This is a genomic window from Paenibacillus sp. FSL H8-0332 (assembly GCF_037963835.1).
In the GTDB taxonomy this organism is placed as follows: domain Bacteria; phylum Bacillota; class Bacilli; order Paenibacillales; family Paenibacillaceae; genus Paenibacillus_AQ; species Paenibacillus_AQ rhizoplanae.
Map to the genome: position 1 here is coordinate 3,458,270 of NZ_CP150145.1, position 115,343 is coordinate 3,573,612.

A 115,343-nucleotide genomic window follows, 5' to 3' on the forward strand; every position below is an offset into this window, starting at 1 on the left:
TATATCAGCAGCGGTTTTGCACTGGAACGCTTGCGCAGCCTGCGGTATGTCTTTTGCAGCGGAGAAGCGTTGACCGTCCCGCTGGTCAGGCAGTTCTATCATAGCTTCCCGCCCGGACAAGGCGTGAAGCTGATCAATCTCTATGGTCCTACAGAAGCGGCGATTGATGTCACCTATCATGTCTGCGAGCGGGAGACTCAGGACCGGCCCGTTCCCATCGGACGCCCGATTGACAACATCCGCTTGTATGTTCTGAGGAATGATTCGACGCTTGCGTCCATTGGAGAGACAGGACAGCTGTATATCTCAGGAGCGGGGCTGGCACGCGGATATCTGAACCAGCCACAGCTAACGCTGGAGAGATTCGTGCCCAATCCCTATGAACCCGGACAGCGCATGTACCGTACAGGCGATCTCGCCTCTTGGACATTGGAAGGGGAGGTCATGTACGCCGGACGGGAGGACGATCAGATCAAGCTGCGCGGACTCCGTATTGAGCTGGGTGAAGTGGAGAGCTGTCTGCTGCGGGCAGCCCATGTACAAGCCGCAGTTGCCGGGGTACGTATAGGCGATGACGGGGAACAATTCCTAACCGCCTTTGTGGTTGCGGCTGCGGGCGCGGAACCCCTGCCGGAGCAGGACAAGCTGCGGGCGCTGCGCGCCGAGCTTGCTATGTATTTGCCTGCGTATGCGATTCCGACAGAGATCCTCTGGGTGGATGAGATTCCACTGAAACCAAACGGTAAGGCAGACCGGAGCCTCCTGCTTGCCAGTCACGGAGGTACGGCCGCACGAAGCTAAGGGGGCGGAATAATGATGATGAACAATGAGCTGTATGACCGATTATTGCGTAACAAAGGCATTTCAGTTCCGGGCCACAGGCACACCGCGATTCCCCGTACAGGAGAATCTGATTCCTTCGGTTTGTCCCCCGCGCAGCGCGGGATCTGGTTCCTCCAGCAGTTACACCCGGGCAGCGCAGCCTTCAATAACAGCGCAGTGCTGAAGATCGAAGGGAACCTCGACTTAGACTGCATGCGGGCAGCACTGCGCTCCCTGCTGGAGCGCCACGAACTGCTGAACGTAAATTACAGACAACACCATGGCGAACCGTACGCCTGCCCTCGCGCAGGAGCTTTAGCTTTTGAAGTCGTGGGAGTAGAGGGCATGGAGGGCGGTGGCGCAGCCATTTCTTCTGGAGGGCTGCATGCCGAAATCAGACGCATTGCAGGCAGTCCGATAGACCTGGAGCATGATCCGCTAATTTCTTTTACACTGCTGCAGAGGAGTGAACAGGAGCATATCTGGATCATCCGCATGCACCATATTATTGCGGATGGCTGGTCCAAGGGAGTCCTCCTTCGTGATTTCACACAGCTGTATGAAGCGGAGCTACACCGGAGAGCTCCAGACCTGCAGCCGCTGGCGATCCAGTACCGGGACTATGTAAGGTGGCTTGAGAGCCGGAGCGAAGAGACGGCGTATGCACGGGATCTTACATTCTGGTTGGATAAGCTGGAAGGCGCGCCTCCTATGCTGGACATACCCGCCGATTTCAAACGGCCAAGCACCATGTCGGGTTTGGGCGGGATGGAGCCGTTTCGGATAGAGACTGAAGTATTCGAGCGCATTAGCAGCTTTTGCCGGAAGGAACGCTTATCCGTGTTTCACTTCCTGCTGACCGTCTTCAAGACGCTGCTCTTCCGGTACTGTGCAGAAGAGGATTTACTTGTCGGTACGCCGGTAGCCGGACGGACAAGAACCGAGCTGGAGCCGCTGATCGGGATGTTCGTGAATACCGTGGTAGTCCGTACGCAGCCGCAGGACGGCCTGTCTTTTATAGACTATGCAAGGAGTGTTCAGCAAGAGGCTTTGCTGGCTTTTGACCATCAGGACCTGCCGTTCGATCTGCTTGTCGAGAGACTGAACCCGGACCGCGAGCGAAGCGTACAGCCTGTCTTTCAGACCATGTTCCAGCTTGATAATCTGGAGCTGCCTGTTATGGAAGCGCAAGGCCTCCGTATGTCAGCCGTCCCGCTGGACATCGGAATTGCCCAGAATGATCTGTCCGTATCCTGCTGGGAGGAGGACGGAGGACTACGGGGGACTTTTGAATTCAGCTCCGATCTCTTCACAAGAGCAACAGTGAGACGAATGATCGGGCATTTTATCCGGCTGACGATGGCCGCTCTGAACGATCCGCAGGAGACGCTTGGACGGCTCAATCTGCTGGAGGCCTCAGAAGAGAAGCTGATTGTACGGACATGGAACGAAACGGAGCAGCCCATACCGGAACATGGATTTGTAAGCTGGATTGAGCGCAGAGCTGGCCTGACTCCAGAGAAATGCGCGGTGCTTGAGGGAGAACATGCCCTTAGTTACCATACCCTGAATCAGTGGGCGAACCATCTTGCGGCACAACTTATGGACAAACACTTCTACGCGGAGATGCCGGTGATCGTCTGCCTTCCCTCCTCGGGACGTTTTGTGGCCGCTGCACTTGCCATATCCAAAGCAGGAGGAGCCGTGGTACCCGTTGATCCTGCGATGCCCAAGGAACGTATCCGGCAGATGGTAGAGGAGCTTGGCGACGTGTATGCACTGAGTGATGCCGTCCATTCCTTGCTGCTGCCGCTCCCGCCAGAGCGTGTAATCCTACTGGACGAACAGCTCCCGGTGTTCGATGAGCAGAATGAGCGGGGACCGGAGCATCGATTACCGCCGCAGGCGCTAGCTTTTATCATCTTCACTTCCGGTTCGACAGGGGTTCCGAAAGGAGTGCTTCTGGAGCGGCGCAGCATCGATAACCTGGTCCACTCCTTTCTATCATCGTATCAGGTGACGGACGCGGATTGTCTGCTGCCCATTACATCGGTTGCTTCAGCCAGCTTCATCGGAGAGTCGCTGCCGATTCTGGCTGCCGGAGGGACACTCGTCCTGCCGGATACCGAAACAGTGCTGCACCCGGGCAAGCTGAGGGCCTACATGGAGCAACATCACATCACGATCCTCAGCACCGTACCCTCTATGGTTCGGCGCTTGAATAGCAACGGCGGAACCTCTTCCCGGCTTCGCCTCATTCTGAGTGGGGGAGAGACTCTGCTGCCCACGCATGTGGACAAGCTGCGCGGAATGGATATTGCCAACGGTTATGGACTATCAGAATCCGGCGTGTGCAGTACGTATAAGTTACTGAAGCCTGGCCAGGATGGGGGGCAAGCCGTGTCCGCCTCACTAGGCCGGCCGGTAGCCAATCAGCAGGTCTATGTGCTGGACGCTCATTTACGGCCGGTTCCGATTGGGGTCAAGGGACAAATCTGTATCTCTGGACACGGATTGGCCCGCGGATATTTGAATCGTAGTGACTTGAGCGAAGCGGCATTTGTTCCCCATCCGTTCCGCCAAGGCGAGCGTCTGCTGCTGACAGGGGATACCGGATATTGGCTCCCCGGCGGCGAGCTTGCCTTTATCGGCCGCAGCGACCGGCAGGTCCAGATCCGCGGGTACCGGATTGAACTAAGTGAAGTAGAGCGGCATTTGTGCACATACCCGGAAGTCGAAGAGGCAGCCGTGCATCCTCAGTCCGATTTTGAAGGGAACCTGCGGCTGATCGCATACTATACGGTCCGCAGCCAAGCGAGCATTATCGGCCAGCAATTGGCGCATTGGCTGGAATCGCGGATACCTTCGTACATGAAGCCAGCGGCTTATATTCAGCTTGAGCGTATACCTTACAATGCCAATGGCAAGCTGGAGGTTTCTTCCCTTCCGCAGCTTGGCGATAGCCTTGCCCGTAGCGGGGCCGCCTATGAACAGCCCCAGACCAGCGCAGAGATAACCATTGCAAAGCTCTGGGAGGAGATTCTACAGCTCCGGCACTTTGGCGTGGAAGACAACTTTTTTGATCTGGGCGGACATTCGCTCCTGCTCGCCAAAGTGCATGACCGGCTCAGCCGGGAATTTCCCGTTCCGCTGACGCTGGTAGATTTGTTCAAATACCCTACGGTCCGTTCACTTGCCGGATATCTCAGCGAAGGCTCGCGCAATACTCTGGGGACAGACATTTACGAGACGGCCGCGAAGCAAAAAAATGCATTTCTCCGTTACCGGAAAACAGCTTCTTCCGTAGCGGTTCGCAGCACCATAGAGAAGGAGGAATAGATGCTATGAGTCATCCTGAGTATCCTTATAACGGAAATGAAATTGCGGTCATCGGCATGGCAGGAAGATTCCCGCAGTCCGAGAACCTGGAGGCCTTCTGGCAGAATCTGACCGGGGGAAAAGAGTGTATTTCCCATTACTCCAGCCGGGAGCTGGAGGAGGCAGGCATTGATCCCGAAATTCTGAGTCAGCCGAATTATGTCCGGGCCAAAGGGGAGATCGGCCAGCTTGATGCGTTCGATGCCGCTTTTTTCGGGATCAATCCCAAGGATGCGGAGCTTATGGACCCCCAACACCGGATGATGCTCGAATGTGCTTGGGAAGCGCTGGAGCATGCTGGCTACCAATCCGCGGAGTGTGGAAGCTCCATGGGCGTTTTTGTAGGAAAAAGCATGAGTTCCTATCTGTTCCTGAACCTCTATCCTCATATTCAAAAAATGCTGGCCACCGGCAATTTGCAGGCTGCCATCGGCAATGACAAGGACAGTATGGCTACAACGATCTCCTATCGCCTGAACCTCAAAGGCCCGTCTATGGCGGTGCAGTCCTCGTCATCCACCTCTCTGGTCTCCGTCTGCATGGCAGCCCAGAGCCTGTTGACCTATCAATGTGACACGGCACTGGCTGGCGGCATCACGGTTGGCCCGCCTGAACGTGCCGGCTACCTGTTTGAGCCTGGAGGAATTATGTCCGCGGACGGGCACTGCCGCGCTTTTGACGAGAATAGCAGCGGATTTGTTCCCGGCAACGGTTACGGTCTTGTCGTGCTGAAACGGCTGGATGAAGCGATCCGCGACAAGGACCATATCTGGTCTGTCATCAAGGGATTTGCCGTCAACAATGACGGAGCGGATAAAATCAGCTATACCGCGCCAAGCGTAGGCGCCCAATCCGAAGTCATCGCTTCGGCCCAGGCGCTGGCAGAGGTTCACCCGGAGACGATCGGTTACGTTGAAGCGCATGGAACCGGCACCCGGATGGGCGATCCCATTGAAATAGAGGCGTTGACCCAAGCGTTCCGCCTTGGCACGAATCAGCGCGGGTATTGCCCGATCGGTTCGGTCAAGACGAACATAGGGCATCTCGATTCTGCCGCCGGCATTGCCGGATTCATCAAAGCGACGCTTATGCTGCACCACAAGCAAATTCCGCCGACGCTCAATTATGAGCGCCCTAATCCGGCGATTGACTTTGACGGCAGTCCTTTTTACGTAAACACAGGGCTTATAGATTGGAAGGGGCAAGCCTACCCGCGCCGCGCCGGAGTGAACTCGCTCGGTATGGGCGGCACCAATGCCCACGTGATCCTTGAAGAGGGTCCGCGTATGGACAGTGAACCAGCCGCGCCCAGGTGGCATATTCTTCCAGTGTCGGCGAAATCCGAGACCTCCCGTGACGGTAATCTGTCCCGGCTGCAGCACTATTTAAGCGAAGAGACGCAGACGAAACTAGCGGATGTGGCATATACACTGTCGGTTGGACGGCAGGCGTTCGGGATCAGGGCGGCTGTGGTCTGCTCCACGCAGGAAGAAGCTGTCCTGGCCATGGAAGCATCGGACCCGCAAGGGCTATACCAAGGAGAAAGTCCTTCCAGAAACCGTCCTCTAGTGTTTATGTTCACGGGGCAAGGCTCGCAATATATCGGGATGGCGGCAGGCCTATACGCTGCTGAGCCGGTATTTCGTGAGTATTACGACCGCTGCGCAGTGCAGATCCATAGCCTGACGGGGATGGATATTAAGCCATTGATGCAATCCGTGAAGAATCTTCCACAAGCACTGGACGTGAACGAGACCGCGCTTACCCAGCCGCTGTTGTTTGCTGTTGAGTACGCTATGGCCCAGCTCCTGATCAGCCGGGGACTTCGTCCACAGGCCATGATCGGTCATAGTCTGGGAGAGTACGCTGCAGCCGCAATCGCAGGTGTGTTCCAGCTCGAAGATGCCGTTATGCTGGTCTGCCGCAGGGCAGAGTGGATGTCCCGGACCGAAAGCGGAGCGATGCTGGCAGTTGGGCTCAGCCGTGAAGCAGTAAACGGATATCTGCAAGAGAGAATTACGCTGGCAGCGGTCAACAGCCCCGGTCTATGCGTGTTGTCGGGAGAAGAGGCCGCCATTGCCAAACTGGAACAGCGGCTGACAGAAGAAGGTATTTTCAATAAAAAACTATTCACCTCTCACGCCTTCCATTCGCCGCTGATGCAGCCGATGGCCGCCGCTTACCATGAGCTGTTGATGCAGGTGGAACTAAAGGAACCCTCTGTTCCAATCATGTCCTGTCTTACCGGGAGCTGGCTGAAGGCTGAGGAGGCTATCGACCCCGGGTACTGGACCCGGCATATCCTTGAGCCGGTTGTCTTTATGGATGGACTTGGGGCTCTGCTGCGCGAAGGAAACCGGTTGTTTGTCGAAGTTGGACCCGGCTCCACATTATGTGGGCTCGGGCGGCAGAACCCGGCTGCGGCTGAAGACAGTCTGTGGGTACCCGCCTTGCGTTCTGTCCAAGGACAAGACGAGGACACGCGGGTGCTGGCACAGGCTATAGCCAACCTATGGGTATGCGGTGCAGAGGTGGATTGGGGGCTTTATTTCGGAAATGAGACGCGCCGGCGGGTTCCGCTGCCAACATATGCGTTCTCCCGGCAGAGCTACTGGGTATATCCCGAAGCTGCCCCGTCCGGCTCAAATGCCTCGGTTACGGTTACGTCAGGGACACAAGCATCCGGGAAATCCGTACCGTTCAGTTCCATTCCCGAGCAACGTCAAACCGGATCACGCCATGCCCGCCCCAAGGTAACGGCAGCGTACCGTGCAGCGGAGGGGAGCATCGAGCAGCAGCTCGTGGAGATTTTGGAGCGGGAGCTGCATATTCATCCGGTGGGTGCGGATGATAACTTTTTCGAGCTGGGAGGTCATTCGCTGCTGGCTACCCAGGTACTGGACCGGATTCGGCAAGCTTTGGGCGTACAGCTGTCCATCGAGAGCATATTCCTTCGTCCGACCGTTAGCGGAATGGCCCAATTGCTGGAGAATACGTCCGGGGAGACCCGCAAGGAGCAATCCATTGCAGGTTTGTTCCAGGAAGTGGCTGCCATGAGCAGTCGCGAAATCGCCAGCAGCCTTGCAGAGGACAAACTCAAACCGGGCGGAGGGAAGGGGTAATGGCCGAACAAGTAACCTTCTCCTCATTGTCGCCTGAGCACAAACAATGGTTCCGGCGGCAAATGCGGGAACGGGGTATTCCCGTGCTGCAGATTCCTTTGGACAAACAACCACGCGACGGCAATGGATTACCGTTGTCCTACAGCCAGGAGCGTTTATGGCTGATGGAACAGCTCGGCGGCACCGCCTCCAGTTATCATCTGCATCAGGCCATCCGAATTACCGGTGCGGTGAAGAAGGATCATTTGGAAGCCAGCCTGCGCTTGCTGGCGGCTGCGCACGAGAGCTTCCGGACCTCATTCACCGCTGCAGAAGGGAAACCGCAGCAGCACATCGCCGCCGACAGCGCCATTCCGCTGCTGCAGGTCAAGGTTACAGGGGCAACGGAAGCGGAGCGGCTGCACCAGGTCGAACAAGCGGCCCAGCCGCTGCTTACGCAGCCGTTTGATCTCGGCAGGCCGCCCTTGCTGCGCGCCGGATTATACGAGCTGGCAGAAGACGACCACATGCTGGTGTTCGTCATTCATCATATTGTTGCCGATGGCTGGTCGCTAAGATTGCTTACAGAAGAATGGGTGCAGCTCTATAACGTATTATGCAAAGGCCTGAACCCACCGCATAATCATCGTGCATCCGACTATGCCGATTATGCCTGCTGGCAGAGAGAATGGATGCAGGCAGAGATGCTGACAGAAGGTTTGCATTACTGGAAAGAGCAGCTGGAGGGCGCAGATCCTTTCTATACAATTCCTTCATCCTGCCCGCGCCCGCGCTTGCTGACCTCGGGCGGAGACAGCTGCATGCTGCGGATCGAAGCGGAGGAGCTTGAAGCGCTCAGAGTTCTCGCAAGATCGGCTGGCGCCTCGCTCTTCATGACTGTCCTGGCTGCCTTTAACGTGCTGCTGTACCGATATACCGGCAGGGGTGACGTTGTGGTCGGCACTCCGACAGCGGGAAGATGCCGTGAAGAAACCGAAGAGATGCTGGGCTGCTTCGTGAACAATGTGGTGTTAAGAACGGATATCCGCGAAGCAGGCAGCTTCACAGAGGTTCTGCAACTGACCATGCAGACCGTGCTTGGAGCCCTGAAAGCTCAGGACATCCCGTTCGAGCATGTACTGGATGCATTGAATCCGCCCCGGGACATGGCTTATTCACCTTTATTCCAGCTCTTTTTTATCTTCCAGCAAGGCGGCAAGGCATTAGATCAACTGGACGGTGCTGTCTGCACGCCGCAGAAGTGGACTCAGCCGTCTGCCAAATTCGATATCACACTGGAAGTTATTGAGCATCTCCACCATTTGGATATCATGCTGGAATACAACACTGATCTCTATGACAAAAGAATAGCCGAAGGACTGCTCGCCAACTATGTCTGGATGCTTGGTCATTTGCCGGCGAAAGCGCAGCAGACGCTCCCGCAGCTTCCTTTGATTTCCCCGGTTGAAGCTGCGGAGCTGCATAAGGCAGGCACCGGCCCGGGGGTTGTTTACCCGGAGCAAGCGACACTGTATTCACTGGTAGAGCGGCAAGCCGCTGCCAGTCCGTCCGCCATTGCTATGGTATGCGGCCCCCGTTCCTATACTTATGCCGAATTGTATGTCGCGGCAGAGCGGTTAGCAGCCTATTTGCAGGACTCCCTCGGTGCAGGGCCGGGGCACCGCATTGGGATCTGTGCCCGTTCTTCGTTCGAGCTGGCAGCAGGCATCCTGGGCATTCTGATCAGCGGCGGCGCTTATGTTCCGCTCGACCCGGCCTTTCCAGAGCAGCGGCTGCAATACATTGCGGGCCACGCCGGGCTGGACTGCATTCTGGTAGATCATCCTGCGGAAGCCGTGCGGTTCGGCAACCATCGTTGCTGTGACATCAGCCCAGGCAGCCCGTGTTGGCAGACTAATCATGCTCTGCCTGACTTCAAGGCATCTGAACGACCGCAGCTCGCTTATATGATTTATACCTCCGGGAGTACAGGCCAGCCCAAAGGGGTAGCCGTGACTCACCGGAATGCGGTCCATTTCCTATATGCCATGCAGGACCTGCTGCAGCTGAATTCAGAGGATTCTTTGTTGTCTGTCACGACATGCTCATTTGATATTTTCTTGCTTGAGCTGTTCTTGCCATTATCCGCAGGGGCCACGGTGGTCTTTCCACAGGAGGGAAGCAGCAGCGATCCGGGACAGCTTATGGAGAATATGAATCGTTATAAGCCGACCATTATGCAGGCAACACCGGTATTGTGGCGGCTGCTGCTGGCGGAGGGCTGGCAGGGTTCACCGCATATGACCGTACTCTGCGGTGGTGAGGAACTGAAGCCGGAGCTTGCTGCACAATTGTTGCACCGGGGTAAAGCGGTATGGAATCTGTATGGTCCCACCGAAACGGCGGTATGGTCTCTGGCCCACAAACTTACGCCGGACGACCTCCTGCACAAAGTCCCGATTGGCAGACCGGTCGGACGTACAACCTGCCGGGTCCTGGATGAAGCACTGGCACTTGTGCCGTTCGGAGCCGAGGGCACACTGTACATCGGAGGTGACGGCGTAACGGACGGCTATCACCGTCAGCCGGAGCTGACCGCGCAGAAGTTCATCAAGAATCCGCTGGATAAGGCGGGAGGGCGGTTATTTAACACAGGGGACCGGGTCCGGCTGCTGCCTGGAGGAGCAATGGTCTATCTCGGCCGTAATGACCAGCAGCTCAAGCTGCGGGGCTTCCGCATCGAGCCTTCTGAGATTGAACAGCAGTTGAACCTTCAGCCGGAGATTGCGGCAAGCGCCGTGGTCGCTTGCGACGACGGACAGGGAGAACCCCTGCTGGCAGCGTATTGGGTGCCGTCCGCTTCAGCCGCCGGCAACGAAGCCACTGCTGATGAAGCAGACTGGAAGGAGATTCTGCGTAAGGTGCTTCCCAGTTATATGATCCCGGCACGTTTTGTTAAGCTTGCTGAGCTGCCTTTAACACCGAACCGCAAGGTAGACCGGCAATTCCTTTCACGCCTGCCACTGGATAAGGCGGTGTTAACCCGCAGCTACACAGCGCCGCGAAGCACAACTGAGAGCCGGCTCGCCGAGATATGGGGTGAGGTGCTGAACCGGACCGGCGTTGGAATTCACGATCATTTTTTTGATTTGGGTGGTAATTCACTGTTGGCTGTCAAGCTGCTGACTGAAATCCGCTCCAGGATGCAGGTGGAGCTGACGCTCCGGGAGCTGCTTATCGCCTCCACCGTTGCCAACATGGCAACAGAACTGGATGACGCTGCGGCATCACCTTTGTCAGAGACGGGAAGCTCAGCCAGAGTGGGCTTACCCGAATTTATAGTATCTCCGGAAGAAGCCTTTGAGACTTTTCCTTTGACCGAGGTGCAGATGGCCTACTGGAGCGGAAGACGGACAGACAGCGCCGCTACTCATGTCTATCAGGAGATGGAGTTTGCAGGGCTTGATATTGAACGTTTCGAACAGTGCTTCCAGACACTTATTAAGCGGCACCCTATGCTGAGGGCAAGGGTTATGCCGGATGGCATGCAGCAGATTCTGGAAGAGGTTCCGCCTTATCCGGTGAGAATGACAGACGTAAGCGGCTGCTCCGAATCGGAGCGCGTCTCACGGCTGGACGACATTCGTCAAGTGATGTCGCAGACGATTCATACCGGCAGTTGGCCCATGTTCACCATTGAAGCCACCCGGCTGCCCGAAGGACTGACCCGGCTGCATATCAGCTTTGACCTTATGATCGCGGATGCGCTGAGTTTTCGGATTATCCTGGATGAACTGGCTGCGCTGTATGCCGGAACAGACCCATTGCCGCCCCTGGAAGCAACTTTCCGTGATTATGTGCTGTCCTTGCAGTCCGTAACCTCCGCAGACCGTTATAGAATGGCGCAGAGCTATTGGCAAGAGCGGCTCCCCCGCCTCCCGGCCGGTCCGCAGTTGCCTGTTGCGGCTTCTCAAGGCCTCAAGCGGCAGGCATTCAAGCGCTGGAAGGCCGTTCTGCCGGCCAGTCTCTGGTCGAGGCTGTCAGCGGCGGCACGCAGACGGGGGTTAACTTCCTCCGCCTTGCTGCTCGCCTGTTATGCGGAAGTACTTGCGCTGTATGCCAAGCAGCCGCATTTCTTGTTGAACCTAACGCTGTTTAACCGTCTTCCGCTGCATCCGCAGCTGGAGCAACTGGTTGGCGATTTCACCACCATCAGTCTGCTGGAGGTCGATTACCGTGACCCTCTTCCTTTTGGCAGCAGGGCTGAACTGCTCCAGGAGCGTCTGTGGTCCGATCTCGATCACCGCCTTTACAGTGGCATCCGTGTGACAGAACAGCTTATGGCCTACAGCATTCTGAGTGAGCCGGTTCCGGTGGTGTTCACAAGCCTGCTGGACTTGTCTGACAAGGAGCAGACGACTGCCGGATTCGATGAGATCTTCCAGCGGAGGAATGAACCGGATACAGAAGCACGCAGTCTGTCGGAGACACCTCAGGTATGGCTGGATCACCAGGTAGCTGAGCGGGACGGCGAGCTTCACTACAATTGGGACGCGGCCCTGAGCAAGTTCCCGCCGGGAGTGCTGGATGAGATGTTTGACATCTATGGCAGCTTGCTGCGCCGTTTGGCAGCAGAAGAAGAGGCTTGGGAGCTGCCCCTGCCGCTGGCCGATTCAGGTTCAGCCGGATTCGCACACCGTCTTAGACTGGCGGATATTGATACACGGCACCAACACCTACAGGAGACGCAGGACATTGCCCTGCATCATGGCTTTCAGCGGATGGCCCGCACTCAGCCCAATGCTCCGGCCCTGATCGCGGGTGGAACTACTTTCTCTTACGGAGAGTTGAACCGCAGAGCCAATGCTATAGCGCATCAGCTGGTGGCGTATGGCATACAACCGGAGACATTGGTTGCCGTAGTGATGGAAAAAGGCTGGGAGCAGGTGGCCGCGGTTCTAGGGATCTTAAAGGCAGGAGCTGCCTACCTGCCGGTAGACGCAGGTCTGCCCGCCTTCCGCATTGGAGAGCTGCTGGAGCTCGGACAGGTTCAAGTGGTACTGGTCCAGTCCTCTGTCCCTGTATGGGATTGGGCGACTACCTCTATTCACACCATAGAGGTCAACGGAAATACTGGAAACGAAGAGACACCGGAATATGGAGGCAATGCGGACGGAATAGGCGCGCAACTGGCCTACGTTATATTCACTTCCGGCAGTACAGGAACGCCCAAAGGGGTGATGATCAGTCATATAGCCGCAGTTAATACGTTGTCTGACATTAACCGCAGCTATGGGCTGAACCCGCAGGATGTCGTGCTGGGCCTTTCTTCGCTAAGCTTCGATCTGTCCGTATTCGACATCTTCGGCTGCCTGGCGGCAGGAGGCACACTGGTGCTGCCGGACCCGCAGCGGCTGCGTGATCCGGCACACTGGCTGGAGCTGATGCAGAAGCACCGGGTTACGGTCTGGAACAGCGTTCCCGCCTTCATGAATATGCTATTGATGTATGCCGCATCTGAAGTACGGCTGAATTCCCTCAGACTGTGCCTGCTAAGCGGAGACTGGATTCCTTCTACTCTTCCGGGAGCTATTCAACGCCTGAGTGCTCAGGCTGAGGTCATTGCGCTTGGCGGGGCAACCGAAGCTGCGGTCTGGTCGATTCAATTCCCGGTTCATACTGTCGATCCGGCTTGGACCAACATTCCCTATGGTCTATCCATGTCCGGCCAGCGAGTATATGTGCTGAATGCACGGATGGAAGAATGTCCAGTATCGGTGCCGGGAGAGTTATATATTGGCGGTCTGGGCGTTGCCAGCGGCTACTGGCGGGATGAGCTCCGCTCTGCAGAACGTTTTATCCTGTCGCCTATCACCGGAGAACGCCTCTACCGGACGGGGGATTGGGGCCGCTATGGCTCAGACGGAGTCATTGAATTCCTTGGACGCGACGACCTCCAGGTCAAAATCAGCGGCTACCGTATTGAATTAAGCGAAATCGAAAGTACCCTGAAGGCCTGTCCCGGCGTTCAAGAGGCTGTTGTGCTTGCTGAAGGTGAGGAGGACGCGAGACGTCTGCGCGCTTTTGTAATTCTCGGTTCGGAAAGCCTGTCCTTGCCGGACTTGGCAACACTGCGTTCCCATCTGCGTTCCCGGCTTCCGGGCTACATGGTTCCTTACAGCATCAGCATTCTCGAACAATTCCCTTTGACTCCCAACGGCAAAACGGACCGCAAAGCACTGCTGGCCATTCTGCCTGAGACGATTGAACTTGCAGCGGTACCGGCACAATCCTCATTGGAAGAAGGAATTATCTCCATATGGAAGGAGCTCCTGAACCGTCCGCATATCAGCAGGGATGAGCATTTTTTCGACCTTGGCGGCAATTCGCTCAAGCTGGTTCAGATGCAATTGAAGCTGCAGAGTATGCTTAACCGCGAGATTCCTATTATCGAGCTGTTCAGGCATAGCTCTGTCGCAGCGATGGTTGAATTTTTCGGAAGTGCTTCAGTGGACAAGTCCCCGGCAGGGATGGAGCAAAAAGCGGTGGACCGCGCAGACAGACGGTTTCAAGCCCGGCAGACACGCCGCAGATGATTATGAACATAAGGGAGGAAACACATTGAGCAAGCAACAGTCGGAGCAGGACATAAGCAATGATATCGCCATCGTCAGCATGGTGTGCCGGTTCCCCGGGGTAGATTCCGTGGAGCAGTATTGGGAGCTTCTCGCCAGTGGCACGGATGCGCTTCAGCTAAGCCCCGCACCGGCAGGACCCGGCGTAGAACCCTTGAACCGCTTGGGTAGGGAAGGCCTGATCCCGGTGAATACCGCACTCAAGGATGTCGAGAAATTTGATGCAGCCTTTTTCAAGCTGACCGGCAGGGAAGCCGAAATCACCGATCCGCAGCATCGGCTTTTTATGGAGAGCGCCTGGGAGGTACTGGAGAAGGCAGGTTACAACCCGCTGAATTATCCCGGACTGATCGGTTTGTTCGCAGGAGTCAGCACCAGTACTTACCTGATTAACCACTTGCTTGCGGACAGGGACCGGAACGAATCCGTCAGTGATTTGCAGCTTATGATCGCCAATGACAAGGACCATATGACCGCCCAGATTGCCTATCGCCTAAATATTTGCGGGCCTGTCGTTGCTGTACAAACGGCTTGTTCGACTTCGCTCGTAGCCACGCATCTGGCCTGTGAAAGTCTGCTCAGCGGACAATGCGACCTTGCACTGGCAGGGGGCGTGACGTTCAAATTCCCGCAAGTTCCGGGCTATCTGTATCACCAAGGGGGGCTGAGCGCAGCAGATGGGATGATTCACGCTTTTGACGCTGAGGCTACTGGGACTGTATACAGCAATGGCCTGGGAATCGTCGTCTTAAGAAGGCTTGAAGATGCACTGCGGGACGGAGATATGATCCAGGCTGTAATCAAAGGTTCGGCTATTAACAGCGACGGTGCTAACCGGATCGGCTATGCCGCCCCCGGTGTAGATGGCCAGGCGGCGGTCATTGCGGAAGCCATGAGCATCGCCCAAGTCCAGCCGGATGCAATCAGCTACGTGGAAGCTCACGGCAGCGGCACGCCGCTCGGAGATGATATTGAGCTTGAAGCGCTAAGCAGAGCGTTTGCAGCAGCGCGCTCCAACCATTTTTGTGCAATTGGTTCAGCCAAAACCAATATCGGCCATGTCGAGATGGCTTCCGGGGCAGCCGGTCTGATCAAAACCGCCTTGGCGCTCAAGCACCGGAAAATTCCGGCCAGCCTTCATTTTGAGACACCGAATCCCAAGCTTGAGGAGCATAACAGCCCCTTCTACGTGAATGATATGCTTGCGGACTGGGATGCCGGGGAACATGGGCGGTATGCCGGAGTCAGCTCCTTTGGACTAGGTGGAATCAATGCCCATCTGGTGATGACAGAAGCACCGCTTCAGGCGGAAGGGGAGGAGGAGAACCGCTGCGAGCTTCTGGTCCTGTCGGCCAAGACAGCAAGTGCACTGGAGCGGATGTGCGCCAATATGGCGGCCCATATAGAAATACATCCGCAGCTTAATCTAAGCGACGTGGCCTATACCCTTAAGACAGGACGGGCGGTATTTGCCGCTTCAAAAGCGATTGTCTTTCGCGGACGCACCGATCTGCTGGAGCAGCTAAGGGCTGCGGGTGTAACGGGTATTACACATCAGGGAGCTGCACCGGAGGGCAAGCAGGCCGTTTGCGTAAGCTTCTCCCCAAGCTGTGTGCTCGCTGCAGAAGAGGCCCGCGATTTATACGAATCGAATCCGTCATTCCGCCAGTTGATCAGTGAGCTGTCCGACCAAATCCGCCGCTCCTATCCACTCGACCTGAGACATTATATTCGGTCCGCCCTTGCACCTGATCCCTCTTCCGCTACCGGGAGAATGCTGTCGTTTGCACTGCAACTCTCGCTTGGCCGCCTATTCCTTGGCTGGGGTATTCAAGCCTCTTCCATCGTTGGCAGCGGAGTAGGTGACTGGGTCAGACAGGTGTTGATGGGCGAATGCGCCTTGGAGGATGCTGTACATCACCTATCCAGCGAAGACAAGGATTATACTTCCCCTCATGCATCTGAACAGGTGGAGCAGGTCTATGTCCTGAACCTGGGCAAGCCCGGCGCCTCCGGCGGCCAGATTGCAGTGGCAGGCCAAGCGCCCGGACTATATTGGCTGCACAGCGAAATCGCCCGGTTATGGCTGGCAGGGGCAGAACTGGATTGGGCGCTGTATTACGAAGGAGAACGCAGACGTAAGGTGGAGCTCCCAACCTATCCTTTTGAACGAGATGTATTCTGGATTGGCCCTTCCAGCGGGCGTGACGCAGCAGAGGTTGATCGTGACAGCCGCCAAGAGAACAGAACGGCAGACAACAGCTATTATCAGCAAAAGGTCAAAGAAATCTGGGAGCAGAGCCTGGGGCTTAAAATCGCGGACGGACAGGAGACCTTCTTCGAGCTGGGCGGCCATTCCCTGCTGGCGACCCAAATTTTGTTCGTAATGAACAAGACCTTCCGTACAGAAATTACGCTACAGCAATTTTTCGATCATCCTACTGTGGACGATCTGGCTGCATTGGCAGCGGAGCAAGCCGGGCAAGGCATCAGTGCGTATACGGATCTTCCCGAGGTGCAGGTTGCCTTGGCGGAGCGGTATGATCCCTTTCCTCTGACCGATGTGCAGAAGGCTTACTGGATCGGACGTTCGGAGGGTCTAGAGCTTGGAAATGTATCGACCCATATGTATTTTGAAAATGATCTCGCTGACCTTAATCTGAGCACGTTCCAGCTGGCGTTCCAAGCGCTGATTGACCGGCATGACATGCTTCGCTCAGTCATTCTTCCGGATGGGCAGCAGCAGATCTTGCCTCAAGTTCCCAGCTATATCATCCGCTCCAATGACAGCACCACTTCCGGGGAAGAGGAGCGAAGCGCCCATGTGCAGTCTATACGTGAAGAGATGTCGCACCAGGTGCTGGATTGCTGCCAGTGGCCGTTGTTTGATGTCCGCGCGACGCGGCTGCCTGAAGGCAAGGTCCGGCTGCATATCAGTGTCGATCTGCTAATCGCCGATGCCTGGAGCCTGGAGCTGCTGCTGCGTGAGCTCTCTGTACTTTACCTGAATCCAGCCCATGTCTTCGAGCCGCTGACCTTGTCCTTCCGCGACTATGTGCTGGCCACGGCAGAGATTGAAAAAAGCGAATTATTCCGCCGCTCCGAGACGTACTGGAAGGGACGGCTGGACTCCCTGCCCATGGGACCGCAGTTTGAACTTGTGAAGGAACCGTCTCAAGTGCTGAAGCCGGAATTCAGACGGCGGCAGCATGTCATCTCCGCCCCAGACTGGAAGCAGCTCAAAAAGAGAGCGGAACGTTATGGCATTACCTCAACGGTGGCTTTGCTGTCTGCTTTTTCGGAGGTGCTGACGTTATGGAGCCGCAAGGCGCATTTCGCCCTGAACCTGACCTTATTCAACCGCTTGCCGATCCATCCCGAAGTGGGCGAAGTCATTGGGGACTTCACCTCCCTGACTCTGCTGGAAATTGACAACCGTGAACCGGGTGCCTTCATCAGCCGGGCCCAGCGCCATCAGCGCAGGCTGCTTGAGGATATGGATCACCGGTATTTCAGCGGTGTGCGGGTGACAAGGGAGCTGCTGGCCAAATACAAAGAGCCATCAAAGGCGATTGTACCCGTAATCTTCACAAGCATTCTGAATCAGACGGAACAAGCTGCGACCGAAGGCCAGCCCGCCCAGGCCTTGCAGGAGGATCGCTACAGTGTCTCGCAGACCCCTCAGGTGTGGCTGGATCACCAAGTGCTGGAACGGGATGGGGAACTGCATTTCAATTGGGATTCTGTGGATGAACTGTTCCCGGACGGCATGCTGGACGAGATGTTCGCTGCGTATTGCGGGCTGCTGGACATGCTGGCCCAGGAACCCCAAATATGGGAAGAACCACTGCCGCTAAGTACGGAGCTTTCGCACAGGATGCCCCACCGTGAGCGTCTTCAGGAGGTTACAGACTTCCATACCCGGGTACTGCCGCCGAATCCGTCACCTGGATCACTGCTGGAGCGTTACCACAACAACGTAAGGCAACGACCATCCGCAGTGGCACTTATCGCCTCTGGCAGGCAGCTTAGTTATTCTGAATTGAATGACTACGCCGATTACGTTGCCGGTCAGCTTATCCTGAATGGAGCCCGGCCGGGCGGCCCGATAGCCGTTGTAATGCACAAGGGCTGGGAGCAGATTGCTGCCGTGCTTGGGATTCTCAAGGCTGGCTGCGCATATCTTCCCGTGGATGCTTCGCTTCCCCAAGCCCGGATCGCCGAGCTTCTGCGGCTTGGACAAGTTGCTGCTGCTGTCATTCAGCCCGATTTGGATCATACCGATTGGCCGCAGCTTATACACGTTGTTCTGAACGGACAGTGTAAGCCAGACGGCACCTACGGAGCTGAGGACCCGGAGGCGGCGGACCGCTTGGCCTATATTATGTTCACCTCTGGAAGCACAGGCGTTCCCAAAGGTGTCATGGTCAATCACCGCTCTGTCCTCAATACCACAGAAGCTATTCTTCACACTTATAACGTTGGACCGAAGGATGTCATGTTTGGCTTGTCTGCGCTGAACTTTGACCTATCCGTGTTTGATATCTTCGGTATGCTCTCTGCTGGGGGCACACTTGTTCTGCCGGACAAGGATCATCTCCGGGACCCTGCACATTGGCTGGAGCTGATGAACCGGACAGGCGTGACCCTCTGGAATACAGTTCCTGCACTCCTCAGCATGCTTACCGAACTGGTCAAAGATACGCCATCGCCTGTCTGCGGCTCACTGCGTCTGGCTCTGCTTAGCGGTGATTGGATACCGCTGGGCTTGCCTCAAGCCACCAGCCGGTTGAAGCCAGGGCTTGAGGTAGTCTCATTAGGCGGTGCCACTGAAGCAGCCATCTGGTCGATTGCTTACCCGATTCAGGAGGTTATGCCGGGCTGGACGAGTATTCCTTACGGACGTTCACTCGCCAATCAACGGGTATACGTGCTGAACGAACGGATGGAGGAGTGTCCTGTTGGCGTATGCGGGGAATTGTTCATTGGGGGAAACGGCCTCGCTACAGGGTACTGGCAGGATGAGCAGCGAACCATAGAACGATTCATCCGTCATCCTCTGACCGGCCAGCGGCTTTACCGCACCGGCGATCTTGGGAGATATGCGGAGGACGGAAATATAGAATTCCTGGGCCGGGAGGATTTGCAGATTAAGGTACGCGGGCATCGTATTGAGCTAGGCGAGATTGAAGCTGCCCTGAAATCCCATCCCTATGTCAAGGAGGCTACCGTAATCAGCCAAGGGGAAGGCGAACGCAAGCGGTTATCCGCTTATGTTACCGTAGACCGTGAACAGGCTTACGGTGTCGCGGGGATGGCCGGGCAGGAATTGATTACGGGGGCTGTGGACCGGATGTTGTTCAAGCTGAATGAACCCGCACTTCGTAAGAATCTATCTGGTAAAAGCTTCAGTCTAGCCGATGCAGTGGACGGCAATGTTCCCTTCCTTCAGCGACGCAGCTACCGCAGCTTTGTGCAGGAGCCGATTTCGCGGCAGCAATTCGGGGCATTTACGTCCGCTTTGTCACAAAGGACATTCGACGGTCTTCCTTTTCCCAAATTCCAATATGGTTCTGCAGGCGGGCTGTATCCAGTCCAGGTCTACTTCCATCTGAAGCCTGGAGCGGTAGAGGATCTGCCTGGCGGGCTGTATTATTACAACCGCAAGGAGCATCAGCTTGTACTGCTCGAAGAACATCCAAGGATGGAGGCTGCCATTCATGCACCAGGGAACCGTGAAGTTTTTGAAGCCTCGGCCTTCCAGATTTTCCTGATCGGCTGTATGGATGCAATCGTCCCTATGTATGGACAGAAGGATGGCCTGGGCTATTCGCTGATGGAAGCCGGGATCATCTCGCAGCTCCTGGAGGATAAAGGGCCTGAACACGGCATTGGCTTAATACAGATGGGGACTCTGGGCTTCGATCACATTCGCCCGCTGTTCCGTCTGCGCAGTAACGATGTATATATGCATTGCCTGCTTGGTGGAGGAATTACGCCTGAGCAGATGACTCTGTCCGGACAGGTGGAAGAGATGAACCTCTATTCGTCCAATAAAAACACTGCCAAGGAGAGCAAACCGGACATTAGCAAGGCCCTAACCGGTTATCTAAAAGAGAAATTGCCTTCCTACATGGTGCCGTCCGCTATACAGGAGCTGGAGAATTACCCGCTGACCGCCAATGGCAAAGTGGACCGCAAAGCGCTTGCTCTTCTGGAACCGCAGCTCCCGCAGAGCGAAGAAGCGTCTGGGATGACGACCGGCGAACTCCCCTCTGGATCAGCTTCGTTGTTGCAGCAGATTGCAGATGCCTGGCGCAAAGTTCTGAACCGTCAGGAGATTGGCCTGCATGATAACTTCTTCGATCTTGGCGGCGATTCGATCAGTATGGTTGCGCTCTTCCGCGAATTGCAAGAGGATTATGGAAGCCGACTGACCATGGTCGAGCTGTTCAGATATCCGACGATTACAGATCTCTGTGAATTTCTGCTGGAAGATGCCGCAGACTCACCGCCGCAGGATGGCTTGCCCCTGGAGCGTGAACGGGCTGATTCACGCCGCAGCTCCCTAGCCCAGTTAGCCGGTAAACAGCGGCAAGGCCGATAGACAATCTAAATTCAGGAGGGAATAGAATATGAAGAAATTGATGCTGCTATTATTTATTGCGCTGCTGGCCTGTTCGAGTGGCACTGCCTTATCGGCGGCCGCTCCGGCGGTCAAGATCACGTGGAATGGAACACCCATTACCTTTACAGGGGCCACACCGGTCCAGGAGGGCAAGACCTGGCTCATACCGATCCGGCCCGTCTCCGAAGAACTGGGTGCAGATTTGCAATGGGCTGCCAACGAAAAGAAGCTTACCCTGTCAACTTTTGCCCGAACGGCCATCCTGGTTGTCGGCAGCAAGCAAATGAAGGTCAACGAGCAGACCCTTACTCTTCATACCGCCCCTAGACAGTACCAGTCCGCCATCCTCGTTCCACTGGAGGCCCTGGAGGCGCTTGGGCTTGTAACCGCCTGGAATCCGGCGAAAACCGCAGTGGATCTGAAGCCGGAGTTCACCGTTGTCAAAAAGTACGTTTTCCCCATTCAGGTTGCAAGTATCCGTTACCGCGGCCAATACGAGGAAATCACCAAGGTCTTTACCCTGCTTGACAGCAAGGTGAAGGATGTCATCAATGGTAAAGGCATGAGTCTGTATTATGAGCAGAATTATGAACTTGGACATGACACAGAGATTTGCATTCCGGTCAGCAAGGCAGTGGAGGGCGAGTCTATAGAGTACAAGGGCCAGAAGATTCCGATAGTTACGAAGACGCTGGAAGGCGGTTATTTCCTGTCGGTGGTTCATCAGGGAACGCCGGATACGCTGGGTGACGTCTGGGCGCAAATAGACTTATATGCTAAAAATACAGGAGTCCAGCTCACATCACCGTCACGGGAAGTATATGTCCATGAGGATCTGAAGGATTACCGTAAGCAGGTTACCGAAATTCAGCTCCGGTTCAAAGACCTATGAAGCCTTATCACGAAGGTACGTTTTGCTGGGCTGAGCTAGGCAGTGGCGATCCGGCAGCATCCGCTGCATTCTATACCGCATTATTTCCTTGGAGCACGCAAACGACAACCATGGAAGATGAGCGAAGCTACACAGTATTCCAATCGGACGAACAAGATGTGGCTGCCATATATTCCTTAGGTGATCCCAAGCTGGCCGCTTTCTGGGGCTGCTACATTGCTGTTCAGGATGTGGAGCTATCAGCTGAACGGGCACAATCACTTGGAGCGCAAATGCTCATTGCTCCAAGACGTATAGCGGACAAGGGCGTAATGTGTGCCTTCCGTGATCCTGCCGGAGCGATGGTGGCTTTATGGGAAGCAGCAGAGCATCTGGGATCAGGTGTTCAGCACGAAGCGTACTCTATCGACTGGCATGAGCTATATACAATTGATCTGAACGCCGCCGCTCATTTTTATATGGAACTACTGGGGTGGTCCATGGAAGAAGTGCCTACTCCGTCAGGCCGTTATCTCCAGTTCAAAGTTGGAGCAGACTACGTAGCCGGCATGAAGGAAATTCCCCAAGACATGGCGAACATGAGCAGTGGCTGGGGATTATATTTCAAGGTTCCCGGATGCGAGAAGGTCACTCAGCAAGCGATAGCCTTGGGAGCTGTTGTGATTATCCCTCCAACGCCAGTGCCGGGTGGCGGGACCTTTGCCACTTTGCAAGATCCGCAGGGAGCTTTCTTTTCGATCCAGCACGGGTTCTAGGTATAATTCTTCCGGGATAGCCCTAAACAACTGTTTGGCTATCCCGGATATCTCAAAAAGAATAGTGAGGTAGTGACACAATGACCTACTTGCAAATTACCAAAGAAAACATCGAACAAGAACATATCTGTTGCGCCCTGGGCGCGAAGCAATATGAGCAGGGTGTCCGGGACAAAAAGCAATGGCTGAGCGAACGGATGGAGGAAGGGCTGGTTTTTTACCGGCTGAATGACCGGGCGAAGGTTTTTATTGAATATTTGCCTGCCGAGAAGGCTTGGATTCCGCTTAATGCCCCTAACTATATGTACATTAACTGCCTGTGGGTATCCGGAAGACACAAGGACAAGGGTCATTCCAAACAGCTTCTGGATAAGTGTAAGGCAGATGCCCAAGCCTTGGGCATGGATGGCATTGTGCATATTGTCAGTAAGAAGAAAATGCCCTATTTGAGCGATAAACGTTTTTTTGAGCATATGGGATTTCAAATCACCGATGAAGCAGCTCCTTATTTCGAGTTAGCGGTGCTCCAATGGAACGAAGAGGGAAAGACCCCGTCTTTTACACATTCCGTGAAGTCTGCGTCAGCCCCGGGCGACGGGATTTGTATTTATTACACCCTGCAATGTCCGTTTGCCGTTGGCGTTTTGGAGGATTTGCGCTCAGTGGCGGTGGAGAGGGGTATCCCGTTTAAGGCTCATCTCCTGACTACCCGGGAGGAAGCCCAGGCCGCCCCTTCGGTCTGGACGACCTTCAGTCTGTTTCTGGATGGTACGTTCATCACTCACGAGATTATGAGTCCGGCCAAGTTCGCGAAGCTGCTCGACAGCTCCAAATAGCAAGGGTACAGGGAGGAAGAAACTTGAATTTAACTTATCGTACAGCTTCCGAATTGATCCGGCTCCTTGAACAGGGTGAAGTGAATTCCAGGCAATTGCTGGATTACTATTATGGCCGGATGGACCTGGTGAATGAACGGCTCAATGCTGTAGTGCAGCAGCAGCGGGAAATGGCCTATGCCCAGGCTGATCAGGCCGACCGGGACAGGAAGGAGGGCCGGAGTTACGGGCCTTTGCATGGCCTGCCGCTTACGGTCAAGGAGTCATTTAATGTCAGCGGGATGTTTACGACCTCTGGTGCCCCGCATTTACAACATAACATTGCTACAGAACATGCGGCCACAGTGCAACGATTGATTCAGGCCGGAGCGATCATTATGGGGAAAACCAACGTGCCGGTGATGACAGCAGACTGGCAGACCTATAATGATCTATACGGCACGACCAACAACCCTTGGAATACAAGCTTGACACCCGGAGGTTCATCTGGCGGCAGTGCGGCCGCTTTGGCGTCTGATTGCACGCCTGTGGAATTCGGCAGCGATCTGATCGGCTGCTTGCGGATTCCAGCGCATTATACCGGTGTATATGCCCATCGCTGCAGTCTTGGAATGCTGTCGCTTAGAGGACATGTTCCCGGCAACCCTCCCGGTGATCCAAGTGAACCTGATTTGTCGGCGGCTGGCCCGCTGGCCCGAAGCGCCAAGGATCTGCGGCTGATGATGGATGTACTGTATGATCCTTGGGTGGAGGTGCCTGCCCCTCCTGATTTCCGCACTAATACATTAAAGGAGCAAGCGAGGATTAAAGTCCTGACCTGGTTTGAAGCTCCGGAGCATGAAATAGATGAACCTATTAAACGCAGATATGCTGATTTCACCGCTGGTTTAGGTAGGATGGAGGGGGTGGAGGTTCACCATGGAATGCCGCCTGAGATCCAGATGAACAAATTGTTCGACCTGGCAATGAAGCTGTCTGGACGGCTTGTCGGCACCTCGTTCAATTCAAGGCAGCGACTGACTGCAAGTCTGGCCTCCCTTGGCCTGCGGGCTTCCCGGTTGGTGACGAAGGCTTTTCCCGAAGGGCTGGAGGACTATTACCGGGCAATGAATCAGAGTGAGGCAGAACAAGAGGAGACGGACCGCCTGCGTCAGGAATATAACCGTATAATCACTTCCTTACTTCAGGAATATGATGTTCTGCTGCTGCCCATCAGTCCGGTACTGGCAATTCCCCACATGCAGCAAGCGGTAACTAGAAGAATTCTGGAAGTGAATGGACGAGCAACCGGTTATAATGAGCATTTAATCTGGAATATCCTTGCGACTGTCTTTGGGCTGCCAGCCACAATTTTGCCGCTCAACCGCTCTAACGATGAATTACCTTGTGGAATCCAGATCATCAGTGGGCATTTCAAGGATCATATCACCATTGACTTTGCTGAAATATGCGAGTCATTGACAGAGGGATTTCAAATTCCTCCAGGCTATTCGTAACTGAATTACTCACCTTAGTCGTGTGTTGTATGCCTATGACGTTTATTGGTAGCCTTGTCCGGAATGGAGAATGGCTGCCAATAAACGTCTCTTTGCCTATTTCCAGCCAATAACGAACATCGTTCTTGACGAACGGTGTTCGTTATGTTATAAATGTATCAACTTAACTATTTCATACGCTTATTTAAGGAAAGGAGGAGAGCGTTAATGTCAGAGACAAATAATAGCCGCAGTATGCAAGCAGACTTTTCCTTAAAACAGATTTTGCCCATACTTCTCGCTGTTGCTTCAGGGATGTTCCTGGTGATATTAGACAGCACCATCATGAATGTAGCTGTTCCGAAATTAGTAAGTGCCTTCGATACCAATCTTAGTACGATTCAGTGGGTCATTACGGCGTACACCTTGTCTTTATCGGCAGTCATTCCGCTCGCTGGCTGGTTCTCTGACCGTTTCTCGCCCAAACGGATGTTTATGACCAGCATTGTATTATTTGTTCTCGCTTCTGTGCTGTGTGCAATGGCAACCACTCCTACTCAGCTTATCGTTTTCCGCATCATTCAAGGTCTGGGCGGAGGCATGGTTGCTCCCATCGGAATTGCTACTGTATTCATGGTCGCTCCTCCGGACAAAAGAGGATCTGTCATGGGCATCCTCGGGATCCCGATGCTGCTTGCTCCCATTCTAGGCCCGTTATTGTCGGGCTGGCTAATCGAGTACATCAACTGGCACTGGATCTTTTTCATCAACGTACCGGTTGGCGTTTTAGCTTTACTGATGGCCTGGAGGTACTTACCTGCATCGGGTGCAAAATTGAGTAACAAGCTGGATGTGACTGGCGCACTTTTGGCCCCGGTTGCCTTTACCTCAATTGTGTTTGCCGTCCATCAAGCAGGTGAGAAGGGGTGGTCCAATCTATGGACTTTAGCTCCACTGGCAGGGGGCCTGGTTATACTGGCCGTCTTTATCTGGAATGAGCTCAGGCAAAAGCACCCGCTGCTGGAGCTAAGAGTATTCCGTTCGCCTACCTTTGTACATGGCATTTCTGTCGCCTGGCTGAATCAGATTGCTTTATTCGGGAGTATTCTGTTATTCCCGCTGTATTTACAGCAAGTAAGAGGGCTAACTCCTCTTGAGGCTGGATTATATGTGATCCCGCAAGCCCTGTTATCTACTGTCGGGATTAACGTAGGCGGCCGGTTATTTGACCGTTTCGGTGTTCGCCCGGTCGCCATCATAGGCATTCTGTCGCTCTGCGGGTCCTTACTTGCACTGACGCAGATTGATGCCCAGACGAGTTCTCTATATATCATTTGCAGCTTCGCTTTTGCAGGGCTTGGCCAAGGATTAACAATGATGCAGATTAATACACATGTCCTCAGATCAGCTCCGAAGGAATTAATAAGCCGTGTTACCCCCATAACCACTTCAGCACAGCAAATCATGTCCTCCTTCGGTGTTACCATCACGATGGCTTTTCTGGCCAAACAAATGAGGGGACTTCCCGCACAGCATTCACCCGATCAATTAGGTCATGCCTTCGGCTCAACCTTCTGGATTACATTGGGCTTTGCAATATGTGCATTGGTATTATCTTTGTTCTATAACTTTCAAACGAAGGAGATGTCTATACATGACAACAAATAATTCTACAGAACAACGCCGGATCGCCATTATTGGAGGTGGACCCGGGGGGTTAACGCTGGCACTGATTCTGCAACAGCATGGTATTTCCTCGACGATTTACGAACGTGAACATGAGGACCTTAGCCATGAACGTGGAGGCTCCTTAGATATCCATGAAGAGTCCGGGCAGCTCGCTTTGAAGGAAGCCGGATTATATGAAGCTTTTCTGCAGGCAGCACGGTTTGAGGGTGAAGACTTCCGGCTCATGGATAAGACGGGAACCCTATACCTGGATGAAGTGGCCGATGAAGAGAGCTCGGAAGGGCAGAGACGCCCGGAGATTGACCGCGGTGTGCTTTGTAACTTGCTTTTAAATAAATTAGATCCGTCTACCATACAGTATGGCTATAAACTGGAGAAGGTTGTGTCTCTGAGTGAGGGGAAGACGGAGCTTCATTTTGAGAATGGACATCTCACTGTGGCCGATCTTGTAATTGGGGCGGATGGCGCCTTTTCCCGCGTTCGCCCTCTGCTTACGGATACAGATGTGGAATATTCAGGTCTGACTATGCTGGAGCTTAACGTTATTGCAGACAAACACCCGGATTTAGCAGCATTCAATGCACGTGGCAAGATGTTTGCCCTGGATGATCACAAAGGGATTCTGGGCCAGCTTAACGGCAACGGGCGGATCAAAGTATATGCGAGTTTCAAGGCCAGCCGGGACTGGTTAGACGAGATCCGCAACGATAACCCGCAAGAGATGAAAGCAACGCTGCTTGAGCTATTTCACGATTGGAGTGAACCGCTCAAGAACTATATCCGGTATGCGGAAGATGCTGTTCTACCAAGACGGATTTACATGCTGCCTGTCGGCTTTCGCTGGGAACGGAACTCTGGTGTCACGTTGATCGGAGATGCCGCTCATGTCATGTCTCCTTTTGCCGGAGAAGGGGTGAATCTCGCGATGCTGGATGCGCTGGAGCTGGCTCTTGCCATAGTAAGGAACAAGAAGACACCTGTGGCCATTGAAGAATATGAGGAGAAAATGTTCCAGTATGCTTCAGAGAAAGCATATGTATCTAACGAAAATCTCATCCTCAGCTTCTCAGAGAACGCCGCTCCAAAGTTTGCTGAACTCATGAAGTCTTATCAAGACCTGTATGAGCAGCAAGGTTGATGTTATCTTCCGCGATGTATTTACTATTGGCTTCCGGCATGTTATAAGGAAAGTATGATGAAACCTAAACGTGAAATTGTGAGCCGCCGTAACCGGCCAGCCAAAGAACCCCTCAGTCATGAATTAATTGTCAAGACCGCGTATGAGCTGCTGAAGCAGGAAGGAACCTCTGGTATGAGCATGAGGAAGGTAGCCAAGCAATTGGACACTGGACCTTCCTCCCTGTATGTTTACGTTAAAAATCTGCAGGAATTAAGTTCTTATGTGCTTGACCTTGGTCTTGGTGAGTTGAACCTGCCGGAGCTGACAGACGATAACTGGAAGGACCAGTTATTCCAAGCACTGCATGCTTATGCGGAGCTGCTTATCGAGCAGCCCGGATTAGCGGAGCTGTCCCTGCAGACGATTCCTATTGGGAATCATGCCTTTCGTCTGAATGAGTATTTACTTACCGTCCTCCAGAAGGGCGGAATCACCTCTACCGCCGCTGCTTGGGGAACGGACCTATTGCTGCTGTACGTGTCTTCCATTGCTTTGGAGAAGGCTAAGAGAGCAAACGAACTGATGGCAACTGCCCAAAGTTACTATAACGAAGCAGATCCGGTACGTTTTCCGTTGATGAACAGTCTGAAGACTGATTTATTCTCGGGGGATACCGCCTCCAAGGAGAGGTTCTTCTGGGCCATTGAAGTGATACTCCAGGGGATATTGCACAAGCAGTTAGGAGACAATGGTAAGTAACCAAGCGACGAAGATCATGAGAGAGGTGTCCATCGAAATGGAAGCAAATCAACCGACGAAAGTAACCGTACAAGCCGTGATTCAAGCCCCTATCGAGAAGGTATGGCGCTACTGGACCGAGCCGGGGCACATAACGAAGTGGAATCAGGCGTCCGAGGACTGGCATGCGCCGAGAGCCGAGAACAATCTGCGGGCTGGCGGCACCTTTCTGACACGGATGGAAGCGAAGGATGGCAGCATGGGCTTTGATTTTGGCGGCGTATACGATGTCGTGAATCAGCATGAGGTAATCAGCTACACCATTGAAGACGGAAGAAGAGTGGATATTACGTTCGTTGATCAAGGGAATGAGACGAAGATCATTCAAACATTCGATGCGGAAAACGCCAACCCCGTCGAACTCCAGCAAGCAGGCTGGCAGGCGATCATGGACAATTTTAAAGCGTATACCGAACACAACTGACTATCAAAGAAGACGCCGGGGAGGATGCCCGGCGTCTTCTTTTGAAATCTGAGTACGAGCGTACTCTTCGTTAGCTCAACCTTGTGCCGCATCCGGGCTCATATAGTAGTTAATCGCCCACAGATGGCCGTCCAAGTCCACGAAGCCCCAATGATACATGAACTCATGATCTTCAGGTTCAGCGTGCAAATTCCCGCCTAAGGAGAGTGCCGTGTTCACGATTTCATCGACCTTTTCCCGGCTCTCCAAGGCCAAAGCAATCGTCATCTGCGCATACTTGCCCGTATCGACGGATTCTTTCTCCGTAAGTGTATTAAAGAAGGCTTGATGGATCAGCATGACCTGCAGGTTGTCGCCGATTAAGAGGGCTACCGAATTCTCGTTATCAGGATACTCAGGGTTGAGCTCAAATCCGAGTCCGGTGAAGAATGCTTTCGATTGTACTACGTTTTTCACAGGCAGGTTGAGGCTGGTGAATACGGAGGTTAATGCCATGTTCAAAACACCTCTTTGTTCAATATTTTCAAATGTTTCACATGATTATACCACATCAGAACCTCTGGATTATTTTGTTCCAGCCCTCGAATGAACATCCCATATCAAACGTATTTGTGTTCCCTCTTTGGGATTAGAACAGACCTCTATTCGCCCTTGCATGGCCTCGATCAGCCCTTTGGTTACCGCCATGCCAAGGCCTGAGCCGACATCGGGTGCCGCTGTATCTGTGCCACGGTAGTATCGTTCAAACAGCTTCCACACCGTCTCCTGATCCATCCCGCGCCCATTATCGGTAAATTGAACGATGAAATCGCCTGCCTCTTCACCTGACTGCACACTGACAATCAGCTTCGTGTCCGGCGGATTATGCAGCAGGGCGTTAGCTGTCAGATTATCAACGATCCGTTCAAAGGATGGAATGTGTACATGCCCTTGTACCTCAATCTGGGCAGGCTGGAAAGTAATACGGCCCTCGCCATAAGCCGGGTTACGTTCAGCGCGATGTACCAAATCCTGAAGCAGAGCATTGATATCCGTTAGCTCAATAGGGGGCTTGTATCCGCCACTACGCAGACGGTATGTCATGGCCAGGTCGTTTACCAGCCTGTCCATGTACATGGACTTGTCCAGCATAATGCCCGCGAATTCGCGGACTTCTTCTGAAGTCCACTGGTATTTCTCTGCTTCCAGCATGTGTGCATAGCCCTGGATGGAGGACAAAGGTGTCTTTAGATCATGGGTGATTCCAGCAATCCATTCCTCACGCAAAGAGTCGGTCTGTCTGCGGAGTTCTTTATCCTGTCTCAAAGTATCGGATAACGTCTGGATGGAATGTAACACTTCCGTATATACCCGATAGTTTCGCCGCCATTTCCCGTTCTTCTTCTGGCTAAGCGGCCTGCCGCGGGGGCCGGCTGGCTCCTCATATTGTCCGCGTTCAAGCCGCTGCAGCCATTGGAGCATATGAAGCATGGGATAACCGAACAGGTTGGCATACCAGACAGCAAGCAGGATAAGCAAGCTGATAATACATACCAGAAGTGCAATCAGGGCAGGACCCAAAATAAACCCGAAGGGATTCTCATTGCTACCCGCCGGATTACTTCCAAGAGGAACACTCAGCATCCAGGTAGAATGATTCTGCTCATCATAGCTGGTCACTGTAGTCACTCCATACCGGGCAGGATAACGTGTACGGAGAATGAGATCCTGGATGCTGTAGCTGTCCGGGATACCTGTTGCGGGCTTGTTGAAAGAAGTAATCACGCGTCCCTGTTCATCCAAAATTTGAAGATAGGCATCCGCCGTGCGAATAATGTCCTGCTGCCCGGGTGCCAGTTCAAGCTTGTTATCGGCATAATGCCCTCCGTTATATGCTTGCTCCAGCATGCTTACAGCCTGGTTATTCTCTCCATACAGCAGGGTGAAATTGATCCCTTTACGTTCCCGGATAAGCAGATATAACTGGTAGGGAAAGGGCTTTTGTCCTTGCCAATAGGATATGAGCTCTCCAGGTTTATAGTGATTCGGCACATCGGGAGGGGTATGAAAAGCATCCAGCACACGGCCTTGCTCATCGAGAATCTGAAGCCAGCCTTTGTTCTCCTCGATTCGCTTCAGCAGCCCGGGATCATACTTAACACTGCCGTCCGGCAATATCTCGGCTGTACTGATTAGCTGGTCGAGCCCGACAGTGGCAAAATCTTCAACAAGGCTGGCCTCATTCAGCTGCTGAATGACCCAGAAAGCTATACTTCCGCCGATGAGCAGGATCAGAATCACCGTACCCGCAAGCAGGCCAATGAACCGCGTCATCAATCTGCGACGTACACTCATCGCCCATGCCCCAGGTCGGACTGAATGAGCTTATAGCCCAATCCGCGAACGTTCACCAATAGTTCAGGGTTGGAGGGATCAGCCTCAATACGCTCACGAATCCGGTGAATATGAACCATGACGGTGTTGTCATCCCGAAGAGCCTCCGATCCCCAGACCCGCTCATACAATTCAGACTTGGTGAAGATACGATTGGGATGTTTGCAAAAGAATAGCAGCAACTGGTATACCAGCGCAGGGCAGTTCACGAGTTGACCTTCTACTCTGAGTTCACAGGCTGGCTCCATGACCTGAAAGCGTCCATAATCATAGATACCTTCCTGCGGCAGTTTTTCTGCTTCCGTCTGTCTGGGCAAATATCGTCTCAGCAGGGATTTGATCCGTGCGACTACTTCCAGCGGGTTAAAGGGTTTAACGACATAATCGTCTCCTCCAACCGCGAAGCCGGTCAGCTTGTCATAATCGGTTGTTTTCGCAGTCAGAAAGAGAATAGGGGCGTCTGTAATTTGACGCAGAAATGGGCAGATTTCCAGCCCGCTTCGGCCTGGGAGCATCACGTCCAGCACGATGCAGTGATAGGTTTTCTTTTTACATGCAGCAATCGCGTCTTCACCGGTAGTGACCGTATCAATATCCAGGAATTGTTCTTTGAGCAATACCGTTCGGAGCATATGCAGAATCGCCTGTTCATCATCAACAAGCAAAATTGAAACTTCATCCATGACGAAATAGAGCCTCCCAGCTTTTTATATAAGTATCATACCATTCTGAAACGCTGTGTTGCGTGCCGGCAACCTTAACGGATGCTTAATTTTGGCGATGTAGCACGCCTCAAAGTTATGATAGACGTAAGAGTAGGTTAGACGGTAGATAAGATTGATGTCGTACACTGGACTGGAAAGATATCGTTCTAACAAAGGAGTACAGGGAAATGACTAGAGTATATTCGAAAAGCTGGAAGCTGCTTGCCGCAGCACTTGGCATGTGTGTGATGTTATCTGCGTGCGGCACCTCGGAAGCATCTGAACCACAAGAACAATTACCGGTAGAACAGACAGCCAAGGAGGACGTAATGATTACACCTGACAATTTCATGGATACCTTAATGAAGGGATCGAAGGAAGACATCTACAAGCAGATGAGTCCGGAACTACAGGGAATCATATCGCTGGACGAATTCAAGACGTCTGTCGATAGCTTTATGGAAGGCGTTACTTCATGGAACAAGGTTACGGAAGTTAAGCTGAACCATCTGGTTGATCGTTCGTGGAAGGATCAGACGGGGACTAAGGGGCTTCAAGCCTCTTTTGCCGAAGATCACCAGATTGAGGGGCTGCTTATTCAGCCGCTTGAGACACATGAAGCAACGGACAAGGCATTGACCAAGACAGAATTCAAGTTTCCGTTGAAGGGCGAATGGTATGTGTTCTGGGGAGGAAACGATGTCTTGTCCAACTATCATTATGCTCATGAAACACAGCGTTACGCACTCGACATTATTCGCACTCAGGATGATGCAAGCTATCAAGGCAAAGGAACGGACAATGAGAACTATTATGCTTTTGGTGAGCCACTCTATGCAGCAGCAGAGGGAAGGGTAGTTGAAGTCAAAAATGACATCCCGGATAACACTCCGGGCGTGATGAACGCTGAAGAACCGGCAGGGAATGTTGTGGTCATTGATCATGGAAACGGGGAGCACAGCATTACAGCACATCTCAAGAAAGGCAGTGTAGCCGTCAAAAAAGGGGATAACGTCCAGCAGGGAGATCTCATCGGACATCTTGGTAATTCAGGGAACTCTAGTGAAGCACACTTGCATTTTCAAGTATCGGACGGGCCCGATCTATTCACTTCCCGTTCGATTCAGATCCGCTGGGCCGATCAGAGTCAGATCCTGACACGGGGGAATTCTTTTCAGGGACTGACCAATTGACGAAGCAAGCAGATTGTGCTAGCATTGCTTTAACTTAAAACGAAAAGGCTATGATGAGAAATAGTAACTATTAAGGATCTCACAGAGAGAAGATGGTTGGTGCGAATCTTCATTGATCTAATAGTGAAGCAGTCTCGGAGCTGTGGACCGAACAGAGGAATCTTAGTAGGCTTCAACGGAGTTCCACCGTTATTCAGGAAACAGTATCGGAGAAATCCCGTAATTGATAGAGCGCAGAGCAATCTGAAGTTAGGTGGTAACACGGACATAATCGTTCGCCCTAAGTTGACAAGAAACATGTCAGCTTAGGGCTTTTTTGTTTTATTTAGCATAAATAATATTTGATGGAGGGACCCAGCATGGTGAGAATGACACCAGATGATTTAAGGAGATCATATATTAATTTTATGAAAGGAATAGGGGCTAGCCAAGTACCTTCTTCTAGCTTGTTACCGGAAAATGATCCCTCGACGTTGTTTACAGGAAGCGGAATGCAGCCAATGGTTCCCTATTTATTGGGGGAAAAGCATCCGGCAGGCAATGAGATCGCTAATATTCAGAAGTGCTTGAGGACAGTGGATATCGATGAAGTAGGGGATACGTCGCATCTGACATTTTTTGAAATGATCGGCCGGTGGGAGTTCAAAGCCAATGAACATAACTATAAGCAAAAGCAAATCGATGCCATTTGGCATTGGCATATCATCGAATTAGGGATGGATCCGGGCAGGCTGTATATCAGTGCTTTCGCAGGAAGTGACGAATTAAATATACCGAAAGATGCGGAAGCGATTCAACTCTGGTCAGCAAAATTCAAATCCGTTGGGATAGACCCCATCATTGAAGATGATCCCTGGCAATATGGGGCATCTAGAGGCGGGAAAATATTCTTATACGATGAAAAAGAAAACTGGTGGAGCCGGGCCGGAAGTCCACTCCATATGCCTGTTGGTGAACCTGGTGGACCTGATAGTGAAATGTTTTATGATCTTGAACCGGGCGGTGATTCACTGGACCATCCTGCTTCTGAAAGCAACAGATTCCTGGAAATTGGGAACAACGTATTTATGTGTTACACAAAAGGAGAGACAGGATTCGTAAAAATGCAAAATCCCAATCTTGATTATGGAGGCGGATTAGAAAGGGTTGCAACAGCCCTTAATGGTGATAAGGATATCTTTAATACGGCTTTCTTCCTTAATCCCAAGAAAAAGTTGATGGAGCTAAGCGGTCAATCCTATACTGACGATTTAAAGTCGTTTAGAATCATACTGGATCATGTAAGAGCGGCTACTTTTCTCATTAATGACGGTGCAGCGCCAGCAAATAGTGATGCAGGGTATATAACAAGAAGGCTATTAAGAAGGGCGATTCGTGCAGGTAAAAAAATAGGGATACAAGGAAGCTTTGTGGGTCTGTTGTCTGAAGTTTATATTGATGAAGCAACCGCTTATGAAGATTTAATCGGCAATAAAGAGAAAGTTATCGAAATCGTAAATAAGGAAGAAAATCTTTTCTATAGAACGTTACAGCAAGGAGAAGTTGAAATCCAAAAACACCTTAAGAATAAGGGTAAAGTTACAGGTGCAGATGCCTTTTATTTTTACGAAACCTATGGGTTTCCCTTGGAGTTGACGGAAGAGTTTCTTTTAGAAAGTGGATATAGCATGGAGGACAAGGCGTCTTATATAGAGGCGGCAAAGAAACATACTGAAATGAGCAGAACTGCTTCTGCAGGTAAATTTAAAGGTGGATTAGCTGAACATTCAGCAGAAACAACCGCACTGCACACGGTATCTCATTTATTACTTGCTGGTTTAAGGGAAGTTCTAGGTGATCATGTTCACCAACAAGGAAGTAATATTACTTCCGAACGATTACGGTTTGACTTCAACCATGATGAAAAACTTACGCCCGAGCAAATAGCTAAGGTGGAGAAGTATGTCAATGATGCGATTTCATCAAAAGCAGTTACTTATATTTCAGAGCTGCCTAAACTTGAAGCGAAAGAAAGTAATGTGGAAGGGAACTTTTGGGATAAATATCCGGATATCGTAAAGGTGTATACCCTCCAAGATCACGAAGGAAAAGTATGGAGCCGGGAAGTATGTGGAGGACCTCATGTAGCAGATACCACAACCTTAGGAAGGTTCAGTATTCAAAAAGAACAATCTTCTGCTGCTGGAGTTAGAAGGATTAAGGGAGTCATTGTCGCTGGAGAATAACATAGTCCCCATAAATGCCCGCGCCCAGCGCGGGTTTTTCAGTTTTAAGGGACCCTTACTGGAAAATATGGAATTATCTTCATCTTTAACTTGATTAGCATTATTCTATCTGTTATATATGTAATATAACAGATAAAGAAGGAGGGTTATTCGTGTTCATAGAGCTTGATCTGCAATCGGAAACCCCCATTTACACTCAACTGGTTGACCAAATCGTTGAGGGGATCGCCTCTGGCAAGCTGAAGCCAGGCGATCCGCTTCCGTCGATCCGAAGCCTGGCGGAGGACCTCGGGATCAATCTCCATACCGTCAATAAAGCCTACAATTTGCTCAAGCAGGAAGGCTTACTTCAAGTGAACCGGAAGACGGGCGTTATTGTTCAGCCGGGCGGGATGCCCGGTGTGACAGAGGTGTTCGCGGAGAAGCTCCGGCGGCAGCTGCGGTCTCTTGCTGCTGCAGCTGCCGTACGAGGCATGGCGGAAGAGATATTCGCACAGGAGAGCAGATCGGTGTACCAGGATATAATCAGAATTCGCGGAGGGGAACAACATTGACACAAGAACCGATGATTATTATTTTCGGAAGTTATTTGATGATTACTCTGATGCTCAGCTTACAGGTCTATCGCGGATTAAGGACATTTCTGTTCGGCATTGTTCTGCCGGAGGATGTTCTGAATGACCCGTCCATCCGTGCCATTCGCCGGAATTACGCTTTGCTTATCAGTGGTTTTGCGGTCGTCATCGGGTGGGCTTGCTTGTTATGGCTTCGCGATCAACCGGCCTGGGGTCTCCTGATTTTGACGACATCCATCTTGCTTTTAATGATTGCTTCATCCTTCGCGGTTTGGCTCAGCCGGATGTCCGTGCAACGCTTGAAGGCTGCCAGAGGCTGGCAGGTTGTCGTGCAGACGAAGCGCGCAGCAAGTCTGATGGTCAGCCGGACGCATAGTCCGGTGCTACGCACTTGGTGGTATTCGGCAAATGCTGCCGTTATGGCGCTATGCATCTTCTTTGCTATTGCAAGGTGGGATACGATTCCGCAATTGTTGATTCTCGGAAATTTTCATTTCAACAAATCCGTGTGGACCGTGTTCATGCTGAACAGTGTGCAAGCGCTGAATATCACCGTGTTTGTCTGCTACAGTCTGCTGATCAGCCGTGCCAGAACTTCGCTTGATCCCCAGGACCGGGAAGGTTCGCTGCAAAAACAGCTGAAGCTAAAGAAAATCCATTCGCTTCTAGCTTGGGGAGCCTCGTTCCTAATGGTTGTATTCTATGGTGTGGCGCAAGCCATAGCGTTGTACGGCTGGAGCGGCAATCTGCTCGCCCTATCCGGCATGGCGCTCTGTACAACGCTCTTCGTGGCACTAATCTGCATCATATTTTACATACGGATCAAGGGTATTGATCAGCTAAAAGACGTTCCATCGCTGGAGGAAAGGCACTGGAAGTGGCTCGGCCTCATTTACATGAATCCTGAAGATCCGGCGTTGATGATACCAAACAATCATGGTTTCGGCTGGACGATCAATATGGCCAATCCGTGCAGTAAGATCATAGCCGCCGGGATCTTAGCCGTTCCGGTAATCGAAACTATACTTGTTTTTCCTTTATTCAATAAATGAAGAATTGAAGAATTATAGTGAAGGGGAGTTCAAATGATAAGAAATCGTTGGATAACTGTAGTTATGCTATTGTTGTGTCTGCTTCTGCTGTTAACCGCCTGTAACGACAACCCACCTGTGGAACTCACCCTGAAAGCTGCACAGGAGAAAGCAGCTCTCCTCACAAGTACTTACGACACGAACAGCGTGCAATACGCCCTTATCGATCATGGTCACATCACCGTATCCGGCCAATCCGGCAAGAATGATGAGCAGGGACAGAGGCCGCTCACGAAAGACACGATGTACGGGATCGGCTCAACCAGTAAAATGTTTACCACGGTTGCCGTTATGCAGCTGGTCGAGCAAGGTAAAATCGGTCTTGATACGCCGGTCGTCCAGTATATTCCCGAGTTTACGATGAAGGATGAACGTTACAAGCAGATTACGCCGCGTATGCTGCTGAATCATTCCTCCGGTTTAATGGGATCCTCGTTTACTAACGTCTTTTTATTCAATGATAAGGATACTTACGCCTACGACACACTGCTGAAACAACTGGCTGATGAGACCTTAAAGGCGGATCCGGGTGCTTATTCAGTGTACTGCAATGACGGATTTACACTAGCCCAGAATGTGGTCGAGCGCGTCAGCGGCATGGACTTCACCTCTTATATCCATCGATTTATCACGGAACCTCTAGGTATGGTTAATACGAAGACGCCGCTCGATTCTCTGGAGGAAGTGAAGATGGCGGGGCTCTATTATCCTACCTATACAGGACAACTTCCTAACGAGACGGTCAACGTGATCGGAACCGGAGGTATTTATTCCACAGCGGAGGATTTGGTTCGTTTCTCACAAGTTTTCACGGGGAAAAAGGAAGAGGTCTTGTCTGATAAATTGGCTACGGCCGCGGCACAAGACGAGTACAAGACGGCACTCTGGCCTGATGATGCGGACAACTCCATCGGATACGGTCTCGGCTGGGACAGCATCGATCTGTATCCCTTCGGGGAATACGGAATGAAGGCACTGACCAAAGGCGGGGACACGGTTCTCTATCACGCGTCGCTCGTTGTGCTTCCCGAACAGGAGATGGCGGCAGCTGTCGTCTCTTCCGGCGGAAGCAGTACGTACGACCAGCTTCTGGCCAGCGAAATCCTGCTTCAGGCGCTGAAGGAGAAAGGGACAATTGCCGAATTCAAGCCTGAGAAATCTTACGGCGTGCCGGTAAAGGCTGATATGCCGGAGTCCATGTTGCAGTATGCGGGAATCTACGGCGCGACTGGTACAACAATGAACATCAAAATATCCGCAGGCGGTGTCATGTCCGTCACATCGGAGCAGCCATCGGCTAATTCGAACCGGATCTTCAAATATTCGGCGGACGGCATGTTCCATAGTTCGGATGGAAAAGAGATGATCAGCTTTGTGACGGAGGAGAATGGACGCACTTACGGATGGATTCGCCAATACGCTTTGGTGCCGGGTCTTGGGCAGGTGGCTATATCCATGTACAACGCTGAGAAGCTCAAAACCCAATATCTTCCAGTGGAGACCCGGGAAGCATGGATGCTGCGCGACGGCAAGAAATATTATTTACTGAATGAGAAGTATACATCGCTCGTTTATTTGATGTTGCCGCCCACCCAATTGAACGTGTCAAAACAATTGCCGGGGTACGTGTTGGATAAACGAATAACCGGCCCGAATACGGCTGTCTCCGAATTGCAAATTCCGGGATCGAACGGACGGGATCTCACAGATCTTACGTTTTTTACACAAGACGGTGTTGAGTACTTGAATCATGGTGGATTCGTCTTAGTGAACGAGGACAACTTGAAGCCATTAAACTATGCTAAGAAGTCAACCGTTACGATTCCGCCCAGCGGATACGCCAGGTGGTATACGATAAGCGACAAAGATGAGGGTAAAATGGTTAAGGTGAGCATATCCTCGAACGGCTCCTTCGCCGTTTATGATGACAAGGGGACATGCCTCTACTTCAGTGTCACCGGAGGCAAGGATCAGACCACGCTGCCCGCGGGAGGATCGATTGTTTTCGCCGGGGATGCCGGCACAAAGTTTGAGATTTCCGTGCAATAACGTCGCTAATTGTACTAAACGTTCGTTTTATTTAGACGAGCTGCGTTTGGACAGTCCAGATAGAGGCGAGATGCAGCCGGGTTTGTGGTGGCAATTCGAACGTTATCTGAAACCGGAAGATCTCCTGTTCGGGGTTAGAATCCTGCCGCGTAAGATTAACGCCTTAAGTCGGAACACGGAAGCCTGTAAATATGTTTGCGGTTGAGGGCAGCTTTTTTTGAGTGCATTGTGATAGGATGAAATGGAATAAAGTGGTTATTCATGGCCATGTCAATCTTGCTTGGTCTTCGCTTACTTATGGCCATTTCTTTAATCTGGCTGGCACCTTATTCCTTCTATATCTCCATTGCTTCCATTCCGAGCATTTGGAACGTATTTTTCCTGCTCCTAGTGGTTCAAACCGTAGCTAACCTTTCATTTTTCAGACGCAAAAAAAACGAGGGCCTTCCCAGTTAGAGGAAGGTCCTCGTTTTTAGTTGGCTGCCTCAAACCCGTTAAACCCGGCAGTTATTTACAAGCATCTTGGCAACCAGTTTATCCATAGTTAAATAAGTTAAATAAAATCCACTGGAAACTATTATATGAAAGTTGTATATTAAATCCACATTCTTGAATTACTATATGATGTAATAAATAGTATTTATCTGCAAATCAATTAAATGGAGAGTACAAATTATGAATGAAAAGAGGGTATAAGATGAGCAACTTAAAAATTTTACTGATGCAACACCCGATCATTACTTCATGGCAATGGCAGGCGAATTCGTTCGCCGTATTAGGCAATTATCCGGAAACAGAACCTTGGATGATGAATCACTTTATTCAGCTTCAGCTCACCTCTAATCCAGACTGGAGCAGCTATGTGGATTTTTACCGGACGCCTACATTCGAATTCTGCCCCTGGCTGTTTCATCAGCATTTGAAGAGGGAAACGGTTCGTTATTTCAATGAGGATATTTGCTCCTTCTTCATAGACTGCATCAATCTGGACAATTACATTTACGCCGTATTCGATCATGCTTATTTTTTGCAGGGGCATGATCGGCTGCCGCATGATTTGTTTATCTATGGGTATGATCAGGAGCGTCAAGTGTTCCATGCGGCTGATTTTACGTTTACGGGGAAATATTCGTTCGCGGAGGTTTCGTTCGAGCAGCTCAAGAAGGCGTACTATGCGATTGAAGGGAACGAGGATTGGCTGTTCTCCGGTAAAGGCGGCGTATCGTTAATCAGCTTCAATGACTCACTGGGCTATGATTTTAATATATCGAATGTGGCGGCGCAGCTGGAGGGTTTTTTAACAGGGCATAACCACTTTGAGAAGAGCAGGGAAATGACTTACCGGACGAATCCTTGCGTATATGGACTGGAAATCTATTCGAAGCTAATCGAGAATCTTTTAAAGATTCAAGATAAGGAGGCGGAAGCGGATTACCGGCCGTTTCACGTGCTTTGCGATCATAAAGCGCTGATGCTCCGCCGAATTCCCTTCCTGGAGCAGAACGGATATTTGAAGCCGGGCACCCATGTTCTGGAAGGTTACGAGAGTATAGAAAATGATGCTCTGCTGTGCAGAAACTTGCTTATCAAATACATGAAGACAAACGAATCGTCAATTATCGACAAAATTATTACAATTATAAGAAAATATAGAAAGAAAGAAGCAGAGCAAATTGAAATCTTATTATCGAATCTGGTGATAAGCTAGTTATTAATTTATGAAAGGAGGGAGTGGTGAAGCATGATTAAACAAGGTGTAACCCAGCAGATTATTCAAATCATCGAGCAAAAAATATCGTCTTCCTCTGGATCTTCCTTTACGGATGTTACCATTACGGCAGACACACTGCTTCGCGATGTGTGGCTCAGGCTGGAATCCATTCAAGTCGTTGAATTTGTTGTGGAGCTGGAGACTTCCTACGAGCTTGCGCTGCCGGATGAACTCCTGGGCCAGATTGACAGAAGCTCAATGAAAGTATCTGATCTGGCCGCCATCATCGAAGGTGCAGTGGGGTAGCGGCTTATGTCCGGATCACGCTCAGCGGTAGCGGCTCATTGACATCCGCCGTGTAAACCTTAAAGAAATAATCGCTGCCCTCAGGAGCGTGGAGCTTTGATTGCGGAGCAACTCCTCTTGCATGCTTTACCATTTGCTTCAACATGCTGGTTTTGGATGACCAAAGCAGGCTTAATTGCGAGCTGTACTTCAAGGATGCGTTTATTTTAGCTTTCAAGTCCCAGTACTGCAGCTTGATCCTTTGTTCATGCAGTCCTGCGGCAAGCTCTGTTCTCCAGGTTTTATCTTGATTAAAGCATAGGTATGGCAGGTCTTCGTAGTACATCAGACGGATCTGCCCATCTGTACCGGCTCTAAGCCTGTACTGCTCGGTGGACTCCCGGACGAGACAGTGATCAATATGTCTTCCGATTCCAAGCGGTACAAAAACGCCCGCAAAATTTTCAAATATGATTTGCTCTGAGAGTACGGAGACGATCTCTTCTATCACCTCATGTTCAGACCCCAACTCCGCCACGAACAGATTTTGCAGCTTGCTGTAGACAGGGCTGCCGTCTTTATTTTTCCGGTAAATGCATTCCAGCAGGTTCAGGTGAATCACAGCTGCACCGAGTGCTTCAGCAGCACGAATATCCTCTTGCCTGCGCACGTCCATCGTATCCATTCCCAGCCCGAATTTTTTGTGCAGAATTCTGGCAAGCATGGACAAATCCGTTCCCATCCCTGTAAAGACTGTAGCAATCGTAACCTGGTAATTATTTTGTATGAGCGCATGGATATAATCGCCGCAGGATAGGATAGCATCATCCAAATGGGCGGAAATAAATAAATAATGTTGTGTCATGGGTACCTCCCGAGTTTTTGATTACAATTATATTCCAGATAGAAAGGAAGAGTAGATATGTTTGAAACTATTACAGAAATTGTTATAAAAGTCAAAGAGGATGAAAGCTTCCGGAGCTCTCTTACACCAAAGAGCGATTTGATTAATGAGGTCGGCCTGGATTCACTGCAGATGATCAATTTCATTCTGGAGGTTGAGGACCATTTCGGCGTAGAGATTGTGTACGAGGATTTGGATTACAGCTACCTGCTGTCCGTTGAACGCTTCATCAATTTTCTGAACGGCATGGAGAAAAAAATTGGCTAGAGCACTGGTTGCCGGAATCTTTGACGCGGAGTCCCACTGGAGAGATGAGAATCTGGCGCTGTTGCCCGCTGTTCGCGATAAAGAAAGAGAACGCATCGTCATGGCGATGGATGAGCTTATGTTTCCGTTCTGCGGCAGCGGAGACGGGCTGTTAACCCGTTTTGCGATGGAGGATGCTCATAAGGCATATCTAACAAGCCTTGGTTTCTCCTTTGAGCATTTGGTCTGGAAAGAGCCGGAAGCTGTGCCTAATCTTTTTGAGGCTATGGCATCCGATCCTCAGCGTGATGAGCAGTACGGGGCATTTGACGTTTTGTCCCCTTTCTCCGTCGTACCTTATACCCACGAGGTCATCGCCAAATATGAGTATGAGACCGAACTGCCGGCGATAGACAAGGTAAAGCGGGTCAACTCGAAAATATACTCTACCCTGTTAACCTGTAAACTGCTTGGCAAAAGCTTTGGACAGCCGGTCTACTCGGCAGAGAAGTTATTGATTCTTGGGCATAGCCTGCTGGCGGAGCATGGATCAGTCCTTATTAAAGACCCGTTCGGAGTTTCCGGAAAAGGCAACATGCTGCTTAAGTCGCAGCCCAGCCTGGAACGAGTGGCGTCATATATCCGCAAGCAGGAAGGCGAAGGAAAAGCAACCGCTTTTGTAATCGAGCCTTTTATGGAGGTTGAGTACGATTTCTCCTGCCAGTTCAACATCATGAGGAACGGTTCGTTTCACCTTCTCGGCTTACAGAAAATGAAGAACAAGCAGTTTGCCTACTTGGGTTCCGAATCTATGGAGGAAGAGGAGTGCAGGGTGCTCGAAAGAGCAGGCTACTTCGATGTGATGATACAAGCTGCCAACGCTCTCTTTAAGGACGGATATTTTGGACCGGTATGCATCGATTCCATGGTATTGAAAGACGGAACGCTGGTACCGATTGTTGAGATTAATGCACGAAAATCTATGGGATTCATTAATCAGCGTTTGGATGAGACGCTCCAGACTAACGGGAAAAAGGGCTTTTTCACCTACGGATCGGTCGGCTTCGGAGAGCGGTTCGATTATGAATGGTGGCTTGACGAGCTAAAGAAGCATAACATTTTATACCCGAACCGGAAAGGAAACGGAATTTTCCCGCTGTCTTCCGCAACGTTATTTGCAGGAGTACCCGGACCCGGGAAGTCCTTTTCCGCAAGCGGGAATTTGTTCAAAGGCAGACTCTATATGACCATTATCGCTGATCACTTGCAAGAAAGGGAACGTTATTTGGAGCAGATGAGGTTCAGCTTTGAGTCGAAAGGAGGGAAATGGTATAGCTAACGCAGCTATTAGACAGGTCACTCTGCTCGGCTCCGGCAACTCGTTAGGCGTTTATGTACCGGTCATGCAGCTGAGCCGCCAACTGAACAGTCGAGGCATACCCACGGAAGTGTGCGTGCTGGAGGATCTGTACCTGGATCACATTAAACAAAGAGTGCCAGCCTACAAAAAAGCTTTTCATCAAAGCTTCACCGTAGCGAAAAAAGGGGCCGAGCTGGCCCGTGATATTTCCGATTGTCTGGATTCTATCAAGCTTCGGCAGCTCTTTGAAGGCTGGGAGCGGGAAGGCAAAACCCGATTTGTTACCGCCACCGGCTTCTGGCTTCCGATTATACAGCAGTATCAGCTTTTCACCGGCGGTCTCCGCCTTGAGGTGGATTGTCTCCATTTCGACGCCATTCACTCTCCTTCTTATTTGGTATACGAGGACATAAGTGATCCGTACAACCATATATGGTTCTATGACCCGGCGGGCAAGGGCATGTCCTATCGGATTGCCATCACCGACGAGACTCCGGTACCGCTGCACATGAGGGAAGAACGGTATATTGCGCACGGAGGGGGATGGGGAATCGGGACCTATCCGTCAGCCGTACAGGAGCTGCTTCAGGCGGGTAAACGGCTCAGTGTACTTGCCTATTACCGCGAGGATATCAAGCCCCACGAGCAAATTCATTATTTTATGAATGATCCCGAATGGAGCCCCTGGGTAAAAAACGAAGACGGCTCCTTCCAATTCCCCCCGCTCGCTAGGATTGAGTACGGGCAAGCGCCAGAATACCGGAATCAGCAGACTTATCCGCCGCTATTCAATGTCATTCGGCATTCCGCTGCGATTATCAGCAAGCCGGGAGGTTATTCCTTGATGGAATCCTTGGCGGCCGCCACTCCTTTCGTCTTTCTTGAGCCGTTTGGAAGGCATGAGGCGAGCAACGCGGCCTACTGGATTAAGCAGGGCTTCGGGATATGGTATGAGGATTGGAAGGCCGAAGGCTATTCCATGGATTCGCTAATTCGCATGCATGAGAACCTCATGCTGGCAAGAAATCATTCGATTGATTATGGAGGTGTCCTTGATGCAGCCCAAAACAACCCAGAAATTCGATGAGCAGGTGTTTAACGATCTTAAACGCACGATTATGAACATGTCGCGCGCAAGCCGCATGCGGGAGGCGGACAGCCGATATGCGATGGACGTTCCGGAGGATATCGGGATTAAGCTGAACAACGGCTGTAATTTGCGCTGCAAGCATTGCTACGAATGGAACGAAGACGGCTTCCACCGGGATATGGCCAGGGAGGACCAGAAGAAGGAAATTGATATTGCTCTTGTAGAGAAGCTGCTGGCGTTTACCCGGGAGAAGAAATCCAAGCTCTACCTATGGGGCGGCGAGCCGCTCTATTACAGTCAATTTTCACTGCTGGCCGACCTGCTCGAACAGGATCAGCGCACGGTTACGATTTGCACGAACGCTATTTTGCTGGAGCAGCAGCTGGAGTCACTGCTCAAGATGGGTGAAGGGCTGGTTGTCCTTGCCAGCCTGGAAGGATTCGAAGCGGAGAATGATGCAATAAGGGGCAAAGGCACTTATAGGAAGGTCTTACAGGCGGTCCAGCTGTTGCTGGAGCTTCAGAGAAAGGGCATCTTTAAGGGCAAGGTCTCGATCAGCCTGACGATGAACGATGCCATGATTCCAAAGCTGTTTTCCTTCATGAAGTATTTCGAGGATATGGGCGTCGATTCTGTCTATTTCGTCTATCCCTGGTATATTTCCTCCACATCCGCAGCGGAGATGGATGATGTGTACATGAAGGAGTTCAGCTGGCTGAATCCGGTAGAACCCGGAAGCTGTAGCTGGCACTCCTTTACCTACCGCATTTCACCAGAGAACGTGGAGCCGCTGAAGGAAGAGGTCCGCCGGATAACGGAGCATACGTGGAGGAATCGGATACGGTTTATGCCGGCCTTGGAGCTTGATGAAATCGGCGATTTCGTGAACGGGGCTCAGATGACAGGGATGAAGCGGAAGAAATGCCTCGCCATCTCCACCCGGATGGATGTGCTGCCCGGCGGGAATGTGACGCCGTGCAAATTCTTTCCGGAGTTTGCTGTCGGTAACATAAGCGAAGCTCCCGTTAAAGAGATTTGGCACGGGGAGAATTACGGCAAGCACCGCGAGCGGTTATCCTGCGGATTGATGCCGGTCTGTTCCCGCTGCGGACTGCTATATCACTACGGACGGTAAATCCAACTTATTAAAAATTATAGCAGCGCAAGCTGCTAAACCGTAGGGAGATGTAACTATGAATACGACTTGGCCTCTGTCAGGAATTACCCTGGTATGCACCGAATGCAAGAGTGGTCTTTATGAGACGGACGACGGTTTGATCTGCAAGACCTGCGGCCTCGGATACGCCCGGGAAGAGGGGCTCGCGAGCATGTTAATCAACCGCCCTGTAGCGGAGAAGCTTGCCGAAGGCTCGGCGCAAAAGGAAGCGGTCATCGGCATGTTTGATTCTATTAACCGGTCGCTTGAGGAGAAAAGACTGTCCAGATTTTCCACCTTTATTAACTGGGGGTATGCCCCAAAGAACGAACAACCTGGCAGTCTTCAAGGTATTAACCAAAGCAGTATCCGGCTGCTTCGCGAAATCATTGGCGGCCTGGATGTTTCAGGCAAGGATATTCTGGAAATCGGCTGTGGACGGGGAGGCAACGTGAGCGAGCTGTGTAAAAGCTATGGGACCCGCAGCGTGGTCGGCATTGATCTGACACCGTCCAATATTCAATTTTGCCAAAGAAACAACCGGTATGAGCAAGCTTACTATTGTATTGGCGATGCAGAGCAGCTGCCTGTTCAAACGGAAAGCTGCGACATGGTGCTGAACATCGAGTCCTCGCATTTGTACCCGCATATCGAGCTGTTTTTTGCGGAGACCTACCGTGTATTAAAGCCAGGCGGGTTATTTTTGTATGCGGATATTATGAGTGCTTCCGACATGCCGCGCTATGAGGATCAGTGGAAAAGACTGGGGTTTCGCACCGCATTGATCCGGGACATTACCGGCAATGTGTTGCAATCGGGAGACGATGCGCTGGGCAGCCGCCTGCATGCGCTTGAGGGCTCCTTTGAAGGGGAAGACCGGGTATGGGAATGGCTGGAGGCGCCCGGCACGCAGAATCATGCGGATATGGTCACAGGCAGAAGAGTATTCACAATTGTTCATCTGGTGAAAGATGCCTCCGGCACCAAAGGGGAGCCTAGCCATGATTGAAGGAGAGGAAGCCGTGAGTAAGGCATGGCCATTAACAGACCTTAACTGGGTATGTCCGCGGTGCAAGCAAACGCTTGCGAAGATGGAGTTCTCATTAGACTGTACGTCATGCGCCGAAAGCTACCCTATGGCCGCTGGCTCGATTCCATGCCTGCTTGTAGAAAGTGATGCGCTGGAAACGATGGAGCATAAGGCGCAGAAGGAGGCGGTTAAAGAGATGTTTACGTCGTTTAACCGGGCTTTGGAGCAAACTGGCGTCTCACGCTTCTCCACGTTTATCAATTGGGGATATGCAGAGGCGGAAGATGAGAAGGAGGCTGCAGGCAGCCTGCCGAGAGGGGTCAACCACCAATCGCTTCGGCTTCTGCAGGAAATCATGCACGGAGTCGATGTGCAGGGAAAAGACGTACTGGAAATCGCCTGCGGCAGAGGCGGCAACGTACGGGCACTCTGCAAAAGCTACGGACCGCGCACCGTCGCTGGCCTCGATTTGACGGAAGCGAATATCGCCTTCTGTCTGGCAGGCAACCGGTATGAACAGGCTACGTTCTGCGTCGGGGATGCGGAGGAGCTTCCGCTTCCGGATGAATGCTGCGATATCGTGCTGAATATCGAATCCTCGGATCTCTATCCCCGGATCACCCGTTTTTATGATGAGGTATTCCGGGTGCTGAAGGCTGGAGGCTTGTTCGTATATGCGGATGATCTGGATGCGCTCAAGTTCGAGACAGGTGAGCGGTATTTACTTGAGCTGGGCTTTGAGATGTCGCTGGTACGCGATATTTCCGAGCATGCTTTGCTGGCAAGCGATTTGGCCAGAGGCAGCCGTCTGGCAGCGCTGGGCGATGCTCTCGGGAAGGAGGACGCCGTATGGGAGACCATGGGCGTTCCCGGAACCCCGATTTACGATGATATGCACTCGGGAAAGCGAAGATACAAAATTCTTCACCTGAAAAAGAAGGTGTGAAGCAATGACGGCTCCCTTTTTGACTATTACTGATTCTAGTGTATATATTCCTTCATTCCGGGCTCCAGTCGATCAGGTCATCCAGGAAATAAACGACGATGGCGTTTCTTTCCGCTTAAGCGCAGCGGAGTACAGAGACAGCGGCTTTGGGTATGTCCCCATCGAGCAGAGTCAAAGTCTGGAGCAAATGATATATAAGGTATGCGCCCCCATTCTAAGGCGGATAAGACGAGATGGCATACCGCTCTCGGCTATTCTCTTCGCATCTGTCACGAGCGCCGGAGTGCAAGCACAGGGCTTGTTCTCCAGGCTGCTCCGCGAGTTTGACTATGGTACAACGCCGGTTATTCAGCTGGAGGAATACGGCTGCTCCACCATTCACTTGTCGCTTTATTTAACGAAGGCTTATTTCGCCGGTGAAGGCCAAAGCGACGATGCTGTATTGTTTGTTGCGGCAGATCAAGCGAACATTTCGCATCACCGCAGCGATTCCTATATGCTTTACGGGGATGCGGCAAGCGCTGCTCTATATCGTAAATCTGCAGCCCGAGGGCAGCAGACTCTATCTGCTAGGCTTAAAGTGGATGGGTTCGTTTACGATCATAGTCCTGAACGAGTCAAAATGTACTTTTCAACCTTTTATTTAGCTGTCCGGCAGGTTGTAAATCAGGTTTTACGCGAATCGGGAATGGATATGAACAAGATAAGCCATATTTTTTGCTCAAATCTGGGACTGCGCACCTGGAGTACTCTTGCCCGGGCGCTGGGCTGCCCATTAGACAAATTTTATGCCTCCACGCTTGAAGATGCGGGGCATCTTCATAATACGGATATTCTGCTTAACGTAAATGAGGCGGTCAGGACCGGCTCTTTGAATAGGGGAGACTTCTATTTGGCGGTATCCATAGGCTTTGGAGGCTACTACGGCTGTTCCTTGCACAAATACGAGTAACACGGGTAAGGCGGTGAGCACGATAAAGACAGAACTAAAGGTTAAAATTCTTTATTCGGGCAGTAGGACGGAGGATCAAAATCAATCATTGGCAGACATAGCCATAGCTCAAATGGAAGCGAACAGGCATTGGCTCATGGACATGGATGTGCTGGTCCTTTGCCATCATGTGAATACCTCCCATGCTGAGCATGTTTGTGCAAAAATAAGAAGAGAGCTTAATCTAATGGACGTGCTGCCTCTGGCACTCGGTCATTCCGGAAGCCTTGCGTTTCCTCATGCGCTTTCACTGCTGGAATGGCTGATGGCAGGCGGCACCTATCGCAAGGCGGTATGCGTTCTGGCGGATGATCACTTTGACCAGAGCAGTGTGATGTTGCCGGCTCAAACGGCCCCATTGTCCATCATTGAGATAATGCCGCAATGAACTACTATTTGACGGGCATTGGACACGCTCCATATAATGAAGAGACGAGAGTGACAGGGGGGCATCGAATGGGAGCATGGGGAGTCAAAGCATTGGAAAGTGATGAAGGGCTGGATCTGGTGGCAGCGATCGAGGACTTGCTTCCTCGTGACACATTGGATTTGGGTGAGTTGATGGCGAAGTTTGGTGAGGATGACTTCCTTTATGACGGAACAGTACTCGCCCTCGCGGAGCTGTATATCGAGTTTCAAGAGAATGGCAGTTTGGATTACGATCATGAGGAGGAAGAACGCGCCTTAACGCAAGTACGGGCGTTCACGGCCGATCATTCCGCGCTGAAGGCTTTGCTCGAGCATTTGAACGTGATTTGGACTGACATTGAGGGGGAGTGCGAGGGCGATTTGGCGGAACTGTGGCGGGAATCGTCAAGCTGGGACGAATGGCGGACACATGTACAGCAGCTCATTTCCAAGTTGGAAGCGCGGCTTGCCAAAGATTAGTAGTAGGGTGATTGAATGAGAACAAAAGCGCTGCAATCCGAATGATAGGGTTGCGGCGCTTTTGTTTAGTTGATTTTCCGAATAAATAAAGGTGTTTTTGCATTGTTAAAAATAGAGATGGATATTAGATTAGTAGTATTGACTTAGAGTGCGCTTAAACTCGTATACTGGTCACGTACGTTGCAAGTAAGCGGAAGTTAATTCAGCAGTTAAAGGGAGGAAATAGTGTGAAGCATTTTCCGTTGGGGAATACCGGATTGCTAGTAAGTGCTTATTCTTTAGGCTGTCTGAATTTTGGATCGCGAACCGACAAAAAAACCTCATTCCAGTTGCTTGATCATTTTTTTGAAGCAGGGGGAAACTTTCTGGATACAGCCAATAATTATGCGATATGGAACGAAGGCTGTGTTGGCGGAGAAAGCGAGGCTTTGCTTGGCGAATGGATGAAAGAAAGAAAAAACAGACATCAGATCATTTTGGCCACCAAAGTGGGCGCGAAACCGGTAGTGCCGAAAAGTGAAAAAATGGAAGGCTTAGGACGCCAAGCGATTGAGAAGGGAATTGACGAAAGTCTGCTAAGGCTTGGAACAGATTATGTGGATTTATATTATGCTCATGTAGACGACAACGAAACTGAACTCGAGGAAACCCTGGAGACTTTTGATTCCTTGGTCAAAGCCGGTAAAGTCAGGGCTATTGGCTGCAGTAATTATCGGCTTTCCAGGCTCCTTGAGGCCAAGGCGGTCAGTCAGTCAAAAGGATGGGAGTCCTATTGCTGCATCCAGCAGCGATATACGTATTTGCAGCCTAGAATGGATGCGAATTTCGGAGTGCAGGTCAGTGCGGATGAGGATTTACTTGATTACTGCAGTCAACACGATGATTTTACGCTCATGGCTTATTCCCCCCTCCTTGGAGGCATATACAACAGAACGGAAGCTGTCCTGCCCGATGCATACCGGAGAGAGGATCAGATGACCCGATTGCATACTCTAAGGAAGATTGCTGGCGAGCTTGGAGCGACACCGAATCAGCTTATCCTTGCTTGGATGCTGCACAATCATCCGAGAGCTCTTCCAATTGTAGCTGCAAGCGGTCTGACGCAATTGGAAGAAAATTTGGGGGCGCTTAAGCTCCAGATTAGCTCAGAACAGCTTGATCAATTGAAACAGATTATAAACTGATGTAAAAGGAGCGTACTCGTTATGATCGGTAAAGAACTGACCATTCAGCAGGCTGCTGAGATGACGGGGTTAAGCGTTCATACCCTTCGTTATTACGAAAGGATCGGTCTGATGGACCCCATACCTCGTGCCGAGAATGGTCATCGGGTATACCGGGAGCATGATTTTGAATGGATCATATTACTCGCAAAACTTAAGACTACAGGAATGCCGATCGCACTTATGCAACAGTTCGCTGATATGATGCGACTTGGCAATGAGGGCATTCCGCAGCGCAGAAAACTTCTGGAAGAGCATGAGCGGAAATTAATCGAGCAGGTTCAAACGATTCATCAAACTTTGGACATTCTGCGGAATAAAATTGATTACTACCGTTCTTGGGAAGATGATATCAGTCGCGAAGAAGACAGTTTGGAGTCAATTCGATGACCAGTACAGTCATGACCGTGAAGATTCCTGAAAAGGGGCTTTGCCGTATATGACCACTATAACCAAAAAGAGAAACATTGCTGGCAATAGGCTGGCACGTTTTTCTTTTTATTTGCCCCAAAGAACATTTCATGTGAACATATATTAGCAAGAATGTAACCGTTGACAACAAAAAATAATATGATAATATATTTTTGTAAAACGTTTTACCAATGGAGAAGGGCCCAGTACCGCAGAGAGAATCCCACTGTGCTGAGACAGGATTACACTTTAATTGATGGAATTAGAGGGAGAGGCAAATTTATCGGCAGATATATCTCCTGGACTTCGTATAGTTGTGCAAGTAAATCCGCAGAGGTGCAGCAAATGGCAAAACAAAGAGTTACACTAGTACAGGTCGCCAAGGATGCAGGTGTGTCGCCGGCAACGGTCTCCCATTTCATGAACGGTAACTTTCACCGGATGGGCTCCGAGACCCGGGAGAAAATAAGCGACTCGATCACCAGACTAGGGTACCAGGTGAACCCTGTAGCCAAAAGCCTGATTACCGGCAAAATGCATACCATCGGACTCGTTCTGTCAAACAGCACTTATGACGGTTATTTCGAAGATTTGTATTTCCTGCACTTCGCTAAGGTGCTGAAGCAGCATCTGAAGACCATGGGGTACAAGCTGATTCTCCTGGACTTCGATGAAATCTTCATGAATATCCAGATGGTAGATGGGATTATTGTAAAGGCGACCCTGGAGACAGAGAAGTTCATGCCAAGGCTCATGGATCTCAATGTTCCGGTCATCACCATCGGGCGGCATAATTTACCGTATGGTGCTCATATCGTACGGGTGAACGACTATCAATGTGGCCAGACAGGTGTAGACCATCTAATGTCGCGGGGGCATCACAAAATCATTATTCTGACCTATCCGCACGGACAGGTCCCCGGATTTGACGACCGGTTGAATGGTGCCTCCCAGTCTTTGCAGGAGAAGGGGAATCTTACAACGGTCATTACGGGAGATATGACGGAGAGCTTCGGGTACGAGACCGTCGCGCAGCTGGCCGGGAATGGACAGCTGCCGCAGGCGTTATTCTGTCTGAACGACATTTCAGCCATTGGGGTGCTGAAGGCTTGCAAGGATCTGAAATTATCCGTGCCGGAGGATCTCGCGGTACTCGGTGTGGATGACATGCCGACCGTATCGGAACTGCTAAGTCTCTCCACCATCCGGCATCCGATTAACGAGCTGGCCATGAATGCCTCAGAGCTTATGATTCAATCCGTTGAATCCAAAGGGGAGCCTGCCGAGCCTGTCGACAGAATGTTCCCCATTGAACTGATGGCAAGGCATACCAGCTGAGCAAGACATGGAAGAATGCGTGAAGGATAGAGAAGGTACGGGCTGTCGAGAACTTTTCGGCAGCCTTTTTCTAAATAGGCTATTCTGCGAGAGGAGAGAGGGCAATGTATAACGTGCTTGTCGCCGATGATGAACCGCGTCACCGCCGCGGCGTATCCGACATGGTTAAGCAGCTCCGTCCGGAATACCGGATTTTCATGGTGAAGGATGGACTGGAGGCTCTGCGGATTATTGAGGAGAACCGGATCGATATTATCCTCACAGATATCCGGATGCCCAATATGGATGGACTGACTCTGATTGAACATATGGAGAGCCGTAGAGAACGGGTCAAAATTGTAATTCTCAGTGTGTACGGAAATTTCGAGTATGCAAGACAGGCGGTGAAGCTTGGCGCCTTCGATTACCTGCTGAAGCCGCTGGCACTGGGAGATCTCTCCGAGATCCTTGACAAGCTCGACACGGCACTGGAGAAGGAACGGGTGAGTCTTCAGACGGGGGCAGTTCTTCAGCAGAGGCTCCACTCGGCAGCCCCGGTCTATGAGCAGCACCTGCTCAGCCGGTGGATGCGCTCGGCTGCAAGTGAGAAGGAGCTTCAGGAAATCCGCACTCTCTTCCCCGCTTCAAACGGGGGGTTCGTGATGCTGGCAAGGTTTCAAAAGCAAGAGATTACCGGGTCCTATACGCCGGAGGATTTCGAGGAACTGAAGGCGACAGTAAAGAATTGGATGCGGGAAATCTATCAGACGGTCGGTCCTTCGCTATCGTTCAGCCTGGAAGGAGAGCACCCAATCATTGCTTCCGTGGTGACCCCGGCCCATTCCCTGGAGTGGCTGATGAAGCGGGATCTGGAGCAGTTCCGGCAATTCATCCGCCAGATCCGGGAGGAATATGGCCTGACTTTGACTTTGGGGGCCGGGAACTGGGTGGCTGATCCCTATAGCGGGGCTCCGGCATCCTTTGAGCAGGCGCAGAAAGCGCTCGAATATACCTTTTATACGGGCGAGGGGCAGCTTGTCCTTTATGATGAAATCGCTTACAACCCTGACAAGCCCAGCTTGAAGATGATTCCTGCGGATACGGGCATGACGGATGCCTTGGCACGGATGGACAGGGCTGCGGCTGCTGAGGCCTTGAAGACGCTTATTCAGCGGCTGCTTGAAGGGGATTATCCGTCCCCGGCTCATCTGAAGGACTCTGTTCTGTACGCTCTGGTTCATGAAGTCAAAGGAAACGAAGCCCTGCTGCGCCAGGATGAGGCGAGTAATTTCATTTCAGAGATGGAGTTTCAAATTCCGGCCTGTGAGAGTCTGGAGGAAGTGGAGGCGCGCGGGGTCTCTGTTCTGAACCGGATCATCGGGAGCATCGGGGAACGCAAAAATAACAAAAGCGGGCGGACCATCGGCCTGTGTAAGGCCTTTCTGGAGGAGCACTATATGGAGGATCTGTCGCTGGAGTCTGTCGCCCGGCATTTCTTTTTCAGCTCCGCCTATTTCAGCAGTTTTTTTAAACAGCACACCTCCATGACCTTCACCGAATATTTGCTGCGCCTGCGGCTGGACAAAGCCAAAGAGCTGCTCCAGGACGGGGACCGGAAAATCTCTACCATCGCCTTAAGCGTGGGATTTCGTGATGCGGGTTACTTCACCAGAGTGTTCAAAAGGGAGACTGGACTGGCACCGGAGGAGTTCCGGAAGAAAGATGTATTGTAGGTGGACTATGAGACTGAAGAATAAGCTGGTCTTATCTTATATCGTGCTGATTACGCTACCGCTCACCATCCTGGGCTTTGGTTACTATTATGCAAGCAAGGACATTATGCTGAAGCTGGCCCGCGACAACGTCAGTGAGATTGTACTTAAGAACAATCAGATCATCAACGAACGGCTGAAGATTATTCAGGAAGACAGCTTATCGCTGATGGTGGAGTGTGAGCTGTACCAGATTTTTGATGAGCCAAGTCCGGCCGTGGGGGTGCAGCTACTGGAGAACAATAAGAAGGTGACGGGGATTCTTGGCAGATACTTCTCGCAGTCAGCCGATCTGTATTCCACTGAACTGGTCACGCAAGGGTTCGTGTATGGCAGCAAAAGCAAGAATACCTATCCCCCGGACTACTTCTACACCTCCGAGCTGTACCGGCGCGCCGCTGAGGGGAAAGGGCGTATCGCCTGGGTGCCGACTTATGATTATACCCGGATGCATAATCTGCCTGAGCTAACGGGAACGGATATTGATTACCGCTATATGTTCTCGGCGGTCCGGCAGATCAACCCCTCTTGTGTACGGAATGACGTCATTGTCCGGGCGGGCGGGGCGTCCGAGAAACCGGTGCTGGTGATGAATTTCAAGGAAGATGTGTATGCAGGTATCTTTAGGGACAGTATCCCTATTAAAGGTTCCGTATTCATGGTGGCCAGTGAGGACGGTACAATCATCTCCCATCAGGACAAGTCGCGCCTGGGGACCGTGGAATCCGCCTCCTGGCTGAAGGAGGTGCGCCGCGAGGGCAGCGGGACGGCATATGTAACTACCGGCGGGCAGCGGATGATCGCTTGCTTCGCTGTGTCCCCGGTGACTAACTGGCTGTCGGTTGTGCTGATTCCGCCCGGCGCATTGACCCATGATATTGCGGATACCATTCTGTTTTTTATTTTTACACTGGGGGCTCCGCTGCTGGCTCTCTCGCTTCTGTTCGCTTATCTGATCTCCGCGCGTATCTCTTCTCCGGTAAGCAAGCTGCTGCTGGCCATCAAGCGGGTAGGCGGCGGTGATTTCAATGCGCAGATCAAGGTGGAGGGCAGAGATGAGCTGGGCCATGTATTGATGAAGTTCAACAGCATGAATGAGCGGGTCAGATCATTGATTGATGAGAATTATGTGGTCAAGCTGAGGGAGCGGGAGACGGAGATCCTCGCGCTGAATATTCAGCTCAATCCCCATTTTCTGTATAACACGCTGAATATTATAAATTGGATGGCTGTACACGGAGAGAAGGAGCAGGTTAGCCATATGCTGATCAGCCTGTCCCGTATGCTGCACTATACTACGGACAACCGGAGGGACCAAATGCTGCTTAGAGAGGATCTCGCCTGGCTGCAGGACTATATAGTGATTATGGCTAACCGTTTCGAGCACCGGTTTCGTGTGGATTTCGATATTCAGCCTGAACTGCTGGAGGTGAATGTACCGAAGCTGTTCCTTCAGCCCCTGCTGGAGAATGCCATCATTCACGGCTTCCGGAATATGGAGAGCGGCGGGCTGATCACCATTTACGGACAGCAACAGGGGAATACCATCCGGTTCTGTGTAGAAGATAACGGCAGCGGGATTGAGCCGGAGCGGATGGAACAGCTGCTGAAGGAGGAGAATGCCAATATAGGTCTGAAAAATGTGGATAAGCGGATCAAGCTGCTGTATGGCAGTGAATATGGCATAGAGATTGAATCGGTTCCTGAATTCGGAACCCGCGTGAAGCTGGTCATACCGTATCCCGGCCCGAGTGAATAATGGCTGACATTCCAACCTATCCCGCCGGCCAATGGCCTGTGGGGTTCTTTGGTATCATTGACCGTAAAATCGTACAAGAAACGAAAGATCGTACCATAGGCAACAGCGGCAGGTCCATTTACACTGTAATCAGCGGCTGCAGCGCTTACATCTGAATCATAAGGGGGATAAACAAAATGAACAGGCACACTGGCAGAACCAAGCTGATGGTACTCTTCTTAATGATTATTGCATTACTTGTAACCGCTTGCGGTAATGGCGGGAACCAGTCGGGTACGGCTAATTCAGATTCAGGCAATAATCCCGCTACCGGAGAAGCAGGCACGGCCACCGGAGAGAAGGTCAAGCTGAAGTTCACGTTCTGGGGCAGTCCCCAGGAGAAGAAGGCGGTAGAAGACGCTATTAAGGCTTTTGAAGCCAAGAACCCCAACGTCACCATAGATTCCATCCATATCCCGGGCACAGACTTCTTACAGAAGCTGAATGCCATGATCGCCGGGAATGAAGCACCGGATCTAAGCTACTCGGCCGCCTGGAAGCTGAAGATGGGGGAAGAAGGCCTGATCTATAATTTCTTCGATCTCATGAAGGATGACCCCAGCATCAAGAAGGAGGATTACCTTCAGTACGCCTGGTGGAACTGGGATACCGATAAAAGTGCGGGACCTTATCAAGCTTCAGTAGTTCCATCTCTGATGTACAATGCAGATCTGTTCAAAGAGGCGGGGGTTGAGCTGCCGCCAACCAAAGCGGAAGAAGCCTGGCAATGGGATGAATTCGTGGAAACAGCCAAGAAGCTCACCCTTGACCGGAACGGCAAGCATCCGGATGATCCGGGATTTGATCCCAAGAACATCAAGCAATACGGTGTGAAATACAGCCTTAGCTGGTTATCCTACATGCCGCTGGTTCTGTCTAACGGCGGGGATTATTTGATAGGGGACGGCAAGGAATTCGGGCTCTCCAAGCCTGAAGCGACCGAAGCGATTCAGAAGATTGCTGACCTGATCAATGTCCATCATGTTGCTCCTTCCCCGGTTCAAGCCAGCAGCATTCCGGCACCCGCAACGGCGCTCCAATCCAGAAAGGTTGCAATGGTCATAGACGGAAGCTGGAACCATCTGGACCTGAGCAAGGCCAAGATCAACTGGGGCGTAGGTGTACTGCCGGTGCTGAAGGACTATAAGACTTTCTTCCTCGGAGGCTCCCTGATTATCTTCAAGAGCACCAAGCATCCGAAGGAAGCCTGGGAGTTCTCCAAATTCCTGACGGATCCGCAGAATGCGCTGGAGCTTCATCAGGGACTCTGGATGCCGCAGATGAAGCAGTGGTATGAAGATCCGAAGCTGGTGGACAGCTGGGCAAATGAAAAGCTTCCGGGCCGTCCGGCCGGTTTCCAGGATGCCGTTATGCGTTCCACCTACGAACATGCAGAGCCTTCACCTGAGAATAATATCCGTAACTTCGTAGAGATTGACGCTGCGGTAACTGCGGGGCTGGATCAGGTATGGCTCGGCACCAAAACGGCCGCCGAAGCGATGAAAGAAGTGGAAGCCAAAGTTAAGCCGCTTATACAAGGAACCTATTTGAAATAACGGACCTTGCCGGAAGGCGGATCTGCCGGATTCTTGGGGCACATCCGCTGCCGGCAATGCCCGAAGAGAGGATACATGTGTATGGAGCCCGTCTCTTCACTGGGTGTACAACGCGCAAAGACCAAGCGCAACTCCTATAGGAATGAACTGTATGGCACCTTGTTTGCCTTACCGGCCATTCTTGGGCTGGTGATATTTACGCTGGGTCCCATGATCTACAGCCTGTATATGAGCTTCACCGACTATTCCGGGTCCAATTCACCCTCCTTTATCGGACTGGATAATTACACCAGAATGTTTAGCGGGGAAGACCAGTATTTCTACAAGGCGCTCGGGGTTACCCTCTATTTTGTCGTACTTAGCGTGCCCACCGGTATTATTTATTCCTTTCTCCTGGCCATTCTGCTGAACAGGAATATCAAAGGCAAAGCCATTTTCCGGACCATCTTCTATCTGCCGTCCATCGTGCCGATCATCGCGATTTCGTTCATTTGGCTATGGCTCCTGAATCCCGATTTGGGGCTGGCCAACGAGCTGCTCCGCGCCATCGGTCTTCCCGGCAGCCAGTGGATTTTTGGAGAGAAATCTGTGGTTCCTTCATTGGCGCTAATGAACCTGTGGACAACGGGAGGGACAATGATTATTTTCCTGGCCGGATTGCAGGATATTCCCCGCTCGCTGTATGAAGCCATTGAGATTGACGGGGGCTCCAAGCTGAACAAGCTGCGGAATATTACCATTCCGATGATGACGCCGACGATCTTTTTCAACCTGATCATGGGGATCATTAATGGATTCCAGGTGTTCTCGCAAGCCTATGTCATGACTAACGGCGGACCCAACAATGCCAGCTTGTTCTATGTCTTCTATCTGTACCGGGAAGCCTTTCAGTTCTCGCGGATGGGAAGCGCAAGCGCCATTGCCTGGGTGCTGTTCATCATCATTATGCTGTTGACCTATACGGTCTTCAAGACATCGAAAAAATGGGTGTATTACGAGGGAGATGAAGCCAGATGAGGACCAAGGCATGGGTTGAAAAGGGATTGGTGTATTTGGTGCTTATGGCCGGAGGCCTCTTCAGTCTGCTGCCGCTGATTTGGCTCATCCGCAGCTCCCTGATGGATATGGGGCAAATTTTTGAGCTGCCGCCCATATGGATACCCAACCCCTTCCGGTTTAGCAATTTCAGTGAGGCACTGACCATTCTGCCCTTTGGACGTTATTTTATCAATACCACAGTTATTGTGATTTTTTCGATGATTGGTGTGCTTGTTACCTGCTCTATAAGCGCGTACAGCTTTGCCCGCATGTCCTGGAGAGGACGCGACCTTATCTTTGGCCTGCTGTTATCCAGTATGATGCTGCCCTATGCGGTTACGCTGATTCCGACCTTCATCGGCTGGAGCAAGCTTGGATTAACCAATTCGTTCATTCCGCTGATTGCACCGGCCTGGTTCGGTGGAGGGGCGTTCAATATCTTCCTGCTGCGCCAGTTCTATCTGAGTATTCCCCGCGATCTGGACGAGGCGGCTTATGTGGACGGTGCCAGCCACGGGCGGATTTTCATCTCCATCATCATTCCTCTGACACGGCCCGCCCTGGTCGTTGTAGGACTGTTTACCTTTCTGGCTTCATGGAATGACTTTCTGGGGCCGCTGGTCTATCTGAACGATGAGTCCAAATATACACTGGCGCTTGGCCTGCAGCAATTCAAGGGCATGTACGCTGCGGAATGGCATCTGATGATGGCGGCAGCTACTGTAGTGCTGGCTCCGGCGATTATCGTCTTTTTCATCGGACAGAGGTACTTTATTGAAGGTATTACACTTACAGGCATCAAAGCCTAAACCTGCAGAAGGAGTGAGACAATAGGATGAATTCATTATATCAGCGCAAGGAAGGACAGTCCCGCAGACTATCGAGCTGGGATCAGACCGGGGGCAACCGGGATTTCATCGTGATTGGAGCCGGCCAGACGGCAGCGATCGCAGAGATTGAAGGATCGGGCATCATTCAGCATATCTGGATGACAATCGCAGCCAAGAATAAATATGCATTCCGCAAAGTGCTGGTGCGTATGTTTTGGGATGGAGAAGAAGAGCCTAGTGTAGATTCGCCGGTAGGCGATTTCTTCGGCGTCGGTCATGGGGTTGCCAGCCACTATGTCTCCATGCCGCTCAATATGATAACAACACAGGATGTCATTGAGGATAAGGCGGCGATGAACTGTTTTTTTGAGATGCCGTTCCGCAGCAGCGCACGCATTGAGATTATCAATGAATGCGAGGATGAGATAGTATTGTACTTCTATGTCGACTATGTGGAGAAAGAGATTCCAGAGGACAGCTTCTACTTCCATGCTTCCTGGCGGAGGGAGAATCCTACCCAGGGGACAGTCGATCTTGCAGCGTTGAAGCTGGAGCATGACGCGCAGGATAAGGCCAATTATGCCGACCAGAAAGTATATGAGCTTAAGAATCTGACGGGTGATGACAACTATGTGCTTATGGATGCGGTGGGAGAGGGGCATTATGTCGGCTGCAATCTCAGCATTGATCACCTGAATCCGATGCCGGGCTTCAGCTGGCCTGGAGAAGGGGATGACATGTTCTTCATCGACGGCGAGCCGTGGCCGCCCCGTCTGCATGGCACCGGTACGGAGGATTATTTCTGTGCAGCCTGGGGTTACCCGTCCGGTAAATACGACAGCCCGTATCACGGGATATCCCTCTACGCGCCCATCCGCGGCAACGGGGACGCATGGAGGGAGAGTAATACGATCCTGTTCAATGACTACTCCGGCAAAATTACACAATACCGTTTCCATATTGTCGATCCGATCATCTTCCGGGAGTCCCTTCGCTTCAGTATCGAACATGGACACGGAAACTCCCAGTCCAATGACTATTCTTCGGTGGCCTACTGGTATCAGCGTGAGCCTCACAAAGCTTATCCGGAGATGCTGCCCGTAGCCCTTCGGCTGCCGCTGCCTGAGAAGGACAGCGCGAAGCAGTTCTTCCAGACATACTGAACCCAGTGGTCGAAGGACACGAACAGGGTTCCATTGGAAGTCGCCAATTTGGCGGCTTCTTTTGTTTTTTCTTATGGAGAACAAGGTGAATAAAAATGTATTGACCATATTAGGGTCCATGGGTATAATTTACAATGATAATCGTAATCATTACATTTAACGACGTTGTGTTAGTGAATCAATGAATCTGCGGTTTTAAGGATGTGAGATATGCGCCGGGAAATCTCTTTTGTTAAAGTAAGCCCTACACAGAATATGACCATCCTGGTCAGAAGCAGCCATGAGGAAGACGAATACGCACCGATTGCCCTGAAAATGATGTCTTACGACAACGTATATGCTGAACAAGTCGGATTCATTAAGGAAACCAGGCTGCCTGATGCAGATGCAGCACTCCGCATGGCCGGCGGTGAGTTTTGCGGAAATGCCTGCATGGCCTTGGCCGTACTGATGGCCCATCAGCAGACAAGCACCAGTGATTGCAGATCGGTTAAACTGGAGGCTTCAGGAACAGATCAATTAATTCAATGTATGGTGACAAATACTGATGAAGGTTATTGCTGCAAGGTCATGATGCCGGCGCCCCGGAGCATTGAAGCCAAGATATTCAAGTATGACGGCAATCAATTCATGGTCGGTCTAATCCAGTACTCCGATTTCCTTCATGTGGTATTAGAAGTGGAGCGGTTTACTAAGCCGGTCAAGAAAATGGCCCAAAGCTTAGCGAAGTTGCTCGAAATCACTTCGACCCATCAGCTGATCGGCATTCTGCTGTATAAGCCAAGCTCCGGCGAACTTTTACCCCTTATTCATATTCCTGTGCTGGACAGTATGGTCTGGGAAAGAGGGTGCGGATCAGGAACAGCTTCCATTGGTGCATATATGGCCTGGAAGAACAAGACTCCCTTTGAAGGGGCTATACTGCAGCCCGGTGGACTCATCAAGGTATCTGCGGATCTGGACAAAAGTGAGCTCACCGGCATAAGCATCTCAGGCAATGTCAGCATTGTAGCAGAAGGTACAGCATATATCGATCTTTAATCACCGGAAGAGAGAGGAGAAGGTTGGAGATGCTATTATCTACACTCTATGAATTTGCAGCCAAGTTCCGGAAGATGGCAGATGAGTTTGATGGTACAACCGGGCGAAGTTTGGAACTCACGGATATTATTGACGATTACACCGGTTTTATCATGAATCCTCGCAATCAGGAAATTTGGGAAGAAAAGATAGGACCGCTAGACTCCAAGGAGGTGATGCGGCTTACAGCAGAATTAAGGGAGGTATCGGCAAAGTGTGTATCCATTATGGAAAAGTACCGCGCTCTACATTTCTTGAACGGGAGTGAAGAACGAACCGAATATTTTGCTAATATTGAATCCGGCATTGAGCGTGAATTCGGAAGCTTTGAGGTCGGCTCAGAATCCAGGGTAGTCATGGTTGGCGCAGGTGCGTTTCCGATGACGCCGATGCTAATAAGCAGGCGTACGAATGCAGAAGTCCTTGGAATCGATATTGACGAAGAAGCGGTAATCCTGAGCAATAAAGTGCTAAGCAAGCTAGGGCATCATTTGCCAATACGTCTTCTAACAGGGTCTGTTATACAGTATGAAACAGAATTGAAGCAGGCAACACATATCATATTCAGTTCAACTGTGGCGGAAAAGTATAATCTGCTGGATCTCATGTATCCGTTAACCGGCCAGCAGGTCGTTGTAGCGATGAGATACGGGGACCGGTTAAAATCCCTCTTCAATTACCCTATGAAAGCTGTTGATGAGACGAAATGGAAACTTGCCGAGCAAATTCAGTGTTCTGATCAGGTTTTCGATGTAGCGCTGTATCGCAAGGCTCAGCCGGCAATTTAACAAAGGAGGCTGCATATGGACGACTTCAAGCGTGTATTATTACTCGGAACCGGGCCAGTCACCATTCAGCTGGCTGTTCTGTTCAAGAATCATTTCCAGTCCCAGGTCGGAATTGCCGGAAGAAACTCACACAGATCAGAACAGGTTATGGCCGCACTTCGTGAGAGCGGGAACCGGTTATTCACTACAGTACAGAATGAATCACACCGCCTGATGGAAGGCGAATGCTGTGCGGACCAGGTATTTCAAGGCTATGAGTCGATAACGGGAGCTTGGGATACTGTGATTTTATCCGTAACAGCCGATGCCTATCTGCATGTATTGGGCAGTCTGAACAGAAATCTGCTACTGCATGTGAAATGCCTCATTCTAATTTCTCCTACTTTGGGCTCTAACAGCTTGGTCCACAATTACATAAAAGAGCTGGGGTCTAACGCAGAAGTTATCAGTTGCTCCACTTATCTGGGAGATACTCGCTGGATTCACGGTGTACCGTCGAACGGCGCCATTACTACCGGAGTTAAAAGAAAGGTGTTCATCGGCTCTACCCGGGGCACTTCATACAATCTTGATTCGCTGAACCAGCTTTACAATGTCTTAGGGATTGCGCTTAGTATCATGAGGTCCCCGCTGGAGGCGGAGAGCAGGAATATCTCCTTATTTGTTCATCCGCCGCTGTTCATGAATCACTTCTCGCTCAGTGCAGTATTCGGTCAGAGTCCCGGCAGGAAGTATGTATACAAATTATTTCCGGAGGGGCCGATTACCCACCGGTTAATTCATGAAATGCTGGAGTGCTGGAAGGAATTATCGGGGATCTTCGAAGCGCTTAACCTGCCAAGCTTAAATCTCCTGAAGTTCATGACAGACGATAATTATCCGGTCCGGCCGGAAAGCTTACCGCAGCATGATATTGACAACTTCTTGTCACTGGAACCTATTCATCAGGAATACCTCTTATATATCCGTTACGCTTCCCTGCTGATCGATCCGTTCTCTAAGCCGGACCCGGAGGGGAAATACTATGATTTCTCCGCAGTTCCGATCCAGCCTGTATTTATAAACAGGGAGGGAGAATGGGACATTCCACGGATGCCCAAGGAAGATTATTACCGCATCAAAATCATTCAGGGGATCGCCGGTCAGCTGAAGCTGAGTTGTCCAACGATTGATAAGTTCATTGAGCGTTATGAGCAACAATTAGTGAGTTCCGCTGAGGCGCTTCAAGGGCAGGCTGTATCCGGGGCATTTCATGTCCAATCATTTTCTGAAGATATCAGAATAGTAAATATGGGGGAGTTCAAATGAAAAAAAGATATACCATTATCATGGCAGCACTGACCTCAATGGCTGTATTAGCCGGATGCGGAAAAGCAGAGAACGGACAGACGAATGCATCCAAGCCAAACCAAGAACTGGTTTACGCCACTGTAAAGGATATCAATGATATGAATCCGCATTTGTATCCCGGCTCTATGCCTGCGCAAGGGAAGGTATACGAATCATTGGTTGAGAATACACCTGAAGGAATTAAGCCCCTGCTTGCAGAGTCATGGGATATCTCGGCGGACGGGACGATCTACACGTTCCACCTGAGAGAGGGCGTTACCTTCCATGACGGAGAGCCGTTTAATGCGGAAGCTGTTAAACAGAATATTGACGCAGTCCAGCATAATGCCGCCAAGCATACCTGGATCAAATTGTCGGCCAAAATCGTGAATACCAGAGTCATCGACGAATCCACCTTTGAACTGACCTTGTCAGAGCCTTATTATCCGGCACTGCTTGAGCTTTCCATGACGAGACCATATGTCTTCCTTTCCCCGAAGGACTTTATGAACGGGGAAACCAAGGATGGGGTTAGCGGTTATAACGGTACAGGCCCTTACCGGCTGACAGAGCATAAAACGGACCAGTATGCGGTGTTTGAAGCCAACGACAATTATTGGAACGGCGCACCGCCCATCCACAAAATCACAGCAAAGGTACTTCCGACAGGGGAAACAACATTCCTGGCCCTGCAAAAGGGAGAAGTGAACTTTGTCTTTACCGATGACCGGGGGACGGACAGTATTGATGCGGAGGCCATGGACAGGCTGGCTGAATCCGGAGACTATCAGGTAGTGAGAAGTGAGCCGATGAACACGAAAATGATCGTGGCCAACAGCGGCAAGGCAGACAGTCCCGTACATGATAAAGCCGTCCGCGAAGCCATCTGGCATGCCATTGACCGGGAAACCATCGCCCGGCAAATCTTCAGCGGCAAGGAGACTCCCGCCGACACCTTATTTTCTTCCAATGTGAACTATGCTGATATTGGACTACAACCGCGTGCCTATGATTTGCAGGCAGCAGAAGGTCTGCTGGAAAAAGGCGGCTGGACACATGCAAGCGGAGAGATCCGCATGAAAGATGGCAGAGCCTTAACCATGAAACTATATTATGACGCGGCTTCCTTATCCCAGAAGACACAAGCGGAACTGATTCAGAATACCGTTCAAGGCATAGGGATGCAGCTGGAGCTGATTGGTGAGGACTCTTCCTCTATTGCGAACCGCAGAGCAACAGGCGATTATGATCTCTTGTTTAACCAGACATGGGGACTTGCCTATGACCCGCAAAGCACAGTCTCTGCATTTACTTCGGAAACAGCTTATTATCATGCCACAAAAGGTATTGCCCGCGCGGAGCAGCTTATCAGCCAAATAGAAGAGGTCATGGTGACCACCGATGAGGAGAGACGAAAATCTCTGTATAAGGATATTTTGACAAAGGTCCATGAAGAGGCCGTGTTCATTCCGCTTACAAATGGTAATCTTACCGTGGTTGCTCCGAGCACTCTGCAGGGAATTACCTTCAAGCAAACTCAATTCGAGCTGCCCTTCGTGAGCATGCACTTTAAATAACCGGAGATGGAAGGGGAAGATCTTGTATGAGCGGATTTATCCTCAAAAGGACACTGCCGGCAGTTCCGCTGCTTATCATCATTTCGTTTCTGACCTTTGCTCTGAATCATCTGTCGCCTCTGGAACCGGCTGAGGTTGTTCTGCGGTCACAGGGAGTACCTCAAATTACCGAAGCGTTAATCGCAGAGACCAAAATAGCACTGGGCATGGACCGGCCGTTTCTGATCCGGTATTTCGATTGGCTGGGCTCCTGCTTCCGGCTGGATTTCGGCGAATCCTATATAACAGGAACTCCGGTGTGGTCCCTGCTCGGGCCGGCCTTTCTGAATACGCTGAAATTGACGATGGTATCAGTCGTTGCGATTCTGGCGTTGTCTGTTGGACTCGGAATCCTCTGTGCTTTGAAAGAAGGCCGGCTGCTGGATCGTTCAGTACGCGGAATTTCCTTCTTCCTGACTTCCATGCCGTCCGCATGGCTTGCAGCAATGATGATCTGGTATTTCTCTGTCAAGCTGGACTGGCTGCCGACCAGCGGCATGGATTCCTTAGCAGGGTACATCCTGCCGGTGATCATACTGACCGTCAGTTATGCCGGAATCTACTTCCGTATAGTCCGAAGCTCCATGTTGAGCCAGTTATATGAGGATTACACGCTATATGCCAGGGCTTGCGGGCTGCCTGAACGGAAAATTACGATGCGTATGTTAAAGAACTCCATGCAGGTCGCCGTATCCGTGTTCTGCATGGCCGTGCCCATTATTCTGGGAAGCACAGTGGTCGTGGAAAGTATCTTCGCCTGGCCGGGACTTGGAACATTGACCGTGAATTCAATCCTGGGCCGGGATTTTCCGGTCATTCAGGCTTATGTTCTAGTTCTGGCTGCCTCCTTCGTGCTGTTCAACACCTTGTCAGATCTCATTAATGCAGCATTGAATCCCAGATTGAGGAAGGAGTTCTAAATGACTGTATTTCATAAAATGTGGAGCGACAAGCTGGCCGCCTTGTCTCTAACGGTCACCGCACTGGTCGCAATCATTGGAATGTGTGCGCCCTGGTTCGCACCCCATAGCCCGGAACAAGTCCATATGGAGCTGCGTTATGCTTCACCGTCCTGGCAGTACCTGCTGGGCAACGATCATCTGGGACGCTGTGTATTGTCCAGATTAATTTACGGAATCCGTCCCAGTGTCCTCTGGGTGTTTGTGGCGCTGGCGGTATCTGCGGCCTTTGGGGGCCTTCTCGGATTCCTGGCCGGCTATTTCAGGGGCAAGACGGATAACATCATCATGAGAGTCTGCGATATCATGCTCTCCTTTCCCGGTTATGTGATGTCGCTGGCTGTAGTCGGTATACTGGGACCGGGAATCCAGAACATTCTGATTGCCTTCGTCATTATGAAATGGGCCTGGTTTGCACGCGTCATCCGCACCTCGGTCATGCAGTATGCCGATGCTGATTATGTAAGATTCGCTAAGGCGCTTGGAATGGGCAATCTTGCCATCATCATGAAGCAAGTTCTGCCGGTAGCGCTGCCGGATATTGCGGTGATCTCCAGTAGCGCATTCGGCACCATGATCCTGCAAATCTCCGGCTTGTCCTTTCTCGGATTAGGCATTCAAGCCCCTCATGCAGAGTGGGGAATGATGCTGAATGAGGCCAGAGGGGTAATGTTCTCCCGGCCGGAGCTTATGCTGGCCCCTGGACTGGCTATCGTTATCGTAGTTTCGGCGGTTAATTTCTGCTCGGATGCGCTGCAAGCGGCACTCGATCCTAAATTACAAAGGAAAACCCGCAAATTCCCGCGCAGGCTGGCAATGTTCTCCGCCAAAACCAAAGGGGAAGAGGTGGCATAAATTCTATGAATACGCTGGAGGTTTCGAATTTACGGATATGGGACAACCTGACCGGCACAATAATCGTTTCGGATAGCTCCTTCCAGGTTAGACAAGAGAGCTGTCTCGCTATTGTAGGGGAGAGCGGCAGCGGAAAGTCTGTCACCTGCCGGGCAATCATGAGGTTGAACAAATCCAATATTCATCAATCAGGGAGTATGCGCCTGAACGGGGTTAATCTCGCTGAGCTTTCCGAAGCGGAAATGCGCAAGCAAAGAGGCAGGCAGCTGTGTCTGATTATGCAGAACGGCATGCGAGCCTTCGACCCTTCAAGCGTAGTCGGCCGTCATTTCAAAGAGACACTGCAACAGCACTACGGCTGGAACCCGAGTGAGATCACGTCCAGGATGGCCCAAGCAATGGAGAGCGTCATGCTTAAAGATCCGGTTGCCCTCATGAATAAATACCCGCACCAGCTTTCCGGGGGGATGCTGCAGCGGATGATGATTGCGCTTGCGATTGTTCTTGAGCCCACGCTGATTATCGCCGATGAGCCTACGTCCGCCCTGGACACCCTTTCACAATTTGAAGTGATGGAACAGCTGATTTCCTTACGGGCAAACACAGGCTGCTCCATGATCTTTGTGTCACATGATTTAGGCATAGTGAAGCAGATTGCTGACGACATTGTGGTCATGAAGGACGGCGAGATTCTGGAGAGCGGAAGTGCAGCTGATATCTTTTCGAATACCCGACATGAATATACCAGGCATCTAATAGAAGCAAAGCAGGTGCTGAACCGGCATTTTAGCAGCAGGATGGGGGGCTTAGACCTTGTTGACCGTTGATCAGGTGGAGAAATCCTATACAGGCGGGGGATTGTTCTCCCGCACAAGCAAGAAGGTATTACACAATATCAGCTTTGCATTAGAAGCAGGCGAGGTATTAGGAATTATTGGCGAAAGCGGGAGCGGTAAGTCTACCCTGGGGCGTTTGCTGCTTGGCATTGAGAAGCCTGAGCGCGGGACCATACAATTCGAAGGAATAAGCATAGGTGAACGGGCAGGCAGAAGGGGAAAGATCAGCGCGGTATTCCAGGATTATACTTCTTCGATTCATCCCTATTATACTGTTGAGAAAGCCTTGGCTGAACCCCTTAAGCTGTCAGGGCAGAAAGGCAGGGAAGTCGAAGAGAGAATTGACCTCCTGCTGCGTCAGGTGGGGCTGGACTCTTCTTACCGCAAGAAATATCCCCATGAACTGTCTGGAGGTGAAGCACAGCGGGTGTGTATTGCCAGAGCCGTTTCGACGGAGCCACAATGCATTCTGCTGGATGAAGCAGTCAGCTCACTTGATGCTTCCGTTCAATTTCAGGTGCTTGAACTGCTTAAAAAGCTGAAGGAATCGTACGGGATGAGCTATATCTTCATCACCCACGATATCCAGGCAGCAGTCTATCTGTGTGACCGGCTGATGTTTGTCCGTAACGGACAAATTGAGGAGATCGTATCTGCCCACCAATTAACCGATGTCCGTTCAGAATATTCCAAAGACATGCTTCGGATGGCTTTACGCTTAGCCGGCCCAGGTGAAGACCGCAGCGTTGACCTTGAGAACCGGAAGGAGAGAATACTGTGAAGGGAGCCCTGTCCTGGCCCTTTCTGCGCCTGTATCTATTGACCCTTTTATACTTCAGTGCCAACTCTATTCTTAATGTAATCATCCCTCTTAAGGGAGAGTCCCTGGGCGCCAGTAACTCAACCATTGGCCTTGTTATGGGAGCCTATTTGTTTACGACGATGTTTCTGCGGCCCTGGGCCGGCCAGTGGATCCAACAGCTGGGTCCGGTTAAAGTGCTGCGTGTTATTTTGGTGATCAACGCATTAGCCTTGTCCCTATATACATTCACCGGATTAGGCGGATATTTCATCGCCCGGATGCTGCAAGGGGCCTGTACGGCTTTCTTCTCCATGTCGCTGCAGCTGGGCATAATTGATGCCTTACCGCAGAAAGACCGCTCACAAGGCATCTCCATGTATTCGCTTTGTGCATCGATGCCCGGCGTAATAGGTCCTTTACTGGCTATAAATATCTGGGAAACCGGGCAAATGAGTGTTTTTACAATAACACTTATCGGAATGGCTGTCCTTACTGGAGCTGTAGGCTTCAGTGCCACGATGAAGACGGAGGCGGATAACCGGCCGGCCGCTCAGAGAACCGGCATGCGGGGTTCGTTTACCCAACTGTTCACGAATCCACATTTATTCCGCTGCAGTATACTAATGCTGGTATCCTCCATTGTGTTTGGTGCAGTCACAACCTTTATACCTTTGTATGCAGCTCAGGTTAATCATGGCAGTGCAGCCGTATATTTGATGCTGCAGGCGGCGATGATTGTCGCGGCACGGTTTTTTTTGCGGACAAAGATTCCCTCGGACGGACGATGGCATCCAGTGTTTGTAACTTGGATTATACTCGCACTCACGGCGGCGTCCTTATGCACGGGGCTATCTATTATCGGAGGATTTGCAGTCTTTTATAGCGGCGCTTTATTAATGGGATTAGCCCAGGCCATGCTTTACCCGACCTTAACAACTTATTTGACGTTCGTGCTTCCGGAGAATAACCGGAATGTGCTGATCGGTTTATTTATTGCTATGGCTGATCTCGGCGTATCGCTGAGCGGAGTGATTATGGGTCCGGTTGCCGATTTATTATCCTATACCTGGGTGTACCTTATTTGTTCATTCTTGGGAGGCACGTTATTATTCTTTATCTATAAACAGCAAGGTGAAAGATTCAGAAGCTCTGGTTAACGGAGTAATCACTGTGACTGCTAGCCATAGGTGGCATCTAAAAGAGGCTGTCCCAAAAGGCAGCCTTGGTTTTTTTGAGTATGATCAACGTGTGTGCTTGGGTGGACGCTCCGAGAACGGACCGTTGTTTGGGTCGCTGCGCTCTCCAGATTTTACCATTCCCCTTAGCGGTGAAAATCCGGAGACCAAGGCGACAGCTATCGCTTTTACACAATCGTTCCGTTCTCTCCACTGTTTAAGCGGGATACGGATACACAATCTTTAACAAAAATATAAAAAAAGAAATCGCCTTTTTGGTAAAATGGAAGTACCACCAACTTTTGGGGCAAGCCCCTTTGTCAGGTAGATGGCATTACTTCATCAGCTCAACCTTAGTAATGTCCACGCTGGTAGGTTGTCCATTGAAGCTGTAAGAATTAATCTTTTTACTATTGTAAACCGCAAGCTCTTTCACGAAGGAGATCGGAAGGAAGATCGCTTGATTATGAATTTCCTTCAGAATGAAATCGTAGGTTTCCTGGATTTTTGTATCATCAGACATACTATATAACGATTGGATAATTTGGTCACCATCAGGAACGAGAGAGAGTGCCTGAGCTGCAAAATTATCTACTTTTAGAGAAGCATTCATATTACTGATGAAAGTATAAGGATCATAGGTAAGACCGTACGTCTGGTTCAGAATAATAGTGAAATCATTCTTCATCGTTTCTGCATAATAAGCCATTCTGTCCATACCTGTAACCTTAACCTCCATACCCAGCTCCTTGAACTGCGAGGTAAGCGCCAAGGCCAAATCGTCCATAAGAGAAGAGCCGGTTGTATACAGAATCGAACCCATTAGCGGGACACCCTTCTTCTCGCGGATTCCGTCACCGTCCTGATCGACCCAGCCGGATTGTTCCAAAAGAGAAATGGCTTTCTCTTTATCATAATCATAAGGAGATAATTCAACATTCGTATATGGCATAGACTGGTCGAATACTCTGTCTGCCTTCACCTCAATTCCGGAGAAAAGACTCTCGCTCAGTCTTTGCTTGTCGATCCCGTAACTAGCCGCTTGACGGACATTCAGATCATCAAAAGGAGCTTGAGAAGTATTGAACCCGAGCAAGCGAGTGTAGGACACGGCATCAGAGGTTATGGCTCCATAGCCGTCTGCTGCTTTCATCTCATTGTATGCGTCATAGGAAATCTTGTCCGCCCCTACGATTAGATCTACCTGGCCGCTGCGCAATGCGAGCAGCTTCGCATCATTATCAGCAATGACCTTCACATGGAATTGATCAACTTCCGGCTCCGTCCCCCAATACTCAGGATTCTTCACGAAGGTATACGTTGTGCCATCCGTATCGTCGGAGTACATGTAAGGGCCTGTCCCCAAAGTGGCCGTCTGCAATCTATCGTCAAGTGTACCATCTTCCTTGAAAGCGTTAGGAGAGACCATAGCCATCGGATTGATCATCGTTAAGTCTTTGAGCACCCCGTAATAAGCATTCTTCAAATGTATCTCTACCGTAAGCGGATCTACTGCAACTATCTTGTCAAGTAGCGTACTGGTTGTTCCATAAGATCCATTATAGCTTCCCAGCAGGACAGGGATGGCCTCCAGATTTTTCTTCACGGCTTCAGCGTTAAACGCTGCTCCATCGGAGAATTTAACATTGTCTTTCAGGTGAAAGGTGTATACCCGCCCATCTGTTGAGATGTCCCAGGATTCTGCGAGACCAGGCGTGAATGTACCATCTTCGTAATTCACCAGGGTCTCATAAAAATTGACTGCATAATACATAATTCCGTAGTTGGTACTGCGTTCCGGAGTCATGACCGGGTAGAACCCGTTGGAGAAGTCCCAACTCTCTGTAAGTGTGATTTCACTGGTTGCCGGAGTATTCGCTTCAGTATCGGCAGAAGAGCTGCAAGCTCCGAGAATAGCAGTAAGTATGACCATTGACAATATAACCGGTATTCTTTTTTTAAACATGTTCATTCCCCTTTAGTTATGTTCATTGGATGTGATGTGATTGAAGCGGAAGTGCGGCTATAAGCATTTTAGAATATTCATGCTGAAAATCATCATACGAAGCCGCATTGTTAAGCTGCTCCACAATCGAACCCTCTTTCATGACCAGGATATTACTGGAGAGATATAACGCTACATCAATATCATGGGTGATGAAGAGAAAGGTGCTTTTTTCTTCTTCTTTTAGCCGCACGATCAAATCAAGAATTTGCTTTCTGACTGTGACATCAAGCCCGCTGACAGATTCATCAAAAATGATGAACTTCGGAGATATGCTTATCGCCCGCGCGATACAGGCACGCTTCTGTTGACCCCCGCTTAGCTCATGTGGGAGGCGAGTCAGAAGAGCTTCAGGCAAGCCAACCTTGTAGGCCAGTTTTTGTATTCGTTCAAGCTCCCTTGGAGTATCCTGCGGACTCAGGCAGCGAAGAGGTTCAGCGATCGAATGATATATCGTCCGTCTTGGGTCGAGAGCGCTTTGAGAATTCTGCAGCACCAGCTGGAATTCCGAGCGTTTCCTCCGAAGCGCCTCACCCTTCAATGTAGCTAAATTAATCTCATCCAGCCAGATTTCTCCACTCGTCGCCGTTTCTATTCCCGCAAGCATTTTTGCCAAAGTGCTTTTGCCGCTGCCGCTCTCGCCAATCAGTGCATATCCGGTGTCATCCTGAAGAGTGAGTGAGATATGATTGACGGCATCGACAACGATTCGCTTCCTTGATTTATCTTTGACAGTGTACTGCTTATGCAGGTTACGGATAGTAATCACAGTTTCACCTCCCTTTTCAGCAGACTAGCCTGTAGCAGTTCCTGAGTATACGGATTCCTGGGGGAGGTGAAGACCTTATGGATTGTGCCGGTTTCGATAATCAATCCTTCCTTCATTACGATGACCTCATCTGCCAGTCTGGCGGCTACTCCGAAATCATGGGTAACCAGAATCAGGCCGATCCCACTTTGCTTGATGCTGTCAAGCTCATCCAGAACGATCCCCTGGTTGCGGACATCCAGTGCCGTGGTTGCCTCGTCAGCAATAATAATTTCCGGTTCAAGGATTAGTGACAAGGCAATGATGATACGCTGCAGCATGCCGCCGCTTAAAGTATGCGGATAACTGTTCATCAGTTGTTCACAGCGTGAGAGGTTAAGCTTCTCCAGAGCAGCAAGCCCGAGCGCATAAGCCTCCGCTTTGGTCATCTTCTGGTGGACCTGAAGAGTTTCGATGATTTGTGCACCGATTTTGGAAGCCGGATCAAATGCAGTCATAGGGTTCTGGACAATCATCGCCATTTTGCTGCCACACAGGGAACGAAGCAGACGTTCCTCCAGACCGATAAGTTCAGTTCCACGGTAACGGATGCTACCCGATATATTGAACATTTTATGATTGAGCAGACCCATGATCGCTTTACAGGTCATACTTTTGCCGCTTCCGCTCTCCCCGACAATTGCAAGAGTAGAGCCTTGCTTCAAGCTGAAGCTGGAATGCTTAACAATTGGCTGTTGAGTGCCTCTGAGTTCAACAGCAAGGTCCCGAACTTCTAGCAGAGTAGTCATTCGCCTGCCCCCTCTGGTGTGGTAATGTCTCTAAGTGCCTCCCCGAAGAGATTGAAGCCTGCCGCTGCCAGCAGTACGCACAAGCCCGGATACAGGAGAAGCAAGGGGTGAGAATAGACGCTTGATCTTGCTTCGCTGAGCATGGCCCCCCATTCCGGTGTGCCGGCTGGAAAGCCTAGTCCAAGGAAAGAAAAGCTGGATACCATCAGAATCAGCGAAGCGATTCCAGTGCTTAAGTAGACGATGAACTGCGGGAATATATTCGGAATCACATGATGAAAAATGATCCGTGCATCGCTGCACCCGGCAATTCTGGAAGCTGTGATATAATCCTTACTCATCTCCATACCCGCATAAGTCCGCACAATTTTGGCGAACCACACCCACATGGAGAATAATATTGCCAAGAGGATATTGCTGATTCCTTCACCCAATGCACCCACCAGCGACATTACAACGACCAGAGGCGGGAAGGCCATGAAGATGTCGCAGATGATCAAAAAGCACTGTTCCACCTTCCCGCCTATATATGCGGCTGCCGTTCCGAGAACAATGCCAATACCACCCAGCAGAAGCATCATTGGTACGGCTATACCAAGGGAATAACGTGCTCCATACAAGAGCCTTGAGAATACGCACCTTCCAAGCTGGTCAGTTCCAAGAGGATACGCTGAGCTGGCCGGTAAATATTTATGAAGCACATCAATTCGATTGGGATCATGCGGAGAGAGCAACGGCGCTGCTGCTGCAGCCAGAGTCAGTGCGATTATAATGGTTATGCCCAGCAGCGCCTGCTTATTTGTGAACGTACGCTTTATCATGCAGGGGTATTCCCTCCAAACTTTAATCGTGGATTCAGTGCCAGATTGAACATATCTGCAAATATATTGCTGATGACAAAAATAACTGCAATGACCAGCACACATCCGTTAACAGTCGGTAAATCCCGGGCAATAATGGCATTTACCAAATGCGTACCTATTCCCTGCCAGGAAAAAATGCTCTCGACCACCGCGCTGCCCACAACCATATAACCAAGGTATTGGCTGAATAATGTAATCAGCGGAGGCAGAGAATTCTTCAGCACATGTTTCCACATAATGGTCCGCATGTTAAGTCCTCTGGCCTTGGCATACAGGACGTAATCCTTATTGAGATTAGACAGAAGAGTGGCCCTGAACAATCGGATGGTGGAAGCAGCAATCGGCAAAGCAAGCGACAAAGAGGGGAGAATGAAGCTTCTGATACTCCCGGATTCTACCACGCTGAAAATAGGAAATGTAACAGCAAATATAAGCAATAGTAAGAAGCCCAGCCAAAAGCTCGGCAGTGAAATACCTAGAATGGTAAAACCGCTAATCAGATGATCCCAAAAGCTGTTTTTTCTCAGAGCACCCAAAATACTGACCGGGATCGTCAAAAGAATGACCCAGAACATGGATGCAGCAACTAGGCTCAATGTCATAGGCAATTTATCAGCGATATCGCTGCTGACTGCATTTCTGGTTAAGAGCGATTCTCCAAGGTCTCCTGTAAGGGAGTGGACCAGCCAATTCAGGTATTGCTGATATACAGGCTGATCGAGACCCATACCCTGACGAATGTCAGCGATTTGTACAGACGTTGGATTCAATAAGGTGCGCCGGGCGAAGGCTTCAGCAGGATCAACTGTCGAGAGTGCTGACATAAAGAAAGTGAGGACCGTTACACCGAACAACACAATAAGCAGTGAGGGAATACGTTTAAGCAATGTGATAGCCATCATTTACACCTTTCTTGAGAAGGATATTGGACAAAGAGTATACAACCCGCGATTAAATCGTAATCGTTACGTATTATTATATGGCAGCTATCCTAGATAACAACCCTATTTACTGCCATGTTATCGTTTAATCCGTTTTTGGGTAAAAGCGATCCGGTTAGAGGCAGGAAGGACTATACCAAAAAGATTGACAATGATAATAATTCTCATTACGATTATATGATTAAGAAGCGATTGGGGAGAATTCAATGAATAACTTGTCTGAGTGGTATGAAATTACAAATCTATATTCTCCAATCTGTCCCCTCACTGAAGGATTAAATAGGTTATATAGCTATAGTCCCCTTATGCAGCAGAGGTTCAACGTTCCTGAGAATATCGGACAGGGCTTCTGGGAACGGATTAAGGTCAATTCTTCTATTGAAATAGTCTCCTGCGATATGTATGTGCATGAGCGCACCGAGATGAGCAGCAGAGATCAGGATAACAGCATGAAGTGGAGCTTCTGCCTTGGTGATCCCATTGATTGGACAGAAGAGGATTCGCGCACAACGTATACGTTAAACGGGGGACAAATGTCAATATTCGGGCATGAGCCCTCGACAAGCATGGGACGATATCATGCAGGGAGCCACATTCAAGGGATCACTGTGAAAATGTCTTCAAGCTTCGCTAAACGCCATGAGCTACAGTCTATCATGCAAACAGTATACGGTGGTTCAGTCCAGCCATTTCAAATGTATCCGATGACCACAGCAGTGAACCGGATTCTAATAGACATTTCCAGCTGCGACTATGAGGAGGATATTAAACGAATCTATCTTGAAGGGAAGGTTCTGGAGTTAACTGCGGTTTGCTTACATGAAGCCGGCCGCTCTCAAACTGCCTCAGCTCAAATGTCCAGATCCGATATAGATGCTTTAATGCAGGCTAAGCAGATCCTGGACCAGAATTACCTGTCTGCACCAAGTCTTCAACAGCTCTCCAGACAGATCTATCTGAATGAATTCAAACTAAAGAAGGGCTTCAAGCTGCTATTCGGCAGCTCCGTTCACGCTTATATCATTGAACGCAGACTTGATGCGGCTTATCAACTTCTGGAGACGGCCGATTGTAATATAACAACAGCCGCTATGATGTGCGGATTTAAGAAGCCCAGCCACTTCACAGAGAAGTTCAAGCGGAAATATGGTGTCACTCCCTCTCAATACTTCAAAAAAGGTAATTATCAGCAATGATCCTTTTAATACTATAAGTAATCCCGATTTGGGGTTTATGGCGCCCGGCTATCATGAGAATATTCATAGGGGAGTGGAAAGAAGAGACTGACTATAAACTGTATAGAAGGCAAGGAGGTATTACATGAAACAAAAGTCGGAAATATCAGGATTAATCAGCATTGCCGGCGAGAAAAAAGGTCTGCTTGTTACAGCAAGCTTCTTTTCTGTATTGTCGAGCTTTTTGCAGCTGGCACCTTTTGTTGCTGTCTACAAGATTATCGAGGAACTGCTGATACATGCAGGACAGCCATCTGAAATAGATAAGGACTTGCTGCTTTTCTGGGGGGCGTTCGTATTTGTAGCGATGATAGCTGCATTGCTCACTTTTTACATCAGCGGGATGAGCTCCCATATTGCAGCCTTTAATATTCTGTATACGCTGCGCGTCCGTCTCACTGACCACGCGGCGAAAGTTCCAATGGGCTATCATACCCAAACAGCGACAGGTGAACTCAAGAAAATTATCGAAGTCAGTGTAGAAAAGATCGAGAAATTTATTGCTCATCAGCTACCTGATTTAATCAGTGCCATTATTATACCGCTGCTGCTAACAGGTTACCTGTTCTGGCTGGATTGGCGTATGGCATTGGTGCTTCTGATTCCCATGAGCTTCGCCTTCTGGATGCAGGCACGCATGTTTGCCAGCGATGAGGGACGTACAGCCTATCGTGATTTTCAGTTTGCAGTGGAAGAGATGAATGCTACGGCAGTGGAATATGTCAGAGGCATGCCGGCTGTCAAAGTATTTGGTATCACTGCGGATTCCTTCTTGACCTTCAGGACAGCCGTGCATAGATATCGTGATATTTCACTAAGAATCACTGACCTGTGTAAGACCTCCTACAGTTTATTTTTTGTCACTGTCAGTTCGCTGTTTTCGTTTGTTGTACCCATAGGTTTACTGTTGGTCAGTCGCCACTCTGGTGAACAGGCATTTGCAATAACCTTTATCCTATTTCTGATTATTACGCCAAGTCTGTCAGCCCCGATGCTGAAGCTGCTGCATTTGGGCAGCGGACTCCGGGAGATCATTGAGGGCAATAAGCGGATCGAGGCTGTGTTCGCAGAAAAGATAGTGGCGGAACCGTTGGTACCTCTAATTCCTGATTCCTATGACATCTCCTTCGATCATGTCTCGTTTGCTTATGAACAGCAGGACAGCGAGAATTACAAGCCTGTCTTGAAGGACATCCAGTTCACAGCCAAATCCGGCGAGATGACAGCACTGGTAGGGCCTTCGGGAGGAGGGAAGTCTACAATAGCCAACCTGCTTCTACGCTTCTGGGATGTCCAGGAAGGCACAATCACTATAGGAAATATTCCTGTTCGTGATATGGGGACAGAGAATCTTATGGAGACGGTCTCCTTCGTGTTCCAGGATGTACATCTGTTCTACGATACCATCGAAGAGAATATCCGTATGGGGAATACAACGGCTTCCAGACAGGAGGTCATCAATGCTTCTGTGATCGCTTGCTGCCATGAGTTTATAGAACGGCTGGAGCATGGATATGATACCAAAATTGGTGAAGGTGGAACTTATCTATCCGGAGGAGAGGCGCAGCGGATCGCTATAGCCAGAGCGCTGCTCAAGAATGCGCCGATTCTTGTGCTGGATGAAGCTACGGCTTATGCTGATGCCGAGAATGAGCATAAAATTCAGCAGGGTCTGGTTGAATTAGTAAAAGGAAAAACCGTGCTGATCATTGCTCACCGCCTCTCAACCATACGTTCAGCAGAACAGATTCTTGTCGTGCAGCAAGGAGAAATTGTGGAGCGGGGAACGCATGATGAATTACGCAGCCGGATGGGGCTATACGAAAAAATGTGGCAGGCTCACATCAGTGCAGCAGTATGGCAATTAGGCGGAGAGAAGAAGGGGACGGGCCATGAATAATTACTTCTATAATATATCCGGCGGCCAGCCGCGCAGCTTGTGGTCATCCGCCATCGCAGCTATATTGGATGGGATTGCCAAAGTAATTCCGGCAGCTCTGCTAGTGGATATGTTCAATACACTATATATGTCATTTGCAAATCCGGGAAGCGCACTGGACATCCGGAGGATGTGGCTCGTCAGTATCATTCTGCTTCTCTGGTTTGCTGTTGAATATGCAGCCTACGCCTCTCTATACAACAAAACCTATAAAGCGGCTTACAGCTTGTCTGCGATAGGCCGTCTGACGCTCGCCGAGCATATTCGCCATCTGTCGCTCGGGTTCTTCGGCAGACGGGATCCGGCGGATATTACGAATCTGCTGTTAAGTGACTATGGACAGGTCGAACAAACGATTTCTCATAATGTCCCGCAGTTAATCAGTGCGGTAATTCTACCTCTACTTGCACTCGTAGGACTAGTTTTCGTTGATTGGAGAATGGCACTCGCCATGTTTGCCGCGATTCCGCTGGGGGCATTGCTGCTATGGATGACAGATTCTTTGCAGGCCAGATTAAGCGCCAATCATGTCGAGGCCAAAAATGAGGCTGCCAGCCGCTTACAGGAATATCTGTCCGGTATCCGTGAGATTAAGGCACATAATATGGGAGGGAAGCGGTTTGAACGGCTTCGCCTGTCCTTCGATCAGCTGAAGAGGGCTTCCATCCGGCTAGAAGGGATTATGGGACCGCTGATCATGGGGGCGATGCTGCTGACCCGATCCGGATTAACAATCATGATTTTTGTGGGCAGTTATCTTCTCGCGGGGGGGACGCTGTCGCTGCCTGTCTTTCTGTTATTTCTTTTAATTGGAACCAAGGTATTCGAACCATTGACTGCTGTGTTGATGAATTACGGTGAAATTAGATATTCTGCTTACAGTGCTCAACGAATTATGGATGTTCAACAGGAGATGCCTATGCAGGGGACAAGAAGTAACATGCTGCCCGGGGAGATTGTCTTCGATGCAGTGACCTTCGGATACGACGCTGGGTTGCCGGTGCTGCAGGATCTATCTTTTACTATAGCCCCTAATACAATTACTGCACTCGTCGGACCCTCAGGAAGCGGGAAAAGTACGGTCACACGGCTGATTGCCCGATTCTGGGAGGTGGAACACGGAAGAATCACCATTGGCGGAGTATCTACCCGGGAGATAAACCCGGAGAAGCTGCTGGAGAATATCTCCATGGTCTTCCAGGACGTCTATCTCTTCCAGGATACGATCGGCAATAATATTCGTATCGGCAATATGGCAGCAACTCAAGAAGAGATCGAGCAAGCCGCCAGACAGGCCTGCTGTCATGAATTCATATCCAAGCTTCCGCAAGGCTATGATACTCCGGTAGGTGAAGGCGGGTCAACATTGTCCGGTGGAGAGAAGCAGCGGGTGTCCATTGCCCGGGCATTGCTCAAGAATGCATCTATTGTCTTGCTTGATGAGGCAACGGCGTCACTCGACCCGGAGAACGAGGCAGCAATCCAGCAGGCGATTAACGAGCTCGTTGCGGATAAGACTGTCATTCTGATTGCACACCGACTGAAGACCATTCAGAATGCGGACAAGATCCTGGTTCTTGATCAAGGCCGTCTTGTCCAGCAGGGCAAGCATGATGCCTTGCTGCAGGAGCCCGGCATTTATGCCAATCTGTGGAGTCTGCAGCAAGGAGCAGAGGGTTGGAGATTGAAGTAATCACTTCTTGAAAGAGCCTATAAACTAATAGGCTCTTTGCTGGTTGACATTTTAAACGAAAAGAAAGTATGATAATTTAAAACGTAATTATTACGATTAACTACGATCAATACTGATGAAAAGTTAAGGAGCTACACACGAATGAATAAAAACAGCAACAATCAGCGTCTTCCTAGAGCAAAAGGAATAGATATGGGGACGTATTATACACCCAAAGAATGTGCCAGGAAGGTTAAATACCTTGTACTGCCCGAGATGAACCGAAAGATTGTCGAAGAATTTATAACCATCCTAGGGATGAGGGAAACTTTTGAGGAGCACCGCGTACCCATTCCCAATAAAGTTGTCATGTACGGACCACCGGGTACCGGGAAAACTCTGACCGCATTCTACATGGCTCAAATGCTGGATCTTCCACTTATCTTGGTTCGGCTGGATGCGATTATTCACAGCCACTTGGGTGAGACCGGAAGCAATATCCGCAAGATATTCGAGTATGCCAAAGCAACGCCTTGCGTTCTATTTTTGGATGAATTTGATGCGATTGCCAGAACACGAGAGAGTAACGATGAGGTTAAAGAAATGGCACGGGCGGTCAATACGTTACTACAATGTCTGGATGATTTTGGCGACAGCAGTATTTTTGTAGCAGCAACCAATTTAGAGAATGAGCTGGACAGGGCGATCTGGAGAAGATTCGATACGAAAATGACCTACTCACTGCCGGATGAATTCAGCAGACGTCAATATATTGAACTATTAATCAACGGTTTTGAAGGTGAACACGGATTGACTGAGGAAGTGTGTGAACACCTAGCCGGATGCAGCTTCGCAGATATTGAGCAAATTGTTCTTAAAGCCAAGCGCAAGGCGATTATCGAACATGGTCCGCTAACACGTGAACATATCTTTCTATCCTATGAGGAATATAGTCCTTGCTGAATACGCTGCAGGAAATGATAATGGGCAGCGTAAGTCCTAAGGTGATGAAGTTGGTTCAATATCCGGTCGCGATAGCTGCGGTCAATGTAAACCGATAGATCAGCAACACCGTAATGTACTGATCATACGAACATCCCCTTACTTTCTCGCCTTAATTACAGCAGAAACAATGTATTGGCCAACGTTCGCATCGGGAACCCAGTCCTTGATAAATGTTCTGGATTCGTCTTTGGGCTCAATACTAATCTCAGAGAAGCCACTTTCCCGAAGCATCTGCCCTACATCAGCGATGGAAGAAGCTCCGGAGATACAACCTGAATAGTATTCGTCCAGATCATTTTTGATCTCAGGGGGAAGTTCTGCTGTAGTTACAATGTCGGAGATCGCCAGACGGCCGCCTGGCTGAAGTACACGATAGGCCTCCCGGAAAACTTGCTGTTTGTCTGGTGAGAGGTTAATCACGCAGTTGGAGATAATGACATTCATTGAGTTGTCGGCGAGAGGAAGATGCTCAATTTCACCTAATCTGAATTCGGTATTACTGAACTTACCCTTAATGGCATTTTCTCTTGCCCGGCTGATCATCTCAGGTGTCATATCTACACCTATAACGCGGCCTTGTTCACCTACCTGCCGGGAAACGAGGAAGCAATCAAAGCCACCGCCGCTCCCGAGGTCCAGAACATGTTCACCCGCCTGCAGTTCAGCGATAGCCTGAGGGTTACCGCATCCAAGGCCCAAATTCGCACCCTCAGGAACTGCAGCAAGATCGCCACTGGAATAACCTAGCTTAGCGGATATGGCATCATAATCGGATGGGGAGTCACAGCAGGAAGAGGGAGCTTCGACCTTTTTCACAGCGATCTTTTGATAGCGTCCCCGGACATTCTGGCGGATCTGGTCATGTGTAAGTTTGCTCATAATGATAATGTAACACTCCTCGTAAAGTAGAATAACTTGCAAAATGCAAATATAAGGCAAGAGAAATCACCCTTTTACAGGTGCACAGCAATTGCTGGATTTCCCCATGGCTTCGTTAAAGAGCTTAATGGATCGTAACAGGGTCTCTACTTCAAATTCACTCATGTTCGAGAAAGCTTCATTTAGATAGGCGTTCATTTGCTGATCAATGGTTGTAGCCACCATTTTCCCTTCGGGAGTAAGCGACAGGTTATAGACTCTTCGATCCGTGGGATCAGGCATCTTTTTAACCAAGTTCATTTTTACCAAAGACTGGACCTGTCTGCTGAAAGTTGTAATATCAGTGCCAAGTATTTCGGCGACTTCCTGCATAGAAGGATTGTGGCTTCGATCAATTTCATACAATAGATGGCTTTGGGTCGCAGAGAGATCACATCCGCCTACGCTGCAGCAATCCTTATTGAGTAGTCCTAAACGCCGGGTCATGATTTGAAATAGTTCTCGTGGGGTTTCCATTGTTATCACCTCATACCTAAGTTATAAAATATTTAATTGCAAATTGCAAGTGTTTATTTGTAAAGCACGAAAAAAACAGAACAGCGATTCCTTCAATTTTTGAATTGCTGCTCTGTTTATTTGTGTATATAAGGAGTGCTGTTATAGGTATTCTCCCGCCAGCTTCTATTGGAACTCCCGTGGATGTCGCTTCATAAGCTCAGGAATCGCATGGCCACGTCCGGTCTCCTCCAGCCGATGTGCATAGGCCTTGAGTTGTCCTTTGGCATGGTAGGGGCCGCCTTCCTTCATCACCGTCCACAGCGGGTCTGTGTCGTAAGGCATGGTGCGCATCATACCGTCATGCCATTCATTCAGGCGGTACACAGCTTCGCGGCATACTTCAGGATGCGCGGCGGCGACATTGTGCTGCTCATGCGAATCTTCCTCTAGATGAAATAGCATTTCGGTGTCAAACAGATGATATCCATCATGATAGGTACGGATATACAACCATTGATCGAAACGAACGCTACGCTGGCAGACATGCGCGCATTGCGAGATGACCAGCGTAGCTCTTCCGCAATCCTGGCCTGTCTTGAGCGCCGGCGCGTAACTTTGCCCATCCCAGCTCGGCATCGGCTCGCGGCCCATGAGCTCGGCCAATGTTGGAGCGAGATCCAAATGATAATGCAAGCCATGGTCTACATGATTTTGCTTCATGCCGGGATAACGGATAATCATTGGAATTCGGCAAGTACCCTGGTCAGCCGTGCCATGCTCTCCGTAAATTCCAAGCTCACCCATATTCTCGCCATGATCTGCCGTGATGATAATAACCAAGTCGTCCATGATGCCTTGAGCTTTTAAGGCGTCGAAGATAAGTCCGATGTGTTCGTCCATGTAGCGGATGCCGCAGTCATAGCCATCAATCATTTGCCGGAGGCTGTCCATGTCGGTAATCTTGCCGGGAAGGCGCGGGTATTCTTCTTGCGTCTGATCGTTGTACATGTTGACCTCGCTGGCGCTGTGTGGACCAACCTTCCGCTTATGCATTTCAAGCATCTCTTCGGTCATCCAGGGAGGCAACGGTTCGCCGGCAAACGGATTGCCGAATGATTCCGGAGCACGGTAAGGAGTGTGCGCGTCCCAATAATTTACATACAGCAGCCAATTATCTTTCTCTGCGTTCCGAGAGATCCAGTCCAGGACAAGTGGCGTGACCTCCTCTCCCGATTCGGCGCCGCTTCTTCCGGTATTGTGAATCTCATTAAAACCGGCATAGAAGGGCCAGGCTGAATGACGTTCCCCAAAAGGACTGATCAGGGTGGTGTGCATGCCTTCTGCACGGAAAAGCGCCGGAAGACTCTCCCGGTTCAAACGGCTTTGAAAGCTTCGTTCTTCTCCCTCCAGACGAAGGTCAGCGGCGGTTCCGCCGTGTCCAACGACGCCGTTATGAATGCCGAAGCGGCCTGTCATGAGCGCGGTACGGGATGGGAGACAAGGTGCATCAGACGTATAATAGTTGGTAAACCGCACGCCCTCCCGTGAAATTTGGTCGATATGGGGGGAAGTGTCGCGGTGGTAGCCATAACAGCCCAAGTGACTAGGTGATGTCGAATCCAAATCAAGCAGCAAAATTTTCAAATGAGTCCTCTCCTTCTGAATGTTTATCAGTGTCATTGCAACTTTGAAAAGTGCGTGGTAATGTTTCAACTACAAAGCTCTGCTCTTAACGTTGACCTAATTATAGATTTGAGACATAAGGCAAGTCGATGTATGATGTTCAGATTACATGTACAATTCTCACCTTAAACTGTAGTGAAACATCGATATTCTCAGCATTCAAACGTGAAAGGGAGGAGGCGGTTATTTGTATACCGTAGATTCGGTGTATCATGATTTAATGATTCCGGGATGGCGCACCATGCAGGAACGGATCAAACTTAATGTGCTGATTTTGGTTATCGAAGGGAAGGTGGTTTACTATATCGAGAAAACGCGGGTTGTTCTGGAGCAAGGTGACTTGTTAATTCTCCCCAACCTCATTGATCGGGCGGGAGAGGATCATGAGAGTGGACCACACCAGAAGTATACCATTCTGTTTACCTCCGGAGAAGAAACGGAGCTACTCCCCTTTCTGCGCCAAGACAGGCATACCTTACTCAAGCCGCGCAGTTTTGAAGCCCTTCGTCGTCGTTTTGAGAAGTTATTTATGGAAATGCGTGGAGTCAAGAGCTTCCGATCAATGATCTGTCAGGGCATTCTTCAAGAACTGCTCGGCATTACCGCCCGCGAGTTGGAACAGCCGGAAATCGCGCCAATGAAAGTCCAGTATGCTCGGACGATTCAGAATTATCTCTTGTGCCATTATCGCGAATCCATAGAGATTGAGCAGTTGGCCAAGCTTATTGGATGCTCAGAGAATTACACCATCTCGGTGTACAAGGAAGTGACGGGACAGTCGCCGATTAAATATCTGCATCGGCTTCGCATTTTGGAGGCATGTTATCTGCTGCTTAACACCAAAACAACGGTCGCGGCAATTTCCCAGTATTCAGGATACTATGATGCATCCTATTTTTTTCGCATGTTTAAGCAACTGACCTCCATGTCACCAAGTGAATTTATCGCTATAGGCCAGCCACTGGACATGGAGGATTTCTTAGGATAGAGGCACCTGAAATGTCGAAGATTATTTCCAAATGAGTATAGGAGGGAATTATGACCGATACATGTGCAATAACGGATTACGAAGATTACGGGAGTATTGGCGTATTATGGAAGACTGTTTCAGAGGATTGTAATTTGGCCTGCGATTATTGTTATTACAGTACCTGTGGAGGGAAGCCCGGTCCACGAATCAACCGGATTGATTCCGCTATCCTGAATACATTTATCCAAGAATATATGGAAATGAGCAAGGGAAGTGCCTCCTTTGCCTGGCAGGGAGGGGAACCTCTGCTCGCGGGGCTGGATTTTTTTGAAGAGGTCGTGACGCTTCAAGCGGCGTATGCCCCTGCACATACAGCAATCAGTAATGCCCTGCAAACGAACGGCACGCTGATCACCGATAAATGGGCAGCCTTTTTCCGGAAATACCAGTTTTTGATTGGCATTAGCGTGGACGGACCTAGCGATATTCATGATGAGCGGAGGGTGGATTCCCGGGGGCAAGGGAGCTTTGATCGGGTTATGAAGGGGATTGATTGCCTGCGTCGGCATCAAGTGGATTTCAATATTCTCACAGTGCTTCACCGGGGGAATATCAAGAAGGCCAGAGAGCTGATTGAATTCTATGAACGTGAAGAATTTGCATATGTACAATTTATTCCTTGTATGGACTTCCGCTCTCAGGAAATAGGCATGGCTGGCAGCTATGATATCACACCTGAGGAGTATGGACAATTCCTGTGCGAAGCTTTTGATTATTGGTATAACGATGGGCAGCCGCGGACGTCAATTCGCTTCTTCGACAATATGCTTAGTGTCTGTACGGGCCGAGAGGCTGAGTTATGTGTTCACCGCTCCGGATGCAGCACCATGCTGGTTCTGGAACAGAACGGGGATGCCTATCCCTGTGACTTCTATATTCATGATGACTGGAAGCTCGGCAATGTGGCCAAGGATAGCTTGAACGAATTGCTGTTGCATCCTGCACGGATGTCATTTCTTGGAATGAAGAAGACGCTGCCAGCAGCTTGCCAGAACTGTGAATACAAGCCGCTGTGCCACGGAGGCTGTCCGCGCAACCGCAAATGGGCAGATGATCTGAGTGTTTCGGACCCGGATTATTTCTGCTCCAGCTACAAGCGCATTTATGCTTATGCCGATGAGCGTATGAAGACGCTGGGAGCATCGCTTCGGCGGCAGCTGTTCACGGAGAATGTGCAGCGAAACTTTAAAGGTCGTCTTCCGGGCCGAAACGATCCTTGTCCATGCGGCAGCAGCCGGAAATTCAAAAATTGCTGTGCAGACATCACCGTGTCCTAGTCAAAATTCTGAGAGGACAGTGCATATGTTCAACATAGAAATGGCAGAGAAATTGAAATTACTGGGTGACAAAACCAGACTTACCATTATGGGATTGTTAAAGGATAGAGAATGGTGTGTTTGTGATTTGGTGGATATTCTAAATATGTCTCAACCCAATGTAAGCCAGCATTTAAGAAAATTAAAGGCGCAGGGACTCGTGAAAGAAACAAAACGGGCACAGTGGGTTTATTATGCTTTGGCTATAGAGGAAGATTCTTATATTCACACCATTTTAGATGCACTACCGGATACAGAATCGCTATTATTTTTAATAAAGGGCGAATATACAGCCTGTGATTGTAACTAAAATGGACAGAGTTAAAGACGTGTATATTAGCACTTGATTATATAAGTGTATGCTTATATAATGATGGAGGTAAGGGGGACAGAAGATGAGTTTTGATCTGCATGATTTAGAAGAAGTATCGCAGACGTTGAAGCTTCTGGGAGATAAGACCAGGCTGACGATAATGAAGCTTCTGGAGAAGCAGGAATGCTGTGTATGCGAGCTTGTTGAAATTTTCAAGACGAGTCAGCCATCTGTGAGCCAGCACTTGCGGAAGCTTAAGGATGCGGGGCTGGTCAAGGAGAACCGGAAAGGCCAGTGGATATTCTACTCGGTGAATCCAAACAGTATCCAGCATGAATTAATTCAGAATCTGATTGCCTTCGTTCCTTCACAAGATCATGAATTAGAAGAGCTCGATAAGAAAGGCTTAAGGATTTCATGTGACTAAATGGAGGTTAGCGGATTGATTTCAGTATTCTTAGCGGGTTTCATTTTTATTGTTACCTTAGTATTTGTCATTTGGCAGCCTAAGAACTTGTCCATTGGCTGGTCTGCCTGCGGCGGGGCGGTACTCGCTTTACTTGCCGGTGTAGTCAGCTTTAGCGATGTTAAGGACGTCACTTTGATTGTATGGAATGCCACACTGGCCTTTGTTGCAATCATCCTGATCTCGCTTATCCTCGATAAAATCGGATTCTTCGAATGGGCTGCCCTACATATGGCCAGAGCTGCCCGGGGGAATGGAACCCGAATGTTCATCTATGTCACCATTCTTGGTGCGGTCGTAGCCGCGTTTTTTGCCAACGACGGAGCGGCGCTCATTCTGACCCCGATTGTGCTGGCTATGGTCCGTGCGCTGAATTTCGATGAGAAGAAGGTCTTTCCGTTCATCATCGCCAGCGGGTTCATTGCGGATACTACGTCTTTGCCGCTGGTTGTAAGTAATCTGGTGAACATTGTATCGGCGGACTTTTTCGGGATTACCTTCATGGAATACGCTGGACGGATGCTGATGCCTACTTTGTTTTCCTTAGGGGCAAGTATTCTGGTGTTGTACTTCTTTTTCCGTAAAAGCATCCCCAAAAAATTTGACAGCTCCCAGCTGAAAAATCCGCAGGAAGCGATCAAAGATAAGAAGATGTTCAAACTATCCTGGTGGGTATTAGCGCTTCTGCTGGTAGGATACTTCGTGAGTGAGTTCCTGAACATTCCGGTGTCTGTGGTAGCCGGGGTTATCGCAATATTCTTCCTTCTCATGGCAAGAAGAAGCCCATATGTCCCCACGATGGAAGTCGTGAAGGGTGCGCCCTGGGCGATTGTATTCTTTTCCATCGGGATGTATGTCGTCGTATATGGTCTTCGCAATGCGGGGCTGACAGACGTCCTTGCCGATGTCATTCAGGCTGTGGCCGATCAGGGGCTGTTCGCCGCAACGATGGGGATGGGCTTTATTGCTGCAATTATCTCCTCCGTTATGAACAACATGCCTACGGTAATGATTGATGCACTGGCCATTGATGCTACGCATACCCCGGGACTGATTAAGGAAGCCTTGATTTATGCAAATGTCATCGGCTCTGACTTGGGACCGAAGATTACACCAATTGGTTCACTGGCGACCTTGCTGTGGCTGCATGTGCTTTCGACCAAAGGGGTGAAGATATCCTGGGGAACGTATTTCAAAACAGGTATTATCCTGACGATCCCTACGCTGTTTATCACACTGCTTGGCCTCTATATAACATTGATTCTATTTTAAACTCAAAGGAGATTACGACTCATGGATAAGAAAAGCATTTACTTTTTGTGCACAGGAAACTCCTGCCGGAGCCAGATGGCCGAAGGCTGGGCTAAGAAATATTTGAGCGAGGAATGGAATGTGTACAGTGCCGGCATAGAGGCTCACGGTCTGAATCCGAAAGCCGTTCAGGCAATGAGCGAAGTAGGGATTGACATCTCAGCTCAAACGTCGGATATCATTGATCCGCAGCTGCTTAATAACGCTGATCTTGTGATTACATTGTGTGGAGATGCCGCAGATAAATGTCCAATTACTCCGCCTCAAGTGAAACGTGAGCACTGGGGATTTGATGATCCGGCAAAAGCGCAAGGAACAGATGAAGAGAAGTGGGCAGTCTTCCAGCGGGTTCGTGACCAAGTGGGCGAGCGCATCAAGCAATTCGCTGATACAGGTGAATAAGATTGAGTAACCTGGTATGAAGGAGGGAACTATAATGGCGAATTATCATGAACTGATCGAAGGTAAAGTATACATCGGAGGGGAGAATGCACTGCTTGAGGCCCTGCAGGAGCAAGAGATTACGGATGTGTTTGACTTAAGGGATACCGGCACGAAGGCAGAAGGCTTTCCAGACCATGTGACCCGTCATCATTTTCCCATTGTAGAAGATGAGAGCGGCCAGGAAGGTTCAGTTCAAGCTGCAATCCAAGCGGTAACAGCAGCAGTAAACAGCGGGAAGACCGTGTATTTCCATTGCGCCGGCGGACGGAACCGTACGGGGACTGTGGCCACGGGAGTCCTGCTTGAACTTGGCCATGCTGCGAATGTAGAAGAGGCGGAAGCGTTGGCGAAAGAAAAACGTCCGGATATTAACATCAAGCAGGATATGCGTGAGGTATTGAAGGGGTTTTATCCATCCAAGTAAATAAAAACATATTTACAGAAGGGCTATTTCTAATGGAGATAGTCTTTTTTTGTTATAGAGTTGCAAAATACAACTGTTGTGTGTCACATTGTTTAGGCGGAGGGATGATGATGAAAAGAAAAGGGATACATAAACCCACAATTGAGGATGCCATTGAAATCAGTGGAATCGAAACGCTCCATCCCGGAGGATTTGAATTAATGAGGCGAACAACAGAGGTTACAGAGCTTAAGCCGGGAATGCGGGTGCTAGATGCTCCTTCGATACCGTAATCAACGAATGCGCGGTCGGAATTCCGGATATTCCCAGCAAGTACTTAATGAAATGGCTCGCGTAGTAAAGCTAGGAGGCAGAGTGGTGATCCATGAGTCCATTTGGAAGAAGCGGATAACGGACATGGAGAAGGAGGAACTGTCTGAAAGGTACGTAAAGACCGGGATGTTAGTCATTATTCAAAGCTGCTTACTTTTCCGGAAAGGGTAGTAACTCTGAAACGGATTTTGCAAAAGCACGGGATCAGTGGTGTAACCAAGGTTATGGAGAATGAGAAGGTATTCTTTAAAGCGGTTATGGATGGCAAAATAGGCTATGGCCTGTATAGAGGGGTTAAAGGTGATATCCATGGAAAACGTTGATTTACTCCGTAATTCAATGAGAGCTCTGGATAAGAATATTGGAGCTTTGGAAAAAACTCAGCTTGCCTGTTGTGGCGCAACGATTGGACAATGTCATGCCGTCATGGAGATTGGGCTATTCGGGCAAATCTCACTCATCGATCTGGCCAATGTACTTAATCTTGATAAAAGTACAATGAGCAGAACGGTCAATGGTCTTGTCGAGAATGAATGGATTGAACGGATTACAGATCCGGATAACCGGCGGTATATAAAGCTAACGCTTTCCCCAAAGGGACAGATACTCCATGATCAAATCAGCTCCGTTCTGAACGCTTATTTCGGAAACATTATGAAGGATATCCCGGAGAATAGAAGGGAGCAGGTTGCAGAGAGCTTGGAACTGTTAATCCATGCACTAAATAAGAATAACTGCTGTTAGACATAGGTTGGTTCGATGAGGAGAGGTTGGTGGATATATTGCAGAAGACCCTAGACGCAGTGGTTATCGGAGGGGGGCAGGCAGGGCTCGCATCAGGTTACTATTTGCAAGAGGCCGGTCTGGATTTTACGATTCTGGAAGCTGAAGCCCAGCCCGCGGGATCATGGCCGCAATATTATGATAGTTTGAAATTGTTTTCTCCCGCCCGGTATTCGTCATTGCCAGGATACCCTTTTCCAAAAGCTCCAAATGAGTATCCGCTGCGCGATGAGGTCATTACTTATTTACGTCAATATGCGGAGAAATTCAAACTCCCGATAATGGTAAACCAAAAAGTTTCTTCATTCCTCCGAGTATAAACACCCGGAATCGTTCCTGGGGAAGAGGGTTGTCGTTGTCGGCCGTGGAAACTCGGGAGTGCAGATTGCAGTGGAACTTGCCAATCATGCTAACGTATCATTAGCTGTCCAGCAGCCAGTCCGATTTACGCCGCAGCGTATAATGGGTCTTGATCTTCACTTCTGGTTAAAAATCACTGGCATAGATACTTTTCCTTTCTACCGAATCGGCAAAGAGCCGCCTAGTCCCATTTCTGTATTCGACCTTGGCGGATATCGTAAGAAAATGGAAAACGGTAATCCGGATCAGAGAACAATGTTCTCAGCTTTTTTTCCTGAAGGTGTTATTTGGGAGGATGGGGAACGGGAAGCCATTGATGTTGTGATATTCGCTACAGGATATCGTCCTAATATCCCTTTTCTGGGTGGGACAGGTGCACTTGCATCAGATGGTAGACCTCTGCATGTTGCCGGTGTCAGTACAGAAGTTCCTGGACTTTATTATGTTGGATTATCTAATCAGCGTTCCTTTGCGTCAGCGACGGTTCGCGGAGTCGGGGCTGATGCTAAATATATCGTGCGGAATATTAAACGGTTTTTGAAAAAATGACGGGTACCCCTTTGAGCCGCAAAGAAGGCCACTGGAATTATTACAGTATCAATGAGTCGGTGAGGGCATTCGGACGCTTGCATTCTACGAGGAACGGAGTTATTATAGATTCATAAAGTCTTTGATTTTCAATGAAGAAGTGTGGCAGCAGAGCCGATAATCCATACGGGCAATTCAAGGAGATTGAATGTTCAATCGATTTTTTTCGGTTATTTAAAGATATTATGTAACTACAATATCTTTAAATAAATGCGATATGTAAGGAGGTGAGGAGGTTATAGGACAAGTTAACGAGTATCCGGCTCAGCGAGTCGGCATTGTAACGCAAGACAAACAACGGCTCGACAAGCGAAATGAAACAAGTCGTCAAGCAGGACGCAGATAAACAATTGAAATCTCATATTTAATTAAAGATATAATATATCTCTATTATATTTAACTTGAAAGGATGATCATGATGGCTATTCATCACGCGAAAGATTCTAATTTTAAAGAGATGGTGCAAGCTGAAGGTATAACGGTAGTGAATTTTTGGGCCTCCTGGTGTGGTCCATGCAGAATGTTCGCCCCTGTTTTAGAGGAGTTTGAAAAGGAAGCAGATGATTCCATTAAAGTAATTAAAATTAATGTAGACGAAAATCCGGTGACCTCTTCACAATTTCAGATAATGAGCATACCGGCAACTCTTATATTCAGAGATGGAAAGCCCCTATATAAAGAATTAGGCATATTGCCGAAAGATGCCCTCCGGCAGCTTGTTGCCTCCAAATAAACAAACTCTTTTAGAAAGTACATTAAAAACTTTAAGGGGCATTCACTATGAATAATCATACGGATCCGCTAGGCGTAATGCCAGTAGGCAAACTTTTATTGAGATTCTCAATACCGGCTATCATCGGCGTGATGGTTAATTCAATCTACACGCTAGTCGACCGGCTTTATGTTGGCCGGTTGGGCGCTCTCGCCATGACTGGGATTGGGCTTAATTTCCCATTTATGTCCTTGATTACGGCATTCAGTTTCTTCATTGGCGTAGGCGCGTCCGCAATGATTTCCATTCGGCTGGGCCAAAACCGCAAAGAGGATGCGGAAAAAATACTTGGCAATTCGTTTTCATTTCTGGCTATACTGATGATTCTCGTATCCTTTTTTGGACTGATGTTCAAGGTGCCAATACTCAACTTATTTGGGGCAAGTAATGCCACAATTGGTTATGCGTCAGACTATATAACAATTATCTTATATGGAACAATATTTCAGGGGATTGCCTTAGGGCTTAACAATATCATCCGGGCCGAAGGAAATCCCACAAAATCCATGTTAACCATGCTGCTAGGTACAGTGCTTAATATTATTCTTGACCCTATCTTTATATTTAGTTTCGATATGGGGATCAAAGGTGCTGCATGGGCCACGCTGATTTCGCAACTCGTATCCTCCGCATGGGTAATCGCGCATTTTGTAAAAGGAAATAGCACTTTGAAATTACGAATGAAAAATCTTGTGCCAAGCTGGAGGGCTTTCAAGGAGGTTGCGAGTATAGGACTATCCCCATTTGTTATGCAAATTGCCGCTACTGCCGTTGCTATATTGATGAACACCGGGTTGAAAACATACGGCGGCGATATAGCGATTGGGGCTATGACCGTAATCAACTCTGTTATGATTTTCTTTTACATGCCTGTTATTGGCATTGCACAGGGAGCTCAACCCATTATTGGATTCAATTACGGTGCGAAACAGTATAAACGGGTAAGGGAAACTCTGAAACTGGAAATGATAATTGCAACCGCCATTTGTGTATTTGCTTTCTTATGTACGCAATTTCTTACAGTGCCAATTATCAAGGCTTTTAGTAGCGAGACTACCTTGATTCAAGCGGCGTCTTATGGTATGCGGATAATGCTGATGATGACGCCGCTTATTGGCTTTCAAATGGTATCTTCGCAATATTTTCAGGCAATTGGCAAAGCAAAAAAAGCAACCATTTTAGGGCTTCTTCGCCAAGTAATTCTCCTTGTTCCGCTGCTCGTTATTATGCCTCACCTATTTCAATTGACAGGTGTTTGGATGGCAAGCCCTATCGCAGATTTTATTTCATGCTCAATAACCGGAATAGTTTTATTTCGGGAACTTAAACAACTTGGTAAAATGGAAATTTCCTCTAAAGGAAAAACTTTGGTCAGTTATCAAAGCTTATAAGTGATTAGAATATGATTTACGATTGTGTAATTGTTGGCGGAGGCCCCGCTGGATTGAATGCAGCACTTGTATTAGGCAGGGCAAGAACGAAGGGTGGCGTTAATCGACAACAATAAGCCGAGAAATGCGGTTACTCATGCATCCCATGGGTTTATTACAAAGGGAGATCTTTCAGGAAATTGATGGGTTTAAGGAGCTATATGGAAAAAGTCTATTTAACTGTCCTTACTGCGATGGTTGGGAATTGAGAGATCAGCCCCTTGTTATAGTTGAAGTGCACCCCTTATAGTCGACATTGGATAAACACCTGGTGTTTATGCTGATGAAAACTATAGGGGGTGCTTTTCGTTATGACGGAAAGGGAACGGAATAACGTACAATTTTGAACTAAAGATGAACGCACTTGAGATGTAGATGCGGCTGCTATGACAAGAAAGGACTATTTACTACAAGAGAAGGAAAAGCGTCGTTATGTGGCGAAAATACCTAAAGAAGTTAAAAATTCTCATGGGAAAGGAGACCCCATGTTCATTGTTAATAAAGAACATTATGACCAGCATGAACTGGAACGCCGAATAAACGCGATATACGCATTATTGGGTTCCTCTGTTTGGAAGGAACGGCGGACAGCTGTATGCATGAAGGAACCGGCGAATATTCTGGCCGCCACGGAGCTGATTATCAGGAATGAGGGTTCGGTGCTTCTGATCAACGGCGATACCCCGATTGAAAGCGTTCTCCGGCAAGCCGAAGACGCAGGCTGTACGGGTCTGCTGACCGACGCAGGAGGCAGCGCCGTCTTTCACCCTCTACACTCACGCCTGGATCGGATGAATGGGGAGCCGTCCTTGCTTCAATTCAGCTCCGGCACGACCGGCGCTCCCAAGCTAGTTGAACGGTCTTGGTCTCATGTGCAAATGGAAATCGAGGCCTACAACAAGATGCTGCCCTGCAGCGGGGAGGATCAACCAATCATTCTGGTGCCCGTGTCTCATTCCTTCGGATTCATCACAGGTACGCTTTCCGCACTTAAGCGCGGAGTCAAGCCGGTTATCGTGACGGACAAGAACCCCAAGTTCGCCCTGCATCTCATGCAGCAGCATGATCGCCATGTGGTGTATGCGGTGCCCTTCCTCTTTCAAATTCTGCTCAGCCTGATGAGAGAGAAGGTGCTGCTTAGAAAGATGGTATCCTCTGGCTCCCCGATGTCTGCAGAACTGCTGAACAGGCTTGGGGGTGCAGGTGTGGAGGTGATCCAGCAATACGGGTGCTCTGAGGCGGGCTGCATCTCGCTTGGCGACCGACCCTCCGATTCTACGGATGCCGGGATGCTTCTGGAGCATATGGCAATGGAAAGGGCCGGAACCCGGGATCAGCCGGATGAAATAATCATTGCCACAGGCGGACGCCGGATTCATACCGGAGATATGGGATATTGGTCGGGCGGCAGGCTTCATGTTCAGTGCCGGATGGATGATCTGATTAATGTGTCAGGACTGAAGGTAGCTCCCTCCGAGGTGGAGGATGTCATCCGGAGGCTGGACGGCGTTCAGGAAGCTGTCGTGCACAAGGCTCCGCATCCCGTCTGGGGGGAAGCTGTCAAAGCTCGAATCGTTCGGAAGGGCGATGCGCTGTCACAGGAGGAGGTGAAGAGGTGGTGCGCGCGGTTTCTGCCTGCTTATAAAGTTCCGGGCTTTATTGCTTTTACGGAGGACATTCCGAAGACGAGTACAGGGAAGGTTATGCGAAAACAATTGGTAGAAGAGGAGTATGGTATTCATGGATAAGGAACAAACGGTATCTCAATTGAGGCAGCTCATGTCCGAACAATTGGAGCTCTCTCTCCCGGACGTCATTAAAGAGGAAGACCGGCTGTACGAAGACTTAAACGTAGATTCGATCATGGTACTCCAATTGGTGGTATGCATCGAGGAAGTGTTCAACGTAACTGTGCCCGAGGAGGAGATGGATCCTGCCGTCTTCCAAACGGTCGGTTCTTTAGTCGATTTCATCCACGCCCTTAAGGGGGAGCACATCGCCTAAAGAAGTCAAATCTTAAGATCATAGAAAAGGATGGATATGATGATGAACGTGAATGAACAGGATATCGTACAATTCGTGATTGATCGGGTGGCCGATTTGACCTCCAGACCGGAGCTGGCGGAGGAATTGAATGGGGACGCACCGCTAGAGGATGCAGGCGTGGATTCGGTGCTGCTGGTCAACCTGATGATACAGATTGAACAGCAGTACGACATTTTTTACGAGGACGACGAGCTTCTACAGGAGAACTTCGCCACCGCGCGCTTGATCTCACAACGCATATTGGCCAAACGGGCCGTTAAAACCGGGGTTTGACGTGAAACAAGCCCATTGCTTTCTGAACGGACTCGGTTATGGCTTGGAGCAAGCCGGGTGGGATGAACGTCCGCTCTATATCGGTGCTTGGGACGCGCCATTCAGCGTTACGGAGGACGGCAAGCTGACCTATTTCTCAGCGGACATCACGCCGTCCGAATATTTGCGTCTGTTCACCCGCCTCTACGGGGAAGGGGCCGTGGAGTGGTATGATTACGGGGCCGAAAAGCTAGGCAACCTGAAGAAGTTTCTGGAGGTCCTGCGGCGTAATCCGGATCTTCCTGTTTTGGTACAGCTCGACCTGTTTCATATGCCCTATCAAAAAAGAACGTTTCAAACCATGCATCAGCCCCATTTTGTCATCGTACACGGAATGCGGGGCGATCAATTCGTGGTATACGATCGCTATTTTGAATGGGAAGGGTTAGTGGCCACGAGCCATGTACACGATGCTTTTCTGAGCAATGAGTTGGGCGGGGGACTGCTGCTTCATCCCGAATGGCTCCATGCGCCGGACGTTAGCGAGGTGGCGAGAATCTTCGAGGATACGATAGAGACCGATCCGGGTGAACGATCGCTAACCGGCATGGTGAGGCGGAGGATTATGCAGACGGTGGAGTCGCCCGATATTTATCCGCCCGGGGCCTTGAAGGATGCTGTATCCCAGCTCGGCATCCTCGCCAAACGCAAATACAGCTACGGGCTGCTGTATCAATATTTTTTGGAAGCGCTTAATCAAGGGACGGAGCTGTATCAGGAGCAGCTGGAAGGATTCATAAGAATGTGGAGTACGCTCGCATACCTGGCGATCCGTACGTCCATGCCGGGACGAACCAGGGAAATCGGACTGCTGGTGGATAAGGTGGAGCAGCTGCACAGGACAGAGCAACAGCTGAAGGAGGAATTGATCGATGTCTATCATCGCTGGAAACCTCGATTTGCATGCTGAGTGCAGACCTAGGGTGGGCTGCTTCGACGGCCATTCCCCTCGGTTGAACGAACGGGTGATTGATGACCAATGGACAGGGTATCTGGCTGAATATACGGAGCTCCTCCGCATTCCGCCGGTACGCTTTGCCAAGATCTTCGGGGGTTCGCTTCGCCAGTTCTCCAAGCAGCCGATGTCTTCGCTTCCGCATGCATCGGAGCGGCTGGCCCGATTATGCGAGGAATACGGAATCGATACGCTTTATGTGAACGCTCCTTATTTCATGCCTTTCTTGATGCTGGTTCGGAGCTTCGCCAAGCTTCCGCTTCGCTTCATGGTTATCGCCCATTCCGTCGCATCCGCCCGTTGGCTGACAACCTGGCTGTCCTGTGCGCCTTGGATTACAGAACAGGATGTGCTGCTTGCCAGTACGGAATCTTGCAGACAGGCACTGGTTAATCTCTCACCCCGGTATGCGCATGCCTATAAGATCCCGTTATGCATCGACACCTTGCTAGCTGCGGAGCCGGTTCGGCCGCTTGCCGGTAAACGTCTGTTATCCATCGGCCGGCTGGAAGAGGTAAAGAACATTCATGTGCTCTTAGAGGCTATGACGGAAATAAAGCAGCGTGTCCCGGACACTGTATTGACGATTGCCGGAGAATATACGGGGTCTATGAAGGAAGCTGACCGATATAAAGAACGGCTTGAAGCCATCGTAGCGGAATATAGACTGGAGCAAACTGTGGAGTTTACAGGTCCCGTCCACGGGAGTGAGAAAGACCGCCTGTTCCGGGAATCCAGGCTTCTGGTTAACCTCTCCACCGATCCGGGAGAGACGTTTGGCTTCAACCTCCTGGAAGCGAAAGCCCACGGTCTTCCTGTGGTCTGCACCAACTGGGACGGTTTCCGAGAGCTGCTTGTTGACGGCGAGGACGGTTCCTTCGTCCAGGTAGATTGGTCCGGTGAACATCCGAAGATAGATCTGGACGGGCTGGTTCGCAACTGCACCGAGGTTCTGCTGGATGAGAAGCTTCACGACAATCTCTCGCAAGGAGCGCGGCGCAACGCTCTAAAGTACGACTATCGAACCATCATGCCGCAGATCAGGAGGCTCCTGAATGCTCCCCTTGGACAGATAGCGGGTGAGGCGGAGGAGACCGCCCTGCTGGAATCTTCTATGAGAACGCTGAACAAAATCTATCATTGCAGCTTATTGGAAGCGACAGGCTGTTTGAGTGAATCGTCGCTGTCGGTTCTGGATTGGCAGTCGCAGGGTGACACGGAGGAATGGATGCGCAGGGTGAAGCCAATTATTCAACATTTTGCCGGGAGGAACAATCATGCACACGTTTAAACTGTTCCGACGTCTTGCTCCCTACGTGAAGATCAAATGGAATTTAACCTTGATCGCTTATGTTTGCACGTTCCTGCAATTGGGACTCGTCATGCTTCAGCCCTTAATCTTCGCCTATCTGATCGACCACGTGCTGATTGGCGGAAACCGTAAGCTGATTGTCCCGCTGCTTAGCCTTTCCTTGGGAATAGGTGTTCTCTCCATCGTGTTCCTGTTTATCCGGGTAGGTCTGTTCCGCTATCTGGGCATCTGTAATACGCTGGATATCCGGAACGAGCTGTTGAAGCATGTCCGGCAGATCCCCATTCCGGAAATCCAGAAGGAAGGACCCGGGAAATTCTCGGCCTTGCTCGGGATGGATACAGCTACGATGGGAAATTTCCTCAACCACATCCTGGTCGAGATTACCTCACAGCTGTTTATGATGCTGATATCCCTCGGAATCCTGTACTATTTGGACTGGCGGCTTGGCATCGTTGCGACGGTCAGCATCCCCTTCCTCTTATGGGTGCCAGGGCTATTCCGCAACCCTGTGGCGCGTTATTCGTCCGACGTTCGAACCCATAATGAAGAGATCGGAACCTATCTCTATGAAGCGATCGAAAGTTCGCAAGAAATCCGGGCTTTAGGACTAGAGGGATGGGAACGGAAGCGGAATGAAACGATGTACAAGGGGCTGGTGAAGGCCAGCACTCGGGAAACGCTGTATGCCGTTATGTCGTTTCAAATCAGTGGTTTCGTGATTAGCCTGATCCTGGCTGCCATCTATTGGATCGGCAGCTATCAGGTGCTCCACCAAATGTTGACCGTTGGCATGATGGTTGCTTCCGTAACCTATCTGCAAAACGCTCTGAATCCGGTACAGCAGATTAACAACTATTTCAGAGAGCTTCAAGGCGCGGAAGTTGCAATGGGCAGAATCGAGCAATTTATCCAGACCCCGATCGATCCCTATGCGGAAAACGAGAGGAAGCAGGTTTCGCCTGCAAGGGAGCCTGAGCTTGAAGCAACGCCGTCCGATATCGAAGTGTGCAGTCTGCGCGTCGGGTACGGTGGAACGGAAATCTTGAAGGATCTATCACTGTCGCTGTCTCCGGGCAAGGTTTATGCTTTCGTCGGGCGAAGCGGGTCTGGGAAATCCACCCTTTTCCGGGCGCTTATTGGGATGATGCCCGTTCTCGAAGGTGAAATTCGAATCGGCGGACAGAATCTGGAGGAGATGACCCGCAGCGCGATCAGCCGCAAGGTTGGCATCGTGTTCCAGGAGCCTTACTTGTTCCGGGGTACCCTTATGGAAAATATTTCTGTCGGGAAGCTGGACGCGACGGAGGAGATGGTCATGCAAGCAGCCCTGAATGCGCGGCTCGGATCTCTGCTGGATCAACTGCCGGAAGGACTCAACACGAAGATTGACCATAAAGGCTTCCAGCTGTCTGGCGGACAGCGGCAGAGGCTGGCTATTGCGCGTGTCCTCTTGCACAATCCCGATATTCTTATCCTGGACGAACCGACCTCCGCCTTGGACCAGCTTACGGAGATTGAACTCATGGATTCCATACGCCACGCCATGGCGGGCAAGACGGTTCTGGTAGCCACCCATCGCCTGCAAACCATTATGAACGCGGACCGTATTCTGGTGATGGAGAACGGTTGTCTGGTGGCGGAAGGCGACCACGAAGAGCTCATGAAGCAATCGGCTGAGTATTATGCTATGGCATCGACCTTCGAGCGCGATACATCTGTGGCTGGACAGGCATCTCATAAGGAGGGGGTACTGGCATGAATGGCACAGGCACACTCAGGGAATTGTTTCGACGTGCACGGAGGCATGACCGGGGAATCACTTACTCGGCACGAAGCGGCGAGTCCGATTGGACAAGTTATGCGGAACTCGGAAGCCGCATGGATCTTCTCGCTGAACGGCTGAAGCAGGAGCAGCTGCGTCCGAATTTTATCGGGGCCGTCTGGATGGCTCCGACGCCGGAGTGTCTGGCTGTCATCGGGGCAGTCATTTTGGCGGGAGGCATTCCGCTCCCCATCCACAGCTACATGCCGGGACAGGACATGCTTCGCCTCATCCGCAAATTTGAACCCGAAGCTGTGTTCGTCTCGGAAGAGAAGCTTCCAATCCTTACGGAATGGAACATGCAAGGAGAAGAGCTGGCATTCTGCCTGTATGCAGGCATGGCAAGCGGACCGGTTGCAGGAATCGGCGCCGCTCAGCGGCCGGTACGCCGGTACACGCCGCCAGAGGCCGCACGTATGATATTCCTCTCCTCCGGTTCGACGGGAGAGCCGAAGGGTATCATGCTGAGCGACCACAACATGCTGTCCAATGTGGACGCGATCCTGGACTACACGACTCTGTGCGACGAGGACATCGTTCTGCTCTCGAAGTCACTGGGGTATTGCTCGACAATTGTTGGGGAATGGTTTGCCGCCATGGCCTCCGGAGCCAATCTTGTTCTAAGCGGGGGCTTCGTGCATCCCTTCGAGATGATCCAGTGCGTCCGTATGAACAAGGTGACCTTCTTATGCACTGTGCCGTCTGCGATCCTGCCTCTAATCCATTCCGCCAAATGGGCGGAGGAGGATCTGCTCACGCTCCGGCAGATGCTCATTGTCGGCGGCCCGATGCCTGACGTCATGCTGCTTCGTTTGGCTGACCGTCTGCCTCACGTGCGGCTGACGCCCTCCTATGGACTGACCGAAGCATCTCCGCGCGTCTCGTATTTGCCCTACGCTCAGTTGAGGACGAAACCGCAATCCGCCGGGATACCCATTAACGGCGTCGAGCTGACCATCGTTCAGGACGGAAGGGAGGCGGCAACAGGAGAGAGTGGGGAGGTGGTCGTTCGAGGGCCGAATGTGATGATCGGCTATTATGACGATCCGGATCGCACCCGCGAGATCCTAGGCCCCCTCGGCCTGCATACCCGGGATACCGGGTATCTGGACGAGGATGGATACTTGCACCTGACCGGGCGAACCGATAACGCTCTCCTTGTCGGGGGACACACGGTGTACCCGGAAGCGGTCGAAAGCGTCCTATTAAGCTTGCCTGGGGTGGCGGACGCTGCTGTGTCGGCCGCAGAAGACCTTCAATGGGGACATCGTCTGATTGCCGTGGTAGTATCCGAAGCTTCCACAGAGCCTGTCAGCAATTCGGAGCTGCATGCCTGGTGCGTAAAGCGGTTATCCTCTGCCTTGCGTCCCAGGGAATTCCGCTTCGTTACGGCTCTGCCCAGAACAGCCAGCGGAAAGCTGGATCGCCAAGCCCTGAAATCTATGGTGAAGGAGGAAGAGCATGTCCACCCCGCAGGAAGATCTATTCTTTAAGGTGAGAGATACGATAGCTGCTGTGGCCAAGAGGCTAACAAGCGAGGTCGAGCTGGACCATGCTTTGGTAGATGATCTGGGAATCGACTCCATTCAAATCCTGGAGCTTCTGTCGGCTCTGGAGGATACATTCGGCTTTGAGCTGGATGTGGACGATATTCGCCCGGAATCGTTCCGAAGCGTCCAGGCCGTATTGCATTTTGTAGAACGCAAGGTGGCTTCATGAAAGTGTTCACCCCGGGCCATTTGCAAGAGCTGGCCGACAAATTGCGCCGGACGTACCCGTTTTATAACCCTTATACGGACGTTGATTTCCATCAGCTGCCGATTACAGACAAACACTTGATCGCAGGCAACCGCGCTCTTTTCGAACATCCCGATGCGGGACGGGTGATCGAATCGTTCACCTCGGGAACTACCGGAGTGCCGTTCCGCTGCGTGAAAACCCCGGAGGAGAAATGGAAACTCTCGCTGACTCTGTATAAGCATAGAAAAAAGTGGGGGCTGCCGTCCAGGCACCGGATGCTGCTGCTGAGCAACCGTCTGCTGGCGGAGCCCAGGTCCCTTAGACATTATGCAGAACTGATGATCAGGGAAGATCCTCATTTTATCCAGGGGAGAGCTTCCGCTCTCTGCGCGTTGGCCGAATATATGCGTGACGGGGGATATTCGTTGCCGTCTTCCCTCCTGTTTACCCAGAACTGGGGCGAAACGCTGCATGGCTCCCAGAAAGAACGGATCGAGGAGGTGTTCCGCGTTCCATGCGTAGACTATTACGGTTTGGAAGAGTTCTGGTGTATCGCGTTCGCAGGCCAGAGCGGCCAACTGGAAATCGATGAGTCCGCCGTATATGTGGAAATTATCGATTCGGCCTCCGGACTCCATGTAGAGGAGGGGGAATTCGGCGAAGTGTTGGTCACCTCGCTGATCATGAGGAGTCTGCCTTATGTCCGTTACCGGACAGGGGATATCGGAAGTATTCGCAGGGACCCTGAAACCGGCCGTCTCCTTCTTCAACTGCTTCCCGTTCGAACATCCCAGATTCGGCTGCCTGGAGCGCAGGTGCATTCCGCCGTCTTCCGGTATTTGGACAAGTTTTTTTGGGAGCTTGCTGCAGCCAGAGGAGTCCGCCAATTTCAGATCGTGCAGAATACTTACACCTCTTTTTCCGTCCGGCTGGCGACTGAAGCCTCGCCAAGCGAGTTCGAGGACGTGCAGACCAGGCTATCCGCTTTTCTTCACCAAGCGGCGGGCAAGCCGGTGAAATTGTCCATAGAAACCGTCTCAAGGCTCGAAGCCGATCCTGTCAGCGGCAAAATACCGTCCTTTGTTTGCCGTATTTCCTCAAATGAAGAAGGAGAATGAAGCTATGACGTCTCATACGGATACGCCGGATGCCAAGCCGGAAATGATGAAGCTGGCGGCGATGGAATGTGCAGCTTCCTGCATCTTGACACACTTATACCGGTCCGGGGCTAACCCTGATCTGTTTCTGCTGGATTACTGGAATGTCAATTATGTTTCGCGCATTATTACGGCGAGCCAGCATGTGCGATTGAACAAAAGCTTGCCCTTTCTGTACGGCATCCATCTGGTTTACAGGGGTACTGGACCTGAGGCGCTAAAGCAGTCTATTCAGTCAGGGAACCGTGCGGTAGTGAAATGCCGCCCATCCGATCTGGATTTTTTCCCTCCCAATATGCTGATCATGGCGGAGAGTGGATTCGATCATTATATCCTCGCAGATAGCTTCGATGAAGCACGTAACGCCTTCAGAGTATTCGATCCCATTGTCGGTTTCAACGGATTCCTGACCGGAGAAGAGCTTATACGGGCATCGGCGGAGCCGGAAGAGGAGGAAATCATTTTCTACGAGCTTCAGCCGGATCAAGAAGGGAAGGGGTTCGAGTCTCCCGACAAGCGTGATATCTTCGCTTATGCTGCCAAGCGAAACTACGAAATGTATGTCCGTTCTCAATACAGTTCGGGTACCGCCGCATTGGACAGCTTTGCCCGGGATTTGCAGGAATCTCTAGCTTTAAGCCCGGAACAAACCTCGAACTGGTTGAACCAGAACTCGATCGCCATTGCTTCCATAACCAAGCTCCGATCTTCCATATGGAATAGCTTTGTCGGGCTGGGCGTGATGGACGAGGGGCAGGCGCTGGAAGGGAAGAACCGAATCAGCGGGATCGTGAAGTTATGGACGACACTGAATTTCTTGCTTGTGAAATACCGCAAGAACATCGGGGACGAAGCGCTGCTGCGCTCGGCTCTTGCCAGGCTGCGGGAAATTCGGGATGCGGAGCTTCAATTCCTAGCCTGGATGAATGGAATAGGCGGTGATCTGACTGCGGTATAATCTATGCACGATTTCTTTTCGACACGAGCTGGTATCCTTCCGGGAGCTGCTCCGTTATGCTCTTGATACGGGCTTCAACGGTATAGAACTGTGGGGCGTGCATGCCAAAGCTTTGCTTCGCCAACGGGGAAAGGAGCTGGGAGGTATGCTGGACGAAATGTTCAGCTACGGGCTCGAAATCAACATGCTGAGCGATTATATCCCTCTCATGGGGAATATCCCAATGGATGTTCTGGTTAAGGAATGGCAGGAAACCGTACAGGCAGCCAAAGCGTTCCACACAGATAAGCTGAGGATTTTCGCCGGAAGCCTGAGCAGTCAATCTCTTGAAGAGAAGGACTGGGAGCTTTGCACCGAACGTCTAAATATCCTTTGCGCCGTAGCAGAGAGGGAAGGGGTCTATACAGTGGTTGAGACTCATCCGGGAACCGCTGCCGACGGCTTAGATTCCACACTTCAACTGCTCAGGCAAACCGACCACCCTGCCTTGAAGCTGAATTTGGACTTTCTGCACATTTGGGAATCGGGCGCTGATCCCCTTGCCGCCTACGAACGCTTGAAGCCATGGATGGTCAATATCCATCTGAAGAATGTGGAATCCCGGCAATGGCTCGAAGTATTCTCTCCTAACAATATATATTCTCCGAGCGGCAGCCGCAGAGGTATCGTACCCTTGGCCGATGGAGAAATGGACTGCCAAGCCATAATGAAGCGCCTTATCTTGGACCCTACCCGAGCCCCGGTATCTCTGGAATGGTTCGGAGCCATACCATTTCAAATCTTAAAGTCGGAGCTAGGCTGGCTTAAAGGGCTGGAGTCCGATCTCAAGCCGGAGAAAGTGGAGGTGACGGGATAATGAATAACGCACCTTATATAGAGCATCTGACCGGAACGCGCGCACCGAAGCTCTGGTACTCAAATATTAATTGGGAACAAGGAAAAGCCGCTCAAGAGATTCGCTTACCCCATATTAACAATGCGTCCGGAGATCGGCTCGTATCGCAAATGGATCTCTACCAAATTTATTTGGCTGACCGGGATGATCTTGTTCTCCTGAAAGAGGCTCCGGATCCTGAATTCCTGTCTTATTTGGAAGAAGAGAAGATAGCCATACCATCAATCGCGATTGGCGCACGGTCTGAATATACGGGTGAGTTTCGCAACCGGATTGCTGTTCCTTACTTGATGGACGAGCAGGAGGAGCAGTTTCTCAAGGATAACGGAGGGAGATGGATCGGCCCGCCAGCCCGATTGTCCGTAGAACTGAACAGCAAGATCGCAACGCGTAAATTATGCGAAGAAATCGGCTTTCCAGTCAGCGACGGTATGATATGCGAGGGGCTTGACGCGATCCGCCGTACTTGCGCCGAGTTGGAGGGACGGCATCCTGGAGCCCGGCTGGTTGTAAAAACCGCTTACGGTTCTTCCGGTAAAGCGCTGTTCCATATCCATCGAGGCTCGGATTTGGAGACGCTGCTTGGATATTTAGAGAGGCAGATCTCTCGGGGAGGCGGGCAACCGGTTGTGACGGTGGAACGCTGGCATCAGGTAGAGCGCCATCTGACGGCACAACTCTGGCTGGGGGGAACAGATTGCGAGATCCTGGCTATGACCGAGCAGAGGATTACGGATGCAGGAGTTTACAGGGGGAGCCGTCTGCACCCGGACCTGCCTGAATCCTTGATCGTGGCTTATACCGAACAGCTGCAACAGCTGGGTAAATCTTTACATTCCCGGGGCTACGAGGGTTTCATCGGGGTAGACTCCATACTGGATGAAGATGGAACTTTAATACCGGTTATTGAGATCAACGCCCGTCTTACCATGGTCACGTATTTGCTAAAGATTCGCAAGCACTTGCTTGAACGCGGGTTTCCTAGAATGGAGACTCAATCCTATGATTTCAAGCTCCACCCTGGAGCCAAATTTGCAGAATTTGCCGAAAAGGTGACATCGATAAGGATCTCTGCCGAACAAGGTGGGGCATTCGTGTATGGTTTCCACCATGATGGGGAATCGGCAGACTGTATCCGACCTTGCAGGGTCTCGACTCTGAGCTGGGGTGTGGACGATGAAGCTGAGAAGCTTGCCCGTCAAGGACTGGAGGAAGCAATCATGGAATGGAGGGGAGCTATCGTATGACTATGGCTTCACAACCACTGTCTAATCAGCAGGAAGCGGGTCAACCCTTTTGGCTGGAAGCAGTCGAGCAGTTTGGATCACCCGTTTATGTATATGACGAGGGAAAGCTGGCCTCCGATTATTTTTCGCTGCGGGACGCTTTACCCAAGGATGTGACGCTATATTATTCCATGAAGGTCAATCCCAATCCGGAGGTATGCCGTCTCGTTAACGGCTGGGGTTCGCCGATCGAAGTCGCATCGGTTGGGGAATATGAGATTGCCCGCTCTAACGGGGTAAATCTGAACAGCATCGTGTTTACCGGACCGGGCAAAAGCGCGGACGAGATTCATCATGTGCTTCGCCATGGGATCTACGCGATTAATGCGGAGTCCATCCCGGAGCTATTCGTCATTCACGATGAAGCGGTTGCGCTTGGTATTGCCGCTCCCGTTATGTTAAGGGTCAATTTGTCTATTGGAGCCAAAGGCTCGCGTATGTCATCGGTCGGACTTGCCTCCCAGTTTGGCATCGACGACAGTGAAATTAATGAAGCGGTGCACACCGCCATTAACCTTGAAGGGCTAAAGCTGATCGGATTGCACACGTACCAGGGCACGCAAAATTTTCACCTCGACTTTTATAGGGAGAGCGTTCCGATGATGTTCGGTCTCACCCGGCAGGTGCGAAACCAATTCGGCCTGCAGCTTCGATGCTTAGGGCTCGGCGGCGGTTTCGGCGTTCCCATGTTTGAAGGCGATGAGCCGTTTCCTGTCGAAGCTTTCGGGGCGTATCTTGCCGGGGAGTTAGAGCGCAACCGGGATCTGGAACTCAAAATGGTATTCGTAGAATCAGGACGACGAATTGCCGCAACTATGGGGATTTATGCGGTCAGAGTGCTGTACACCAAGCTCTCCAAAGGCAAAGCCTTCGCCATTGTCGATGGGGGAACCCACCATCGGGCTTTTTCCAGCCTGATGGGACGAAGCTTCAAGCAGTCTCTGCCTCTTCAGCTTTGGAAGGCGGGGGAGCGCAAGCTATACGAATCCGGTGAAGGAGAAGGTCGAATCTCCTACAATGTTTGCGGTAAATTGTGCACTCCCGCAGATGTGCTGCAAGGCAGCGTCATGCTCCCCCTTCTAGAGCCAGGGGATTGGATCGCGTTTCCCCATTTGGGGGCATATGGCTTAACCTGCGGCAATGTTCATTTTCTGTCTCATGCTCTTCCGAAGGAAGTTATGCTTCGCCCTGACGGTACGTTAAATGATGTGAGCTGGCTATCCACCTAATAAGTGAGTTCATCATAGGGAGTTGATCATGTGAAGCCTACCCATCGGATTTTGCCTTATAATGACATATGGCTTGATTGTGTCAATAATAACTTGATGTCGATTCTCATTAGTCATCATTCATCGTTCGAGAAGCTGCCTCTGACTTTTAAAACGCAGTACTGGAAAAAACTCATCCACCAGACATTCCCCGAAGACAATTTTGAAAGCTTGCTTCATCAAGGATTAATGCTGCCGAAAGTTCAATATGACACGGAACAGCTCTATCATTATCTTCGCTTTGAGGATCAGCTTCTTGAGCAATCTGATATCCCTTTGCTGGATGAGATGATTCAAGGCGCTTTAGACAAGAAGAAATATGTCTTTCTCGATGTAGACCGCTTTTTTTATTCCAGTGGAAGAGAATCCGGAAAAATACATTTTATCCATCCGACCTTTATTCATGGAAAAAGTGCGAGTGGGGAGGCATACACAGTAATTGAAGATTGCTTATCTCCAGGGCGAATGCACGATTATCAAACTCCACTTGAAGTCATTATGGAATCTACCCAATATCTAATGACAAGCGGCAAAAAAGTCAGATTGATAATGGTTTCTGTGCATGAAGGATCGATAAGGAATTTTAACCATGAATTTTCAGTACAGGACTCGTTTATCTCAGAACTCAGAAGCAATCTATTGGATGATAAAGTCGTTTTTCTTGAGCAATATGGTCTTCATTATCAGTTGGGACTAAAAGCGTTGACCGATTATGTAGAGGAATTCGAAGAGCTTGTAGGTAATTTGAACGATACTAGCATATTTGCCTTGAGAAGCAGTTCTTTTGCACAGAATCATAAGAAGAATAACAGGCTTTTTAAGTTACTGGAAGATAAATCGTCCCATACAAATCTCTATAAGAAGTTAGCAGAACAAAGCGTGGAACTAAGTCATTTATGGGAAATTTATAGAACGACAGTTATTAAAATGATCGTATCTAATCGTGTTCATGATCAAGCTATCGTAAAACTCGAAGAGATTGTGAAGAAAGAATATAACATGGTCCAGACGATGAAAATGGCAACTGAGGTTAGTAACTTATGAATAGAGAATGAATCCGAAACGGCATGGGAAAAATAATGAAGAAAAATAGGTACAGCAAACAAGCGGATAGAAAATCCGCTTGTTTGCTGTCGGGAATGGGATAAGGTTCTTGTCATTTATGACATCATGTTCTTGTCAACCAATTTCTAGCTCGCTCGCGCCATCGACTACCGGGGGATCGAACGGGGAACGGACTTGTGAGTTCTCCAATACCCGTACCGGGCTGGAAGAACTGCTTCAGTGGATGAAGGAGCTTCAGCAGGAACACGCCAAGAGTGACGTACTCTTTGGCACCCGTGCTTGCCGCATGCGGGTGGTCACTTGATCGGTCAGTTCCAGAATAATGTTACATTAATTAAATCCAAACCCCCGAGTTAGCTGTCTATATAACAGGAGGTGAACGACAATGATCGATGCACAGCAACAAATCAACGCCGCACAAAACGGAGATCACGATGCCTTCGTTTCTCTTATAAAGGATCGAACGGATAAGCTGCACCGAGTGGCTCGCCATTATGTACGGGAGTCCAAAGATGCGGAGGATATCGTTCAGGATGCCCTGCTTAAGGCTTATGAGTCACTGCAAACGCTGCAGCAAGCCGAAGCGTTTGAGAGCTGGCTTACCAGAATTGTGGTGAACCGGGCGCTCAATCATTTGGAGAGATCCAAGCGTGTTCACCTGAGCGAAGACCCGCAGGCGCAAGAGCCATTGGTCGTTAATGATATCGATCAAACCCTGGATCTGGAGCGTGCATTGGCCAGTCTGAATCCGAAGCTGCGTCAGCTCCTGTTCTTAAAATATAAGAAGGACCTGACCCAGCAGCAAATCGCCCATCTCCTGGATATGCCATTAGGTACTGTAAAAACACAATTACGGAAGGGGCTGGAGCATTTGCGCAACGAAATGGCTCAAGATTTTCCCGAACGAGACCTGGATACATTACGCCTGCAGTTAAGACAACAGGCAGAGCACCAGTTTGCCGTTTCACCGGATTATGATCTGATCGTCAATGACTATCAAGAGAACACCATGAGGGGAACAGGGAAGGGAGAAGCGGGATTCTTATGGGTTAAAACGGGGAGTGATGACGCCGTTTCTGCCACGCTCTCCAGGGACGGCAACTTGCTAGACTATGCCATTTCCTGGGCCTCATTGGACAACGGGACACGGCTATCTGAGGAGGAGCTCAAACAGCAGGCAGAGCAATTCCTGGAAGATCATTATCCCGGCGCACTGCGTGATTTTCCGTATTGTGAGATGGAGTGGATGGAAGGGATGTTTGGGTACACACGACAGCAGAAGGCGATGGGGTTGCCGCTTCCTGAGACGGGATGCCTCATTATGGTTCACCCCAGCGGTCGCGTGGTCGGATTTAGGTACTACGGAACCGTTCCAGGGCCAGCACTCCCAACCATGATCACACCAGAAGAGGAACAGATGGCGTGTATGAAGGCGAATTTTTTGCTACATGTGGAATATTGCGTATTGGACAAAGCCGTGTACACGGATGGTGACGATCAGGTCCATCTTGTTTACGCCCCCCGAAGTAGAGCACTAATCTATACTGCATCATCACAGGAGGAAGTTCCGACAGCCTATAGGGCAGAAGCAGTCCCCTATGACCCAAGAACTCTGGACGAGTGGCCAGGTGAGTTCCCGCCCGCACGAAGCCTAGAAGAGTGGATTGGCGTAGACAACGACCAATTTCAGTTAGTACAAGACGACAATATTGGCTCGAACACCAAGTTAATGGTGTGGAAGCAACAGAATGAAGAGCGTCCAGCCAAGAATGACCGGTCTTGGAAGACCTATTGGGCTGAGCAGATGGAGGGAGCGGTCAAGGCGCGAGTAGACAGCCAAACCGGACAACTGATTGACTTTGTTTCGCATGGTAAGCCAGATCAACTAGCTCCATTAACCTGGGATCGAGACGCATGTATAGAAGTAGCTATGGACTATGTCCGAGGACTAGGAGCCGAAATGTTGCCGTATCTCAAGCTTCTAACTGAAGAGACCGACGACGAAGATCGTTTGGAAATCATTCGCTTTGGTGTATATGTTCAAGACGTATCTGTCAGGGATGAATGCTATCAACTAGCTGTTGACCGCTCTAATGGGAGGGTCAAAAGTTTGATGTCCCCCTCCATAAGGCCAGAACAGTTAAAGAAGCTGGAGACCGTGCCTTCATTTGATTACCAGACAGCCATCCTCCGATGGACGGCACAGGCCAAGCTGCGTCTGCAATGGGAACGGATGCACAATGCTAGGGCGGAAGAGGCCCCGTACGAACTAGTGTATCGAATGATTGGTAGTGAGCACGAGCGGACGCCCGAAGTGCTTGACGCGCATACAGGGAAGTTATACGAAAATACTTTTTACTGACAAACAAAAACATCTAGCCCGAAACTAAGGGCTGGAAGGCATTCAAAAGCCTGCGGACGTAGAACAGCATTGGAAGGAGGTTGGTGTCCATTCCATAATGCCCATCGATGGTTCCTTATGGAAGGACGATCCCATCCTTTCTTCCTATCCACCGTCCTGTGTATATAACAAAAACCGTAGAGGAACCGAGTATGGCAAGCGTTTATTGCAGCACCTGTAGGATGCAAAGGTAAAAATAGACGTTTAACACAACGTTCTATAGAAAAACTTGTTGAGAAATATGCAACAGCCTTTGGAAAGCCGGCTTTGACGGTTCATTCTTCTTTGAGGTATTCATTTGCCATTATTTAGACAAAGGGCATGAATTCATGAAAGTAGGGAGTCTACTATCTGGTCTGAACATGGATCATTCTCCGAGGCAACAGACAAAGCTCAAGGAGGAGCAACGTAGTCAACTAGCTGTCATGTTGGAAAAGTAACATCAAGTGAATATAGGTTTTGAAGCCTAGTATACCTGAACGCTCCCGTTGGTGGAAGAGTAAAAACTTGACACATCGATAATTCCCGATATTATAATACGTATGGAGCCAATTGAGATTTTTAAAGCACTGTCTAATTCGTCGAGATTGCAAATATTGTTCTGGTTGAAAGATCCTGAAACACATTTTACGCCCTATGAAGGGGTTGACATGAGGAAAGTGGGGGTATGTGTTACTCAAGTCATGGAAAAGCTGAAGATGACACAGTCTACAGCTTCCCAATATTTATCAATTCTCCAAAAAGCAGATCTGCTTACGGTAGAACGTATCGGCAAGTATACGTATTTCAAAAGAAACGAGGAAACGTTACGCGAAATTGGTGCATTTTTCAATAACGAAATCTAATGACAACACCAGCTGAATGCTCTCAAAAGTATTCAGTTTGTTAAAAATTAATACATCGACATATTGTGTTATGTCGATTTTTCAATGCACAATTTATCGATATATCGTAATATGTCGATCTTATATGGGAGGTGAAATTGAAATGCCCGGGTTCATCAAGTCTACGATGCAATAGCAGAGGAAATGGGGAAGGGGCGTCCTCGCAAGAAATTGAAGACATATTTAAAGGATTATACAAATATTTAGTGGAGAGAGGAGCTATACCATGAAGTCTTACGCATGGAAAATTTATATGCTTACAGCCGCCAACTTCTTGGTCGGCACGTCCGAATATATCATTGCAGGAATATTAGATAAGGTTGCAGCGGATCTAGGAGTTTCCGTGTCCGCGGCTGGTCAGCTCATTACTGTATTTTCACTTGCATTTGCCATTGGGACTCCTATCCTAATGGCCATGACATCCGGAGTCGACCGGCGAAAGATGCTTCTCTATTCTCTTGGCATATTCGTTGTCGGCAACGCTGTTGCTTTTCTTTTGCCAGGCTTCTCCTTCCTGATGGTTTCCCGTGTCATATTGGCGCTCGGCACCGGCATATTCTTCGTTACCGCGATGACAGTAGCATCCAAGCTCGCGCCTTCTGAGAAGCAAGGAAGTGCTATTGCTACGATTGTGATGGGATTTTCAACTTCGTTAGTTGTCGGAGTTCCGTTAGGTAGAGTTGTCGCTTCCTTCTATGATTGGAAAGTGGTATTTGGCGGGATTGGCATCCTTGGACTATTCGCGATCCTAGCTGTATCCCTCTTGATTCCGAAATCGGAAGCTGAGGAGTCAATGCCGATTCGCCAACAGCTGTCCTTGCTGAAGGAGCCGAGAATTATCATGGCACTGATGATAACATTTTTCTTGCTCACCGGCTATTCCATTGCTTACACATACATTACGCCTTTTCTCCTTGATATTACGGGTATGAGTGAGCAAGGAGTCAGCATTGGATTACTTGTCTTTGGTATCGCCAGCTTGTTTGGCTCCAAATTCGGAGGCTACAGTTCAGATAAATGGGGTGTTTACCCTACGTTGTTTGGAGGCATGCTGGTTCAAGCAACGGCTCTTATACTCATCTTTATCGCAGGCCAATCCGCTGTTTTTATGCTTCCGCTCCTTGTGTTTTGGTCCTTTTCGGCCTGGACCTCGGGACCGACCCAGCAATTTAATCTGGTCCAGCAGGCCCCAGAGGCTGCAGGTGTAATGCTCAGCCTGAACAGCTCTATGCTGCAGCTGGCTATGGCTGCAGGCGCTGGCATAGGTGGAATTGTCATAGAGCAGATCTCCCTCATATCTATTAGCTGGATCGGAGCGATAGGAGTGACAGTAGCCGCCGCAACAACTGTCGTTTCATTGAGATTGTCGCGTTCAGAAGCAAGATGCAAGGCAGAAAGGAACGTTGTATACAATCGGACTTAACATTTCCAGAACTCAAATATTGGAAACAGTTTCAGTCACTGAGTAACGGAAATCGAATAGGGGCGGTTTCTTATGAACAAAGCAATGCCGGAAGTCTAACTTTGCCGCAGTGACTGCTCTGATACACTATTCAAAATTGCTTTTAAATACCAAGAGGTTAAAGGAAAGCGCGCTGAAGGTATAAACTTCAAGATGTATTATGAGCATACAATTAACACCAAACTACCTGAACAAGCCCGAAGCGAGCGAGCCGGGTTTGTGGTAGCAATCCGAACGTTTTCTGAAACCGGAAGATATCCTGATCGGGATTAGAATCCAATCACGTAAGTTTAGCGCTAACGTCGGAACGCGGAAGCCTGGAAATCAATGTTTACGGTTGGGGGTAGGTTTTTTGAATGCAGTGTTATAGGATAAAATGGAATAAAGTGGTTCATATGAACAGGAGGTGGGCTATTTGAGTCCTGGGGTGAAGTGGTCAGCCTTTTTCTTATCCCTACTGGGTATTGGACTAAGTTTCCTGTTTCTGTTTTTTAACCCTTACAGTGAACAAGCGGTATCCAGCAGCACAAAAGTGATTGTGGTCCTCATGCTCACATTACCTTCAGCCTTCATGGCCATGTCAATCTGGCTTGGTCTTCGCTTGCTTATGGCCATTTCTTTGATCTGGCTGGCACCCTATTCCTTCTATATCTCCATTGCTTCCATTCCGAGCATTTGGAACGTATTTTTCCTGATCCTATTGGTCCAAATCGTAGCTACCCTTTCATTTTTTAGACGCAAAAAAAACGAAGGCCTTCCCAGCTAGAGGAAGGCCTTCGTTTTTAGTTGGCTTCGATACCGAGATGAAGCAGGTTGCTGGCTATTCCATCTGTCTCAAGGTCTACATAGTAATGATACATGCCGTTTGGCCGTGGCGTTATACTTATGTAATGCTCGGCATAGGTCGTTCCGGCGATGCCGCCTCCAAAATTATAATTTATGTGCTGGACAGAAGCACTTTGTCCAGAATCGGAGCCGCCGCCCCATGAATGGTTAGAATAGTACCAATACGTTCCTAACGATGTAGGCTGGGCATCCCACCATGTCAAAGAACGTGAGTTGGCTGTATACGGATATCCCGTTGTACTGGTGTTCTCGGACCAGGACCATTGCAGTGTGGACGAATTACATAAAATATTTACTGGATCGAGTGTTTTTGCGGTGACTGTAGCTGTGTAGTTGTATATTGCCTTTGTGGTAATGGGATCATTTTCGACTTCTATAGTTGCTTCAAGCGGGGTGTAGTTTTGAACGCTATAAATTCCAGTTTGAAAGTCAACTTCGATATTGTAGGATTCTTGTTGTCCATTTGCAGGGCGGGATTTTCCGACCCGCACATGGTATTTTCCGTTTTCCTCATAAGCTTGCAGACTATCAAGAACTACTTCACTGTTGGGTGCGGCTTCGAATGTTCTGTACAATTGGCGATTGGGCGGTGATCCTTCGGCGGGCGGTAATACTTCAGCAGCATAACTCGGAATAGCTAAACTCAATGCGATAGATCAGTCCGTGGGCGGAGTGAATCATCATAAGTAGCATCAATTCAAAAAGGAAAGTTGAGTTTATCGTTTTGAAAAAGAAGTTAATCAGTCTCATGGTAGCTGCCCTGGTTTTTGCAAATGTTGGTGGGATGGTGGCTGCTAAAAATTATGATTCCTTGCCACAAGCGGTTTGGACTCAAACACCGAATGAAGATTACATAGCGATTCAGCCAGAGAGTTATTATGTGCCAGGACAAGAAACGCTGTACTTACATGTTGGAGAAGAAAGATTCTCTGAGACAAAAGCTTGGTCACCCGATACACTTCGAGCTGTAGATCCCAAAACCGGAAAGGTGAAGTGGGTATTCTCGTTTGCAAAGGCAGGATACGGATGGCCAAGTACAGAAAATCCTTTTGTTTATGCACCAGACGGTACGGTATACGCCTATTTCTCATTTCCAGGAGTTCTTTATTCTGTGAGTCCTGCAGGAAAGGAAAATTGGAGTAAGCGCGTAGGACAAGATCTAGGAGCCTTTGACGGCAAATTATATC

At 50.1% G+C, this 115,343-nt stretch carries 95 protein-coding genes, 3 pseudogenes and 1 other annotated feature (2 of these 99 running past the window's edge); of the genes and pseudogenes, 85 read left to right on the plus strand and 13 right to left on the minus strand.

The genetic code is table 11. From position 1 onward, the window contains the following. From NST43_RS14885 to NST43_RS14945, 13 genes are all read left to right on the plus strand, one after another. Positions 1-801: the 3' end of an amino acid adenylation domain-containing protein gene (locus tag NST43_RS14885; RefSeq protein WP_339225101.1), read on the plus strand. The gene continues 834 nt to the left of window position 1, outside the view; the window shows 801 of its 1,635 coding nt (coding positions 835-1,635); the start codon falls outside the window, past its left edge; its stop codon occupies positions 799-801. Positions 802-813: 12 nt separating this feature from the next. Next, on the plus strand, positions 814-4,161 hold the full coding sequence (locus tag NST43_RS14890) for an amino acid adenylation domain-containing protein (protein WP_339225102.1): 3,348 nt from the start codon (positions 814-816) through the stop codon (positions 4,159-4,161). Positions 4,162-4,166: 5 nt separating this feature from the next. After that, positions 4,167-7,322: a beta-ketoacyl synthase N-terminal-like domain-containing protein gene (locus NST43_RS14895; protein ID WP_339225103.1), complete on the plus strand. Its 3,156-nt coding sequence runs from the start codon at positions 4,167-4,169 to the stop codon at positions 7,320-7,322. Continuing rightward, complete coding sequence (locus NST43_RS14900; RefSeq protein WP_339225104.1) at positions 7,322-13,897, plus strand: amino acid adenylation domain-containing protein; 6,576 nt, start codon at positions 7,322-7,324, stop codon at positions 13,895-13,897. Before NST43_RS14895 ends, NST43_RS14900 begins: the two co-directional genes overlap by 1 nt. A gap of 25 nt (positions 13,898-13,922) precedes the next feature. Beyond that, the gene (locus NST43_RS14905; protein ID WP_339225105.1) at positions 13,923-20,543 is read left to right on the plus strand and encodes an amino acid adenylation domain-containing protein; all 6,621 of its coding nucleotides are present in this window, start codon (positions 13,923-13,925) and stop codon (positions 20,541-20,543) included. A gap of 28 nt (positions 20,544-20,571) precedes the next feature. Next, a complete protein-coding gene (locus NST43_RS14910; RefSeq protein WP_339225106.1) occupies positions 20,572-21,456 on the plus strand; it encodes a stalk domain-containing protein in 885 nt (294 codons plus the stop codon). After that, positions 21,453-22,211: a VOC family protein gene (locus NST43_RS14915; RefSeq protein ID WP_339225107.1), complete on the plus strand. Its 759-nt coding sequence runs from the start codon at positions 21,453-21,455 to the stop codon at positions 22,209-22,211. The genes NST43_RS14910 and NST43_RS14915 overlap by 4 nt, the downstream gene beginning before the upstream one ends. Positions 22,212-22,291: 80 nt before the next feature. Next, on the plus strand, positions 22,292-23,047 hold the full coding sequence (locus tag NST43_RS14920) for a GNAT family N-acetyltransferase (protein ID WP_339225108.1): 756 nt from the start codon (positions 22,292-22,294) through the stop codon (positions 23,045-23,047). A 23-nt stretch (positions 23,048-23,070) separates the two neighbouring features. Continuing rightward, a complete protein-coding gene (locus NST43_RS14925; RefSeq protein WP_339225109.1) occupies positions 23,071-24,543 on the plus strand; it encodes an amidase family protein in 1,473 nt (490 codons plus the stop codon). 207 nt (positions 24,544-24,750) lie between these two features. Beyond that, on the plus strand, positions 24,751-26,190 hold the full coding sequence (locus NST43_RS14930; RefSeq protein WP_339225110.1) for an MDR family MFS transporter: 1,440 nt from the start codon (positions 24,751-24,753) through the stop codon (positions 26,188-26,190). Further along, positions 26,177-27,349: an NAD(P)/FAD-dependent oxidoreductase gene (locus tag NST43_RS14935; protein WP_339225111.1), complete on the plus strand. Its 1,173-nt coding sequence runs from the start codon at positions 26,177-26,179 to the stop codon at positions 27,347-27,349. Before NST43_RS14930 ends, NST43_RS14935 begins: the two co-directional genes overlap by 14 nt. Before the next feature lie 54 nt (positions 27,350-27,403). After that, positions 27,404-28,090, plus strand: a complete 687-nt coding sequence (locus tag NST43_RS14940) for a helix-turn-helix domain-containing protein (protein WP_339225112.1) — start codon at positions 27,404-27,406, stop codon at positions 28,088-28,090. Between the two features lie 37 nt (positions 28,091-28,127). After that, positions 28,128-28,553 carry an SRPBCC family protein gene (locus tag NST43_RS14945; RefSeq protein ID WP_339225426.1) on the plus strand — a complete coding sequence of 142 codons (426 nt, stop codon included), beginning with the start codon at positions 28,128-28,130 and terminating at the stop codon, positions 28,551-28,553. A 75-nt stretch (positions 28,554-28,628) separates the two neighbouring features. Here NST43_RS14945 and NST43_RS14950 read toward each other — a convergent pair whose 3' ends face one another. The 3 genes from NST43_RS14950 to NST43_RS14960 form a co-directional block, all read right to left on the minus strand. Next, entirely contained in the window at positions 28,629-29,048 is a 420-nt protein-coding gene (locus NST43_RS14950; RefSeq protein ID WP_339225113.1) for a VOC family protein, read from the minus strand. Positions 29,049-29,117: 69 nt separating this feature from the next. Next, positions 29,118-30,887, minus strand: a complete 1,770-nt coding sequence (locus NST43_RS14955) for a HAMP domain-containing sensor histidine kinase (RefSeq protein ID WP_339225114.1) — start codon at positions 30,885-30,887, stop codon at positions 29,118-29,120. After that, complete coding sequence (locus NST43_RS14960) at positions 30,884-31,609, minus strand: response regulator transcription factor (protein ID WP_339225115.1); 726 nt, start codon at positions 31,607-31,609, stop codon at positions 30,884-30,886. Before NST43_RS14960 ends, NST43_RS14955 begins: the two co-directional genes overlap by 4 nt. A gap of 209 nt (positions 31,610-31,818) precedes the next feature. Here NST43_RS14960 and NST43_RS14965 point away from each other — a divergent pair, with 209 nt between their 5' ends. The 7 genes from NST43_RS14965 (at position 31,819) to NST43_RS14995 (ending at position 40,780) form a co-directional block, all read left to right on the plus strand. Further along, on the plus strand, positions 31,819-32,823 hold the full coding sequence (locus NST43_RS14965) for a M23 family metallopeptidase (protein ID WP_339225116.1): 1,005 nt from the start codon (positions 31,819-31,821) through the stop codon (positions 32,821-32,823). A 41-nt stretch (positions 32,824-32,864) separates the two neighbouring features. Then, positions 32,865-33,109, plus strand: a binding site (T-box leader). A 73-nt stretch (positions 33,110-33,182) separates the two neighbouring features. Next, the gene (locus NST43_RS14970) at positions 33,183-35,048 is read left to right on the plus strand and encodes an alanine--tRNA ligase (RefSeq protein ID WP_339225117.1); all 1,866 of its coding nucleotides are present in this window, start codon (positions 33,183-33,185) and stop codon (positions 35,046-35,048) included. Positions 35,049-35,200: 152 nt separating this feature from the next. Further along, the gene (locus tag NST43_RS14975; protein ID WP_339225118.1) at positions 35,201-35,602 is read left to right on the plus strand and encodes a GntR family transcriptional regulator; all 402 of its coding nucleotides are present in this window, start codon (positions 35,201-35,203) and stop codon (positions 35,600-35,602) included. After that, on the plus strand, positions 35,599-36,675 hold the full coding sequence (locus tag NST43_RS14980; protein WP_339225119.1) for a DUF5808 domain-containing protein: 1,077 nt from the start codon (positions 35,599-35,601) through the stop codon (positions 36,673-36,675). Before NST43_RS14975 ends, NST43_RS14980 begins: the two co-directional genes overlap by 4 nt. 33 nt (positions 36,676-36,708) lie before the next feature. Further along, positions 36,709-38,763 (plus strand): serine hydrolase domain-containing protein, encoded by a 2,055-nt coding sequence (locus NST43_RS14985; protein WP_339225120.1) that lies wholly within the window; start codon positions 36,709-36,711, stop codon positions 38,761-38,763. Between the two features lie 697 nt (positions 38,764-39,460). Beyond that, positions 39,461-40,471: a hypothetical protein gene (locus tag NST43_RS14990; protein ID WP_339225121.1), complete on the plus strand. Its 1,011-nt coding sequence runs from the start codon at positions 39,461-39,463 to the stop codon at positions 40,469-40,471. A gap of 33 nt (positions 40,472-40,504) precedes the next feature. Further along, on the plus strand, positions 40,505-40,780 hold the full coding sequence (locus tag NST43_RS14995) for a hypothetical protein (RefSeq protein WP_339225122.1): 276 nt from the start codon (positions 40,505-40,507) through the stop codon (positions 40,778-40,780). A gap of 4 nt (positions 40,781-40,784) precedes the next feature. Here the strand turns inward: NST43_RS14995 and NST43_RS15000 are convergent, their stop codons facing one another. Continuing rightward, positions 40,785-41,624: a PIG-L family deacetylase gene (locus tag NST43_RS15000; protein WP_339225123.1), complete on the minus strand. Its 840-nt coding sequence runs from the start codon at positions 41,622-41,624 to the stop codon at positions 40,785-40,787. A gap of 57 nt (positions 41,625-41,681) precedes the next feature. Between NST43_RS15000 and NST43_RS15005 the strand changes: the two genes are divergently transcribed. The 27 genes from NST43_RS15005 (at position 41,682) to NST43_RS15135 (ending at position 69,900) form a co-directional block, all read left to right on the plus strand. Beyond that, positions 41,682-41,930: a phosphopantetheine-binding protein gene (locus tag NST43_RS15005; RefSeq protein WP_209993017.1), complete on the plus strand. Its 249-nt coding sequence runs from the start codon at positions 41,682-41,684 to the stop codon at positions 41,928-41,930. Further along, the gene (locus tag NST43_RS15010) at positions 41,923-43,248 is read left to right on the plus strand and encodes a hypothetical protein (RefSeq protein ID WP_339225124.1); all 1,326 of its coding nucleotides are present in this window, start codon (positions 41,923-41,925) and stop codon (positions 43,246-43,248) included. The genes NST43_RS15005 and NST43_RS15010 overlap by 8 nt, the downstream gene beginning before the upstream one ends. Next, a complete protein-coding gene (locus NST43_RS15015; RefSeq protein ID WP_339225125.1) occupies positions 43,217-44,356 on the plus strand; it encodes a hypothetical protein in 1,140 nt (379 codons plus the stop codon). Before NST43_RS15010 ends, NST43_RS15015 begins: the two co-directional genes overlap by 32 nt. Continuing rightward, the gene (locus NST43_RS15020; protein WP_339225126.1) at positions 44,325-45,494 is read left to right on the plus strand and encodes a radical SAM protein; all 1,170 of its coding nucleotides are present in this window, start codon (positions 44,325-44,327) and stop codon (positions 45,492-45,494) included. Before NST43_RS15015 ends, NST43_RS15020 begins: the two co-directional genes overlap by 32 nt. Before the next feature lie 58 nt (positions 45,495-45,552). Then, the gene (locus NST43_RS15025; RefSeq protein ID WP_339225127.1) at positions 45,553-46,524 is read left to right on the plus strand and encodes a methyltransferase domain-containing protein; all 972 of its coding nucleotides are present in this window, start codon (positions 45,553-45,555) and stop codon (positions 46,522-46,524) included. 13 nt (positions 46,525-46,537) lie between these two features. Then, positions 46,538-47,491 carry a class I SAM-dependent methyltransferase gene (locus NST43_RS15030; RefSeq protein ID WP_339225128.1) on the plus strand — a complete coding sequence of 318 codons (954 nt, stop codon included), beginning with the start codon at positions 46,538-46,540 and terminating at the stop codon, positions 47,489-47,491. A gap of 19 nt (positions 47,492-47,510) precedes the next feature. Next, entirely contained in the window at positions 47,511-48,443 is a 933-nt protein-coding gene (locus NST43_RS15035) for a 3-oxoacyl-[acyl-carrier-protein] synthase III C-terminal domain-containing protein (RefSeq protein WP_339225129.1), read from the plus strand. Positions 48,444-48,579: 136 nt separating this feature from the next. Beyond that, a complete protein-coding gene (locus NST43_RS15040; RefSeq protein WP_339225130.1) occupies positions 48,580-48,870 on the plus strand; it encodes a hypothetical protein in 291 nt (96 codons plus the stop codon). A gap of 68 nt (positions 48,871-48,938) precedes the next feature. Next, on the plus strand, positions 48,939-49,370 hold the full coding sequence (locus NST43_RS15045; protein ID WP_339225131.1) for a DUF4259 domain-containing protein: 432 nt from the start codon (positions 48,939-48,941) through the stop codon (positions 49,368-49,370). A 227-nt stretch (positions 49,371-49,597) separates the two neighbouring features. Further along, a complete protein-coding gene (locus tag NST43_RS15050) occupies positions 49,598-50,554 on the plus strand; it encodes an aldo/keto reductase (protein ID WP_339225132.1) in 957 nt (318 codons plus the stop codon). Between the two features lie 21 nt (positions 50,555-50,575). Continuing rightward, positions 50,576-50,983, plus strand: a complete 408-nt coding sequence (locus NST43_RS15055) for a MerR family transcriptional regulator (RefSeq protein ID WP_339225133.1) — start codon at positions 50,576-50,578, stop codon at positions 50,981-50,983. 366 nt (positions 50,984-51,349) lie between these two features. Next, positions 51,350-52,342, plus strand: coding sequence for a LacI family DNA-binding transcriptional regulator (locus NST43_RS15060; RefSeq protein ID WP_209993002.1), 993 nt, complete (start codon positions 51,350-51,352; stop codon positions 52,340-52,342). Positions 52,343-52,446: 104 nt separating this feature from the next. Next, positions 52,447-54,054: a response regulator gene (locus NST43_RS15065; RefSeq protein ID WP_339225134.1), complete on the plus strand. Its 1,608-nt coding sequence runs from the start codon at positions 52,447-52,449 to the stop codon at positions 54,052-54,054. 7 nt (positions 54,055-54,061) lie between these two features. Beyond that, positions 54,062-55,852, plus strand: coding sequence for a histidine kinase (locus NST43_RS15070; RefSeq protein ID WP_339225135.1), 1,791 nt, complete (start codon positions 54,062-54,064; stop codon positions 55,850-55,852). Positions 55,853-56,028: 176 nt separating this feature from the next. Next, positions 56,029-57,447, plus strand: coding sequence for a sugar ABC transporter substrate-binding protein (locus tag NST43_RS15075; RefSeq protein WP_339225136.1), 1,419 nt, complete (start codon positions 56,029-56,031; stop codon positions 57,445-57,447). A 210-nt stretch (positions 57,448-57,657) separates the two neighbouring features. Then, positions 57,658-58,464 (plus strand): sugar ABC transporter permease, encoded by an 807-nt coding sequence (locus NST43_RS15080; protein ID WP_339225427.1) that lies wholly within the window; start codon positions 57,658-57,660, stop codon positions 58,462-58,464. Beyond that, entirely contained in the window at positions 58,461-59,294 is an 834-nt protein-coding gene (locus NST43_RS15085) for a carbohydrate ABC transporter permease (protein WP_173137264.1), read from the plus strand. Before NST43_RS15080 ends, NST43_RS15085 begins: the two co-directional genes overlap by 4 nt. A gap of 26 nt (positions 59,295-59,320) precedes the next feature. After that, complete coding sequence (locus tag NST43_RS15090) at positions 59,321-60,478, plus strand: glycoside hydrolase family 172 protein (protein ID WP_339225137.1); 1,158 nt, start codon at positions 59,321-59,323, stop codon at positions 60,476-60,478. A 210-nt stretch (positions 60,479-60,688) separates the two neighbouring features. Next, positions 60,689-61,519: a diaminopimelate epimerase gene (locus NST43_RS15095; RefSeq protein ID WP_339225138.1), complete on the plus strand. Its 831-nt coding sequence runs from the start codon at positions 60,689-60,691 to the stop codon at positions 61,517-61,519. A 29-nt stretch (positions 61,520-61,548) separates the two neighbouring features. After that, positions 61,549-62,346 carry an SAM-dependent methyltransferase gene (locus NST43_RS15100; protein ID WP_339225139.1) on the plus strand — a complete coding sequence of 266 codons (798 nt, stop codon included), beginning with the start codon at positions 61,549-61,551 and terminating at the stop codon, positions 62,344-62,346. A gap of 15 nt (positions 62,347-62,361) precedes the next feature. After that, the gene (locus NST43_RS15105) at positions 62,362-63,654 is read left to right on the plus strand and encodes an opine metallophore biosynthesis dehydrogenase (protein WP_339225140.1); all 1,293 of its coding nucleotides are present in this window, start codon (positions 62,362-62,364) and stop codon (positions 63,652-63,654) included. Continuing rightward, positions 63,651-65,252, plus strand: coding sequence for a nickel ABC transporter substrate-binding protein (gene nikA, locus NST43_RS15110; RefSeq protein ID WP_339225141.1), 1,602 nt, complete (start codon positions 63,651-63,653; stop codon positions 65,250-65,252). Before NST43_RS15105 ends, nikA (NST43_RS15110) begins: the two co-directional genes overlap by 4 nt. A gap of 26 nt (positions 65,253-65,278) precedes the next feature. Continuing rightward, positions 65,279-66,211 carry a nickel/cobalt ABC transporter permease gene (gene opp1B / locus NST43_RS15115; protein WP_339225142.1) on the plus strand — a complete coding sequence of 311 codons (933 nt, stop codon included), beginning with the start codon at positions 65,279-65,281 and terminating at the stop codon, positions 66,209-66,211. Then, a complete protein-coding gene (opp1C, locus tag NST43_RS15120; protein WP_339225143.1) occupies positions 66,212-67,105 on the plus strand; it encodes a nickel/cobalt ABC transporter permease in 894 nt (297 codons plus the stop codon). Positions 67,106-67,110: 5 nt separating this feature from the next. Then, entirely contained in the window at positions 67,111-67,932 is an 822-nt protein-coding gene (locus NST43_RS15125; protein WP_339225144.1) for an ABC transporter ATP-binding protein, read from the plus strand. Continuing rightward, positions 67,919-68,722 carry an ABC transporter ATP-binding protein gene (locus tag NST43_RS15130; protein ID WP_339225145.1) on the plus strand — a complete coding sequence of 268 codons (804 nt, stop codon included), beginning with the start codon at positions 67,919-67,921 and terminating at the stop codon, positions 68,720-68,722. Before NST43_RS15125 ends, NST43_RS15130 begins: the two co-directional genes overlap by 14 nt. After that, the gene (locus NST43_RS15135; protein WP_339225146.1) at positions 68,719-69,900 is read left to right on the plus strand and encodes an MFS transporter; all 1,182 of its coding nucleotides are present in this window, start codon (positions 68,719-68,721) and stop codon (positions 69,898-69,900) included. Before NST43_RS15130 ends, NST43_RS15135 begins: the two co-directional genes overlap by 4 nt. A 352-nt stretch (positions 69,901-70,252) precedes the next feature. On the opposite strand, the gene nikA (NST43_RS15140) is transcribed toward NST43_RS15135, so the two are convergent. Genes nikA (NST43_RS15140) through NST43_RS15160 form a run of 5 tightly spaced genes read right to left on the minus strand, consistent with a single transcriptional unit; the run spans position 70,253 to position 75,245 of the window. After that, entirely contained in the window at positions 70,253-71,851 is a 1,599-nt protein-coding gene (gene nikA, locus NST43_RS15140) for a nickel ABC transporter substrate-binding protein (RefSeq protein ID WP_339225147.1), read from the minus strand. A gap of 55 nt (positions 71,852-71,906) precedes the next feature. Further along, positions 71,907-72,692: a dipeptide/oligopeptide/nickel ABC transporter ATP-binding protein gene (locus tag NST43_RS15145; RefSeq protein ID WP_339225148.1), complete on the minus strand. Its 786-nt coding sequence runs from the start codon at positions 72,690-72,692 to the stop codon at positions 71,907-71,909. Continuing rightward, a complete protein-coding gene (locus NST43_RS15150; RefSeq protein ID WP_339225149.1) occupies positions 72,689-73,480 on the minus strand; it encodes an ABC transporter ATP-binding protein in 792 nt (263 codons plus the stop codon). Before NST43_RS15150 ends, NST43_RS15145 begins: the two co-directional genes overlap by 4 nt. Beyond that, positions 73,477-74,301 (minus strand): ABC transporter permease subunit, encoded by an 825-nt coding sequence (locus NST43_RS15155; protein ID WP_339225150.1) that lies wholly within the window; start codon positions 74,299-74,301, stop codon positions 73,477-73,479. The genes NST43_RS15150 and NST43_RS15155 overlap by 4 nt, the downstream gene beginning before the upstream one ends. Next, the gene (locus NST43_RS15160; RefSeq protein ID WP_339225151.1) at positions 74,298-75,245 is read right to left on the minus strand and encodes an ABC transporter permease; all 948 of its coding nucleotides are present in this window, start codon (positions 75,243-75,245) and stop codon (positions 74,298-74,300) included. Before NST43_RS15160 ends, NST43_RS15155 begins: the two co-directional genes overlap by 4 nt. Before the next feature lie 344 nt (positions 75,246-75,589). On the opposite strand from NST43_RS15160, the gene NST43_RS15165 reads away from it, so the two are divergent. From NST43_RS15165 to NST43_RS15180, 4 genes are all read left to right on the plus strand, one after another. Continuing rightward, positions 75,590-76,480 (plus strand): AraC family transcriptional regulator, encoded by an 891-nt coding sequence (locus tag NST43_RS15165; protein ID WP_339225152.1) that lies wholly within the window; start codon positions 75,590-75,592, stop codon positions 76,478-76,480. Between the two features lie 124 nt (positions 76,481-76,604). Then, positions 76,605-78,419, plus strand: coding sequence for an ABC transporter ATP-binding protein (locus NST43_RS15170; RefSeq protein ID WP_339225153.1), 1,815 nt, complete (start codon positions 76,605-76,607; stop codon positions 78,417-78,419). Further along, a complete protein-coding gene (locus tag NST43_RS15175; RefSeq protein WP_339225154.1) occupies positions 78,412-80,151 on the plus strand; it encodes an ABC transporter ATP-binding protein in 1,740 nt (579 codons plus the stop codon). The genes NST43_RS15170 and NST43_RS15175 overlap by 8 nt, the downstream gene beginning before the upstream one ends. 141 nt (positions 80,152-80,292) lie before the next feature. Next, positions 80,293-81,093 (plus strand): ATP-binding protein, encoded by an 801-nt coding sequence (locus NST43_RS15180; RefSeq protein ID WP_339225155.1) that lies wholly within the window; start codon positions 80,293-80,295, stop codon positions 81,091-81,093. Between the two features lie 138 nt (positions 81,094-81,231). On the opposite strand, the gene NST43_RS15185 is transcribed toward NST43_RS15180, so the two are convergent. The 3 genes from NST43_RS15185 to NST43_RS15195 all read right to left on the minus strand — a co-directional run bounded on the left by NST43_RS15185 (position 81,232) and on the right by NST43_RS15195 (position 84,156). Further along, the gene (locus NST43_RS15185) at positions 81,232-82,014 is read right to left on the minus strand and encodes an arsenite methyltransferase (RefSeq protein WP_339225156.1); all 783 of its coding nucleotides are present in this window, start codon (positions 82,012-82,014) and stop codon (positions 81,232-81,234) included. Between the two features lie 66 nt (positions 82,015-82,080). Next, positions 82,081-82,530: a MarR family winged helix-turn-helix transcriptional regulator gene (locus NST43_RS15190; RefSeq protein WP_339225157.1), complete on the minus strand. Its 450-nt coding sequence runs from the start codon at positions 82,528-82,530 to the stop codon at positions 82,081-82,083. A gap of 165 nt (positions 82,531-82,695) precedes the next feature. Continuing rightward, positions 82,696-84,156 carry a sulfatase gene (locus NST43_RS15195; protein ID WP_339225158.1) on the minus strand — a complete coding sequence of 487 codons (1,461 nt, stop codon included), beginning with the start codon at positions 84,154-84,156 and terminating at the stop codon, positions 82,696-82,698. Between the two features lie 226 nt (positions 84,157-84,382). Between NST43_RS15195 and NST43_RS15200 the strand changes: the two genes are divergently transcribed. The 33 genes and pseudogenes from NST43_RS15200 (at position 84,383) to NST43_RS15360 (ending at position 114,076) form a co-directional block, all read left to right on the plus strand. Further along, a complete protein-coding gene (locus NST43_RS15200; RefSeq protein ID WP_339225159.1) occupies positions 84,383-85,183 on the plus strand; it encodes an AraC family transcriptional regulator in 801 nt (266 codons plus the stop codon). Between the two features lie 50 nt (positions 85,184-85,233). Then, positions 85,234-86,502, plus strand: coding sequence for an anaerobic sulfatase maturase (locus tag NST43_RS15205; protein WP_339225160.1), 1,269 nt, complete (start codon positions 85,234-85,236; stop codon positions 86,500-86,502). 40 nt (positions 86,503-86,542) lie between these two features. Next, complete coding sequence (locus tag NST43_RS15210) at positions 86,543-86,851, plus strand: metalloregulator ArsR/SmtB family transcription factor (protein ID WP_339225161.1); 309 nt, start codon at positions 86,543-86,545, stop codon at positions 86,849-86,851. 85 nt (positions 86,852-86,936) lie between these two features. After that, positions 86,937-87,281, plus strand: coding sequence for a metalloregulator ArsR/SmtB family transcription factor (locus tag NST43_RS15215; RefSeq protein WP_339225162.1), 345 nt, complete (start codon positions 86,937-86,939; stop codon positions 87,279-87,281). Continuing rightward, entirely contained in the window at positions 87,282-88,592 is a 1,311-nt protein-coding gene (locus NST43_RS15220) for an arsenic transporter (protein ID WP_339225163.1), read from the plus strand. A gap of 21 nt (positions 88,593-88,613) precedes the next feature. Next, the gene (gene arsC, locus NST43_RS15225; RefSeq protein ID WP_339225164.1) at positions 88,614-89,033 is read left to right on the plus strand and encodes an arsenate reductase (thioredoxin); all 420 of its coding nucleotides are present in this window, start codon (positions 88,614-88,616) and stop codon (positions 89,031-89,033) included. Positions 89,034-89,067: 34 nt separating this feature from the next. Further along, complete coding sequence (locus tag NST43_RS15230; RefSeq protein WP_339225165.1) at positions 89,068-89,499, plus strand: dual specificity protein phosphatase family protein; 432 nt, start codon at positions 89,068-89,070, stop codon at positions 89,497-89,499. A gap of 621 nt (positions 89,500-90,120) precedes the next feature. After that, positions 90,121-90,555 carry a MarR family transcriptional regulator gene (locus NST43_RS15235; RefSeq protein WP_339225166.1) on the plus strand — a complete coding sequence of 145 codons (435 nt, stop codon included), beginning with the start codon at positions 90,121-90,123 and terminating at the stop codon, positions 90,553-90,555. Positions 90,556-90,584: 29 nt separating this feature from the next. Beyond that, entirely contained in the window at positions 90,585-90,914 is a 330-nt protein-coding gene (locus NST43_RS15240; protein ID WP_339225167.1) for an FAD-dependent oxidoreductase, read from the plus strand. A 58-nt stretch (positions 90,915-90,972) separates the two neighbouring features. Beyond that, positions 90,973-91,503, plus strand: a complete 531-nt coding sequence (locus NST43_RS15245; protein ID WP_339225168.1) for a hypothetical protein — start codon at positions 90,973-90,975, stop codon at positions 91,501-91,503. Positions 91,504-91,960: 457 nt separating this feature from the next. Next, positions 91,961-92,275, plus strand: a complete 315-nt coding sequence (gene trxA, locus NST43_RS15250) for a thioredoxin (RefSeq protein WP_339225428.1) — start codon at positions 91,961-91,963, stop codon at positions 92,273-92,275. Between the two features lie 47 nt (positions 92,276-92,322). Next, a complete protein-coding gene (locus NST43_RS15255) occupies positions 92,323-93,705 on the plus strand; it encodes an MATE family efflux transporter (RefSeq protein WP_339225169.1) in 1,383 nt (460 codons plus the stop codon). Positions 93,706-93,716: 11 nt separating this feature from the next. After that, positions 93,717-93,976, plus strand: a pseudogene (locus NST43_RS15260) (FAD-dependent oxidoreductase); the annotation flags it as partial. Positions 93,977-94,343: 367 nt separating this feature from the next. Then, positions 94,344-95,492 carry an AMP-binding protein gene (locus tag NST43_RS15265; RefSeq protein WP_339225170.1) on the plus strand — a complete coding sequence of 383 codons (1,149 nt, stop codon included), beginning with the start codon at positions 94,344-94,346 and terminating at the stop codon, positions 95,490-95,492. Further along, a complete protein-coding gene (locus NST43_RS15270) occupies positions 95,485-95,748 on the plus strand; it encodes a phosphopantetheine-binding protein (protein WP_339225171.1) in 264 nt (87 codons plus the stop codon). Before NST43_RS15265 ends, NST43_RS15270 begins: the two co-directional genes overlap by 8 nt. A gap of 30 nt (positions 95,749-95,778) precedes the next feature. After that, positions 95,779-96,063, plus strand: coding sequence for an acyl carrier protein (locus NST43_RS15275; RefSeq protein ID WP_339225172.1), 285 nt, complete (start codon positions 95,779-95,781; stop codon positions 96,061-96,063). Position 96,064: 1 nt separating this feature from the next. Then, positions 96,065-97,012 carry a DUF6005 family protein gene (locus NST43_RS15280; RefSeq protein WP_339225173.1) on the plus strand — a complete coding sequence of 316 codons (948 nt, stop codon included), beginning with the start codon at positions 96,065-96,067 and terminating at the stop codon, positions 97,010-97,012. Next, on the plus strand, positions 96,975-98,348 hold the full coding sequence (locus NST43_RS15285; RefSeq protein WP_339225174.1) for a glycosyltransferase family 4 protein: 1,374 nt from the start codon (positions 96,975-96,977) through the stop codon (positions 98,346-98,348). Before NST43_RS15280 ends, NST43_RS15285 begins: the two co-directional genes overlap by 38 nt. Then, positions 98,335-100,131 carry an ABC transporter ATP-binding protein gene (locus NST43_RS15290; protein ID WP_339225175.1) on the plus strand — a complete coding sequence of 599 codons (1,797 nt, stop codon included), beginning with the start codon at positions 98,335-98,337 and terminating at the stop codon, positions 100,129-100,131. Before NST43_RS15285 ends, NST43_RS15290 begins: the two co-directional genes overlap by 14 nt. Further along, positions 100,128-101,687, plus strand: a complete 1,560-nt coding sequence (locus tag NST43_RS15295) for a class I adenylate-forming enzyme family protein (RefSeq protein ID WP_339225176.1) — start codon at positions 100,128-100,130, stop codon at positions 101,685-101,687. The genes NST43_RS15290 and NST43_RS15295 overlap by 4 nt, the downstream gene beginning before the upstream one ends. A gap of 1 nt (position 101,688) precedes the next feature. Continuing rightward, complete coding sequence (locus tag NST43_RS15300; RefSeq protein ID WP_339225177.1) at positions 101,689-101,913, plus strand: acyl carrier protein; 225 nt, start codon at positions 101,689-101,691, stop codon at positions 101,911-101,913. Then, positions 101,910-103,052: a hypothetical protein gene (locus NST43_RS15305; protein ID WP_339225178.1), complete on the plus strand. Its 1,143-nt coding sequence runs from the start codon at positions 101,910-101,912 to the stop codon at positions 103,050-103,052. Before NST43_RS15300 ends, NST43_RS15305 begins: the two co-directional genes overlap by 4 nt. 4 nt (positions 103,053-103,056) lie before the next feature. Then, positions 103,057-104,049 (plus strand): hypothetical protein, encoded by a 993-nt coding sequence (locus NST43_RS15310; RefSeq protein WP_339225179.1) that lies wholly within the window; start codon positions 103,057-103,059, stop codon positions 104,047-104,049. A gap of 46 nt (positions 104,050-104,095) precedes the next feature. Next, positions 104,096-104,905: a sugar phosphate isomerase/epimerase family protein gene (locus tag NST43_RS15315; RefSeq protein ID WP_339225429.1), complete on the plus strand. Its 810-nt coding sequence runs from the start codon at positions 104,096-104,098 to the stop codon at positions 104,903-104,905. Continuing rightward, the gene (locus tag NST43_RS15320) at positions 104,905-106,191 is read left to right on the plus strand and encodes an ATP-grasp domain-containing protein (RefSeq protein WP_339225180.1); all 1,287 of its coding nucleotides are present in this window, start codon (positions 104,905-104,907) and stop codon (positions 106,189-106,191) included. Before NST43_RS15315 ends, NST43_RS15320 begins: the two co-directional genes overlap by 1 nt. A 2-nt stretch (positions 106,192-106,193) precedes the next feature. Beyond that, on the plus strand, positions 106,194-107,459 hold the full coding sequence (locus NST43_RS15325) for a hypothetical protein (RefSeq protein ID WP_339225181.1): 1,266 nt from the start codon (positions 106,194-106,196) through the stop codon (positions 107,457-107,459). Positions 107,460-107,489: 30 nt separating this feature from the next. After that, positions 107,490-108,542 (plus strand): hypothetical protein, encoded by a 1,053-nt coding sequence (locus tag NST43_RS15330; RefSeq protein ID WP_339225182.1) that lies wholly within the window; start codon positions 107,490-107,492, stop codon positions 108,540-108,542. Positions 108,543-108,948: 406 nt separating this feature from the next. Beyond that, positions 108,949-110,925 (plus strand): sigma-70 family RNA polymerase sigma factor, encoded by a 1,977-nt coding sequence (locus NST43_RS15335; RefSeq protein ID WP_339225183.1) that lies wholly within the window; start codon positions 108,949-108,951, stop codon positions 110,923-110,925. A gap of 37 nt (positions 110,926-110,962) precedes the next feature. Beyond that, positions 110,963-111,091 (plus strand): annotated as a pseudogene (locus NST43_RS15340) (DsbA family protein); the annotation flags it as partial. Between the two features lie 35 nt (positions 111,092-111,126). Continuing rightward, positions 111,127-111,267 (plus strand): annotated as a pseudogene (locus tag NST43_RS15345) (tyrosine recombinase XerS); the annotation flags it as partial. A 239-nt stretch (positions 111,268-111,506) separates the two neighbouring features. Continuing rightward, on the plus strand, positions 111,507-111,809 hold the full coding sequence (locus NST43_RS15350; protein ID WP_339225184.1) for a metalloregulator ArsR/SmtB family transcription factor: 303 nt from the start codon (positions 111,507-111,509) through the stop codon (positions 111,807-111,809). A gap of 265 nt (positions 111,810-112,074) precedes the next feature. Further along, positions 112,075-113,271: an MFS transporter gene (locus NST43_RS15355; protein ID WP_339225185.1), complete on the plus strand. Its 1,197-nt coding sequence runs from the start codon at positions 112,075-112,077 to the stop codon at positions 113,269-113,271. Positions 113,272-113,725: 454 nt separating this feature from the next. Next, positions 113,726-114,076, plus strand: coding sequence for a hypothetical protein (locus NST43_RS15360; protein ID WP_339225186.1), 351 nt, complete (start codon positions 113,726-113,728; stop codon positions 114,074-114,076). Between the two features lie 16 nt (positions 114,077-114,092). On the opposite strand, the gene NST43_RS15365 is transcribed toward NST43_RS15360, so the two are convergent. Beyond that, the gene (locus tag NST43_RS15365; RefSeq protein WP_339225187.1) at positions 114,093-114,803 is read right to left on the minus strand and encodes a hypothetical protein; all 711 of its coding nucleotides are present in this window, start codon (positions 114,801-114,803) and stop codon (positions 114,093-114,095) included. Between the two features lie 77 nt (positions 114,804-114,880). Between NST43_RS15365 and NST43_RS15370 the strand changes: the two genes are divergently transcribed. Then, positions 114,881-115,343 carry the 5' portion of a hypothetical protein gene (locus NST43_RS15370; RefSeq protein ID WP_339225188.1) on the plus strand. Its footprint extends 716 nt past the window's final position, so 463 of the gene's 1,179 nt are visible here — the first part of the coding sequence; the start codon lies at positions 114,881-114,883; the stop codon falls past the right edge of the window.

What these genes read in the sequence shown, in the direction of transcription:
- NST43_RS14890 (WP_339225102.1), top strand. Translation starts at nt 814, where the DNA reads ATGATGATGAACAATGAGCTGTATGACCGATTATTGCGTAACAAAGGC.
- NST43_RS14895 (WP_339225103.1), top strand. Translation starts at nt 4,167, where the DNA reads ATGAGTCATCCTGAGTATCCTTATAACGGAAATGAAATTGCGGTCATC.
- NST43_RS14900 (WP_339225104.1), top strand. Translation starts at nt 7,322, where the DNA reads ATGGCCGAACAAGTAACCTTCTCCTCATTGTCGCCTGAGCACAAACAA.
- NST43_RS14910 (WP_339225106.1), top strand. Translation starts at nt 20,572, where the DNA reads ATGAAGAAATTGATGCTGCTATTATTTATTGCGCTGCTGGCCTGTTCG.
- NST43_RS14915 (WP_339225107.1), top strand. Translation starts at nt 21,453, where the DNA reads ATGAAGCCTTATCACGAAGGTACGTTTTGCTGGGCTGAGCTAGGCAGT.
- NST43_RS14920 (WP_339225108.1), top strand. Translation starts at nt 22,292, where the DNA reads ATGACCTACTTGCAAATTACCAAAGAAAACATCGAACAAGAACATATC.
- NST43_RS14930 (WP_339225110.1), top strand. Translation starts at nt 24,751, where the DNA reads ATGTCAGAGACAAATAATAGCCGCAGTATGCAAGCAGACTTTTCCTTA.
- NST43_RS14935 (WP_339225111.1), top strand. Translation starts at nt 26,177, where the DNA reads ATGACAACAAATAATTCTACAGAACAACGCCGGATCGCCATTATTGGA.
- NST43_RS14940 (WP_339225112.1), top strand. Translation starts at nt 27,404, where the DNA reads ATGATGAAACCTAAACGTGAAATTGTGAGCCGCCGTAACCGGCCAGCC.
- NST43_RS14945 (WP_339225426.1), top strand. Translation starts at nt 28,128, where the DNA reads ATGGAAGCAAATCAACCGACGAAAGTAACCGTACAAGCCGTGATTCAA.
- NST43_RS14950 (WP_339225113.1), bottom strand. Translation starts at nt 29,048, where the DNA reads ATGGCATTAACCTCCGTATTCACCAGCCTCAACCTGCCTGTGAAAAAC.
- NST43_RS14955 (WP_339225114.1), bottom strand. Translation starts at nt 30,887, where the DNA reads ATGAGTGTACGTCGCAGATTGATGACGCGGTTCATTGGCCTGCTTGCG.
- NST43_RS14960 (WP_339225115.1), bottom strand. Translation starts at nt 31,609, where the DNA reads ATGGATGAAGTTTCAATTTTGCTTGTTGATGATGAACAGGCGATTCTG.
- NST43_RS14965 (WP_339225116.1), top strand. Translation starts at nt 31,819, where the DNA reads ATGACTAGAGTATATTCGAAAAGCTGGAAGCTGCTTGCCGCAGCACTT.
- NST43_RS14970 (WP_339225117.1), top strand. Translation starts at nt 33,183, where the DNA reads ATGGTGAGAATGACACCAGATGATTTAAGGAGATCATATATTAATTTT.
- NST43_RS14985 (WP_339225120.1), top strand. Translation starts at nt 36,709, where the DNA reads ATGATAAGAAATCGTTGGATAACTGTAGTTATGCTATTGTTGTGTCTG.
- NST43_RS14990 (WP_339225121.1), top strand. Translation starts at nt 39,461, where the DNA reads ATGAGCAACTTAAAAATTTTACTGATGCAACACCCGATCATTACTTCA.
- NST43_RS14995 (WP_339225122.1), top strand. Translation starts at nt 40,505, where the DNA reads ATGATTAAACAAGGTGTAACCCAGCAGATTATTCAAATCATCGAGCAA.
- NST43_RS15000 (WP_339225123.1), bottom strand. Translation starts at nt 41,624, where the DNA reads ATGACACAACATTATTTATTTATTTCCGCCCATTTGGATGATGCTATC.
- NST43_RS15005 (WP_209993017.1), top strand. Translation starts at nt 41,682, where the DNA reads ATGTTTGAAACTATTACAGAAATTGTTATAAAAGTCAAAGAGGATGAA.
- NST43_RS15020 (WP_339225126.1), top strand. Translation starts at nt 44,325, where the DNA reads ATGCAGCCCAAAACAACCCAGAAATTCGATGAGCAGGTGTTTAACGAT.
- NST43_RS15025 (WP_339225127.1), top strand. Translation starts at nt 45,553, where the DNA reads ATGAATACGACTTGGCCTCTGTCAGGAATTACCCTGGTATGCACCGAA.
- NST43_RS15040 (WP_339225130.1), top strand. Translation starts at nt 48,580, where the DNA reads ATGGACATGGATGTGCTGGTCCTTTGCCATCATGTGAATACCTCCCAT.
- NST43_RS15045 (WP_339225131.1), top strand. Translation starts at nt 48,939, where the DNA reads ATGGGAGCATGGGGAGTCAAAGCATTGGAAAGTGATGAAGGGCTGGAT.
- NST43_RS15055 (WP_339225133.1), top strand. Translation starts at nt 50,576, where the DNA reads ATGATCGGTAAAGAACTGACCATTCAGCAGGCTGCTGAGATGACGGGG.
- NST43_RS15060 (WP_209993002.1), top strand. Translation starts at nt 51,350, where the DNA reads ATGGCAAAACAAAGAGTTACACTAGTACAGGTCGCCAAGGATGCAGGT.
- NST43_RS15065 (WP_339225134.1), top strand. Translation starts at nt 52,447, where the DNA reads ATGTATAACGTGCTTGTCGCCGATGATGAACCGCGTCACCGCCGCGGC.
- NST43_RS15070 (WP_339225135.1), top strand. Translation starts at nt 54,062, where the DNA reads ATGAGACTGAAGAATAAGCTGGTCTTATCTTATATCGTGCTGATTACG.
- NST43_RS15075 (WP_339225136.1), top strand. Translation starts at nt 56,029, where the DNA reads ATGAACAGGCACACTGGCAGAACCAAGCTGATGGTACTCTTCTTAATG.
- NST43_RS15080 (WP_339225427.1), top strand. Translation starts at nt 57,658, where the DNA reads ATGATCTACAGCCTGTATATGAGCTTCACCGACTATTCCGGGTCCAAT.
- NST43_RS15085 (WP_173137264.1), top strand. Translation starts at nt 58,461, where the DNA reads ATGAGGACCAAGGCATGGGTTGAAAAGGGATTGGTGTATTTGGTGCTT.
- NST43_RS15090 (WP_339225137.1), top strand. Translation starts at nt 59,321, where the DNA reads ATGAATTCATTATATCAGCGCAAGGAAGGACAGTCCCGCAGACTATCG.
- NST43_RS15095 (WP_339225138.1), top strand. Translation starts at nt 60,689, where the DNA reads ATGCGCCGGGAAATCTCTTTTGTTAAAGTAAGCCCTACACAGAATATG.
- NST43_RS15100 (WP_339225139.1), top strand. Translation starts at nt 61,549, where the DNA reads ATGCTATTATCTACACTCTATGAATTTGCAGCCAAGTTCCGGAAGATG.
- NST43_RS15105 (WP_339225140.1), top strand. Translation starts at nt 62,362, where the DNA reads ATGGACGACTTCAAGCGTGTATTATTACTCGGAACCGGGCCAGTCACC.
- nikA (WP_339225141.1), top strand. Translation starts at nt 63,651, where the DNA reads ATGAAAAAAAGATATACCATTATCATGGCAGCACTGACCTCAATGGCT.
- opp1B (WP_339225142.1), top strand. Translation starts at nt 65,279, where the DNA reads ATGAGCGGATTTATCCTCAAAAGGACACTGCCGGCAGTTCCGCTGCTT.
- opp1C (WP_339225143.1), top strand. Translation starts at nt 66,212, where the DNA reads ATGACTGTATTTCATAAAATGTGGAGCGACAAGCTGGCCGCCTTGTCT.
- NST43_RS15125 (WP_339225144.1), top strand. Translation starts at nt 67,111, where the DNA reads ATGAATACGCTGGAGGTTTCGAATTTACGGATATGGGACAACCTGACC.
- nikA (WP_339225147.1), bottom strand. Translation starts at nt 71,851, where the DNA reads ATGGTCATACTTACTGCTATTCTCGGAGCTTGCAGCTCTTCTGCCGAT.
- NST43_RS15150 (WP_339225149.1), bottom strand. Translation starts at nt 73,480, where the DNA reads ATGACTACTCTGCTAGAAGTTCGGGACCTTGCTGTTGAACTCAGAGGC.
- NST43_RS15155 (WP_339225150.1), bottom strand. Translation starts at nt 74,301, where the DNA reads ATGATAAAGCGTACGTTCACAAATAAGCAGGCGCTGCTGGGCATAACC.
- NST43_RS15160 (WP_339225151.1), bottom strand. Translation starts at nt 75,245, where the DNA reads ATGATGGCTATCACATTGCTTAAACGTATTCCCTCACTGCTTATTGTG.
- NST43_RS15165 (WP_339225152.1), top strand. Translation starts at nt 75,590, where the DNA reads ATGCAGCAGAGGTTCAACGTTCCTGAGAATATCGGACAGGGCTTCTGG.
- NST43_RS15170 (WP_339225153.1), top strand. Translation starts at nt 76,605, where the DNA reads ATGAAACAAAAGTCGGAAATATCAGGATTAATCAGCATTGCCGGCGAG.
- NST43_RS15175 (WP_339225154.1), top strand. Translation starts at nt 78,412, where the DNA reads ATGAATAATTACTTCTATAATATATCCGGCGGCCAGCCGCGCAGCTTG.
- NST43_RS15180 (WP_339225155.1), top strand. Translation starts at nt 80,293, where the DNA reads ATGAATAAAAACAGCAACAATCAGCGTCTTCCTAGAGCAAAAGGAATA.
- NST43_RS15185 (WP_339225156.1), bottom strand. Translation starts at nt 82,014, where the DNA reads ATGAGCAAACTTACACATGACCAGATCCGCCAGAATGTCCGGGGACGC.
- NST43_RS15190 (WP_339225157.1), bottom strand. Translation starts at nt 82,530, where the DNA reads ATGGAAACCCCACGAGAACTATTTCAAATCATGACCCGGCGTTTAGGA.
- NST43_RS15205 (WP_339225160.1), top strand. Translation starts at nt 85,234, where the DNA reads ATGACCGATACATGTGCAATAACGGATTACGAAGATTACGGGAGTATT.
- NST43_RS15210 (WP_339225161.1), top strand. Translation starts at nt 86,543, where the DNA reads ATGGCAGAGAAATTGAAATTACTGGGTGACAAAACCAGACTTACCATT.
- NST43_RS15215 (WP_339225162.1), top strand. Translation starts at nt 86,937, where the DNA reads ATGAGTTTTGATCTGCATGATTTAGAAGAAGTATCGCAGACGTTGAAG.
- NST43_RS15220 (WP_339225163.1), top strand. Translation starts at nt 87,282, where the DNA reads ATGGAGGTTAGCGGATTGATTTCAGTATTCTTAGCGGGTTTCATTTTT.
- arsC (WP_339225164.1), top strand. Translation starts at nt 88,614, where the DNA reads ATGGATAAGAAAAGCATTTACTTTTTGTGCACAGGAAACTCCTGCCGG.
- NST43_RS15230 (WP_339225165.1), top strand. Translation starts at nt 89,068, where the DNA reads ATGGCGAATTATCATGAACTGATCGAAGGTAAAGTATACATCGGAGGG.
- NST43_RS15235 (WP_339225166.1), top strand. Translation starts at nt 90,121, where the DNA reads ATGGAAAACGTTGATTTACTCCGTAATTCAATGAGAGCTCTGGATAAG.
- trxA (WP_339225428.1), top strand. Translation starts at nt 91,961, where the DNA reads ATGGCTATTCATCACGCGAAAGATTCTAATTTTAAAGAGATGGTGCAA.
- NST43_RS15255 (WP_339225169.1), top strand. Translation starts at nt 92,323, where the DNA reads ATGAATAATCATACGGATCCGCTAGGCGTAATGCCAGTAGGCAAACTT.
- NST43_RS15265 (WP_339225170.1), top strand. Translation starts at nt 94,344, where the DNA reads ATGAAGGAACCGGCGAATATTCTGGCCGCCACGGAGCTGATTATCAGG.
- NST43_RS15270 (WP_339225171.1), top strand. Translation starts at nt 95,485, where the DNA reads ATGGATAAGGAACAAACGGTATCTCAATTGAGGCAGCTCATGTCCGAA.
- NST43_RS15275 (WP_339225172.1), top strand. Translation starts at nt 95,779, where the DNA reads ATGGATATGATGATGAACGTGAATGAACAGGATATCGTACAATTCGTG.
- NST43_RS15285 (WP_339225174.1), top strand. Translation starts at nt 96,975, where the DNA reads ATGTCTATCATCGCTGGAAACCTCGATTTGCATGCTGAGTGCAGACCT.
- NST43_RS15290 (WP_339225175.1), top strand. Translation starts at nt 98,335, where the DNA reads ATGCACACGTTTAAACTGTTCCGACGTCTTGCTCCCTACGTGAAGATC.
- NST43_RS15295 (WP_339225176.1), top strand. Translation starts at nt 100,128, where the DNA reads ATGAATGGCACAGGCACACTCAGGGAATTGTTTCGACGTGCACGGAGG.
- NST43_RS15305 (WP_339225178.1), top strand. Translation starts at nt 101,910, where the DNA reads ATGAAAGTGTTCACCCCGGGCCATTTGCAAGAGCTGGCCGACAAATTG.
- NST43_RS15310 (WP_339225179.1), top strand. Translation starts at nt 103,057, where the DNA reads ATGACGTCTCATACGGATACGCCGGATGCCAAGCCGGAAATGATGAAG.
- NST43_RS15320 (WP_339225180.1), top strand. Translation starts at nt 104,905, where the DNA reads ATGAATAACGCACCTTATATAGAGCATCTGACCGGAACGCGCGCACCG.
- NST43_RS15325 (WP_339225181.1), top strand. Translation starts at nt 106,194, where the DNA reads ATGGCTTCACAACCACTGTCTAATCAGCAGGAAGCGGGTCAACCCTTT.
- NST43_RS15335 (WP_339225183.1), top strand. Translation starts at nt 108,949, where the DNA reads ATGATCGATGCACAGCAACAAATCAACGCCGCACAAAACGGAGATCAC.
- NST43_RS15350 (WP_339225184.1), top strand. Translation starts at nt 111,507, where the DNA reads ATGGAGCCAATTGAGATTTTTAAAGCACTGTCTAATTCGTCGAGATTG.
- NST43_RS15355 (WP_339225185.1), top strand. Translation starts at nt 112,075, where the DNA reads ATGAAGTCTTACGCATGGAAAATTTATATGCTTACAGCCGCCAACTTC.